The sequence below is a fragment of the Lysinibacillus composti genome, from assembly GCF_016908465.1.
Classification (GTDB): Bacteria; Bacillota; Bacilli; order Bacillales_A; family Planococcaceae; genus Ureibacillus; species Ureibacillus composti_A.
On record NZ_JAFBDY010000006.1, the window covers coordinates 1 to 115,343 of the forward strand.

Consider the following 115,343-nt stretch of genomic DNA (forward strand, 5'->3'; position numbering starts at 1 on the left):
ACGGAATATTTTTCCCTTATGCTTCATAAAAATTCCCCTATTTCAGCTTTTCCAGGGCATTAAGGGAATTTTTTTCCGTTAACTACAGTACCAGGCCTAGTTTCACTTGAAATAAAGGAATATTTTTCCTTTACTCTTCAGAAAATCTAACTATTTCAGCGTTTTTCAGGGCATTAAGGGAATTTTTTCCGTTAACTACAGTACCAGGCCTGGTTTCTCTTGAAATAACGGAATATTTTTCCTTTACTCTTCAGAAAATCTAACTATTTCAGCGTTTTTCAGGGCATTAAGGGAATATTTTTCCGTTAATTACAGATCCAGGTCTGGTTTCACTTGAAATAACGGAATATTTTTCCCTTATGCTTCATAAAAATTCACCTATTTCAGCTTTTCCAGGGCATTAAGGGAATTTTCTTCCTCTATTCAACCTATTTTCACGGCTATTTTTTAATTAAGGGAATATTTTTCCGTTAATTACAGAATCACGCCTGACTCCGGATGATATAAAGGGAATAATCTTCACCTCTTTTATTTGGTTGGGTGCTTAACCTGATTCCCCAACCGATAAGAACGAATTCTCACGCGCCCCGATGCGGGAATCAACATCTTTTTATCGACTAGTTGAGAAAGTATTTTTCTTACCGTTTTGTCACAAAGCTTTAAATCCCTCGCCAATTCTTTTGGAGTTATGTCTTCTCCTTTTCGAATCGCTAGTTGAAGGACAGCCTTTTCGACTAAAGTCAAAGTGGTCTGGTCCAGTTCATCCCCAAGCAATCGACCAATTAATTGCTGAATAATTTGTTGGCATCGACGTGGCTTTTCTTTAACCTGGTCATAAGAAAAGCGAATCACAGTCCACCCATCAATCACCAACTGATTTTGACGTTCCAGACTGTCGGAAAATTGCCATCTGCTTATATTCGTTAAATGTGGGCCATACCCGTCAATTTCAAAGCAAATCCGGATGGCAGGACGAATATACGCAAAATCCAGATACCTTTTGCCGTCTTTGAAATCATTAACTTCATATTCTGGATGTAGATATCGAAAATTATTAAATAATGGCCACCACACCTGCTTCAAAAACAACTTTTCAGCATGATTATGACCTTCTTGTAAGCGCCGCAGCCGTTCCCCGGTTCTTGCCTGCATGTGATGATTCATAAAAGCCTGGTATTCTTCATCAAATCCCATAGCTTTCATCCTCCTATCTAATGGTTTTAGTACATTAAATTTAGTAGATAAAATGTGTAAATTATTACATTTATAATAAATCTCCATACTGAATTTCAATAAAATAACGGAAATGAAGCTTGGAATGGTGATAGTAAAAGGCAAATACATGCGAAGAAGAAATGACTGTAATGAGAATAAAATGGGGATCGAACACTATTTTTAGTTTAATAGAATTCTTTAATTTGTCAAATTAGTTTCTTAATATTTCGGTAACTTCTTTTTTATAATTACTATTTTTTAGTTAACCACCTCTCCCTATTTAGCAAAAGATATTTTATCAACCTCGACTTTATTCAAAGTGCGATATCTTCTATGAATCACCAAAAAAAGACGCATTTCCTAAAGAAACACGTCTTTCATTGAACCTTATTCATTATTTGCTTTTTCCTCCAAGTGAACGATGCGATAAGAAGCAGAACACCCACCGAAGCCCCAATCATTTGATCTAATAAAAGTTCACTTGTTCTGAAATAACGAATTGTAAAAATACCACCAAAAATAATAATCATTGTAACTGCAAATCGAATAAGAAATGTATTGATTGTCAAAGTTAATCGCCCTCTTATCAAACATTCTATAAGTGCTAAATCCTAATCTAATTTTAACAAAAAAACCCAATTTACTGAAGTTAAAATATAAAAACTGGTCGATTGCAGAATCATCATTCGTTACCTCTCTATGAAAATTGTATCGTTAGAGGGTGTAAGATACTCTTGATCGCCTAATGTAATTGTGGATCCTAAACGCTCTATTTCCGCATACTGAACTACTTTTTCTTGATTGAGAAATACTAATAGGTAGAGATCATCTCTCAAATCTATATTACTTCGGTCTATGAACTTAACACCTATTTGATTTTCGAGCTCATCTTGGGGAGTGTAAGGGTCAATTAAATATGCCTTGTCCCATTTAAAGTCAACAAAATTCTTTATACTTATTTGACTATCACTCTGTTCAGATACCATGGTAATAGCAGAATGAAGATCTTCTTCGATTTCTGTATTTCTTTCAATGGCGCTGTCACTGCATCCCATTAACCAAACACCCGAAAATAATACGATCCCGAATCGCTTTATCTCCATTTTAACTTTCATTACGCACTCCTTTTTTCCCTAAAACAACGGCTAATATGATGAAAATATACGGATAGGTTAAGAGCGTTAATTCTAAAAATCCAATCCCAAATAATGATTGTTGTTCGTCTGCAAAAGTCCCCGCATCCATCATATATTTACCGATAAACAAATAGCTGGAAATAGATAATAAGACTAATAAGTAACCGAACAAATTGAATCTATATTTTGCAACAATCGTTAAGAACACGGGTATATAAACAAGGCCCACTAAAATGAAAAAGAAAAAAATATACAGTGGCTCAAAAACCATGAATCCAACCCCTCTTTCCATGAGTATTCAAATCTACTGAAATCCTAGTTATGGTAACAACGCTCATATTCATCTTTCATTAATAAACTTTTACAAGCCCTCCCAAACTCGTGATAAATCTCTTTTTCAACTTTTAATTCGATACTTCTATTTGAATTTGGAAACTGAGGATCGTCATTTAAAATAAATAAAGTTTCATCATCTCGCCACTCCAACGAAAATTGGTCTTTTGCATCCGCATAATAAACGATTTGGACGTGATCCTCTTTTTTATTTGTGACTTCAACCCACACATTCACACCACCTGCAGCACCACCATATGGTTCGTAATAAGCATGGGCCGAATATTTTTCAGAAGGTGACATAACAGGTCCAGGTCCCTCTTGCATATAGGTTCGATCAATGTCATTAAATGTAAAAAAGTACGTTTCATAAAAATAAACTAAAGATGTTATAACAACTCCCGACAATGTCGCAATGAGCATTTTTTTAGGTAAAGGTTTCTTCCTTATTAAAGACACGATGAACATCACACATAAAATCAAAAATAAAATCACGGTAACGAAAGCAATGAAAAGACCAAATAAAATTAATATGATGCATCCCTCCTTTATTAGTACGACTGTAATTCTAGTAAGTTCGCACTTTTCTTTTTCTTATATAAATACGGAAAACTTAGTCCACTAAATCCTTAACTTCTTTTAACTTAACACTCTTTGAAATCCCTAACTCCTTCTTTTTGTCTTTAAAACTCGCTTCATCAAAAGGTCCTATTACCTCTCCAGACTCGAATTCCAATATCCAAAAACGCACATCATTTTTATTCGGTATTTCATAACCATTACTACGATCTGGATCTTTCATCAATCCAAGTTGCTTTGCTAGAATATAGGTTTCATCCCAAGCTACTTCAGTAACTTTTGTTGGGATTATTGGACTTCCCCAACCTATATCACCATTTTTAGGTGAGATGGTCACTTGGTGAGCAGAAGTTCTTACAATAGAATAGTTTCCAGGCAAATCCACACTATAATCTGCCAAACCAGCACAACCTGTTAATAATAGTAATGAAAAGACAATGAATATAATAAATCTTTGTTTTTTCAAAGGATCCCCATCCTATCTAAATATAGGTTTATGTAGATTAACGGAAAATATTGGGAAAGGTTTCGGATATAAGTTACAAACCGTGGTTTACAAAATGAAAACAGGCGCATTTCATGAAGAAACGCGCCCTGAAGATTTAATTTTATACTGCTTTATCTTTCGACTTATTTCCAGGAGCAAACCAACCGATTAGGGCAATGGCTACTAATACACCATAGAAAATAGAGGTCCACGTAGTACTGTGAGGGAAGTCATGATTTAACACACCAACGTCCTCATGTGCCAAAGTAATGACAGCTAATTTGACACCAACCCAGGCAACAATTGCATAAGCTGTCGTTTCCAATGCCGGACGTTTATCAAGTAGTTGTACAAACCATGTTGCAGCAAATTTGATTAGGATGAGTCCAGCAATTCCTGCAAGCATAACAATAATAAATTTCCCTCCGTCCATACCACCAAAATTTCCTAGAGGAGAATCTGGAAGACCTAAAGCAAGTGCGACTGCGGCTAAAATAGAGTCTACGGCAAAAGCAAGATCTGCTAATCCAATCTTCGCTACCGTTGCCCCAAAGCCTTTCCCTGCGGATTCTTTTTCATCGTCCTCATGAATATTCTTGTTGTCTTTCCCAAATTTCGCTTGAATAACATGTTTTAATCCAAGATAAAGAAGATATGCGGCTCCGATTGCCTGTATTTCCCAGACATTTGCAATAAAAGAAATGGCAAAAAGTGCAGCAAATCTGAAGAAGAATGCCAAAATAATTCCATAACTTATCGCTCTATTTTTCTGGTCTTCGGGTAAATGCTTTGCAATCACAGCAAGGACTAGGGCGTTATCTGCTGATAATAACCCTTCTAATCCTATTAGAATTAACAATGTCCAGGCATACTCTAACCAAATTGACTCCATCTAATAATCCCCAATCTATAAATTGAATGACATGTAAAAAAACCAATAACGATAGGATTTCCTAGATAGTAAAGGGATATTCTTAGAGAAGATTGAATAAAAGTCATAAATTAGCTCATCAACTCCATCCCCTTTAAAAATTAAAAAACGCAATTAAGCCTTATTCTGCTCAAATGCGTTTTTTCATTTCGTTTGTTTAACAGTTCAGATCAGATGACTGAATGATTTCCGTTTAACCTATTTTCCAATAAAAAGATTAAACCCACTTCCTGAAACTTTACCTTTCGTGGAAAATGGTTAACCATTCGTCAAATCACATTATTGCCTTTATAGAAAAATTTATACCTAAGGGACAGTAGGGACAGGTACCATGTCCCTAGTTTTGGGACAAGGTACCTGTCCCCTATGTCCCAAAATATTAAATCTTTCTTATGTTGGTTAATAATAGAAATGTTTTTGCAATAAACTTGCCATAGACGTAACGAATTTATCACCTCCCTGTTCTTTTTCTCAGAAATTTCTATGTTACGATTACTAACAATTACAGAACTTGGAGGGCAAATATATGTTTAAAAAAATGATGGCAATTGTACCGGTTGCTGTACTTTCCGTAACAGTAGGTGCAAATGTACAAGCTTCAACCATAACCGTACAAAAAGGTGATACCTTATGGGATTTATCACGTGCAAATAATTCAACTGTTGAAACAATTCAAATGGCTAATCAATTAACTGGCGACCTTATACACCCTGGGGACGTCCTTACGATTCCACAAGAAAAACAATATTCTGTTAAACAAGGTGACACATTATGGGATATCGCTCGTGATCATCAGGTAAGCGTTTCTCAATTAAAAGAATGGAATCAATTACATACGGATCTCATTCAACCAGATTCAAATCTAGTCATCTTTGAAGGAGTAAAAGCTAGTAACGCTGTGGCAACTGATAAAAAAGTAAACACTGTGGCTAAGGATAATACTTCTAAAGTTACGGCTCCTACTTCAAATACAGTGGCGCCAACAGAAAGTGCAAAAAAAGCAGTGGCCCCTTCTACAAGTAATGTAGAACCAAAGGAAACGGCTCCAAAAGTGGTCGCTCCTTCGGCAAGCACTACAGTACCAAAGGAATCTGCACCTAAAGCAGAGGCACCTTCTTCAAACAATACTGCAGTAAAAGAAACTGCACCAAAGGCAGAAACTGCTGCGCCAAAAGAAAAAGAAACGACAACTGACGCTCCATCAGCAAGTGCGAAGGAAATCATCGTAGAAGCAACAGCTTATACAGCTTCTTGTGATGGCTGTTCAGGTATTACATCAACAGGAATTGACCTAAAAGCAAATCCAAATGCAAAAGTAATCTCTGTGGATCCATCTGTAATTCCACTAGGTAGTAAAGTGCACGTAGAAGGCTACGGTGAAGCAATTGCTGGAGATACTGGCGGAGCTATTAAAGGAAATAAAATCGATGTCTTCGTTCCTACGAAGCAAGATGCGATCGACTTTGGTAGAAAGACTTTAAAAGTAAAAGTATTAGATTAATAGCCATATAACTCTTCTTTGAAGTTTTATCATACGGCAAAACAACAAGCAAAAGGACCTAACATACTAGATTTGTCTACTATGTTGGGTCCTTTATTTATTTCTTCAACTAACGCATCTATTAGAATACCCTAGCACTTTGCAACGAATGATTCCACTATTACTGAACATTAATATCTTCTAGTCTAATTAACTATTAATAGAACTTTTAAATTCCTCTAATAGTTGCTTTGCCCCTTGATGTATAAACATGGCATCGATCCCGCCTAATAAGAAACGAAAGCCTAAATCAATATGTTTTTTCATTAGATTAGGTTGCGTCATAATTCCAGGTACAATGTTATGTTTTTGACAAGCATCTAATACTTTTGAATAAGCAGCTTGCATATCAGGATGATCTAGTTCACCCTTTACGCCCATGGAAACCGAAAGATCCATAGGGCCAATAAACACTACATCGATACCAGGTACAGAAAGAATTTCATCAATATTTTCAACTGCTTTGACATGTTCAACTTGTAGGATGACTAGTAGTTCCTCTTTTGCATATTCCCAGTAACTTTCAGTATTAATACCAAATAAACTAGCCCGTCCTGCGCCAAAACCACGAACGCCATTTGGTGGGTAGTGACAATATTGGATTGCACGCTCTGCTTCTTCTTTAGAGTTGATCATTGGTATCATGATCCCAGAGGCTCCAGTATCAAGCCCCTGTTTGACCATTGTGAGATCATTCCATGGAACTCGTAACAATGGTGTTGTTTGTGTGTATTTAATTTGAGAAATCATCTTTCCAGCCGTTTCAAATCCCATTGCTCCATGTTCACCATCAATCATAATCATGTCGCAACCTACATTTGCAAGTATTTCTGCAGTATCTGTACTTGCTGTCATCATAAAGGGACCATAAACACACTTTCCTGATTTCAACTTTTCCTTTAAAGAATTTTTCATCATATCCAATTCTCCTTCTATGTTCCCCTTACTAAAATTGCTCTAGAGAAAACATGGTCCCTAGAGCAATTTTTATAATGTAATTATAGATTAATTCACAATTAGTCGTCTAGGTCTCTACCCGTCATGACTCTAGTAAATATTATTGCGACTAGCAAGACAATGGAGCAATTGAAATTTGCTAGTAAAGCTGTCGCAATAAGAGGTGAGGCCCCCCACAAGATACATACATTGGCCAAATAATTGCAAATTATTAGCCAAAGTTAAATAGTGTTTTTATCCAATGTTTGACTTTTTTATTATCAACTCTATTGCCTATCTAACATCAATAGAGTTTTGGCCCCTTTTACACATTAGTTATTAGCGACGTCTACTCTTCCTTGTTTCGAGCAATCAGAAGTCGGTTTTTTCCAGAAGTAAGTAATCATGATTCCGATTACTAATATTACCGCCGCAAAGTAGTAAGGATAATCAATATCTATATCAAATAACATCCCACCTAAAATGGGACCACTAATATTCGCTAAACTCGTAAACATCGAGTTCATTCCACCAACGAAGCCTTGTTCATTCCCTGCAATGTTTGAGAGGTATGATGTAACTGCTGGTCTAAATAGATCAAACCCTACAAATACGATAAATGTAACAAGTAAGATAGAAAAATATGAATGAACAACCGTCATTAAATAAACAAGCAAAGCGGACACGACTAAACTGTATCGAATCAGTTTAATTTCGCCCCAAATGCGTGTAAATCGATCAAATAAAACAACTTGAGAAACGGCGCCGAAAATGGCACCACCTGTAATAACAATTGCGATATCGCTCGGTTTAAATTGGAATTTATGGTCTACAAATAGACTAAAAAATGATTCAAATGCTGCCAATCCAAATGAGGCAATGAAAATTAAAAGAAAGGCAAGTAAATATTTCGGTGCCATAATGCGTTTAATTCCACTCTTACTTTCTGAATCTTGCTCATTATTTTCCTCATTACGAATTGGCTCAGATAATAAAATAATTGAAAGTATCGCCGCTACTGTGCCAAGTCCCCCTGCAAAGTAGAATGGTACACGCGTTCCAATTTCCGCTAAAAAGCCACCTATACCCGGACCAATAATAAACCCTGTACTAATGGCTGCCGACATATACCCGAGTGCTTTCGGACGATTGTCAGTATTGGTAATATCCACAATAAATGCTGTAACAGCGGGCATAATAAACGCTGCACTGATTCCCCCTAAAACACGAGAAACGAAAAGAAGTTCAATTTCACGGCTCAACCCAAACACAAACTCGGAGATCCCAAAAATAAATAAACCTATGACAATCATAATTTTTCTGCCGAATCGATCGACTGCTTTTCCCGCAAATGGTGAAACAATCAGTTGAGCAATGGCAAATGTCGCTGTTAAATACCCCACTGTTGTTCCGGTAATACCTAATTCATTCATCAATGTAGGTAATACTGGTATCACAAGACCAATTCCCAAAAATGCTATGAATAAATTCATCAATAATAATGTTAAAGTAACTATCTGATTTCCCATCTTTCACAATCTCCTTAACTATAAAACTCGGATCGTTATCATTTGTTTACTTTAAACATCCTAGTGTATATAGTAACTATATAGTCAAGGGTGGTGCTGTAAAAAAATGAATTCTAAAAGAGGAAATTATTTAACGACAGGTGAATTTGCAAAACTCTGCAAAATCAATAAACAGACCCTGTTTTATTACGACCAAATTGGGCTTTTATCGCCAGTATTTAAAAATGAAAAAGGCTATCGGTATTACTCAATTCGCCAATTTGAATTATTTAATGTGATTGATTTATTAAAAGACCTTGGAATGTCACTTCACGATATTCAACAATATATGCAAAATAAATCACCAGAGAGTTTTTTGTCTCTAATGTATCAAGAAAAAGAATCGATTGTAAAAATGCGCCAAGAGATTGAAAGAAAGGAAAAGATTATAGAGACGAAAATAAACTTAATGGAAGAAGCATCTCAACTTGATTTCCAACAAATCACGGTAGAACAATTACCAGAAGTGAACCTTTATTTAAGTAGAAACATTGAAAATATATCGTCAGAAGAGTTTGTCGAGGTGATTTCAGATTTCATAGATGAATTGTACGTATCCCATCTTGATACAGGTTACCCAATCGGTTCTATAACAAAGCAAGAACAAATTTTAAAGGGTGAATACACCAACTATAGCTATTTATATATTGAGCAATCCACCCCAAAGAAAGGATATCCTTACTTTAAAACGATTGCGGGCAAATTTTTGATTGGCTACCATATTGGGGATGAAAAAACCATTCACCAAACATATAACCGCCTTTTTTTAGAGATGGAACAGTTAAATTTAGCTTTAGGCGATTATGTTTTGGAAGAATATATTTATGATACGGTTGTAAAAAATCGCAAGGAACAATTTGTGACTAAAATTATGATTCATGTTAGTGAAATATAGGAATGAAAAAAAGAGTTGGCTCAACTTGGCGTACCAGCTCTTTTTTCACATACTTTTTTCGATGTGATCGGGAAAACAATTTCGGCAAATTGCTTCCCTATCAAGCACCTCTCAATATTTGTTCATACGGCACTACATTAACGTTATTGGGCAATGTTATAAGTTCAAAATAAATCTCCTTATCTAACACAATCCCACTCTCGAGTTGCTCAGATTTTTTCCTTCTCCCATTGACCTGGGAAGATGACCCGTTCCGAAACTATGAATTTCCCTTTAATTTAGAGCAATTAAAGGAAGTTTATTCTCTTATTTCTGCTCTATAACCTTCTTCTTCGTACTTTAACGGAAGAAATTTCCCTTATTATAAAAAATGACGATATTTTACTCAAAATAAAGGAACATTTTTCCCTTATCTCATCCAAACCTTTGAATTTCCCCTTAATTTACGCAGTTAACGGAATTTTCTTCCCTTATTTCTGCTCTGTAAGCCTCGTCTCGGTACTTTAACGGAAAAAATTTCCCTTATTTTAAACAATGACGATATTTCCCTATAAGCCTCTTCCCAGTAATGTTAGAGGAAAAAAATTCCCTTATTAAGAAACACATAAACTAAAAAGGAATTTCTTATGTAAAACTAATAAAGCACAAGATGGGAACTGCCTAGAATATTGTTGAACGAGCATTTTAAAAACCACCCCATGCTCTTCCCTGCTTTTTACTTCCCCAAAATTCACCAATTTAATATTTCAAACTATGATAATTTACATAGTACTTTTTTACTTAACGGGGCTTTAAGTCCATACGCATTCCTTTACTAAAAAATATGATAATAATGAAGGTGAATCATTTCATAACATGCGAAATTTCTAACATTCAAATCGACCCATGATCGTAGTGCTCTGACACTATTTAATTCCATAGTTTTGGAGCAACGTCTAATTCATCTAATTCACGCACTCTATAACACTATTTAAAGGGGAATTTTGAAAAAAGTGACAGTAAAAATCTTACCTCCACTACTTCCCGGTGTTCAAGAGATTAATGTAAGACCAAAATCAGGCAGGTTACTTACCCCACCTAAAATCAAAAGAGCACCGTTATGCATGTGACGGAAACAGTTTAATTGAACAAGTTAAACAGAACATCTAAACTACTTCAAAATAGTTTACTTTCAGTTTAGGCCCATCAAAAATGTGGCCTTTTATGCATAACCAAAAATAGGAATCAAGTAAATCTAATTTTATTTACAACTCATAGTAAATTCTCGGGGGGATCTAGGTGATTACAATTGGTATGTTACATTACCGAAAAAATCCACAAACCGTTTTTAAATCCTATGCATATGCCGCTGCAGCGAAAATGGAAGGGGTACATTTTTTCTATTTCACTCCAGGCAATGTAGATCTAGAAAATAAGCGAATTAAAGGGTTATTTTATGAGAATGGTGCATGGGTGGAGCGAGAAACAGGATATCCAGATGTTGTATTTAATGCCGGAGGAACGCTCACCGCTAAACAAGACCTAATAGTAGATGCTTTAGAAAAAGAGATTCCTTTTACAAGTCACCCTATTGGCGACAAAATGAAGGTTTATCAACGAATCAAAAAAGGCAAACGCTTTACAAATTACTTAATTCCATCAGAAGATTTCGAAAGAATTCAAACTGCTTTTTCATACCTCGACACGTTTAATGTTATTATTATCAAGCCACTTTCAGGTGCTAAAGGTGAAGGAATCTATTTTATAGAAAAAAGGCAAGATGACTTTCTTCTAATAGTTTCAGGAGTAGAAACGGTATTGTCGGAAGAACAACTTGAAGATTATTTAGTTAATATTTTACTAGACGATGCGGATTATTTAGTACAGCCATTTATTCAATCGAAAACGAAACAAGGTCAATCTTTTGATATTCGCTTATATGTACAAAAAAATGGTGAAGGTAAATGGCGGTTAACAACAATGTATCCTCGTATTGCTTCTAAGGGGATTGTCGCAAATGTAAGTAGCGGGGGCTACTCAGGAATTATTACTCCTTTTTTAGAGGAACAATTTGATGAGCACTTTTTCGATGTTAAACGTCATTTAGAAGTATTTGCAGTTCAATTTGCAACATATTTTGATCGTCTTTATGATGAACAATTAGATGAACTTGGAATTGATGTAGGCATCGATAAACATCATAAAATTTGGATGTATGAAGTGAATTGGCGCCCAGGTACACCTGCATTATTCTTTTTAGAAATGGATATTCCGAAAACAACTATTCAATATGCTACTTACTTAGCAAAAAAAGCGCTAAAGGAGATATAAGGATGAAACCGCTTTTACTAGAAGATATTTTTGATGCGCTCGATTTAACAATTCCCGAAGAGCAAAAGGGTATCATCATTTCTAATGTAGTTCATGACTCCACCTATGCAACCCATCAAACCTTATATTTTTATATAAGAAAAAAAGATCATCCGGATGGGGAAAAACTGAAGCACTACAAAAATCTCTTTATCATCACAGATCGACCATTTACTAATATGGAAGCCTTACAACCTGAGCAAATTTTTATGGTTGATAATATAATGGATATATTTTTTAAATTTACTACTTACTATCGAAGCCTCTTTACTTTGCCCGTCTTATCAATTACAGGAACATGTGGTAAAACGACAACAAAAGAAATGATTAAACATATATTACAATCTTCCTATACTGTTCAAGCAACGGTCAGCAATAAAAACAGTAGTTATTTTCACCTACAATATTTAGTTGGAATTGACGAGAATACTGATGTTGCTGTTATTGAAACTGGGATTTCTGAGCCTGGCGAAATGGAGGAAGCCTTTTCATATTTTGCTCCATCGATTGGTATAATGACGATGATTGATATTGATCATACTGGTGAATTCCAATCTTTTGAGAACTATGTTAAAGAAAAGGCAAAGATGATTGATTTACTACCTCCAGATGGAACTCTTATTATCAACATCGACGATCCACATATTTCATCGATGCGTATTAATGATTTCAAAGGAAAGTTAATTACTTTTGGGAAAAATAGTAATGCTTCATTTCACATTAAAGAAACAAACTACTCCGAAAATAGTATGGAATTCACGTTTGAGCATGATGGTCTAGAATACAAAGGGGTTATTCCAGGCTTAGGGGAACATAATGTATACAATGCGATTGCAGCATTTATCGGAGCGAATGAAGTAAACATCGATATTGAAACATCTATAAAACTACTAACTTCCTTTTCACATTTACCGAGGCGCTTCCAAAAAATACAATTACCAAACGATATTTTGATTATTGACGATACTTGGAAATTTAACGTTCCCTCCTTTCATATTGGGATCGAAGTACTTTCAAAAATTGCTGCTCCAAATCAGAGAAAAATTGTTGTATTAGGAAGACATGGTTCGATTGGAGAATATGCAGAAGAAGAGTATAAAAAATTTGGAAAAAAACTTGTTGAACAAGGTATTCATAAACTCATTACCAAAGGCTTTATTGTAAAAGATATATCGAGAGCTGCACTTCGAGCTGGGATGAGCAAACGGGATGTCCATCATTTTTCAGAAATTAAAGAACTGCAGACATTTTTATTAGATCTATTACAACCTGGTGATATTGTTTACTTTAAAGCAGTAGCCTCCGATGAATCCTTTGTTGATATTATCAAGTATTTTAAAAATAAGAATTAATTGTTTTTGAAGTTCAATTTTAATTAATCCATTATATAGCTGAAGTGTTGTATTAAGGGACCATCTTTTGATGGCCTTTTTTTCTTCATTATGTTAAAACGATAAAAAAGAATGCCCTAAAATAAAAGCATTCTTCCTTAATCGATCGCATCTTCTCAAATCATCGTGGCACACGAAATATGTTGTCATTTTCAATGAAGCTCCACTTGCATGTTTTAACATTGACCAAATCTATATGTAACTATTCTGCGCTGTCTACCATTCCGATCCTTAATCACGATCACTGACTGTTAAAGTGAATGAATGTGGATCTAGATTATTCTTTTCAACGATCTCATAGAAAATAGATTTGACCTCTCCCTGCTCAGCTTCAGTTACTTTTTTATTTGTCAAAATATATTTAACCTGAATATCATCAATTGAACGAACGGCAAGCATCATTTGAAATTCATAATCTTTTTCGGTTAACCTATTCCCCACCTGTTCAAAAAAACCATTCTCTTCCTGGAGATACTTTGTAATCACATCTGCTTCTTTTACCTTCTTATCATGCAATACTTGCAACTCGGGATTGACCACTGGAGCAGACACCTCGATAATTTCAGGATCCTCTCCTTTAGATTTAGCACCATTCAATATGAATATTGCTGAAATAGATAAGATGATAATAATCCCAAGCCCGACTAAAGTGAATTTCCGCTTTTCCAACTAATAATCTCCTTTTTAATTGAGTATATGACGATTAAAATGAATTAAGCCCAAAAAAAAGATTCCATCTAAGATCATTTACACTTAATACAATGACCTGAGGCCGGGACAAATCCAAAAAACATCAGTTTTCTCATAAAGAGAAAACTGATGTTTTTTTCTATTAATTCTAATTATGATTCTTATTAAGTATCCGGTGAGAGCGGACTAAGAGGCCAACACGACGTTGGTCATGGGAGCGAGACATGCGGACGTGGCGTTTTCGCTCCCCACACAAGCCGCAAAGCCACGTGGTACGTGTCTTTACGACTTGTCTTTGTGCTTTGTGTTAGGTCCGCTCACATAAAATTTGTCCTTCTAAACTTTCCGGAAACTAGCGCGGCTTACAGTGGGCCGCAGTTTTTCGGAGAATGGCTAACAGTTATTGCTCTCAAACTGTAAAATATCAATATCTTACTAAAAATAATAGTGGCTTTCCTTAATAATTCTACTTATGTCCCAGCCTCTTTCACCAAACGAAAAGGTCAACACCAAGCCCATATAATGCCTGTCTCAATCACCAGAGAATCCATGCCCTAATTGAAACCCTAGTCGCTTTACTCATTTGAAGAAGACTCTTGATTCTTTCTATCTTCCTGCTTCCAAGGTGGGTCTGTGCTCATATGGATTTTTTCATTTATTTTGTAAATCGTAAAGGGGATCACAAAGGAGAGAAATGTACAGAGAATTGTTAATCCTGAGATCCGTTCGGTAATGATCTTCATCATCCTACTAAACCTCCTTAATTATTTGTTGTTCGAATGATGCTTCCTGGTCGGTTAACGGTAGCATTTGCTATGACGTCGATCCGACTTTGTGTAAAATACTTTTCCCCTGTTTCCCAATCAACTTTAACGGATTTCCAAAGCTTTGGATGATGTTGAAATAGGTAACTACCTAAACCTATGGCATCCGTTTGAAGATCATTTTGCAAAATTGTTAATGTTCCCTTTGTCAATTTTTCAATTTCCTTTTCTAATGCGCGATTAAATTGTTGCAATACTTCCCTATCCAATACATCGTCCGTTCCAAGCTGTTCGGCAATTGTACCTTCTACTTCAACATTAACGGAGATGTGTAAATTATTAGGATCATCGTTAATAAGAGAAAAGCTACTTTTTATTTCGGTCAGTTCAACCGTCGCTTTTTCTTGATCGACTTCAATGTTTATTGTTCCAGTATGTTTTTTACCACTCATAAAGCTTAACCCTTTCGCATAATCCCCTTTTAAAGTCCCCACAATTTGATCTTTTTGGGCGTTATAAATGGCAATGCCTTCATAATCAATTACTGTAGGGTTCATAGTTTTAAGTAGTGGTAGTGGAAAACTTACATTATCAAGCAACTTATTTTGGATATCTCCAATTTTGACAACATTTATTATCTCTAAATTCTTCTTCTGTTCTAATAATTTACTAATGTATTGTGCTGGCACCTTTTCATGTTCGGGCACGACCGTTAACAATTCACTAGCTTTTCCGCTTGTAATGGCAATATTAATCCCTCTTCGCATATCCTTTTCTCGAAGAAAGACATCTAGTAATTGTTCTAGTCGTTTTGGTTCTTTCGCAAGTTCTTCAGAAAAAAGGACGAGCAACAAATGTGTTGGATCTGTAGTTCGACTAGCCTGTTTAAACATCTCACGATTTACGTCAAAAATCGTTTCACCACTTGCAGTAAGATTTCTAAATGCTGGCCCACTACCGCCACCCCCACTACCTGTAGAAGCAAATTGTTCTGGTACAATAAGCTGCTCCGTTAATTCGATTTCGGAATTGCTCTTGCTTTCTTCAGTACGGTCAATCGCCAACCCATAAACAAAAGCTCTTTCTTCAATTTCAACGTTATCCCAACAACCAGTAAGTATAAGTAAATAAAATATTAAACTACATATAAGCGTAAATTTATTCACTTTGTTTTCCGCCTTTAATTTTATAAGCTGACCATAGAAGGACGACCACAAGAAGTAAACTTGTCAATTTTATTAAGCTAATATATCTTGCTATATGAGTCAGCTCTACATAATCCTTTGGGATCATACTTATAAAAAAAATCAATGGTGTTAATGTAATGACGAGCATTATCTTTTTAACCTTTTTAAAGACCATCATTAAGGTCATGACAGCAATATCAAACGCCATTAAACTATGGACGAACAAGATAATGGTCCAAGCAAGAAATAAAAACGCATCAAACCGTTCAAAAAAACCACCCGGTATTTCGACAGTTCTAGATAAATCAAAAGTAGGAAAAAATATATTTGCTGTCGTGCTATTTCCAAAAGTACCAATACAAACAATGTAAAGTATTGTATAAAGTATTGTGTTAAATATTACACCCTTAACCGCCATTTTAGGTGTGTTTTTAGGATTTTTCACAAGGGCAATATAAAAAAGGATAATGCCAAAACCCGCAAACGTATTGAGGCTTGAATAGGTAGATTGTACGTATCCTTTGAAATCTGTTTGAAACACGGGTAATAAATTCTCTGTTTTAATAAAAACTAAGGGTACTACGACTACTACTAATAACCCGACCAACACAAAAGGCAAAAAAAGAGCATTTAATCTAAAAATTCCGGCGCGTGAACCACATACACCATAAACAACGACTAATAGAAAGGACAAGGAAATAACTTCTAACGGCGTTTGATCAAATAAATACTGATGAGCAAGTGCCGATACTTCACGAACTTGAAATGAAGTAATGGCAATATATTGTAAAGTGAATAGAAAAGTTAAAATTACAGCAATGGGTTTGGTTACTAAGTCAGAAGCGATGGAAAAGAAGGATTTATTTGGATATAATAAGGTCAATTTTGCAACAACCCATGCCAAAATACATGCAACGCCTCCCCCCAATAAAATCCCGACCCACCCATCAGCTGCAGTTGTTTCTTCTGCAAGTATTCTTGGAAGGGATAGCGTGTATACCCCAAGAATATTTATCGTCACAGCAATCAAGATGTCTCGGTCACTAATAATTCCCGCACCATTCATAGGTTTCATTATTTAGATTTGCCTCCATCATTGATTTTGTTAATATCTCTTGGTTCTAAATAAGGTGGGCGTTTCTTAAGTGTGATAATTGGGGAACGGATTAGTAAATTTTTCAAATTCCCTAAAAAGTATGGGGCGATCGGTGATGAGAATGGAACTCCCATACTTTTTAAGTTCACAATATGAATACACATCATGATAAAAACTAGTATAATACCGTAAAGACCCAATATGGATGCTGCAGCTAATAGGCCAAATCTCAATACCCTTAAGCCGGTTGCTAAACTATAATTGGGTGTAGTAAAAGATGCAATGGCTGTAAGTGACGTAATAATTACCATGGCCGGGCTAACAATGCCTGCACTTACTGCAACATCTCCAATAACGATACCTCCTACAATTCCAATGGTTGATCCAATTGCTTTAGGCAATCGAATTCCCGCCTCTTGCAAGATTTCAAATGTGACCGCCATTAATAGCGCCTCGAAAATCGATGGAAATGGTACCCCTTCCCTCGTTGCTGCAATAGAAAATGCTAATTTTGTCGGAAGCATGCCTGGATGATAAGAAGTTAATGCTACATAAATAGCAGGTAAAAAAAGTGAAATAAAAATTGATAAAAACCTTAATAATCTCAACAGAGTCCCAATAGCCCAGCGTTGACTATAGTCTTCTATTGATTGTAAAGGTTCACCCAACATGACCGGTGCAATCAGTGCAAAAGGACTTCCATCCACAAGAATCGCAACTTTCCCTTGTAAAACCGAATACGTGACATGATCCGGCCGCTCCGTATCAAGTATTTGGGGAATAGGTGATAAAAAACTATCTTCAATCCACTGTTCCACAAAACCTGAATCTGGTGCAGCATCGATATCGATTGTTTTTATTCTACGATTCACTTCATTTAAAATATCTGGATTCACAATCCCAGCAATAGAACATACGACTACCTTTTGTTTCGATCGTCTTCCAACCTCATGAACATCAAAACGCAGATTCGGATCTTTTAGTTCACGGCGTATTAAGGTAATATTTTTATCAATATTCTCAATAAACCCTGTTCTAGGTCCACGTACGACCGCTTCAGACTGAGGCTCTTCAATCGAACGAGTCTCATATCCTGTCGTCCCCATCACTAAAACCGTATTTACTCCATCTAATAAGAACACTGCGTTTCCGGACAAAATCGCATTGATTACCTCATATAAAGTTTGACCTTTTTTCGTATCTGTGATGGCAATCACATGTTGTTCAATCGTTTCAAGTAAATTGGGATCACTTTGAGTTCCCCCTGATTGACTTGATTTAGGATTATTTTTATTTGCCTCTGATGGATTCGCATTGGGTTCACTTTGACCTGTCCCTGATGGATTCGCATTGGGTTCACTTTGACTTGCCTCTGATGGATTCGCATTGGGTTCACTTTGACTTGCCTCTGATGGATTCGCATTGGGTTCACTTTGACCTGTCCCTGATTGGTTCGAATTCGTATCACTTTGACTTATCTCTGTTTGTACCATTTTTAAGATATTATCATTTACAAGTTTTTGGTCGGCTAAACCACTTAAATAAAGAATCGAACATTTATGTTTATTTTTACCAACTGTAATATCTCGAACGATTAAGTCACTGGGATCTCCCAGTTTTTTTTTGATAATTTCGACATTCTCTTTCAAAGTTAATCCAATAGGAATGTTAAATTCACTTTCAGATTGTTGGGTGGCGCTTTCATATTGCTGATCTGTTGATTTTTTGTATACTCTTGTAAAAAGTGAACGTCTCATCGTAAAACTCCTACTAGAAAAAGCCAGTTTATAGTTAATTTGTATTTATTATTAATTTTTTATACAAGCTTTGTTCGATTAGAGACAGATGAACTACTTGACAATAGATAATTGTGGCTAATTTGTTATAATCTTAATGTAGTGTTTTTATGTGCTTTAATTATGTAGGAATTGTTTTAATGTGAAAGGAAGAAGACAACATGTATTTTATAGATAATAAAGGAATTACAGATCCGCGCGTAAACTTAGCAATTGAGGAATATATCTTAAAAAATTTAGATATTGAGGAAGACTCTTATCTACTTTTCTATATTAATCAACCATCAATCATTATTGGTAGAAATCAAAACACAATTGAAGAAATTAATACAGATTATGTAGAAGACAATGGTGTCATTGTGGTGCGTCGTTTATCAGGTGGCGGTGCCGTTTATCATGATCTTGGCAATTTGAATTTTAGCTTTATTACAAAAGATGATGGAGAGTCTTTCCATAACTATAAAAAATTCACACAACCAGTTGTGGATGCATTAGCAAAATTAGGTGTACAAGCTGAGCTTTCCGGTCGTAATGACATTTTAGCAGAAGGTCGAAAAGTATCAGGGAATGCCCAATACGCAACAAAAGGACGTATGTTTAGCCATGGTACTTTAATGTTCAATCTAAATATTGATGCTGTTGTGGATGCATTAAAAGTGAAAAAGGACAAAATCGAATCAAAAGGCATTAAATCAGTTCGTTCCCGCGTAACGAATATTCTACCCTTCTTAAAAGAAGAAATTACCATAGAACAATTTAAACTTGAAATTTTAAAATCAATCTTCGGTGATGAAGATCACATCAATTATTATGAATTGACGGATGAAGACTGGGAGAAAATCCATGAAATCTCTCGCAATCGTTATCAAACATGGGAATGGAACTATGGCAAATCACCGCGCTTTAACATCCAAAAAACAGAGCGCTTCCCATCAGGGGGAATCGATATTCGTTTAGAAGTAAACAAAGGAATTATTGAAGAAGCGAAAATTTACGGAGACTTTTTCGGTGTTGGTGAAGTAACAGACATCGAACAATTACTCATCGGCGTACCATATAGCCGCGAAGCAATCGGTGAAAAATTAGGTGACATCGACATCGCCCACTATTTCGGCGGCATTACAAAAGAAGATTTCTTGAAGTTGGTATATTAGGGACAGGGGGACAGGTCCCTCGTCCCGATTTACAAAATGAAAAAGGGACAGTGTACCTGTCCCCTCTGTCCCTAATTCACTTTCTGCCTTCGCATCCATTGTGTTGCGATCCACTTTTCTCCTTCTATTACAGGAGAACCTGCATGGAGTGTTAACTCGTTTAACATTGGATCATTATAAAAATATTCAAAGTACACTGCCATCCCCTTTTGCGGACAAACAGTTAACCCTAGTTTCGGGAAAGTGGTTGTGCCTCCCTCTTCCACATCGTTTAAGTATAGTACAAGCGTGCTAATGCGATTGTTCATCGCGGCTTTACTTGTCGAAGCGAAATAATCGTAATGCTCTTTATATTCTTGACCAGGTTTGTAATTTAAAATATGTAGTCCTTCCCCATGTTCTATAGGAATCCCCATAATGGCCGAAACCCTTTTTTCTACCCGCGCAAGAACCTCATTGTTCATGTCAGATAAAAATGCCCCACTACTTGTTCGTATGTCACTCACTTCTTTAGTACTTCCGATTTTTGAACGCTGAAGGCTATCTTTTGATAATTGAATAAGCGCCTCACATTCCTCATCATCTAGTACGGAGCCTAAAACAACAACTAACGGTTCTTCAAATCTAGCAATGATTTGAATCTCTTTGTCTTCCGTTTTAATTGTATTCCCATTATGACTAAATATTGTTACTTCCCTTACTTGAGCATCTTTAACAACCATCTTTCATTCATCAACCCCTGTTTCTATAGAAATATTTTGTAATAATTCTACGAACAGGTATTTAATCCCTTTATAAATATAACTAATATAAAAATATTTTTATATTGATTTTTTCTATAATCTAGTTTTTTGTTTTCTCGAGTCATTTATTTAACCGTTTATTTCATTCGAGCTAAGCACAAAAAGAGGCTCGGACAAATCCAAAAAACATCAGTTTGTAACCAAGGTAATGTTAAAAGTTTATCTATCAATTTATATTCGTTTTAAGTTTTGCAATTTCATCGGGTACTGGAATGGCTTTTCGTGTTTGTAAGTCCATGATCGTTAAAATTACGTTTGTAGTCGATGATAGTAGCTCCCCATGATACATCAATTGTTCAAGAGTAAAGCTTTTATTACCAACTTTCTTCAACTTCGTGCGAATTTCAACGGTGTCCCCAAGACGTACTTCTTTTCTATATTCTGTGTCGAATTTCAACAATACCGTTCCGAGCTTTGCCCCAAGTAATGTTTCAGTGCTTAATCCTATTTCTTTCATCCATTCGAAGCGAGCTTTTTCAAAATGCTTTACGTATTTTAAATAATTCATATGACCTAGCTCATCAATATCACTTTCGACAATTGTATATTTTTTTACATGTTCCATTACATCACTCCTCTATGAAACTTCAATCTTCTAAGTATGGCATCATTTATATAATTCAACTTCCCTTCCCTTTTACCTTCAATCATTCGATGAAATTTTGATTTTGACCTCATAAAAAAGCGTGAATCCGCCAGTCTACTGCTATCGTAATTGAAGTTGTTTCAACCCCTAATGCAGTTTCTATTGGATGAATTCACGCCTTAATACGTTTTCGTAAAAATTTTATTTTCCTTCATAGGCTTTTTGTATTTCTGCCATATCGAGTTTTTTCATTTTCAGTACAGCTTGATTGACACGATTTAGTTGTTCTGGTGTACTATTGCTCATTATTTCGTCCATGTTACTTGGAACAATCTGCCAAGAGATGCCAAACTGGTCTTTTACCCAACCGCATTGTTCGGATTTAGGTACTGCTGAGAGCTTATTCCAGTAGTAATCAATCTCTTCTTGTGTATCGCAGTATACCATAAATGAAATAGCCTCGTTAAAACTGAATTTATGCTCATGTGCGCTATCCATTGCGATAAACCAAGCATCCCCTAAGCAGAAATCAGAGTACATAACCGTTCCCTCTTGATCAGGTTCCATTCCTTGCGGGTAGCGAGAAAGCTGTCCTCGTTTTGAATTTTTAAATACTGATAAATAAAAGTTCATCGCTTCCTCTGCTTTGCCGCATTGTTCCCCCACAAATAATAACGAAGGCACGATAGTAGGACGCTCTTCCCCTTCAGGATTAGTTAAGTTTAATTGCCATGATAAACCATACTTGTCCTGAATCCAGCCATACCATTCACTGAAAGGATATTGCTGAAGTGGCATTAACACGGTACCACCATCAGACATTTTGCTCCAAATGTGATCAATCAGTTCTTTCGGGTTTTCCACACGGGATGGATCAAAGTTCACCATAAATGATACAGAAGGATTAAACTTGAAATATGGCCCGGCGCTGATTGCAGAAAACTTTTGTCCCCAAAGTTCAAAAGAAACAAGATTGGCATCGCCGGATGGTGTATCATGTAGAGTTAAATCATCCGACATTTTTGAGTTTGGAAATAAAGAAGTGTAAAACTCTGCTGCTTCTTTTGCTTCCTTGTCATACCATAAAGCCGGAATGATGATTTGATTCGTTTTTGACATAGTAATTCCACCTTTTTTGTATTTTTCGCAACATGAACTTGATTTATATAGTTTATTTAAGTATCTCTAACTGCCCGTTTTCAAATGAGGATGAAAGCGTATAGTTGTCCTTCGGGAAAATAAACGTCCAAGGCATACTCACTTTTGATGGTATGACAAGCGATGGTAAAGTAAATGCCTTTTCTGCCTTACTATCTCCTTGAATTTTGTAAAGTAATCTTGTGTTCGTAAACTTTAACGGCTGGTCGGAAAAATTATGAACTAATAAGGTTACGAGTAGTTCCCCTTTATGGTTTACTGCCTCTCGTATAGGTGAAAACAAAATTTCAGAGCTATATAAATCTTTTGTTGCTTGGAAAATTCCTTTTATATATTCCAGGTCTTGGGGAGCTAGTGTTTTCTCCCAAGACGCTTCAAACTGTAATTGTTGCATATTGACCCACCTCTTTAAGGATAAATGTATCATTCCTTTATTTTACCAAAGATACAATTTTAAGTGGTTGTTTCACTCTAGATGTATCTATAAGAATAATGTAAAAGATTGGACATACATTTCTTTTGAGGTGAAATTTTGAAAAAAGGACTTATAGGTTATATTTTTTTAATATTGATGATTACAGGAACGATCATGTTTGTTAAAAACTACGACGGTACAAATGATGGTCAATCCGAGGAAGATTTAGAAGCAGCTATACAAAAAAGCATGGATGAAACAAAAAAGGAAAAAAAGAAGGTTGAGGAGTTTCTAACAAAGGGTTCAATTGAACTACAAAATAATGGATTTAAACAAGTAGGATTAGGCTTTTCACTTGACGATCGACAAGTAGATATACAAGTACCTGATGAGAAATTTCTAAAAGACAATCGAAGTAACATTGAAAATATCATTCTAAAAGTTGCAAAAGAGAGTGAACTTCAAGACTTTAAAGTGGATTATCGCATATTGGACCAATATATTCAGTTGAGTGAGGAAGAGCTTGAGCTAAATGAATCCATTTCAAAAGAAACACTTAAGATTTCAGATATATTAAGGGCAAAAGGCTTCAAAAACTATTCAATCTCCTTTCAACCACAAAACGAAATCATCATCGAGGGAACGGAAGCAGATTTGGCGAAAAAAGAGGCTCTGGAAAAGCATATAGCGGATACGATCTATATAAAAACAAAGCAAAACTTCACGGTTAACATTCAGAAAAAAAGTGAAAATCAAATACGAGACCAAGAATGGCAACCGATATTTACTAGCATCATGGATGAAACAAAAAAGGAATTTGATGAATATAGAGGGTTTGCCTACTCATTTCACCCTGAGCCTTTACAAATTATTATTAAAACGAATTTAGAAAAGCCTAAGTGGTTTTGGAACTCAGATGAGCAGGTTAAGCAAATCACAAAATATGTCGAGAAAATCATAGAATTAAAACGAGAAGAACTTTCTATTAAAGAAATACCCTATGAAATTATTATACGGGATAAACATAATAAGAAAATGAATTAGGGACAACGGGGACAGGTCCCTTGTCCCATCCCTCAAAAAAACAAATGCCCTTTAGTCAAATGATTAAGGGCATTTGTTTATGAGGGGGTGTTTATACTAAAACGTTAAATAACGTTCCAATATCTTCAATAGATACTTCAACTTCATCGCCAGACTTCAACCAAATTTGTTGATCTTCTGGATAACCAAGGATTACTCCATCTGGCGTTCCGGAGAAAATAACGTCTCCAGGCTTTAATGTCATATACTCCGACACATAACTGATAATCGTCGCGCAATCAAATATCATATTTCTTGTATTTGCAGATTGACGAGTTTCTCCATTCACTTTGCAGCTAATATTTAAATTGTTTGGATCTACTTGATCAGCAGTAACTAATTCTGGTCCTATTGGAGCAAAGTGATCAAGCGATTTACCAAGCAACCATTGGCCTGTACGGAATTGAAGGTCTCTTGCAGATAAATCATTTCCTACTGCATACCCAAATACATAGGATAATGCATCATCCTTTGAGACATTTGATGCTTCTTTACCGATTACAATGACAAGCTCTGCCTCATAATCAAACTTTTCTGCCTTCGGAGGAAGGGCGATTGTTTGGTTATGTGCAGCAAGGGCATTATTAAATTTGCTAAATAACACTGGGGACGTTGGGATGTCCATTTTGGATTCTTCTGCATGGTCAACATAGTTTAAACCGACACAGATAATCTTTTCTGGCTCTGAGATGCATGGTGCGTATGTAAAATCTTCATCATCAGAAACATACGTACACTCTTTTTCGACTAATTGACGTAACTCAGCAAGACTTTGCTCTCCCCCTGCGATTACCTGTTCGATTGTAAGGGGAACATCAAGGGAATGACTATTGGCAGTTTTTTCAACATCAATAATTCCTTGTTCAACTTTAAGACCTAATCGATTTTTTTCTCCATCTTTAAAATTAACGAATCTCATGTATACTCTCTCCCTATAATTGTTTTTATTAGATTAATATCGTAAATGACACTAAGTATAGTAAAGAAATCTTATCTGACAGAAACGGATGGATAAGAAGGGCTATCAATATTGGAAACAACCCTCCCATCACCCATTGCCCTATCAAAACAAATACTTATGATTTAAATAATCATTGTTAATTTGCAACGACTTCAAGTGGACTAGTTAATTTTGAAATAAGTTCTTGATTGATTCCCGCCTTTGAAGCAAGTTCTACAAGTTCTGAAATGACACTATCTGGAACTCCAATTCCTTCTACTTTGTTTCGTTCTAAGTTACGATGTTCTATCTCGCCTGGAAGGTAAATTTCATTTGCCCCTTCTGCTAATGGCGTGTTTTTGATATAGGCAATATACTGGTCTACTAAACCTTTAAACTGGTCCACTTGCATAAAGCCATCAATTTTAATTTCTAAGAAGAAATTACTAATATCATTTGGTTTATCTAAATCCTGATACATGGAATGAATCTGATCTCCAATTGCACCATTGCTTAATAATGCTGACAATAGGTCAACAATAACTGATAAACCATATCCTTTTGGCCCCCCTACTGGGAAAAGGAATCCACCATTTACGACTTCGTCGGGATCTGTTGTCGGGTTCCCTTTGGCATTTAATGCCCAACCTTCAGGGATAGATTCATTTTTGCTTTTTGCATTCAATATCTTCCCAAGTGGGACAACACTTGTTGCCATATCGAGAACAATTGCTGGACTTTCTCCTGCTGGAGCAGCAAAAGAGATTGGATTATTCCCAACTCTTGCCTCTGTACCGCCTGGAGGAGGCATCAAAGGTTCTACATTACTTACAGATAGTCCAATCATATTATGTTCAGCCAATTGCATCGCCCAATACGCAGCCGCTCCATAATGGTTGCTTCTGCGAATAGCAACAGCCGAAATCTTTGACTGCTCAGATTTTGCAATTAGTTCTTGAATTGCTTCTTGAGCCACTACATGGCCTAGTCCATGATCACCGTCTATTACAATCGTCGAATCCGTTTCAACTACTTTTTTAATTTCCGGATTCGCCTTAATTTTTCCGTTCTCAAGACGCTTAACATAAACGGGAAGTCTTAAAATTCCATGACTGCTCACACCTCTTAGGTCTGCAGTAATTAGTGACTGGGCAACTGTCTTTGCATGTTCTGAAGAAACTCCTTGATGTTCAAGAATTAAACTTCCGAGCTTTTTTAGATTTTGAGATTCATATTTTTTTACTGTCATGGCGATACCACCTCATTATTTTCATTTATAGTTACAGTTTTTTCATTTTCTTTTAATAAGAATGTGTAAACAAGGAATGCAATCCCGGTAATAATTCCTGCAATGACTAACCCTCCAACAAAGCTTTTAAAATAGCCAACGATGAAGCCTGTCATGATTGGTGCAATCCATCCAGCAATATTACCAATGAAATTTTGGAGTCCAGCGAGCGTACCCACTGTGCCCTCTGGTGCAATGTCTGTCAAAATCGCCCATGTTCCACTGTTTGCAAACATCATTCCCCCGATTGATAGAGAAATTAAAGCTAAGGCAAGTCCTACATTTGAAACGAAACCTGCAGGAATAATCGCTAAGCAAAATAGCATTCCGATTGACATTACTGTTCGTCTAGCTGCGATTGGTCTCCACCCTCTCTTAACAAGTCGATCAGAGATTAAACCGCCGCAAATTGCCCCAATGGATGCAACTACCCATGGAATAACCGCATTGAAGCCTGCTTTAAGTAAACTCATATCACGTTCCATAACTAAATATGTTGGAAGCCAAGTTAGCATCATATAAAGTAAGTAGTTTTGGGAGAAAAGTCCATACATACAGCACCAAACATTTTTGATTTTTAAAAGTTCGTACCATTTTACTTTAGATTCACTAACGACTGTTTGCTCAATTTTTCCTTCTTGTATATGTTGTAACTCTGCCTCGTTCATCTTACTGTCTGCAGGATTATTTTTATAATAGTACAACCAGATTGGGACCCAAATGAGGCCAACAGCACCTGTTAGGATAAAGGCCATATGCCAACCCCAACTCCCAATAATCCAAGCAAGCAATGGTGTAGAAAGCCCCGCTCCAGTAGCAATCCCCATTGTAAAAATACCATTCGCAATTCCACGTTCCTTCGATGGTAACCAGTCCTTGATTACCCTCGTGTTTGTTGGGAATGCAGGAGATTCACCAATACCCATCATCGCTCGGATACCAAGTAATAATCCTAGCGAACGACCGCCTGCAGTTGCAATCGTACATAGCGACCACCAAACAATCGCAATTGCATAGGTAACCTTTGCACCAAATTTATCTACAATAGGGCCAACTGGAATCTGCATTAACGTATATGTCCAGAAAAAGGCCGACCCCAAAAGACCGAATTGAACAGTTGTTAAACTTAAATCTTCCATCATTTGAGGACCCGCAATGCCCAAAACAGCCCGGTCCATATAGTTGATTGAGGTAGCCAAGTATAATAATAGGACGACTCCCCACCTTAACCTTGTTTTCATATATATCTCCTCCGAATTGTGTATCCGCTTACATATAAGTAATAATCGAATCAAACATAGATTGGTAGATAGGATGATATTATGTTATAGTTATAATGTAGTTATTTTTTCACAGCTGTCGTTGATTCTCGCAAAATCACGACAGCATTTTTATATACTTTGGTATACTTCGATAAAGCTCTGTTTTGTTTTTTTAAGGTGTGATACTAATAGCTCTTCTCCGTTACCTTGTTCTAAAGCCCGAATAATTGCCCAATGTTCTTCCACCACTTCTAGACGCCGATCCTGCTTGAACAGTACATGAATCCCGATTCGCAGCATCATCTCAGATATTTCGTCATACGTAGAAATGAGTCTTTTATTATTTGTTAACCTATAAAGCTCCGCATGATATTCTCGATCTTCAGACATAAATTCAATATCTGACATTTCTCCAATATGCTCCTCCATGTGATGTGTAAGAGCATACAATTTCTCAAATGAAACTTTCTGATTTTGTAAATGTTTGACAATCGCAGGTTCCACAATCATCCTCATTTCAAACACTTCATCGATATCTTCCATGGTTATTGGTTTTACGTATGTACCTGTATAAGGTATTGTATATAACCAATTATTGGCTTCAAGTATTTGGACAGCTTCTCTGAATGGTGTGCGGCTGATCCCGAACCTTTCTTTTGCAATTTTTTCCGTTATCATGTCGCCATCTTTAAGAACGCCATCGATGATCGCATCTCGTAAGATTTCCATAGCTTGTACCTTCAATGGTTTCGTAGACATTGCATATAACTTCACAGTCTCACCTCCTTGTATTTGATAGCCGTTCAAAATATATGATTCAGAATATATTATATATTCTGAATCATATATGATATATTCTAACATATTTTACTAGTTTTACAATACAATTCCGTATAAAAATTCTGAAAACTGAAATGGCTCGTTTGTAATCGAAATGTTCAATATTCCTAATTGTTTTTGGATTTGGATAAATAACAAAAAAAGAGCGTATCTTGAAAAAAATCAAAACACGCTCTTTACCTTAAAGTTAATGATTACATATACTTATCTCTTCTACCCTTTATCGCCTTGCTATTACTTAAGATGCAACTGTTCCACTCGTATAAGCAGAAAGTGATTCTTGCATTATGTCCCTATTTGTATAATCCTCTAGTTTGCCTTCAAAAACTAATTGGAAGTTTGCTAAATTCGTCAAGTCGCTTGGTTTAACTAGAGAAAGATCCTTTTCTTCAATTTTGTTTACTGTTTTACTTACATTTAATACAGATGCGACAAACTGTGAACAGAAGAGTGCATTCTTTCTTTTGATTGGTTTATTAAGTATCACACCAAACAATCCGATAAAGTTATAGCGATAATTGTTCTTTTGGGATGCTATTTGCTCTATATATTGAACCATCTTTTGATATTCAGCAATCGTAATAGTTAATGAATAAATGGCACAATCTGCTTGACTAAATAAGTGTGAATCTACTTCTTCCCTCACGAATCCTCCAACAAATGGATTATTGACTGTTTTTCTCCCAAAACTATATACCTCATTTAATTCTGCATCAAAGGCAATTGAGGCATGATTATAGGGTTTTTTCGTATAGGACTTGATTAGTCTGTTTAAGAGAGTTCTCGTATCTGTCAGCAGGAGATAAATCTTTTTTTCCCCCGTCATAACCTCACCTCCAATGTTTTTATGTGATAAATAGATTGAAAGAGTAAACTTCTTATTAGAAGATGGCATAAAACCATCAACTTAATTAAAGATTAACCTAGAATTTCTTCATCATATTTGTATTCTAAAATATCCCCCGGCTGACAATCTAAAGACTGGCAAATCGCCTCTAAAGTTGAAAAACGAATTGCTTTTGCCTTTCCATTCTTTAAAATCGAAAGGTTCGCCATCGTGATTCCAACCCTTTCCGAAAGTTCAGTAACACTCATTTTCCGTTTCGCCAACATCACATCAATATTTATAATAATTGCCATTGTGATCACCTCAGACCGTTAAATCATTTTCAGATTTTATCTGAATCGCTTCTTGTAAAAGTCTTTGGAGAACAGCTGCAAAGACTGCAATGACTAGCGGAGCAAAAATAAAGACCATTCCCATGATCATAAGGCCTGGCGCGTCATCTACTTCCGCTAGGATATAGACAAATGGTAAAGCAATCACATATAAACCACTGATGATGATGGCACATTTTTTAATTTTCTTTAAAGCGATGACAGATATCTCTGAAAACGCCTCGTTTTGATCGATATAGCTTAATAAGTTAAAAGCCTGGTACAAAGCAAAGTAAAATGGTACAGCCGAAACATACATAACCATTAATAACCCATACACCACAAAAGCCATATCTGACCCTCTAGCCGCTGCTTCATTTGCCTCATTCGCAATTTGAGGTAATAAAAATAAACATATCGCAAGAACCGGAATTCCAATGAAAATAACAGCCACTTTTAAGAAGAGTGTTGAACTTCTTTTCATAAAGAGCACCTCACATAATTAATTTCAAAATGATTTTAGCATGACATTTATCGTTTTACAATAAACTTTTATCATTTTTTAGGTATATTTTATTGTTAAATATTTCTTAAAAGCAAAAAATGCATTCCTTTTTTGAAAACAAATCCTTCTTCCTGATAAGCTTTGTATGCTTACACATTATTATTATTTGCTGGCAAAATAATAGAGCGTATTTTGAACAAGAAGTTCAAAACACGCTCATATATATACATTTTCTATGTGTTATATTAACTTAATATAATTCTATCCCTCATTTTTATAAAGGTAGTGGCATGTACCTATTCTATAAAAATTACAAAGGAAATATAAAAAACGAGATTCCACTAATATAATTTGTTAATGGATATCTCGTTCTTTCTTACACGTCCACTTAATAAAATTTAGACCTTTAATTTGGATTCGTTTTTTTATAAAGGTTAAGATGTGATCTATAAATGGCTCAGTCTTTTCAATTTGCGTCCAATGGCCACACTCATTAAATACATGCAATTCTGCGTGTGGTAATAATTGGATTAAGCGATAACTCGTCTCTTCAATTGGAATGACTTGGTCGTTCAAACCGTGGAAAATTAACGTTTTTACCTCAATTTGTTTAATTTGCTCGTCCTCTAACGCCAGTTCATCTAACTTACTTTGGCGCGGTGCCTGGAACATGGCTGCAAAAGCCTCTTTCACATCAGGTCGAATACTCGCCTCATAGCGCAAACGTACTAGCTCCTCGTTGTTTGCTGTTGCTTGATCATAGGAGAATAATTTAATAAGATTTCTCATTGAATCCAAGCTTGGCTCATAGCCCCATACTTGATCTAAGCCTTCAGAAATTGGATGCTTTGTGCCAACACTACCCATTAAGATTAGTTTTTTCACTAAATCTGGTCGACGATACGCAATATGTAGCGATAATGCACCCCCGAAAGAATTCCCTACTAAATATACTGGTTTGTTTGAAACGGCTTCGATAAAACCAATTAAGTGTTCTACCCATAAGTCAATATGATAATTATGATCTGCTAATTTATCTGTTTCTCCAAAGCCAATAATATCTGGGGCAAATACTTGATATGATTCACTTAACCGTGGAATGACTAAGCGCCAGTTGGCAAAGGCTGATACGCCAGGACCTGAGCCGTGAATTAAGATAATTTTTTCATCCCCAGTACCTTCTTCATGATAATGTGTATGAATCCCATTAATATTGATAAATTTTGAAGCAATGATCATATAAATCTCCCCTTTTCAATTTAGCAAAAGTCTTTAGTTACAATGTGAGGGTGGGACAGGCTTCTTAAAGTTTGAAGTGGAATTCACTTCGCTTTCCGCGGGCATGGCTTCATCCTCCTCGTCGCAAGCTCCTGTGGGGTCTTCACCTCATGCTTATCCCGCAGGAGTCTACGTGAATTCCACTTCCAAAACATTTAATTGGTAAATTCTTGACTAATGAAATGGTATCTGCCTGTCCCCGTGTCCCTATTAAACTAGTACGTCAGACTTTACTGGTGTGCCATATTTGAAGAATTCTTGAGGTAAGTTAGAGCCATGCCAGATAATGGCTTTCTCTAAATCTTTTCCTTTCCATTCAATTGTTTTCCATGCTGGATCGAAAATTTGATAGCCTGGGTCTCCGAATAATTCCACGCGATTTCCTCCTGGCTCGACAACATATAAGAAAGCAGCTTGTGTAACGCCGTGTTTACCTGGACCTGCTTCAATTTCGTAACCGCTTTCAATTAGTAAGTCTGCAACATCCGATAAATGTTGAGGGAAACCGTACCAGTAGCAAATATGATGCAGACGGCCAGACTCACCTAATGCATCTGTCATTAATGCAATGTCATGTACTAAACTACTTACACTTAACCAAGCAGCCACGTCAGAATTATCGTCTGCTAAAATACGTTCACGTACTTTAAAACCTAGTACTTCTTCTAAAAACTCAACATTCTTCTTCGTTTCACTTGCCAATACGTTGATGTGGTCTAGGCGACGAACAGGTACACCACGGCTTGGACGTTTTTGTGGGCGATTTAATAATGGTGTTTTTTGATCTTCTGGTGCCTCATAGTAATCGACATCCCATAAGATTTCCATTTTATGACCATCCGGCGTTGTGAATTGGTAGGCACGTCCATGACCGATATCACCGTCAATCCACCCAATTCCGCGACCAGATTTTTCAATTGCAGCTACACGACGTTCTAATGCTTGAGGGGATGTCGCTCTCCAAGCAACATGGCCTAAGCCTGCTTCATCATTTTCCGTTATAATTAACGTGTTATGATAGTGATCTTCATAAGCACGCATATACACAGAATTCCCTTTACGCCCTACTTCGTCCATTCCTAAAATGTTTTTGAAAAACCCTACTGATTCCTCTAATTTTGGGCTATAAATCTCAAAGTGTGCAAGTTGCGCAACATCTAAAATAGGTTCTTTTGTCATTTTCCATTCCTCCAATTATATTAATAGATAAATTATGTTAAAGTATGAACGCTCGACTTTCATTTTTGACAAACGTTCATGACGTACTTACTACACAGGACTGAGATGGTTCGTAGTTTAAATTACCAAGTCGGATGCCCTTTTAATCCAACTATCGTTCTTCCGTAACCTGCCATTGCATCTTCATATTGATGCGTTGGATGAGCAGCAACTGCAAGAATATCTCGAACAAACCGCTCACTACTTTCACTCTTATATACTGAATTACCACCAAGAGTAATCAAAATTCGTGATGCCATTTCCGTCGCCGATTTCGCAATATAACCACGGATTGCAAATAGTTGTTCGCGCTCTTCTTCTTCTAACACCCTGATCCCATTATCTTGGTAATAATGTAATCGATCCGCATATTCTTTAGCTAACGCTTTTAATGCTGCTAGCTGAATATTTAATTCTGCTAACGTACGTTGAGCACTACCTGCATCTTTTTCGTTTGTATTGTTATTGAAAATACGAATTCGACTTTCCGTTTTTTCTTTAAAGTTGCGAATCAATCGTTCAGCTGCTCCAATGGCAATGTGTGCGAAACCTGCTAAGAAGAATGCTAGATATGGTACATTAAAAATTTGATAGTCTTCTTCATAAATTCCATCTGGTGCAGTCGCCCCATTAAGTACTCTCGTTAACGGGAAAACTAAATGAGGTGGAACATACACGTTATCTACTTTCACACCGTTACTACCTGTTCCTCGTAAACCAATAGAATCCCAGTTTTCAATAATTTCTACATCTTTTTTATGAACGATAAACAAGCTAAACTCTGGCTCCGTACCATCTTGCATTTTGTGAACTGCACCTAATGCAATCCAATCACATGCGAATACCCCACTACAGAAATTCCATTGTCCTGATAAACGGTACCCTTCTCCGTCATCCACCACTTTTCCAATTGGTGCGAACACATCGGCCATTAAAGCGTTACTATTAAATAATTCATCACGGCCTTCTTTAGGTAAAAATGCTGGCCACGTTTCATGGATAATTGCGAAATATGTTAGCCATGCAGCTGACACATTATAGTTTGCTACTGTTCGGATAATATCGCCAAATGTGTAGTAGTCTAAATTTTGACCACCATACGCTTTCGGTCTTAGTAACTTTTGAAAACCAGCTTCTTTGATTTTTTCAATGACCTCATCGGGAAGTCTTGTATCCAGATCGGCTTGTGCAGCATACTTTTCTGCTAATTCCCCGACCTCTTTTGCTTTTTGAAGTAACTCTTCACGATTAATCGTTTTTTCAAGAACTGCTAAAGAATTAACTGCCATTTCAATTCCTCCCTTATTTTTGAAAGCGTTATCACAACAATCAGCAACCTCTGATTGATTTCATTATAGTCGTCTGATTATTCAGTAAATAGCTATTAAAAGTAGGAAAAAATCATTTTTTTTAGCGCATTTGTGCGAATTAATTTCTTGAAATAATGACCAAAGTGGAAAAACGCTAACATTTTTACCATGTCTATGTTGAAAAATATTATCTATAAAAAATTTAAAAACCCTAGAAGATAGTTAATAAAAACTAGCTTCTAAGGTTTTTAATTTTGTGTTATTTAGAAAGTGAGTTGACTTTTTGCTCTTAGGATCCTCAATGCCATATAAACTGAAAATACCCGTTTTGTATCATCTAAATTTACATTTAAAATCTCGCTAATTTTAGACAAGCGGTATCTCAAACCACTAATAGACATTGAAAGAATTTTCGCTGTGTTATTAATATTCGTACCATTTTCTATATAGGCATATAACGTTTTTGTTAAATCAAAATCCTTGTCTACTTCAAGTAATCTACCTAATTGCTGGTTAACAAAACGATTAATTAATAAGTCGTCTTGGATTTGAAATAAGACACTTTCAATCTCCAAATCCTCAAAATAATAGATGTTCTTTTGTTGATTTTTTGCCTTTAAAGCAGCTAATGTTTCATTATATAAAACCGATAACTGGCTAATATTTTCAACGACTGAACTAACACCTATATAAAATTCATATTCTTGAAAACGGCGTAAACAATACTTTAATAATTGAAGGATAAATGTTTGTGGTTCAATACATAACGATTTAAATGTTGAATATTCAATTAAAATAATTAGCTTATCTGATTCATGAGATACGATGGCATTGATATTTCTTTCTTTTAAAAACAAGTTAATATGTCTTATTAATTCTTCATTTACTTCTATCTCATGATTAATATCAGATTGATTGCTGGTTCTTTCTAGCGTCAGCATCCAATACGACTCATTCGGGGGAAAGTTGAGATAATAGGCAATTTTGTAAATTTCTTTGTCTTCTAATCTACCTTCTAATACATCGCTTAAAAAACTACGCTTTACATTTTGCTCTGTATTTATCTTAATATTTTCATTTAGTAATATGACAGATGCGGTTAATGAGGCTTTATCAATGATCATGTATTCCAAATCAGTTGGTTGGTTTTTATTTGAATAAAGGAATGAAAAATAACCCTTAATTTGTTGCTCAAACAATATAGGTGTTCTAAGTATGCCTATTTCAGGAGATATGCTAATAAATTCAGTATTTTTTGTAGTGATTTTGCTTAAATCAAAATCAACTATCACTTCCGAAGATTGCACGATGATTTTATTTTGTTCATTTTCGATAAACGTCGGTAATCCTGTTGTTTCATATAACAAATCAACAATTCGTTGTAAGCCTTGTTTCGATAATAATTCATTGGTCAACTTTTGTTGAACTTCATTTGCCTGCTTCAAATGATCGCGTTCAATTTTAAGCTTTGCTGTCACTTCATCTAACTCTTGTAACATGCTAGTAGATTGATAATAACTATTTTCATTCTCTAGTTGTTCACCCCATTTTTCAATAGGCATACAAATCGCTTTGCATTGTTCATGCCCCATTGCCCGACATTCTACTTCTTTTACGAGAACGGACTTTTTTAAGACGGTGGACAAATAGCCACTTGCATATCCGCATAGTGTATGACAAACAGGCTTACTACTAATTTCTCCATCATCTAAAAATTCACCAGCTTCAAATGAGTTCGTCCAAATTAAATCGATTAAATTTAATTGGTTGTCATCGTCAAACTGAATATCTGCTATTTCTACATTATCTAAGTACCCATGTAGAATATGAAATTTTGGACCAGTTTTGATTAATTCCAATTCATCGTTCCATTGATACGACATGGCTTTGTTGGCATCGCTAACTCCACAGTGCCAACCATATCGAATAAAAACCCCCTTCGTACGATCTTCCCCTATAGTGGAAACAAGTTCTTTTTTTAGTGAGGTTCTTGCAGAAATTGGTATTGTAATCATCCGATCATAAAATACTTTACTAGCTTCCTCTTTAGGCAATTCAAAAACGTCATTGATATTCGTTCGCTTCAAATCGATCGTCAAACATTACCACCCCTATATTGATTGTTTATAATCCGTGAATTACAATTTCAATAGTTTTACTAGGCAATTTAGAGCTATTGTTTAATCCTTTTTTAGATTTTCCGTGTAAACGGTTACATTAACTAGTTCAAAATTTCGCAAATGTAATGGACAATGTCATGATGCAACCTTCTATCTATTTATGATTGATTTCTATTATGTTTTATATTTATGGGATAATCAATATTCTGAATATTATAACACCAATAGACAGAGAGGTAAATATTTCTCTTACCTGTCTTTTTGCTCGATTAGTCAGAACTTGAGTTCGAAATCATACCAGTTCTAGTACGGATAGAATGATACAGAGAAAGGCTAAGGAATAGAATATTATAGAGTTTTTTCGACTCCCTTTCATTTTAAATCCGTACGTACAAAAGAAGAGTGCCGCAGCTATTTTTGCTAAACTTTGTAAGTAAGGAGCGTTTACAAAAAGGGAGCTACTAAAAAAAATTGAAAGAAACAAAGTTGTCAAGATTAGTACCTTAAACCACAATGGCTCTCTTAAAAAATGCATAATCATATATTTAATCGAACGCATGAATGTTCCTCTTTTCTATTCGTCCCTTTATTCATCTTATGTTTTTTATTATAGAAGTGAACAAGATACATATACCTCAAGACATGCCATTGGTTTTGATTGCCTTACTTTTTAAAAGTGCTGTAAATTTTTCATTACAAACAAAAGCATATCCTTTAAGGTTTTATGAGGAATTTTCATTTCACAATCTTGTTCTCCAACCGCTTCTTTTTCTTGTGTCAGTTGAATATCATATTCAAAGGTTTTAATTTTCTCAACTGTTGTCAACAGAGTTAAGCGTGAATTCTTGAAACTTATTAAAGAATGGGTTAAACCCATGTATTTTCAACTATAAGAAACTCTCTAATTATTTAAAGTGTTTTCTAATCCCAAACTATTGCTTTATTATTGTTAAAATGTATGAGATAGAAAGTATTTTTAATAATACCTTCTAAGGGGCGTGAAGTTTTGAATAGATACTTGACCCTCTCTGTTTTGGTAATAATAAATAGCTTTTGTTATCATTTTATTAACGAATTCCCACAAACTATTTATGTTCAAGAAATCAATCTAGTTGAAAACCAAAATTCAGACAACATATTAGATAATGGAATACTTCATGTTTTTAACTTTATCCCACAAACAGTTTTAGTCTTGATTGTTTTAAGTATTACGAGTACCTTTTGTTTGATTGCTACATTTAATAGAAGACTTATGCAGCTTACCACCATTTTTTATCAATCAAATTACTTAATAAACTCTTTGAAATTGATATCGATCAAACTATTTCAAGGAGGAAATGAAAATTATGTGGATTCGATTTATTATGATTGGTTTTTTCTCGATTACGTCGATTACACTTTTAACATATCAAGGGATTGAAATCTTCAATGCTTTCTTAGAGTATATTAGACAAGAATAAAAATATTTTTTTGAGTGTAAAGAATTTTTTACACTCTTTTTTACTTAATTCAAAATGTTCAATACAAGAAAACTTCATAGCCCCGGTGAAGTTCATTTTCATGCACTCACCCTCTATGTTTGAACTTCATTGCCCTGATGAAGTTCATTTTTATCCAATCACTATCTCATTTTGAACTTCATTGCCCTGATGAAGTTCATTTTTATCCAATCACTATCTCATTTTGAACTTCATTGCCCTGATGAAGTTCATTTTTAGCCTGACTCCTCCTAGTTTTGAACTTCATTGCCTTGATGAAGTTCGATTTCATTCACTCACCATCTCATTTTGAACTTCATGGCCTCGATGAAGTTCAATTTTAGCCAATCACTATCTCATTTTGAACTTCATAACCCGAATGAAGTTTAATTTCATTCACACACCATCTAGTTTTGAACTTCATTGCCTTGATGAAGTTCAATTTCTTCACTCACCTTCTATTTTTGAACTTCATTCCTCTTATGAAGTTCATTTTCATTCACTCACCTTCTATTTTTGAACTTCATCCCCTACCTCTTCTAGTTCTTCTCAAAAAAAAATCCGTCAGCTAATATCTCAATTAACTGACGGATCTCAATATTTCGTATAACTTATAGGACTTTCTCTAAAAATTCTTTTGCACGAGCTGATTTTGGTGTAGAGAAGAATTCTTCTGGTGAAGAATCTTCTACAAGCTGACCACCTTCAAGGAAAAGAATACGAGCGGCTACTTCTCTCGCGAAGCCCATTTCGTGTGTCACGATGATCATCGTCATACCCGATTCTGCAAGATTCTTCATCACTGCTAGAACTTCTTTTACCATCTCTGGGTCTAGCGCAGATGTTGGTTCATCAAATAGCATGACTGTTGGATTCATTGCTAATGCACGTGCAATCGCAACACGTTGTTTTTGCCCACCTGATAAACGGTTTGGATAATCGTTACGTTTTTCGAATAGCCCTACTTTTCTCAATAGATCTTCAGCTGTTTTCACTGCTTCAGCTTTTGAAATACCTTTTACCTTCATCGGTGCATAAATTAGGTTTTCTAACACCGTTTTATGAGGAAATAAGTGGAAATGCTGGAATACCATACCTAAGTTTTCGCGCACTTTCATGACATTTTTTTCAGTAATTACTGTTCCACCAACTGAAATTTCCCCACTCGTCGGCTCTTCTAATCTGTTGATACAGCGAAGAAAAGTGGATTTACCCGATCCAGAAGGTCCGATTACGGCAATAACTTCTTTTTCTTTAATTTCAGTAGAGATCCCTTTAAGGACTTCATTTTTACCATATGTTTTGTGTAAATTCTCAACTTTAATCACTACGTCTCATCCTCTTTTCTATCATTTTTCCAAGGAATGTTAATACGAGTGTCATGACATAATAAATTACCCCTGCAATTAATAACGGTTCAAGATAACGGAATGTATCGCCACCTACTACATAAGCACGGCGCATAATATCTAGCGCACCGATTACCGTAACGATCGCTGATTCTTTATTTAATGTAATAAATTCATTCATTAAAGAAGGCAAAATATTTTTCATTGCCTGTGGTAAAATGATATCTTTCATCATTTTGCTGTATGGAATACCCAGTGCTTTAGCAGCCTCTTGCTGACCTTTATCAACTGCGTTAATACCTGCACGAATAATTTCGGAAATATAGGCTGCAGAGTTCAACCCAAATGCAATAATTGCAGCTGGCATTGCTTCAATATTAATGTCTAAAATTTGTGGGAATAAATAGTAAATAATCATCAATTGTAGTACAAGCGGTGTACCACGGAAAATCGATGTATAAAACTCGGCAAACCATTTTAAAGGCTTGATCGACCCGATTTTACATAGTGCTAATAAAATCCCGAGTAATAGCCCGATGATTGTAGCTGAAATAACAATTTGTAATGTAACGCCTATCCCTTGTAATATATAAGGAATAGAGGGAACGATACTAGAAAAATCAAACATCGTAATCCCCCTTTCTAAATAATTAAAATAGTTTGAAAAAGTACGAAAAAGTATGAAACGTCATTCAGACTAGCTGAATGACGTATGTGAATTATTCAACAACGAACCATTTTTTCTTAAGTTCGTCTACTTTACCTTCATCAATTAACTCTTGAATCACTTGGTCAAATTCTGCTTTTAATTCACTACCTTCTTGGAATACAACAGCTTTGAAATCAGGCTCTTCAACTTCGATTGGGAAAGCTTGTAAATCATCATTTTGTGCTAAGTAGTTTTCAGAAACGATATTTTCAATTACTGCACCTTGAATTCGGCCATTTTTTAATTCTTGAATAAGTTGAGGAATAAGGTCGCGACTTTCTACAGTAAAGCCATTTTCAGCTCCAAAAGATTCCGCTAAGTCTAATTGAATTGAAGCAACTTGAGCTCCAACTACTTTACCTTTTAAATCATCCATAGTAGTAATATTATTTTCTTTTAGTGATACCATATATTGTTCTGTTTCATAGTAAGCATTTGAGAAGTCCACTACTTTTTCGCGTTCTTCAGTTGGTGTCATACCTGAGATAACAAAATCAAATTTATCAGCTTGTAAACCAGGAATTAAACTATTGAAATCAGAGTTTGTAATTTGTAATTCATAACCTAAGCGTTCAGCAATTAAATTTGCCAAGTCAATATCAAATCCAATAATATCATCGCTTACTTTTGTATCTACAAATTCGAATGGTGCATAGTCGGCAGAAGTTCCTACACGTAATACTTTTGTTTCAGAAGTTGATTCTGTATTAGTATCTGATCCAGTTGATGATTCTTTTTCAGCTGTACCACAAGCTGCTAAAATACCCATCACTAATACTAGCATGAATAAAAATACTTTGTTTTTCATGTTGTTTGTCTCCTTTGATGTCTAATTTATTGTTCTTCTAAATATCTTTGAATTGCTTTTTCAAGCATTGCTAAACCATCATCGATTTGTTCTTTTGTAATCGTTAGTGGAGGAATCATACGAATGACCTCGCCAACATTACCACATAGATAGAACAGCACGCCTTCTTCTAATGCATAATCTAGAATTTTCATAACCGCTTGTCCGTCCAGTTCGCCTGTTTGCGGATTTGAAATTTCTATTCCAATCATTAATCCAGCTGAACGTACGTCACTAATTATTGAATACTTCTCTTTTAGTTTAAGTAATTGTTCTCTTGCATATGCACCAACCACTTTTGAATTTTCCACAAGATTTTCTTCATGCAAGATTTCTAAAGTTGTCAGTGCAACAGAACAAGCAATTGGATTTCCACCAAATGTTGTACCGTGCATGCCTAATGGCCATTTTTTCATTAATTCTTTTGATGCAACTGTTGCACTAAGTGGTAAGCCAGATGCAATCCCTTTTGCAATGGCCATAATATCAGGTGTTACATCATGATATTGAGCTGCAAACCATTCGCCAGTTCGGCCAAATCCAGTTTGAACTTCGTCGAAAATTAATAAAATGCCATGTTCATCACAAATTTCTCTAACCTTTTTCACCCAAGCGCTAGGAGGAATTACATATCCACCCTCACCAAGAACAGGCTCCATAATGACTGCCGCAACTTCTTCAGGTGTAACTTGGTGGTTGAACAAACGTTTAAAGTCTTTTTCAAGTTGTTCCACGCAATAAACTTCTTGATCCACACCTTCTGGGCAGCCTTTCACATCTGCATATGGAATTTGATAAGAAAGATGTGATGGCTGTAAGAATTTACGGTATTTACTTTTAGAAGTTGTGACACCTAAAGCCCCCATAGAACGGCCATGGAAACAACCTGTAAATGATACGACATATGGACGTTTCGTAACGAACTTCGCAAGTTTTAATGCACCCTCAATAGCTTCTGTTCCGCTATTGGCAAAGAAAAAGCAATCCAAATTGCCTGGAAGGACTTTACCTAATTCTTCAGATAATCGCAAAATGGATTCGTACATAATAACACCTGAAGGACCGTGTACGAGGTTGTCGGCAGCATCTTTAATACTTTGAACAATCTTTGGATGGCGATGTCCTGTATTCGTTACGGCAATTCCTGATGTGAAATCTAGATACTGTTTTCCATCAACACCGTAGTAATAGCAACCTTCCTCTTTAACAACTGGAATATTCGGATGATCTTTTGCCATACTTGGTGCTAAATAATTTCCCATATCATCATATAAATCAAGCCAGTTACTCATGATGTTATCCCTCTTTCTACGTTGTCTAATTACATAACTTAATCTATCAATTAGATTTTTAAATATAATAACAATTTCAACATTTATACATTCTACTACCGCTTGTATAATTATGCAATAGGCAAATAAAATAAAAAAGTACTCAAAATGATCTAAAAATATTAAGAATTTTTAGATAATATATACAATTCACTATCAAAGTCTTTACCTTTCCATTATTTCTATAACTTTTGTTGGTGAATTAAATTTTATGTCTTTTATGTCTTTTGTTAAAATGGCTCATTTAATTATTCCAAAATAAAAAAGAGCTCATCGCAATGATGGCTCTCACTTATATCAATTATATGAAACAAAATTCTATTAGGATGATGCTTATCCCCAGATTTCATCCGCTACATCTTTAATTAAGCGCAGTTTGTTCCATTGTTGTTCTTCCGTTAAAATATTTCCTTCTTCCGTAGAAGCGAATCCGCATTGTGGGCTGATGCAAAGACGATCTAAGTCTACGTACTTCGCGGCTTCTTCAATTCTTGCTTTGATTTCTTCTTTATTTTCTAATTCCCCTGTTTTAGAAGAGAAAAGGCCAAGTACAACTAACTTATCTTCGCTTACATGCTGTAAAGGAGAAAAGTCTCCCGCGCGCTCTGTGTCAAATTCTAAATAGAAGGCACTTACATTTTCCTTTTCAAATAATATTTCTGCGATTGGGTCATAACCACCTGAAGACGCCCATGTGGAATGGTAGTTACCACGACAAACATGTGTTGTTACCACTAAATCTTCTGGTAGATTTTGAAGTGCTAAATTATTCACGTGTAAAAATAACTCTCCTACCCCTTCGACATTCGCATCATCTTGGCGCGCTGCCCAATAATGCGTATCGCAACACATGCCCCACGTACAATCATCTAATTGAACACTTCGGCATCCTTCATTATATAAATCTAAAATGACGGTTTGATATGCTTTTGCGATATCAGCAAGTAACTCATCTTGATCAGGATATATCTGTTCTGTTAACTTCTTATTTTCAGCACGTTGCAATTCTGATAAAAACTGAGCTGGTGCTGGAATGGTTTGTCTTGCAACAACTCCATCTGTAGCAAAGGCGTGAACAAATTTAAAATGATCAACAAATGGATGGTTCTCACCGCTAATTTTGCCTGTCAAACTAGCAGTCTCCGGGCGTGTTTCTTCATCGTTAAAACGGTATCCTTTTTCGATTAATCGTTTCTCAACGCCATTTAATCCCCACATGAAGTCTAAATGCCACCAAGAACGACGAAATTCCCCGTCTGTAATTACTTGCAGACCAACTTCTTTTTGTTTTTCGATTAATTCTACAATACTTTCATCTTCAATTTTTTTCAGTTCTGCTTCTGATAGATTTCCTTCTGCAAATGCAGCACGTGCATTCTTTAAGGCTTGTGGGCGTAAAAAACTCCCTACATTATCAAAACGAAATGGTGATACTGTTCTCTTCCCTGCTTTAATATCTACTGTCATTTCAATCTCTCCTTTTGTTAACTTGACTGTAATGAAAGTGTAGCACGGGGTCCGACGTATAACATAACACCTAAAATCTATCACTTGCTATAGTTTTTAACTATAGCTAATTTTGTTCTTCTGCGATCGCTTCTTTTAAATAGTCAATATAAATATTCCCTAATCGACTGTGCGTTACATTTTTGTGGCGTATATAGCCTACCGTAATTCGCTCATCAACTTCTAATGGAACGGAAGCAATATCACTGTTTAATTCTTTACTAATCACACCAGTGGAAATCGTATACCCGTTTAGACCAATTAATAAATTAAACAACGTTGCCCGATCACTTACACGAATATTTTTAGGCCTAGAAAGTGTACTTAAAATCTCCTCTGAGAAATAAAAAGAATTATAATCCCCTTGTTCAAAAGACAAATAAGGATATGGGAGCAAATCCTCTAATGTCACAGATCCCTTGTTAACCAGTGGGTTTTTTGTGCTAATAAAGACATGGGGCTTTGCTTCAAAAAGTTCATGAAACTCTAAATTCCCCTCTCGTAAAAACTTCTGAATCACATTTCGATTAAATTCATTTATATATAAAATCCCAATTTCACTTCGCAAGTTTTTCACATCGTCGATGATTTCAAATGTTTTGGTTTCACGTAAAGTTAGCTCGTACTCTTCTCGCTTAAAGTCTTTTAATAATTTGACAAAGGCGCTGACTGCAAACGCATAATGCTGGGCTGAAACCGAAAAATGCTGCTGAGGTGCTTGCGTATTTGCATAACGATTTTCAAGTAGCTCTGCTTGTTCCACTACTTGCCTTGCATACCCTAAAAACTCCGACCCTTCCGGTGTCAATGTAATCCCTTTATTGGTACGTATAAAAATAGAAATGCCCATTTCCTTCTCTAATTCTTTCAATGCATTTGATAGACTTGGCTGACTAATAAACAAATTTTGCGCCGCTTTACTTATAGAGCGGCTTCTGGCCACTTCAATTACATATTTTAATTGTTGTAATGTCATTTATTTTCCCTTTGCTTTACATCATATTTTCATCTAAATTATACACTAACCAACCATTTAATAAATTGATGCTATTTACGATTTTAATAAGAATAAGCGCTGATTAATTACACGAATGTGACCCAGGCAGTTATTATAACCAGAGTACCGAAATTGGTAAATTTATCTCCATATTGTTAAGTATTTGTTACTAACTTATAATCAATTTGTAATACAAACTACATAGAATTGGAGACTTATATGAAAAAACTAGGTGCCCTTTTATTATCATTTTCATTGCTAATTGCCCTATTTCCGCAACTAACAATGGCAGCACAAGACACAAGTTTTGAACAAGATTTAACAAGCTATTTACAGCAAGTAAGTAGCGAAAGAGGTTTTGAAGTTACAAAAGAAGATGTAGAAATGATCCTTTCCTATTATGACGACGGTCTAGAAAACTTTGATTCTGTTGAAGAACTAGCTGATTTCCTAGGTGAAGTGATCAAAGCTGATTACAGTAACTTAAATACAATTTACGAAGAATACGACCTAAATCAAGAAAGTCTTGAACTATTGTTACAAGAAAATGGCGAAGTACTAACTGACTATATTTTCTTAGATGACCTTGATTCATCAGTATACTTTTACTCAGAAGATGGCGTTTTCGAACGTGACCCGAATTTTGATCAAGACCTTGTCACTTACTTAACCACTATTAGCGAACAACGAGGGTTTGACGTAACAAAGGAAGATGTAGAAATAACTCTAGCAGACTATGATCTTAGCCTCGATGATTTTGAATCCGTTGAAGAACTAAGTGATTTCTTAGGTGAAGTGATTAAAGCAGACTATAGTAATTTAGATTATTTATACGAAACGTACGAAACAACTCAACAAGAGTTATTCAGCCTACTTGAAGAAAACGGTGAGAGCATCAACGATTATATCTTTATAGATGACTTAAAGTGGCTTTTTGCGGATGTAGATTTGTCTGACTTATTAGATTATCTATTTGAGGATCTAGCTCCCCTTCTTGAACAAATTGATTTATCAGATGAAGAGCTAAATCAAATGAAAAATCATTTAATGTCCTTAGAAGATCACCTTTCAAATCCTGATACAGCTGAGCGTCTTAATCAATTAGGCGAAGAGTTAATGACTTTTGACTTGGATGTGACTATCGAGCCAACACTTCAGCAAGTCGCTAAAATCGCATCTATTTATGAAGAGTTCTTTTCAATTTTTCAGGTAAAAGCTTCTTATAGCCTAGTAAAAGGTGATTCTGAAACACCTATATCCTTTACTGATTTATTAAATTTAGAAGATTTAGAAGGAACTAACTTTAAAGTTGCATTTTACACTTTGGACGGACAATTCTTAGCTGACCTTATTCTTACAGAGGAATTCCTCAATTCTGAATTTCTTAATGAAATTGGTAATGAAATCGAAGAGTCTGTAGATGAAGTGACTGAAGAACCCGTAGTAAAAACAAATGAACAAATAGTCGCGAAAACAGAAGAGTACCAAACTGTTAAAGGTGGAAAACTACCAAAAACAGCTACCGACTATATTCCGAATGCGCTTATTGGACTAATGATCGTCATGTTGGGACTATTCATGTTTAGAAAAGTAAGGAATGCATAAGGTGAAATCCATAAAGAGAGTGAACCGAAAAAATCGGTTGGTCATTCTTTCGATTTCTGTAATTATAATTGTGTTTGGTGTTTGGCTTTCTACAGATAATATTTATAAGTTTGTTAAAGCAAATTCTGTTGTCAAAACAGATGTTCCAAGCACCATAGTAACAGAAAAGAAACAACCTAAAAAAATCGAATCCCATAAAGAGCTATACCCAACTCGCCCTGAAATCGGGGAAGAAATTGGTGAACTGTATATTCCTAAATTGGGTGCAACCCTCCCTATTTACCACGGAACCGATGAAGATGAATTAGCCAGAGGAGTTGGTCATTTTGCTGGAAGTGTACTGCCTGGCGAAAATGACAATTCAGTTTTATCAGGCCATAACGATACGGTATTCAGAAAACTGGGGGAAATTGGCGAAGGTGATCAATTAATTGTTCGCACATCAGCAGGTGAATTTACTTACATCGTTAACAAAGTACGAATAGTGGATGAAGATGATCGAACAGTGATTGTACCAAAACCAAGAGCAACCCTAACTGTTAGTACATGCTATCCGTTTGAATATCTTGCAACACCTTCGGAAAGATATATTTTAGTGGCTTATCTTGATTCGAAGAAATTAAGTTAATAAAAGTGAATGCTTACTAGTTGATAAAAAGCTTATTTTAGCTTAAGCGCGACCTACGTTTTCCTTTTTGATAGAAGCTTTTAAAATGGACAGCCAGTTGACGGGACTCACCGCCGACTGGCTGTTTTTGATTCTTTTGTATAGTCGATAGTGGAAGTTTATTTCGGGGTGAGCCTTTAAGGTGGATATGAACGGGATTTCGGTTGAAATTTCGATTGAAACCCCTTTCATATAGGGGATGAAGCGCATTTCGGATGGAGATTCCTACTGAAACACTCTTCATCAAGCCTATGAAGAGGATTTTGGATGAAAACCCCAGCTGAAAATTCCTACATCCAACAAATGAAGACCCATTATCCGGTCCCACCACGAACCAATGGTCATCATCCAACCTACCCAAATCCGGTCCACCATTCATTGAAAATCAACTCTGCCTTAGGTATCCACAAAACACAAAAAGAGTGTTCAATTGCTAATGGCAATCAACACCCTATCGGTTTTATCCTCTTATCCCCTATTCAACTACCCCAACATTATGACTGGTTTTTAATCAATTCATCATAATACTCATTTGGATTAGAAATCTTTTTCTCGATAAAAAACTTCGCTTGCTCTTTAAACAGGTCCACCCAGGAATCTTGGTCCATGCTCAGTTCTCCCAATGGCTCGACACTACCATTGATTTCCACACCATCTGTTTTTACATCAACGGTTACTGTCATATAAGTTTCTTCCCCATAAACTACCTTAAAGATCACTTGCTCTTTGGCTAAATCTACTTGAGAAAATTCCTGACGTACTCCTGTGGGCTTAAATATGGTGCGTACACCATTTGATTGCTTTGTATGATTCTTCATATTCCACCTCATTTAAAACGACTAGTGCTATTATGACATATTATTCCAACAAAAAAATACTTTTAGCGAACAATCCTTATCTAATCATTCCCTCAACATCACACTATTAAATTCCTTAATAAATTCCTCATAATGAAGGCTAACAGCAATTTTAGTTTTCCCTTTTTTACTACCTGGTCGGTAATCAATATAAGACATCCCTTTTGCGTCTGCGTCATTTTCAATTACCGTTGCGTCATAGTTTATGTAGTCAACAATTGAAGGATTATTTACCACCATCATTGTAAGAAGGTCATGAATCGGTGCCCCTTGAAGACTAGGTTCCCTTTTCTTATAAAAATTAAAATAAAAGTCGAAAATCGGAAGCATTAGAGAAGCAAAAACATTGTGTTTATTTTGAGAAATAGCCTCTACCATATCCCGAGTAAGAATGGCATGTTGTGTTACATTTAATGGGGTGATAGTCAAATTATGGGCCGTCTTTACAATAATATTAGATGCAGTTGGATCACCATAGAAATTGGCTTCCGCTAATGGGGATGCGTTGCCCGGCATAAAAAATGCACCACCCATGATATAATAAGATTGGACCATTTTCATATATTCAGGGTATAAAATAAATGCGATTGCCAAAGATGTGGAACGCCCTGTATCAACAATAATAAGTTCATCTTTATATTGTTCTATGAGGACACGGATCGTATCAAAAGGGTAAACTTGATATTGAAAATCAGGAGGAATCTCAATTGGACCAAGCCCATCTTCACCGTGTATTTCCGGATAGATCGGTGCGGCTTCTTCTTGAACAGGCTTTGAAGCACCAGGAATAATCGGTATGCCATTTGCCCCCCCTAATTTCAATAAATAGGCTGCAGTCGCTGTCGCTTTGTCCTGTGTCACATTCCCATAACTCGTCACAATTCCAACCAATTCAATTTCTGGATCCAGTATAGAATACATAATCGCTAAAGAATCATCAATTCCAGGATCACAGAAAAAAAGAATTTTCATGTGTGTAGTTGCGCCCCCTTTTTATTCCATATATATTCAATGAACTACAATTCATGTCTAGCTCTGATCAATTTGTAAGTTGAACAAAGTATTAAAAAATAGAATATAGGACAATGTTTCTAATAGAGGTTTACGTCCAAACTCTTATCTGCCCATAACCTAAATTCTTTTTGGTAAAAAATGAACATAATGGTTAGGTAAAGTGGACTAATTCCTAATTTTTTTAGAGAGGGAAATATTAAATGGAGAAACCCCAAATGATTACAGTAGATACGACAGTTCAAGCACCTGTAAAAAAAGTATGGAACTTTTACACAGAGCCAACCCATATCACAAAATGGAACAGTGCTTCCGACGATTGGTACACACCACATGCTGAGAATGATTTAAGAGTCGGTGGGAAATTCCTTTCAAGAATGGAAGCAAAAGATGGCAGTTTCGGTTTCGACTTTGGTGGAGTTTATGATGCAGTCATCCCGTTTGAGGTAATTGCCTATACACTTGGCGATGGACGCAAAGTGAAAATCAATTTTAATGGTCACGGGGACAAAACGGACATTCATGTGGAATTTGAAGCTGAAAGTGAAAATCCCCCTGTGATGCAACAACAAGGTTGGCAGGCTATTCTAGATAACTTTAAAAAATATGTAGAGAAAACGGGCGATTAAACTGTTCCTGTAGAGAAAACATTTTCTAAGGGATCAAATTAAAATGTATCGATTTTATTCAAACCCACTATCGTAAGTATTTGATATCATGTACTAGTATGGGCAATGTCCATGACAGTACATGATTTCTTTCTTATCAAGACAGTAAAAAGATTGTTCCTCTATAAAAAGATCTCCAAAAAGGTATCAAAAACTTAAATACTTCGTATCAATCTAAAAAAAAAACAATTCACTATATTACCTCAGCTGTTTACACATTCCACCCAACTACAATATCATTGTGTGGAAATTCAATGACCAATTTAAGCTGAGGTGAATAAATATAGAGATCCCAATTTCTAACTTCCTCAATCCTGTGAAGTATGTTTATTAATTTTGTTTTAATTGCGTGTTGATATTTGAAGTCAATAATGTAACAATCGGTTTCATTATTGACTTGATGGTTTGTCATGACAAGTTCTACCAAGGAACTTTCATAGTCAATATGATTAGAGAATATTGTTTTGCAAAACATCCGTGTCCAGTCAATACCGGTAGAACAAAAGGGAAATTCTCGAAATAATTCATCTCTGATTTTATCAGAATCTTCCTTTAATAAAATTTCTACTTCCCCAGTTGAATCACTTTTCGGAAATAACTCATGAACTTCCTCTAAAACTAGTTCATAGTCTCTTTTTATTTCTTCTTCTATTTCTTTTTGTTTTTGCTTTTCTAGCAGCTTTTTTAAACGTCCTTTTCGGCCCTTCACAATCTTCATCCTAACTAGATCGAGTTTGCGATCTTCACTAATTCTTCTTTCGTCACTTTGTTCGATACTTTTTTGTCAATCCCGAACATAAATTGCCAATGTTCATTTTCGAACACTAAAAAATTGAATAAGTCATTTTCAAAATAAATGGCTTGTTGACCATTTGAAAGTGTCAACTCTTGTTGTTTGCTTCTATCATTAAAAAACAACTTATTTTGTATAGGACGAATATCCACCTTAAAATGATTCTCAGGAGTTCTTTCATTTAAAAAATGAATGGAAAGTGCGTCATTCATATCATAATTTGGATCGTCAAAAAATTTACCGAACCGATGTGTAAAAACGATAGACGGTTCCATTTTTGGCAAACTGACTTCTGTTTTGAAGTGATCTTCAAATTCCTTCACAGCTTCACTGACTGATTTATATCCCGCTTCTGTAAACGTTTCCTCCAATGTAGGAGCTGTATCATCCAAATTAGCGTAAATTGTTCCATTATTTAAAACGAACATTAAAATACTAAAGACAATTAATTTATGAAGAAAACTTATGTACAATTTCATCACCCTAAAATTCTATTTAGAGATAGTTTGTCCTAATTAGTGACAACAATCCTTATCTTTCTTTGCCATCACATTGTTAATTTTAAGTAAACAATGTTCTTATTGATTTAATTCCAATTTCGTATGGAATAAATTGTAAGACAGTATTATAATATTATAGTTAAAAAGAACAATAGGAAATCGGTGCAAAGGAACTACATCAGTTACAATCACATATTATTATGGATGATTAATAGTCTTTTAGGAACTAAAGGAGGAAAGATTAAGAATTACCTGGAGTTAGGTAGTGAATAGGGGTTCTAACTATTTATTTGGGGGTACAATCATTTGTTTATTTTGTTTCTAATCACTCATATTGTCTCTGGCTTCATTTGCTTGATTAGTGGGGTCTTTGCGATGGCTTATAAGAAAAAGAAAGGGAAACATACAGTAGCAGGTGAAATTTACCATTGGTCATATGTCCTCGTGTTTATTTCTTCAATCGTGATGTCTTTGATGCATTGGGAGGAAAGTGCTTACCTTTTCTATATTGCAATATTTTCATATAGTCTAGCTCTACTTGGTTATTTGTCCGCAAAAAAGAGACGGAAAAATTGGCTAAGTAAACATATTGGTGGAATGTTAGGTTCATATATTGGCATTGTCACGGCAACTATCGTCGTCAACATCCCAAAAGTTCCCGTATTAAATGAACTCCCTGTACTAATATTTTGGATTTTACCTACTATTATTGGTACTCCACTTATTTATAAAGTGGGAGGAAAATATAAAACTAAGAAAGTTAAGAATGCCTTAACGAACGAATAAAAATTTTGTGATGAACAACAAGCGATTGCATTTACACGCAATCGCTTTGTTATTATAAAAATTTCGATATAAATATAGTAAAAAGATATGTGAAGTGATTCTTCCCTTCACCCATCTTTTTATATTTTTAAAATCAAATACTCTGCTATAAAATTAATACATACTAAATCACGAATTAAAAACATTGCAATGTAAATTGTACTTGACCAAATTGCTTTTTGGCTAATGACCTTTTATCAATACCGAAATAGATGATTCCAGAATCTCCCCAAAGCCATCCCATATCCTCTTCATCCGAATCAAGTTGGAGAAGAAGTACAGCTTCATCTGAGTTCAGATTAAATTCATCAAAAACATCATTTTGGATGCTAAATGGATAGCCTAACATATAATGAGCGGGATCATACTCCCCTTCTAAGTCGCTTGGTTGTATCATTCCATAACGCATTTCAGAGTAGTTTTCTTCATCCTCATCGCTTAACTCGATATTTTCCGGAAACTCAGGGAGTGTCAATATGTTGAGAAATGTAACTTTAAAGCTTGGTAGAGGATGGTAGTTTTCGGTCGTTTCCGGATATTCTTTCCTTACTAACTCTTTTTCGTCTCCATCGAAATATAAAACCTTAAAGCACCCCTCATCCTCTACAAATCCCCATGGCTGTTCAATGACATCATAAAAAATATAAAGGATCCCGTTACTTGGAAGAATATTTTCTACATCGTATGGCTTAACTTCCTTTAAGTTCAATTGCCCTAAAAAAGAATGAAAACCATTTTTGTATTTAGGAAACTCCCAATCTTGTGGCAAATCCGGTAAACCACCAAGTTTAGAAGAGCCTAACGGGATTTCCTCCTCTTTCACTTTCTCTTTAATCATCTTAATCGATTGTTTGGCAGCATTTAAAATATCCGATTCTTTATGAAGTAATCCGTATTCATTCAATAGTAACTTTAAATCTTTCATTTTCATCCCCACTTCTGATTTTCAAAGATTAATTTAATGAATAGATTTTCCTTACAACTTGGCATGGACCGTGCAATTATTCTTACATTTTTACCAAAGCTTCTGAGTACTTATTCATTTGCCTCTTCTATTGAATTTTATGTCTACTACTATTCTACTTAAATGTGAGGATTTTATTAGAAACATTTCAAATAAATTTCAACTCACTACCTTGCCTCTAAATTTTCCCCGGATTGGTCCTTAAAAGTAAAAAAGTGCATTCCTTTGAACAAGAAAGCACTTTTATGTGAACTAAAATGAAACTAATGAAATAAATAATACTTCTCAACAAGCGATTTTGCCACTATTAGAAACTCAATCTACTTTATTGTTAGTTTCAGTCTCCTTTTTTATATCTAAACTTCGCATATTCCTCAAATTCAAATAGCTCAAACTGTTAGACAAATTCGTCAATGATTGCCTGTGTTGCTTTTAAACCCGCCTGCTACTATTCGTTTTGCTGCTTGTAGTTCGGATGTTGTTAATTGCTTTTTCAATACCGCTTGCTTCGTTTCTAAATGCTCTAAAAACATAACGGCACGCTTTCGTCGAAAGGTTTTCGCCCCTTCAGCTTTTACCTCATCATACTCCCCCCGATGTCTACCTTCATGATGTTTGTGATGCCCACTATGTCCTTCACGTCTCATGTAACATCATTTCTGTGTAGACATTTGTATATACAAAAATCATCTATTCAATACAAAAACCGCACCTAATGCAGGGTACGGTTAACAGTTACGTGTAATCTTGTTTTTTAAATTAATTGGAATCCAAATATCTGTAGGAACAATTCGAAAATTCATAAAACCCTTCTTAAAACTAATCACTAACGCATGTTAAATTTGTTTCATTAGTTTTTTTCGGATGACATATACAACAATCAGTAAAAGGGGTAGAAACAATCCAATCGAATAGGAAAAGAGTATTCCTGTTGTTGCAATCCAATCTTGTAGATATACAACATTAGGATAAATAATTAGAGAAAGAACTACTACGATTATTCCAAATGGTGTTGTTAAAGAGCGATATTCTTTTAAATTCATAATTTGTGCAAACCCATAAACCGCACCATAAAAATAAAGGGTTGTCTTAAAATAGAGGGCAATAATCCATTGAGCTGCCATAAAAGCTTCAATTCGCTGTATAAAACCCCCAATATTTATTCTTTGTGCCAACTCATAACCTGGATAGAGTTCACTTTCTGTACTATAAACCCCTAATACAGACACACAATAAAATGTAAGAATTATAATGATGAATCCACTTAAAAGGTTTCCTATAAAAAACGCCTTTTTTGCTTGTTTAATGTTATTGATAAAAGCGGGAAAAATCATTAATAAAACAATGGCATTAATAGCAGTTACCTCAAGTAAAGTGATAGATGTTTGGAGGATTGTTTTTGGACTTGATTCAAGAATTGGTTGTATGTTTTCAACTTTGACCTCAGGCGTAATAAAAATCAATAATAAAATAAAAAGAAAGAAGAACCAAAAGATAAGTAATTCAGCCGATCGCGCAATGGTCTCTAATCCTAGACGAACTCCCATAACAATAACGAACACCATTAGAATATTAAGCGCTGCCATTGGCGTATTTGGCATTAAGTGGGTATTTAGGAATGTAGCAGAATAATATAATAAAGTTGATGCATAAAGCAAACACATGAGTACAAATAAAAGTGAGGCAACTTTTCCGAGCCATTTCCCTAGTATCTTTTCGTTCATTTGGACAAACGTGAGTTGTGGGAACCATTGTGCCAATAAGCAAAATAGCCAAATTATAAATAGTCCGATGACTGTACTAACTATTGCCACTACCCACGCGTCTTGTTTTGCTTTAGCAGCTAGTGCTGATGGGACAATTAAGACGCTAGTACCAACTGAAAATAATGTGACTAACACTAAAAATTGGCTTGAACTTATTTTAACGTTTTTCATCATTTTGCCTCTTGTCGTCCCTTCAAAGTATCTATTACTCCATCGAAGGAGCTAAGCCTAAGACACTTATAAGTGGTTTAAATAAAAAAGTTAATAAGTCCATTGGATTTGGGATTGTTATTCCCAATACAAAAGCAACACTTAACGCAACTCCAATAGTAAGAAGTGACAAAAAAACAAATAACTCTTTTTTCAACTTTTTTTCCTTCAGAGTTGGCACTTCCATCCACAGAACAGCAGCTACTATTATCAGTATTCCTATTACTTTCAACATTTTTTAGTCCTTTATCTTTTCTAATAAGGAATTTTTAATCGTTCCAGTACCTAAAATTTTTAAGTCAACATCAACATTAGTTGTTAAATTCGAAAATTGCTCTTCCCAATTATTTTTTATAGTATTCCATTCTTTTGGATTAGATCGATGGATTTCTTCACCAAATCCAAAAATGTCGGACTTATAATTAGTTTGTAAAGTAGCAATGGTCTTTTTAATGTTATCTTGCATTTCTTTTTCATAAATTTTTTCTAGTGAATGAATTGTTTTTAGTTCGTTAAGATTCATTTTACACTCTACCGACCCTACATCCCCTTCCACATTTAATTTAATATTCACTACTGGTTTACCATTTTTTATTTTACCTTTCAGTTCAGATTTCGCCTGAATAACTTCAATAGTGGCTTTCCCTTCATTTGGACAAGATATGGCTTTTACCGAGGTTTGTACTGAATCCGTTATATAACTAAAACCAATTGTTTCATATTCAGTTAGCCAGCCAACTAGTTGATCTCCTTTAAATACAGCTAAATTATCATATCTTATACGAGCGGAAGGTGAAATCGATTCAGTATTTTGTTTGCTTGAACCTTGTTCTTGATTGCCTGCTATTTCAACTCCTGTTAATACCGCTTCTTTACCTTCACTGACAAGGTCTTCAATAAGTTCATCCAACTTTATACTTTTTGTACCTGACCATGCATTATCGGACATTTTAAGGCTGTTAAACATTTTATTTGCCGGAATATTTTCAACAGGTGTCGTCACATTTAGTATATTTACAGCAGTATTTTCCTTTGCAACAACCACATAGAAGTCTGGTCGAAGTTCTGAATCCCTTGATACTAAGTCTAAGGACTCAGCAATCCCCTCTTTAGCCAATTCCTCGCCAACTACTAACATCCTAGTATGTCCCGGGTATATTTTTCGTGGGGAGTCTTTTGTCATTTTTCTAAATGCTTCGTATATCGTTTCCCCTCTCGCCGAATAGAGAGTAACCATTGTCCCTCCCCCAGTACTTGTCGTGGACACTACAGAAGGTACAACTACTTGAGCAGATACTTGGTATTCATCTTCAACTTTATCGATCCCTATAGCCAATGTAATAGCAAGTTGATTTAATTCTCGTCTGTCCCAACATCCCGATAATAAGAGGCTGAGAATTAGAAGTCCAAATATGCACTTTTTCATTACTAAACCCCTTCTTAGCTTCTTATTTTTTGGGAGGTGATGGTTTAGCAGAAGCAGAATCCTGTTGTCTAACGTTATTTTTCTGACTAATTAAGCGCGGGCGAGTAGACATTTTCCACTTTGGCAACACAATTAGCGTATCCTTTTGATCAGATAAATTAAAAGGTGCCATTGGAGACATATAAGGAACACCAAATGAACGCAAACTGCACAAATGCAGAACAAGGGCAATTAAACCAATTGTAATTCCAAATAAACCAAATGAAGCTGCTAAAGCCATAAATACAAAGCGTAGCATCCTTACTGCAATCGCCATTTCGTAAGATGGTGAAACAAAACTAGAAATAGCAGTGATTGATACAACGATTACCATCATTGCTGAAATAATACCCGCTTCTACTGCGGCGGTTCCAATAACAAATGCCCCTACAATCGACATAGCTGAACCAATTGATCGTGGCATCCTGATCCCTGCTTCTCGCAATATTTCAAAGGTAATTTCCATGATGAGTGCTTCAGCAAATGCTGGAAAAGGTACACCTTCCCGTTGTGCTGCCAAACTTATGAGAAGCGCTGGCGGTAGCATGGATTGATGAAAAGTCGTAATGGCTATAAATAGTGCAGGTGCAAGTAAAGAGATCGCGAATGCGAGATGCCGTAAAAGACGGATAATACTCCCAATTATGCTACGCTCATAATAATCTTCAGCAGATTGAAAATACTGAAAAAATAATGCTGGAACGATTAGCACAAAGGGAGTACCATCCACCAAAATCGCAATGCGCCCTTCAAGAAGAGCCGCTGCCACTACATCTGGACGTTCTGTATTGTAGACGGTGGGAAAAGGAGACAATTGAGAATCCTGAATTAATTCTTCAATATTTCCGCTTTCTAAAATCCCATCAATATTGATTTGATCCAAACGTAAAAGGACTTCTTTCACTATTTTGTCATTTGCAATATTTTTAATATAGACTACGGCAATATTGGTTTTTGTACGTTCTCCAACAACCTTTGACTCCATCCAAAGATTTGGATCTTTAAATTTCCGACGTATCATTGCTGTATTAACCCGCAAGTTTTCTGTAAATCCTTCTCGCGGACCTCTTATAACTGTTTGGGCTTCTGGCTCTGATACCCCTCGTTCAACCCAATGTTTACTAGATATAATTAAACCTTGGTCATAACCATCGATTAAAAAAATGGTGTCTCCAGACAAAAGACTAGTCATCATCTCCTCAAAACTAGTTATATCTTTAATGTCCGCTACTGTTATGACAACTTCCTTCAAGATACTTATCAAATCATGTTCAAGAGTGATTTCTGTCTGTAAATCTTCCTTCTTGAAATCGAACATAAGGGTTTCCATCACAAAGTCTTGTAATGAAGTTGTATCCGTTAATCCATCCGTATAGATTAGGCAAGCTTTAATGGTGCCTTCTTTTCCAATTCGAATTTCACGATAAATAATATCTGAACTTTTTCCAAGAGCTTCTTTTAAAGTTTGTATGTTGTGTTGCAAACTTCTTTTTAATACTTGTTTAGGTTCGGACTCCACCTCTTGGTTACGTGGTGGGGGATTTGTATTATTTGATTTTTTTTCATTCTTTTTCTTAAAAAACCACTTCATCGCTCTCATCTACTTTTTTACTTTTTATGAAATTCATTAAGATATAAGCTAACTAATATTTAACATTAACTACTTATAGGTATTTTTATACTTAGAATGTAATCAATAGTAGATAGGTCACCTATTAAATCCTTTTCCTCAGGGTTATTTTATAAAAGCATTTTTTAGATTTTGAGCATGTTCTTGATCTAATCTGCCATAACCTTGGTCTTCATGATTACTTATTATAGTTGCGCTACCATTGACTTCGAACCAAATTTGATGTTCAACAAGACTTTCTGGCATATTTTCATCAATCGTATAAAATAAAATGGCAATTACATCTTCTCGTCTTGCCATTGATACTTCTGTGTTTGGTTCCCATCTCACATGTTCAAGAGATTTTTTTATGGTCTGTAATGATTCTTGATCAACAATGATTACTTCTTCCTTATTTCCTTCTTTATTCACTTCTTGTACATCAACTCTTGTTAATTGACCTTCTTTTTCCGAACAAGCAGCAAGTAGTATTCCTAAGACCAGAATGTATATGAAACCAATCATTTTTTTCATGGATATACACCTCCATTAACTTAGTCGTTTTGTCCAAATAATTGTTACCAAGTGGGTGGAATTCATCACATTAAAAAAGGCCCTCTTAATGAGAGCCAGTGATAAATCTATATCCTATTCTGAAATAGTTTCCGCTACCTTGATTGCCAGAAGTTCGTTCAAATATTCATCGATTTGATTATGGTAATCTGTACCTTCTGCTCCAAAGAGACCGAAATGCCCGCAGATACTTTTAATAACTTTTAGTTCGCTGTTGGGAATTAGCTCTTGCTCTGCTTTACAGTCTCTTACTGGGAAAAACATATCCTCATCAATTGGCATCACAAACACCTTTGCTTTAATTCGGCCAAGCGCTTCTTCAAGATTTCCACCTGTATTTCGACTAACATCGCCTCGTTGCCACTTCCACCCCATTGTCAGCAATGCATTTGGGTCAAAACTTTGGAATAACGGCTGTAGGAATCCTTCTGTGAATTCTTCAACGGTCTCTAACCCGAATAGTTTCCATTTTTCTTGTTTATAAAATTCTGTACTCAACCCAAGCACAGACCAAATATCCGCATGTCTTTTTAACCCTTCTGCCACTTCAAGGTGCGACGAATAGTTTCCACCATTCCAACCTGGGTCAGATGTAATCGCATCTATTAAGGTCTTCGTAAATAAGAAATCATGTACTGTATTTTTCGCAGTACCCGCAATCGGTGCAGCACGTTTTACCATATCTGGATAACGAACGGCCCATTCATAGGTTTGTTGCGCACCCATAGAACCACCTACAACTAAAGCAATTTCTTCGATTCCAAACTTTTCCGTAATGAATTGATGTTGAGCTCTAACATCATCGCCGATTCGTACATTTGGGAAGTTTGCCATGGCAATCGGTTCTGGACTATTATGAGGGGAACTTGACACACCATTCCCAATCTGATTAATGACAATAATAAAGTATTGGTCGGGATTTAACGCTCTGTCTACCCCAATATAGGCTTCATAATCTTTACTCGTCCCAGAAAACCAAGTAGGAACAACTATGACATTATCTTTTGCACTGTTTAACTTACCGTGTGTTCGATATGCCAGTTTCAAATCAGGAATGATTCCGCCATCTTCTAACTCAAAATCTCCTAAATGATAAAATTCATATGGTCCTACATTTTCCTGTGAATAAAAGTCGTTCTTTACCAATTCTATTCCACCCTTCAATTCTTCATCTTAATCCAGGTGACTGATTGAAAAATACGTTTCTATGTTCATGATAGTTTTCTAGAAACAACATGTCCATGACTATTACTGTCGAAATCTATTAAATAGTTAATATATTTTTTTCGTAAAAAAAACGAAGCCATGTTTTTATGGCTTCGCTAATTCACATTATTTTCAGTAGTTTATTCAGCTGTAACTTTTAATTCACCGTTTTCCAAAATAACGTTTATACGTTTCACATCAGGTTGATCCAGGATAAAATCAGTTATTTTATCTTCTAGTTGTTCTTGAATTACTCGTCTTAACGGACGTGCCCCAAAGGCAGGATGGTAGCCGAGCTCTGCAAGTTTATCCTTTGCTTCTTTTGTAATAGTCAACTCCATATTTTGTTCTTTTAATGTTTCGTTTAGTTCGTCAATCAGTAAGTCAACGATCGTTAAAATATGTTGTTGATCAAGTGAGTTAAATTCAATAATGCTGTCAAAGCGGTTTAAGAATTCAGGTTTAAAGAATCCACCCAATGAGTCAAGAATATTTGCTTCTTCCACTGCATCTGTTGTGCCAAATCCAACACGAACAGGTTTAACACCGACTCCCGCGTTACTTGTCATGATGATCACAGTGTCCTTGAAGCTTACGACTCTTCCTTGACTGTCTGTTAAACGACCATCTTCTAAAATTTGTAGGAACATGTGCTGCACATCTGGGTGTGCTTTTTCAATTTCATCTAATAATATGATGCTATAAGGATTTCTGCGTACCTTTTCTGTTAGTTGCCCTGCTTCATCGTGACCAACATACCCAGGAGGTGAACCAATTAGTTTTGAGACACTGTGTTTTTCCATATATTCACTCATGTCGAGACGTATCATGGAATCTTTCGTACCAAAGAGCTCTTCCGCTAATGTTTTCGTTAATTCTGTTTTACCAACCCCAGTCGGTCCAACGAATAGGAACGAGCCAATTGGACGGTTTTTCGCTTTTAAACCTGCACGGCTACGGCGAATCGCTTTTGTCACTTTTTGCACTGCTTTTTTCTGCCCAATCACTTTTTTACTCAAGTTTTCTTCTAGTTGTTTCATCTTAAGTTGTTCATCTTGCTGCAGTTTTCCAACAGGTATGTTTGTTTTCTGTTCGATCATTTCCTGAATATGTTGAACTGTAACTGTTGGTCTTTCTGAACTATTCTCTTTATTTAAGGCTTTTTCAAGTTTCGCTTCCTCATCACGTAACTGCGCAGCCTTTTCATAATGTTCATTTTTAAGTGCTTCTTCCATCTCTGTAGCAATTTCTTTTAATCGAGCTTCCATTTTTTCATTGCTTTGGTCATCAATTGTTAAATTTAATTTCGAACCGACTTCATCTAATAAATCAATCGCTTTATCTGGTAAGAAGCGATCTTGGATATAGCGTTGTGATAAAGTGACACAAGCTTGAATCGCTTCATCGGAATAAATGACGCCGTGATAATCCTCGTATTTTTTCTGAATTCCTTTTAAAATTTGAATGGCAGCTTCTGTTGACGGTTCATCTACTTGTACTGGTTGGAAACGGCGTTCTAATGCAGAATCCTTTTCAATTTGGCGGTATTCTTTTAATGTTGTTGCGCCGACCACTTGTAACTCACCACGAGCAAGAGCAGGTTTTAAAATATTCCCCGCATCCATTGAACCTTCCGCAGAACCTGCACCAATAAGTAAATGAATTTCATCAATAAATAGAATAATATTTTTGCGTTTTTGCAAGTCTTCAATTAATTGCTTCATTCGTTCCTCGAATTGGCCACGGATGCCAGTATTCGCAACAAGAGATGCAACATCTAGTAAATAAACTTCTTTATTACGGAGTTTTCCTGGAACATCACCCTCTGCAATTTTTAGGGCAAGACCTTCCACAACTGCAGTTTTACCAACACCAGGTTCTCCTATTAAAACAGGATTATTTTTGTTTCTTCTATTTAATATTTCAATGACACGCTTAATTTCTTCATCACGTCCAATGACTGGGTCAATCAATCCAGCTTTAGCCATGTGCGTTAAGTTTCGTCCAAACTGATCAATGAAGCCACCATGTCCATCTTTTCCATCACTATTTGATGTTACTTGACTATCTTGAGCTGGGAATGGATTAAAGTTATTTTGATTCATAAATAAACTGTCAAACGGGAAGTTGTGGAAAGGATTCATATTCATAGCGTTACCTTTCCCTAAGGCTTGCTGTTGTTTTAAATAGCAATCATGACACAATTTCATTTCTTTTCGTTGCCCGTTAACATTTAAATATAATTGAACATTTGCTTGATTTTGATTACATTTTTGACAAAGCATATAAAATTACCTCCTACTTTGACTTTGACTTTGACTTTATTTGACCTTGTGACTTTATTATACTTTGACCTTTTTTGACTTTCAAGTATTTGGTTTATAGAAATTGTTTCTATAATAGGAAAAAGCTCGACTCCAATTGACTAAAACAGCTTTGGCAAGATCGTTTTACACCAAGTAAGAAGTATAATCAAAATAATGGCTAAAAGAGATAAGCTTTCAATTTGAATTTCCCTTTTGGAATTTATACAGCTTTTGGAATTACTCCTTCTATACAAAATAAAAAATTGGCTTATCGAAATTTGATAAGCCAATTCATTACGCGTATTTATGTTTTTTACAAGCTCGCTAAATGTGGTGGGACAAGGAACCTGTCCCTATTGTCCCAAGGCGATTTTAATATGGGCTAAGTGATGCTCTGCGTGCCATGCTAATTTTGCGAGTTTGGATGCTACTGTTATTTGACCATTCACCTGGTGAATAAATGTACGTTCTAATTGCTCTTCTGTTAGACTTTGACCTAATGACACGATCCGTTCATTTATTCCTTCTAACATTTTTATAGAAGGTTCTACAGGAAGCTTTGTATCTGGTTGAATAGCCCACTTTTCTTCATCAAAAACTGCTACTGTTGGGTTGTCATCTGTTAATGCCAACTTCAAACGTTGATACATGTTCAATTGTGAATCCGCAATATGGTGAACTAGTTGGCGAACTGTCCAGCTACCATCGCGATATGTTCTGCTCAATTCCTCATCACTTAATGCATCAACCGTTTCTCTTAATCGAATTGTGTATGTTTCAATGTCCTTTAGCCATGCTTGAACTTTCTCTAAAGTTACGTTTTCAGGAACTTGTAGTTGTCCAATTGGGTATCTTACATCCATTTTCAATCCCCTTTTCCCCTAATTAATGTACGAATTATCCCAGTAATTTACTTTAAGAGTTAATCTTATTAAATATAGTTTACTAATTAAATTTTATACTTGTTATTCATCAAATAACATTGTGCCTTTTTCTTTTAAGTTTTTATGGAAAGAGAATGCTTTTTCAAGAATGTGTGGTGTATGTCCGCCCACTGTTTCTTTTGCTTCTTCAAAATATGCACGTAATTGTTGTCTGTACTTAGGATGTGCGATTTCAATTAGCTTTTCTGCTCTCTTCACTGGTGGAAGTCCGCGCAAATCGGCATATCCTTGCTCTGTTACGATCACATCTACATCGTGTTCTGTATGGTCAATATGCGATACAAAAGGAACAATTGCTGAAATTGCGCCGTTTTTCGCTAAGGAAGGTGTTACAAAGATTGTAATTTTCGCGTTTCGTGCAAAATCTCCCGAGCCACCAATTCCATTCATCACTTTTGTTCCACTCACGTGCGTTGAATTGACGTTTCCGTATATATCAACTTCAAGTGCTGTGTTGAATGAAATAACACCTAAACGGCGGATTACTTCTGGATGGTTCGAAATTTCTTGAGGTCTGAACATAATTTTCCCTTTGTATTTCTCTAAATCTTCAGCAAGGGACTCTACACGTTTCTTAGATAGTGAGAATGCTGTACCCACTGCAAATTTAACAACACCCGCATCTATAAGATCAAAAACACCATCTTGTAATACTTCAGAAGCTACTTCGATATCTTTAAATTGAGAAGTTTTCATACCATTAAGAACAGCATTTGCAACCGATCCTACTCCAGATTGTAATGGAGCTAACGAATTTGGTAGTCTTCCTTCTTTAACTTCATTAGCGAAAAACTCTAATAAGTTATCGGCAATTTGCTGTGTTTCTTCGTTTGGCTCAAATAATGGTGAGGGAATATCAGGCTGTTCTGATAAAACAATTCCTTTTACTTTTGCTGAATCTACTTTAATTCCAATTTCACCGATACGGTCCCCTACGCTATAGATTGGAATTTCTCTACGCTCGCCTTGTTCTTTCAGTACATAGATATCATGTAGACCTTCGTACGCGCTAGGTGCTGTCGTGTTAATTTCGATGATAACGTTTTCAGCTTTTTCTACAAAAATCGGTGAGTTTCCTACAGAACCGGTTGGAATAATATAACCATCTTCAGTGATAGCAGCCGCTTCGATAATAGCATAATCAATTTTTCCTAATGTCCCTTTTCTTACTTCTTCAGCTGTATGGGATAAATGCTGATCAATGTAGAAGAGTTCACCGGCATTTATTTTTTTACGCATAACGGCATTACCTTGATAAGGAACACGTAAATTAATGATCCCTGCTTCAGCCATTGATTGGTCTGCAGTTGGCCCTAATGAAGCTCCTGTATAAAGGTTTATTTTGAAATTTTCTTTTTCTCCGCGCTTAGAAAGAGCAAGTGGAAATTCTTTTGGCTCTCCGAAAAGTGTAAAGCCACTCATTCCGAGGTTCATCCCGTTTTCAATCCATGATGCTGCTTCCTCAGCCGAAACTACTTTGTCTAAAAACGCTTCATTTCTGATAAATTGACTTAAATCTTTACCCATTAACAATCACCCCATATTAGTATTGTAGCTTGGTTTTACTTAATCAATTAAAAGCATAGACATTATTGGAGTTAATAATGCTAACCATTAACTCCACATTACCATAAATTGTCTTATCTACATTGTAAAGGAAGTTCCGACTGTTCGTCTATTACATCGTATCTATGATAATGATAGAAAAAATCTATGATACAAGAATATTATTGAGATATAGCTAAGTGAGCCTGATTTTTTTAGGCCTAGTACTAATTTTATCACTAGACGTACCAGGTTATGAGTTCTGCTAATTTCGACTTGAGCTCTATTTATGATAGATTAGTTGCACCACACCAGAGGAGAACGTGTTTGTTTCAACTAATTTTAAATCTAGCCTCTGTTTTATATCACGAAACAACGGCTTTCCTTCTCCCAACACTACAGGGTGAACAGATAATCTAAATTCATCAACAAGACCAAAATTAATAAAATCGGTAATAAGACTTGCTCCGCCATATAACCAAATGTCTTTACCAGGTTTATGCTTTAATTGATTTACCACTTCAAATATATGATCATTGATGAAAGTTGCTTTATCATCATTCCCTTTCAGAGTCCTAGAAAACACATATTTCTCTTTACTATGGATTTGCTCCCAAATTTCTTTTTCAACATCAGGGTCATTTTCTTCGGGAGTAAATTGCCCCCATAAATCATAGCTTTTTCTTCCATAAAAAATAGCATCTATTTGATTTAGGAAGCGATGAAACCCCATATCTGGGTCCATGATACACCAATCTACTTCTCCATTCTTCCCCTCAATAAAGCCATCTAACGTAATGGCTAAATCTAAGATTATTCTTCTTTGTGTTTGATTATTTGGCATGATTTCCCTCCCTAGATTTTTCTACCTTTTCATCAAGTAGTTCAACAGTTATTATGGTGATTTAAATAAAAATAAGCGCTCATCCTAACAGGAAAGCGCTCAACATTGGAATAAAGGATACCATATTCTCTTATATTAGGCTATAATTTCTATCGCTTAAAGTATTAGGCTGTTATATGAGGTGGGACAATCAACCTGTCCCTACTGTCCCACAATTACTGTTTTGGAAGTTTTTATGTTGAAATTCCCAGACAAGTAAAGGCCGAATAAAACTAGTATTGTTCCTGTGACAGCGAATTCAGTAATAGGTTCTCCTAGCAATATTATGCCTAGTATATATCCTGCAACAGGATTTAATAACAACCAATTGTTTGCTATAATAGCGTCTTTCTTAAGTAAGTAAAACCAAAGACTTAAATTAAAAATAGATAATGCAAACACTGACCAAAGTAAATATCCTATAACATTGGAATCAAAGGTAATTGGTTGGCCAGCTTCTAATAAAAGTGTAGGAATTACTAAAATCACTGCTCCAATAACTGTCTGCCACGCATTAATGACAATGGATGGTAGCTGTAAATCCATTTTCTTATAAATTAGACTCCCTAAAGCCATTGATATAATCGCACCAGTTAAAAGTAAAATACCACTGATAGAAGCATGACTACCTACTAATGACGGATAAGAAGCAATGAATAGCCCTAGGAAACAGATAACCATCCCTCCCCATTCCTTTAGTCGAATGGTTTGTCCTAAAAACATAAAGGCAAAAAGTGCAAATAATAGAGAATTCACAGGTACAAAAAGATTAAAAATACCTGAAGAAACGGTCTTCAATGCCACTAAACCAAATCCTAAAAAAAAGGTAGTGTTTAATAAGCCTAACCAAAATAATGTTCCAAATTCCTTTTTATTCGGCATTCTATATTTTCCTTTTTGAAATATGTAAATATAGATCAGAAGCAAAGCTCCAGCAATCAAAATACGTAGAGTAGCAAGTGTTAGTGGTGGAGCAGACTGAAGCCCAAATTTCATTGCAACAGCTCCAGAAGCATATAAAACTGTAAATAATAGTCCTAACATCAAACCTTTCGAGCCCATAAAGTTGTATCCCCTTTGACTTAAGATACTCTTATTATTGCAAAAGCGAATCTATTAATCTATCACTTTATAGAATTTTCTGTAAATAAAGGCAACTATTATTCATTACGTCCCGTTGATCAATAAAAAAGCCCTCGTTTCTTAAAAAGACGAGAGCATAAAGTGAAACTTCATTCAGATCTGATACGGCCTTACAGCTATGATTTTTTATATCTCCCCGGTATATACTTTTCGCTAGCTTTAAAGTTATAAACGGGTTTAATGAAGCAAGCAATCTCAGATGTTTCTTCGATTTTTTCCAAGATCTCATTCATAGGTTTGTAGGCCATTGGGGCTTCATCAAGTGTTGCTTCTGAAACGGATGTCGTCCAGATTCCCTCCATCGTTTTATGGAAGTCTTCCATGCTTAACGATTTTATGGCTTTTGTACGACTTAATATTCGGCCTGCTCCGTGGGGTGCTGAATAATTCCAATCTTCATTTCCTTTACCCACAGCTAATATAGAACCATCTCGCATATTCATCGGAATAATGAGGCGTTCTCCTTTTTGCGCAGAAACGGCCCCTTTGCGTAAAATTAAGTTCTCTGTATCAATATAATTATGGACGGTATCGAAGCGGTCCAACTCATCAAACCCCATATTTTCTGTAATCGCACGAGCAATTTCTTCACGGTTTGCTTTTGCAAAGGCTTGGGCTAATTTCATGTCATGCATATAATCCTGGAAGTTCTCACCTTCCAAATACGCTAAATCAGGTGGAATTACTGGATTTTTATCTTTAAAGCTTTGAATGGCAGTTTGGATTTCTTTTTCTCGTCCCGAAAGCTTTAATTGTTCAATCATTTCATTAAGATCTTGTTGGCGAATATTGGAGATTGCTACTTTTTGATAGTAATTTGCAATCTTTGCCCCAACATATCGGCTGCCTGTATGAATCGTTAAATAATGGTGGCCTTCGGAATCAACAGATACTTCTATAAAATGATTCCCCCCTCCTAAAGTACCTAAGCTATAAAGGCTTTTATCCTGAGTTAATATGTGTTTTGCTTTAAACTCTTGTACAGATGGAAATTCTGTATTAATCAATCTTACTGTCTCATCTGAATGCAGCTCTTGCCCGCTTGGGACGTATGTTCGAATAACGTGATCAAGCCTATTAAAGTCAACTTTCTTATTTTGAAGCTTTACAGTTAAAACACCGCATCCAACATCAACACCCACAAGGTTAGGAACCACTTTATCTTTTAACTGGATGGTCGTTCCGATCACACAGCCTTTTCCAGCATGATAGTCTGGCATAATACGAATCTTTGTATCCTTTAAAAATGCTTGATTACAAAGCTCTTGTATTTGCTCGAGTGCCGTTTCCTGTGGGTAATTTGAAAAGACCTTTGCTTCAGTTTGCGTTCCTGTAACTGAAATCACTAACTTCCCCTCCTCAAAAGCACATTACCAATAGGCTACCATTTACTGTATATTGTTACAATACATGATCGCCTAAAGTACCCTTTCATTTCCGTTAGCATGAATTTTCACTTTTACTCCATAAGACGTACCACTATATATTGCATTGTGAATTGATGTGGTATCAATGGTTTCTTCTATAATAAATGTTCTACTTTCTTTTGGAGCAAGCGAAATTGTATGCACACCGTTTATATTCATTAACGATTCCATCAAATAATCATCAGCTCCATATAGAACTTCGTGAAAAGTTACTTCAAAAGTCAATTGTTCGTTACTATGATTAATAAAATAAACCTCACACTTTCCTTGTAAGAACGCATCATCTATTTCATCTCTTGTAAATTCACATTTTGTTTGTTTTTCATCATAGGATATTGCATAAATTCCAGACGCAAATGATTCTTGATATAAATTAATCACGAATCTAGGTATAAATGAAAAGGCAATGATGACTATAATGACAGCAATAAATTGATGTGAATTTAACGCCCTAACCATGCAGACCATACAAAATAATAAGAGGACAACACTAACTACGCCTACTTGATTGATACTTCCTGCAATTTTTATTGGAATATTAAAAATTGACATCGTCATATCCGCGTAAGAATTATTTGGAAACGGAAAGGTTAAAACCATTGACACAATAAATAAAAATATGGAAATGTACAAATACTTTTTTGATCTAATCAAACTTTCCCTTTGTTTTTTATACATCATTTCACTTCTTCCTCCAGATGACTGTAAAAATTTGCTTACTTACTTTACGTAAACTGGAATCTAAAGTTTCAAGTAATTGGAAGAATTTAAATAGTTGGGAGATATCTTTTTAAATTGGGGTCATTTGTCACAAAAAGGGACGATAACTTCACATATTAGGATGATTTCGTCACAAATAAGGGCGATAACTTCACATATTAGGATGATTTCGTCACAAATAAGGGCGATAACTTCACATATTAGGATGATTTCGTCACAAATAAGGGCGATAACTCCAAAGAATCCTTATTTTCCATCACTACATATACTGTTTAGAACTAACAATTTAGGAGTGAAAAAATGGGATTTTTCCAACCCTAGGGAACAATGGCACCTAATCCCAAAGTACCCCTACCATTTTATTTTGGAGGTTTCGTATGACAAATTTTTATTCGTTTACTGGAACTGTCACGATGATTAGTGAATTTTTCACAGGCCAAAATGGCGAAGGTTGTACTCAATTATTTACATTAGAAAATGAAGAGGGGTTAATTGTTAATTTTGTAGTTTCACCGTCAACTTATTTTGTAGATCATGAAATGGTTATGGTAGGAGATCGAGTCACAGGTTATTATGACGGAGATCTACCAGCGATTCTAATTTACCCTCCACAATATCAAGCCATTGTCATGGTTAAAGATAATCCTGACCAAAATGTAAAGGTTGATTATTTTAATAACCAATTGGTGAGTAGTGATGGCCAGTTACTATTACATTTATCGCCTTATACCCAACTTTTACTAACAAACGGGCAACGCTTTTCAAGATATCCAGGAAATCGTGATTTAATTGTTTTCTATGGAGCGTCCACAAGAAGTATCCCTGCTCAAACCACACCTTACCGGATAATCGTTCTATGTTAAGATTTTTTTACAGTAAGCAAAAAGTTTAGGTAAAACTCGTTCATTACTGACGAGTTTTTTATTATGTTTGAAAATTATATCTTTCAAGAGACTTTGCTTAATTTTAAAAATTCCGCACTTATACCATACACAAGATGAATAAACACATAAATTATTATTGAAATGAGGGGGTGAAATAATATGTCAAACGATTATGATCGCTACGACTACAACAATAATGGATTTGCATTATTAGTTGTTTTATTTATCCTTTTAATTATCGTAGGTACAGCGTTCATGAATTATTACTACTAATTTAGTAATTATCCACTTCCGGAACTTTAAAATATCCTATTATAAGACCTTAATTACAAAGATACTTACTCTATGGAAAATAAACTAAGAAAAATCCCTTCAACACTAGTATTACACTGTGTGAGGCGATTTTTTTAAGTGAGTTGATAGTAACGAATTAATTCTTTACAAAAATATTATTTTAGATAAATAGATAACTGTCGTAACTGTAATCATGCTACATAGGGTAGACAATAAGACAACTTGTGCAGCATATTCAGGATGGTTAACATATTCTAGTGCAAAAAGAGAGCTATTTCTTGAAGTAGGAAAAGAGCTAGCAATCAACAATGCCTGTGCTGTTGTACCTTCTAATTTAGAATAAAAATCACTATAAAAGCAATACAAGGTGATAATATTAGTCTTCCGAGGAGACTTAAGACGAGTGGAGTTGTCAATCGTTTAATTTTTAAAAAAGCACTCTGGGCACCGAGTGTAATTAGTGCAATTGCCAAAAAGCATTAGTTGTATTTTCGATAGGAGTCCAGAGAAATGGAGGAATGTTAATAGACGCCACATGGAAGAACATCTCAGTACAAAATCATAAAGAATGTTTAAAATCTGCCAATCACGTTCATCCATTTGGTTCCTCCAAAAAATAATCTATATTAGTTAATTAAACATTTATATTATGATAGTCCATCTTATCGTTCCCTCTCATTCTATCATAATCTTCTGAATTCAAATGCAGTTACAGTTATAAAGCGATGTTGATTGTTGGATAAGTTCCTCGTACATATAGAAAATGAATGTTTTCACAATGAATTATTCAGTAAAGTGACGAATTATATGATTCCCACCACATCTATTGCATAAAATGCCTTTAGATACTAATGAGCGAACTATTTGTTTTAAAAATCATGGATTAACAAGTTGATCAGCCGGAGTCTAGGATCAGCTTTCCATACAGTTAACTTTAAAAAAAGGGAGCGAGCAATAGATGAATATGAGAAACAATCCTGAAGAACGATTCTTTCAAGAAGAAACAACTGCTTCACAAATTGGAAGTGAAAATGCATCAGATAAAATTGAGATTTTAGGAAATTTAGTTGTTCTTGTTGGCGAAGCCATTGTTGTATACTCCCAAGTAATTGCCGCCCAAGAAAAGGCTCAAGTAAAACAAAATGCAGCTGATGGTCAAAATAATGTTCAACTACAATTAAATCAGATATCGAAAGAGCTCGATGAAATTAAAAGATTATTAAGAAAAGCATTATAGCGAGGAACGAAAATCATTAGTGGTGGTTTGTACACTTAAGGTCCTTATGCGCATCTGGTGTTTTGCATTGTGCGCTTGGCCATGCTTTATCTGTCCTTGAAACTCCTTTGTTCGTTCAGTGATTTGTACCTTGCGTCAAACACTACACAAAAAAGCAGTACCCAATCTCCAAAAATTATTTGGATCAAAGGGTACTGCTTTTATTTGAATACTATTTACGGGTTATAACTAATTTTTGTCTATTACTTACTTTTGTCCTGTTTCTTAATAATAAAAGGAGCAGCAACAAGAGCAAACATTAAGACGATTCCTAGGTAACCAATTAATGGATAAAAATAACTTACAAGTTGAGTAAATCCAACGTAGCTTGCTAAATATCCAACGATCATCGTGATGATAAAGAAGATTTTAAACTTCTTTGTTCCTGACTCTGCAAAACGAGCAGTAAACGAGAAGAACATGCCAATCGCAGTATTATAGATCATTCCAAAAATAACTAAAGACATGATCAGCCCTAATACAGGTGATAAATTACTTACAATTCCAAGCATCGGCATATCTAAAGTGCCAACATCTCCGATTTTAGAAAAGATGGCTAGATGACTTAAAATAATCATGATTCCAAGTACAAGGCCACCCAATAATCCACCTTTTGCTGCAATCTTTGGATTCTTTTCAGTTCCCCCCATAACAATGGACATCGAGGCGCCTACTGCAACATTAAATGAAACATAATTAATACTAGAAATAAACCAGTTTGGTAGAGTTGTAGGTGTGGCTTGAGCAACTTCGTTCAGTGACGCAAATGACGCATCCATCGATAGTAAACTATAAATTGAAATAAGTACAACGAAGAAAATAAGAAACGGTGTAATACCCCCAATAATTGAAACTACACGGTTTACTTTCAATAATCCCGTTAAAATAACGAAGATTGTCATAAGAGTCGATCCAACAAAAAATGGTAATCCAAACTGTTGATTCAGGTTAGAACCTGCACCTGCAATCATAACGACCCCGACTCCAAATAACGTAAAAATCAAAATATAGTCTATGAGTGTCCCTAGGTATCGTCCACTTATTCTGTAAATGACATCTTTATGTGAGTTTGTTTGAGTATAACTCCCAAGCCAAACAAGGACCATTCCAATAAATGAAAAAAGAGCGGTTGATAGAATGGCTCCGAAAATACCCAAAATTCCAAAACTAGTAAAGTACTGTAAAATTTCTTGTCCTGATGCAAAACCAGCACCCACGATTACTCCGATAAAGGCGCTTCCGATTCTTAAGATGTTATTCACTTTAAGGTCTCCTTATTATTCTATGTACATATGATAGGTTACAATTATATTTCTAAACTAATCAATTTCATAGTCATTTTTTTGCATTTTTCATTATAAGGAAAATTCCGAATAATAAAACTACTAGAATTCTATTTGTTTTTTCAAAATTTACAGATTAAAGATAATAACGTCTTACATAATTATATACTAAGAACAATGAGAATAGTTAAAAAATTCCCGTATTTTTTAATTTTTCCTTGTAAATTACAGTATTTTTATAAATTATAAACAGGGATATTGTATAATATTGGGGTTTTGATAATAAAAAAGAAAAGCAAATTCAACTCTTGTGATATTGCTCCTCTTTTCATTACTAATATTTAATTTTTATTTGTTGCTCGATTATGATATACAGTTTTTTCTATTGATACTGAGAATCGGAAGAATCCAAGCTATTAGTCCAAGTACAAAAGCACCACGATTAAGCCATCAATCATATCTCTCACCCCAATAATTTATGACTTTTTACCAATGCATTTAGTTCATTACTTGGTTTACAACCTTGACAACACCATTCTCAACGTATGATTCTAAAACTACATTGCCTTTATTATTTAAAAAGTAACTATAAGTTTTAGCGTCGTCATCAACCTTCACAGAAACCATCCAATTTTTATCTCCAGCTAAATTCGCTATGAATGGTTCTGTCTCGATATTCATTGCAGAAAGTCCTTCATTTTCTAATAAATAGTTTTGTACTGCTTTTTCAGTAGAATGCAATTGATATTGTACAAAGCCAAAAACAATGGCAATGACGGCTACCAAGCCTAAAAGGTATTTGTATATTTCTTTCAAACAATCTCCTCTTTTCAAGTAAAATGTTTATGTATATGCTTTTTTATTTCTTAGTAGGTAATAAGATAATGAGCGGAGAATTTCCGTCTAAAGTATAGTGTGGGGGCTTAGAATTAGAAATAAGCGAAGAAATACCGATTAACTGCTTTAAAAAGGCTATTTTCAAAGATTTGGCTAAGATAAACGGAATAACTTCCCTTCATTCAGTAGAATTTTAGATATTTTTTAATTTAAACGAATTAAGCCGGTTATTTTTTAAAACGTCTTCTATGATAATTTGTTCCAATAAAGTAATGATTTTTACTCAAGGTTATTAGCTCTTCAACTTTCCATAAAAAAATAAAATACTAAAACCGATTACCCGCTACGGTTCAATGCAATTGTTCTAATGTGAATTTCACAAACTAAAAAAACCTCTCGAAAGTTACAACTAACTTTCAAGAGGTAATTTTTAATTAATACTGATTAAATGGTATGCCCGTTTCATGGATTGCTTGAGCTAAGCTGAATATTGATACGGCAACATCAGCATAAGTTACTTCACCTTTTGGATTAAATTGGTTCTTTTGGGCGCTTACTAATTCTAATGCATCTGCTAACGCTACATATCCTCTATATTCATTTTGTATTTTGCTTGAGTCAGCAAATGATAATTTATAAATATCATGTTTTTTCGCTGCTGTTTCAAGACCTAGTGCTCGAATATACCAAACTGCTAGCTGTTCACGTGTAAGTTTTGCATCAGCCTTAAAGGTCTCATCTGCATTAATAATGCCTATTCTAACAGCTCTCTCTACAATCGAATAGTAAGGATGATCAGGACCAATATTTGCATATGTTTGATTTGCATTTTCTTCTGCAGCTCTTGTGTCGAACTCATAGAAATAAGACAATGACTTCACTAATAACTTCAGTGCTTCCCCATTCGTCATTGAGCTATCTGCATTAAATGATGCTGCATCTTTAATTTCTAACATGCGGTTTTGAAGCAAATAATTTAATTCAGCTTCTGCAGTCGGATGTGTCAAAACAGGTGTATCATTTTTTCTAAATAAATTACTCCATTCCCCTGTGTTCGCATCTAAATAACTATAAGCCTCTCCGTTATAAATAGGTGTATAAACTAATTTATAATCATGGTCTTTTGGATCATTTCCTTGTTTGATATATTGAAGTTTTAAGCTTAACGCATCGGTTAATTTATTTTTTGCATCTTCTTTTGAAACAACTTCTTCTGGTGATGGCCAGTCCACATTATCGCGGTGATTAATATATAAACTATTTACTGAACCATTAGTCCCTACTCCAACATTGATTTGATGCCCTTCAACTAAAATTCCATTGACTACTCGAGGGAATGTAAAGTAATAAGTTCCTTGAGATTCAAAGAAAGATGGTTCATCAATTGGTTTTGCATAATTATTTAAATACGATGGAACCCATTCTTTTAAATAATCCAATGCTTTAGCCAATGCTTGTTGTTCAGTAAGTTTTCCTTTATTACCTGCGCTTTCGCCACTTTCTATTAAGATATCTCGCTTCATGTCGTGATAAGAGACTATTTCACCTGTGGCCTTATTAAATTCAATGCTAGAACCCATGCCACCGTATGCCCAATCGTATGAGTATTGAACACTTAATAAGTCTTCGTTACCATAATTTACTTCTTCAACGGATGAAATAGTTAATTTTACTTTATCTGAGTCTATTTTCAACAGTTGTTCAGCAGCCTTTTTTGCCTGTTCTACTGTCATATTGGCTTGTCTTGCTGGCAAAGGTTTTGCAGCTAACTTTTCAATTTTCGCTTCTTTTGGTACTTCTTTTGTAAAATCATTAGCCGTTTGCCAGTCACCAGAAATTGCATTTACACCATATTTGACGTTTGGACTATAAATCAGTGCAATCGATTCATCACCCGTGCGATAATCCGTGATCACTTGATATCTTAAGCTGACATCTAAATTATCTTTTATCTTTTGTAATAATTCGTTTTCACTTTTAATCTCTTCTATTTTATCGAAAGTTGCATCTTTTGCATCTTCAGCATAACGATAGAAGCTAACAACCTCACCATTTCCAAGAATAGTTAGTTGAATTTGTTGGTCTGCTAGTGGAACATTATTTTTCTTTTGTACAAATCTAAATTCATAGCGTACTGGTTCTGTAATTAATTGATTAGAATAATAGGAATAATCAATAGTATCTTTATCTATTTCAAATTCTTTTCCCTTCGCCATTTTATTCAAAAACGAAACAGCGATCTTCTCTGCCTCTTCTTTCGATACTTTTGCAGGGAAAAGTGCATCTGCTGTATTAAGAGGTTCGAAATGGAAAGTTTCAAGCTCTAAATCATCCCCAACAAATACAATGCTTCCATAAAGATCTTTTCCTTTTACTGTTTTGTGGAAGCTTAAATCATAGCGAATTCGCTCATCATCTGGATAGTAATGACCATTACTCATATAAAAATCATTACTTGATAAAAAATCAAATTGTTTTGGGAACAGTTCTTTTAACTTTTTAATTAACGTATTTTTCGAGATTGTTGTCTCTGTCGATGCTACTTCAATTGCAACTCTTTCTGGTTGATTCTCTATAGGTGTTTGTGCATTTGCGACAGAAGATAGTACTCCAAATGAAAGGGCTGTTGATGTGACAAGTATTCCTACTTTTCCTAATTTTTTCAAAACGTTTCCTCCCTAATTTACAGATTGTTTATATTCTACCATAATTATCCAATATAAAATATAAGGATTTCTCACTATATACAAATTTTTCTATCTAATAGAATATAAATGCTATAAATATAGAGTTATAAAACTAAGGTTACAATATATTCACAAAAGACAAAAAAACACCTTTCTACTTGTGGAAAGGTGCCAAGCTGTTATAGTTTATCAAGTTTCAATTTCTAAATATCATTCTAAATTGTATGACATAAAAGGCTCTACTATATTAAAACCCAATTTTAATGCTATATCTTTTGGAAATCCAGCATCTAGGTGCATGCAATACACTCGATCTCTAATTTTCCACTCTATAAGTTCATCTAATTTTCTTAACGAAAGATGTGGATTATCATTATAATCTGCCTTACAAGTATCTTGATAAAACACATCAAATTTACCATCATGAAGTATGTCGAGAATGTGGCGTGGGATATCGTTACAGTCTCCACTATAATAAGTTGTCTTATTTTCATAATGTAATATATAACTAAAGCAATCTAAATCTTTTACATGTTTTACTTGTACAGCTTCAAAATTAATTTGAAAGTTCCCATATTTATAGGCCTCTTGAGCATCAAATTCTGTTAAGTTATAAGTTTTTTCCTCAACACCCATCATTTTTAAAAGTGCTCGAATTTTCAATTTTTTCGGTGCATAAACATGTACATTATTCTCTGCTAAAGTTCCCATTACATAATATCCATAAAAAATTAGGTCTCCTAATGAGCCAACATGATCTGGATGAGTATGTGTTAACAGAACACAAATTTCCTCTACATCTTTTAATAATTGACTTTGATGAATTTTACTAAAAGTACTGCTGCCACAATCAATCAGAAAAAGTACACGATCCTTTTTAATAAACGCTGCATTATTCCCTAAATTTGTATTACAGGCACTTCCGCAACCGATAAAACTTAACATTATATACCCCTTTTCTGTTCTTTATGTACAAAACAAATCATTGAAATTAGCAACAAGATGAAAACTTTTAATATTACAAATAGTATGTACAAAAACAATAAAATCAATTGTTCAACCCACTCCTTCATTGAACAAGAACATAATATCTCAACAATATTAAAACACCATAAATTACCTAAAGTAATTTTAAATATTTTATATTATGATTCTTTTATCAACTTAAGAGGTGAAACATGAAAACGATATCAAAAGCAATTACAACAGTTGGACTTGCAAGTGCAATGCTATTATCTTCAGTGGGCGGTGCAGCAGCAGCGGAAGTACACTACAAAGATGTTAAAAAGACTGACAACTTCTATAATTCAGTCGATTTCTTAATCGAGCAAAATGCTATTAGTAAGACATTACCGAAATTTAGACCTTACGAAAATATAACACGTGGGCAATTTGCTAGTATCTTTGCTAAAATTCTAGGTTTAGATGTTTCAAATATTGAGAATCCAGGCTTTACAGATGTACCTAAAACCCATCAATTTTATAAATATGTTGCAGCTCTTGAAAATTACGGAGTTATTGGTGGGTATGGAAATGGAAAGTTTGGAGTAAACGATCAATTAACTCGTGGACAAATGGCTGGAATCCTAATGAAGGCATACGGTATTCCCGTAATCCATTCTGAAGGATATGCTTCGTTAAAAAGCAATTTTGGTGAATCTAATTTAGTAAAATCTAACGATATTTTCGATGGCTACGATTTTAAAAATGGGCAATGGAATGATGAACTAGAAACACTAGAGTACTTTGGTGTCTTGGGTGGTTATAAAGATGGTAATTTATACCCTAACAAACCTATTAACCGTTCACAGTTTGCTAATATGATTTACAAAATGGAAGACTATGGATTCGGTTATTATCATTACCAATATGTTGATTCCATATTTGACGATTTCGCAACTATTGGAGTGAGCGAAGAAGAAGCAGATGAAAAGTTTAACGAATTTATTAATAGTAATGAATTAGTAGAATTTGTTACTATGTATCCTATTCCATCCGACATTAGTAGCGATGATTATGATTTAGTTATGACAGTTTATCCTGTCAAAGAAGGCGAAATGATTTTCGAAGATATTAATGCTAAAATCGTTGTTGAATATAGTGAAGAAGATGGTTGGTGGATTTCAGTTGAAAAGATCAGTGAAGAGTCAACAACACCTACTACAGAAGACCCTAATATAGAAAACACTGATTCAGAAAATACGGGTATAGTAACAGAATAATTTCATGAAAAATCCACGAGAAAGCCAAATCTCGTGGATTTTTTGAAGAGTAAATGTCCTATTGAAAAGTAGTTTTTCTAATCATCCCTGCTACCGCATTTGAACCATAAATAATTCTGGTTGTACGACCATATGCACAATTTGAATTTGCAGACGTGGTGGCAACTTAGATTCTATAAAAATAGTTGTGTAATATACCTCCAAAAAGGTTACAAAGTAGACTAAAAAAGATGTTTCAAAGTATTTTTCCGAAATTGCAATACAATACGAAATAGGTTTCATATATTAAATATAAAATTTTAGAGAATACATCCAATAAAAAAAACGATTGCTCTTATAAACAATCGTCCTCAAATAGACTTACTTACAACTTTTGATATTCCCTTTTAATAAAGCAGGTCCCAATTTTTCACTCTTAGAATTTGATAAACGAACCTGAACTTCAACATTTTCCATTTCGGCTGTAATTTCATCAAATCTACCTGCCCACGTAGGACCATCCTGTTCTGGAGTAGGATATAAAATAAAACGCCAACTAATTTCTTTTGGAATAAAAGCAAAGCCCTCATAGCGGTCATAATCTCCAAATGCAGTTGGCTCTGGAAGGTGTACGCCAAGAATACTGATATTTGTTCGTGCAGAACTTGGAGGACGTAATTGTACTTTATAAATGAGCGCAGAACCCTTTGCGTTTGTAAGCTTTTGATCAATAGGTTCTAAAACAATACTGCAGGGCATTGTAATTGCTTTTGATTGGGAGGGACAAATAACCAAAATTATAAGAATAATTAAACCCCAAATGATTTGTTTCATAAAACACCTCTTTAGTTCAATGAATGGGATTTCCCCATCGATTAACGATTAAATCCTCTTCATAAGCTCAATGAACGGGATTTCACCACCAGTTAACGATAAAACTCCTCTTCATAAGCCCGATGGACGGAATTTCGATAATGAGCAAACACTCTGGCGATTCTTGCGGTTATTTTACCCTCAAAATTTGTAATTTATTGATAAACCTGTACAACGAACAACGATTCATTTATTTATATATTTATTTATTTGTTTGTACTTTTGATTTCATATTGAAAATTAATAGACCAATAATAATTAACACGACTCCCAAAATATCTACCCATTTTAAATTCACTTGGGGCAATACTAAAAATCCTGTCACATCAAAGATTAGTGAAAAGATCAATTGTGCAATCACACCTATTAAGACGGCTTTTGTCGGTCCTAGTCGTTTCATTGCTTGCATCATACAATAAATAACCCCAATTCCCACTAACCCAAAAAACCAATAACTAACTTTCATGCCGCTAAAATCAAAAACATCCATTCCGTCAAGTATTAACCCGAATAAAAGTGATGCAATGCTACCGGTAATAAGTACAAATGTAGTGGCAATCCACCCTGTCACATACTCATTTAAATGGCGATTAAAGATATTTTGTAAACCAATAAAAGCACCTGCAACTACTGCTAAAATGCCACCTAAAATCAATTTCGTTTCTCCTCATTAATATATTTTTGGCTACTTCGGTTACAATCAACAATCATGGAACAAGAATCCCTTTTATGTAAGTCCTCCTATAAACTTATAAAAACTACTCCTATCATCATGAGTGTCAAACCAATCCACTGCATTCCTGCAATAGGTTGTTTCCTTACATCAAACACCCCTAACGCTTCAATAATTACGACGGTCCCCAATTGAGCGATTAATGTTAACGAAATGGCTACAGTTGCCCCTACTAATGTGACAGCAATAACACTAGAAGCAACCACGATTGCGCCAAAAGAACCTCCAAATAAATATAATGGTTTCACTTTTTTAAACCCGTTCACATGACTTTTCTTTGAAAATAAATAAATGATCAATGCGCCTGTAGCTCCAACAGCTTGTGTAATCATAGCGGTTGTCCATGTACTCACTCCAGATCCAATTGCGGCGTTTGTTACACTTTGGAGTGCAATAAAAAAACCAGTCAATATAGCCATTAAAATCCCAATCATCTTAATCCTCATCTCAAGTAAAATTATTAGTATAAATACAAAAAGGCAACTCACCCATTCTTTAAACAAAACGACTATTGCCTACCAAATGATAAAACTCACTTTTCATCTTAGTATCTCGTTTTTACGCAGATTTATTTTATCTTTTACTCACAAATATCCTTTATAGTAAAGAAAATGTTCCAATCCCCCCAGGAAGTTCCACAAAATAAACTTCCTCCTCTTGAAGAAAAGGGCTATGTATACAAACTTCTCACACAACATTTTAGAAAACACCTCTTTTTGCAAAATACGACACGTCACTTTCTTTTCTTAAGCAGATACCCTTAAAACTAATACTCCCTAACCGCCAAAAAAAAAGTGCTAAACTCTCTAGGAGCCTAGCACTAACATTTATTGTGAAATTATCGATTAACTTCTCTTGCAAATGCTCGCTTTAAAGCATCTGCCGCTTGGTTTACAGCTTTCATCCCTTGCTCTAAAGTACCTGGCATCCAGAAGAAGCCGTGAATCATACCATTATATCGAGTTTCTTCTACTGATACTCCAGCTTCTTTAAGACGTTGTGCATAGGCTTCTCCCTCATCACGCAACGGGTCAAATTCTGCTGTAATAACGAGTGCAGGAGGTAAGCCACTTAAATCCTCTGCCTTTAATGGAGAAGCATATGGATTCTCTCCATCTTGTGGATCACGCAAATAATGATCCCAGAACCAAATCATGCTATCTTTTGTTAACAAATAACCATCCGCATTGTCTCTATAGGACACAGTTTCATAGGAGTGGTTCGTAACAGGATAAATTAACAATTGATAAGCTAAATCAATTTCATTTTTATCACGAGCCATTAAAGAAACGACCGCAGCTAGATTTCCACCTGCACTGTCACCACCTACCGCAACACGGCTACTGTCAACCTGGATGGATGGGCCATTTTCAACTACCCATTTCGCAGCTGCATAAGCATCGTCAGCAGCCGCTGGGAATTTATGCTCTGGCGCTAATCGATAATCAACCGAAACGACAACACAATTTGCTCGGTTAGCTAAAAGCCGACAAGGAACGTCGACCGTATCTAAATCTCCAATTACCCAGCCACCACCGTGGTAAAAGACAAGAGATGGGAAAGGGCCATCTCCATTAGGTGTATATATACGGACTGGGATGTCACCCCCAGGTCCAGGAATTACTTGGTTTTCTACCCTTCCAACTTTTTCTGGAATTCCTGCTAGAGCACTAAAATCTGTTGTTAATCTTGCTTCCTCTGGGCTAAGCGAACTCATTGGTGGTGCACCTGCTGCTTCCATCTGTTCTAATAGAAATTTTGCTTGAGAATCAAGGGCCATAATAAAAAATCCTCCTTAAAAGATTAATAGATTTTATTCAGACTATATGAAATGATAGCGCTTTCAAATTAATTTTTAGCACTACTTTTTGAAACTAATGAAAATCCTTCGTATCCTTTTGATGCTATTTCATCACAGATTTTGCGGTATCCATCATATCCACCAACATAGATCTGGAATCCTCTTGCCTTGCCTTCAATATTCGCACCTGTATACCAAGATTCAGTCTTTGTATAAAGTGTTGCATCTGCTAGATCTCTACAATGCTGACTCCACTTTTCTTCGGCTTCAGGTTTTGCTTCAAATACTTCCACTTCGTTCTGACAAAGATGATTAATGCAATCTATAACCCATTCAACATGCTGTTCAATAGCTGCGGGCATATTTCCTAAAACGGATGGACTTTCCGGACCTGTTAACATAAATAGATTTGGGAATCCTGCTGTAGTTAATCCCAAATATGTTTTCGTCTTCGCACCATTTTCCCACTTTTCTTTTAATGACACACCGTTTTTACCTTTAATATCAATCTTAAACAATGATCCGGTCATCCCATCAAAACCAGTTGCAAACACAATTGCATCCAATTCAAACTCACCCTCAGAAGTACGAATCCCTTTAGATGTAATCTCCTCAATCGGTGCTTTTTTCACATCTACTAACCTTACATTTTCGCGATTATATGTTTCAAAGTAATTCGTATCAATAATGGCCCGCTTCGTACCGTAATAATGGTCAGGCACTAGTTTATCGGCTGTTTCTGGATCCTTAACAATCTCACGAATTTTCGAGCGTACAAATTCCGCGACAAGTTTGTTTCCTTCCTCATTAACTAGGAGATCATTATATGCGAATAGAATTGCCCATCCGCCTTTTTCCCAAGCTGCCTCTAACACTTTTCGGCGTTCTTCGGGAGTATCTTCTAATACGGATCTCTCTCCATAGTACATGGCCATTCCAGCGACGGAATTACGCATTAAATGTCTCATACCGTGATAATTTTCTTTTGATTTTTGAAGAAACTCTTGAGTATATTGATAATTTTTCGCAGGCACACTAAATTGTGGTGTACGTTGGAAAACCGTAAGATGTTTGGCTTCCTTCGCAATTACTGGTATAGATTGAATACCACTCGAACCAGTTCCAATCACCCCAACCCGTTTACCAGTGAAATCTACCTTTTCATGTGGCCAATGACCAGTGTGATACCAATCACCATCAAAGTTATCTAACCCCTTAATATTAGGAACGTTAGCTGTTGATATACAACCAACCCCTGTGATAAAGTATTTCGCTGTTATTTGGTCACCTTGGTCTGTTTGGATTAGCCATCTTTTACTACCCTCGTCATAGCTAGCAGAGGTTACACGAGTGCTAAAATTGATATCAGGACGCAGATCGAATTTATCAGCTACGAAATTCAAATATTTCAAAATTTCAGGCTGTTCAGGATAACGAGATGACCATGACCATTCATTATAAAGCTCCTCAGAGAAGGTATAGTTATAGCAAATGCTTTCTGAATCACAGCGTGCGCCTGGATAACGATTCCAATACCATACACCACCAACTCCGTCAGCTGTCTCGTATACTCTTGTAGACAAACCGGCCTCTCTTAAACGATATAGCATGTACAATCCCGAAAATCCAGCCCCAATAACAATAGCATCAACACTTGCAGTTTCACCTTGACGTTTATTCGAAACTCCCATATACTACCTCCTAATTTATGAGCTATGAAACTTTGTGTAGTTATAATAGACACGTGCTTATCAGATGGAGTACGAGCTTATCTATTTATGCTAGTCTACTAACTATGAATCTAATCTATGAATGCGCATACATTTTTATGCCGATCTAATTACTAGAATGACCAATGTACCCTTGTAGATTTGTAAGTGGCACATGTTTTCGACAATTCTTAGGTCCTCAAAAGCATGACTCTGTATTAGACTTAACTACCATGAGCAGAAGTATTAATATATGCATTTAATATACCTTGACTAGATCTTTTATAATTTTGTATATAACAAGCTTATTCCTTAACAAAATAAGATTTGTTTGCTTAACGTATGTCTTCTTTGATTTTATTTGAGTTTTATTAATCAATTGCCTAGACAAAAGAAAAAACAGCAAGGTATTCAATTCCCCTACTGTTTTCACTAATTTTATATTGTTATTAGATCCTTAAACTAAGAAGTTCGTTATTAACGATTACCCAATTATAAAACTTTCTCAATTTCCTCTTTTAATTGTTGTGCATCAATTTCAACAGGAAATTGGAATTCTTGGTCATTGATAAAAACAGCAGGCACCATTTTTACGTTGCGTTCTACTGCTTCTGCTACAATTTGTAGGCCGATATCGATTGTTTCAGGTTCTTCTTTCAAACCATACTGTTCTGTCAGCATTTTCTTAATCGTATCACTATCTTTTTCATGCCACTCGCTTTGTTTTGCGAATAACTCTTTCATCAAATCATAAATCTTTTCTGGTTCCTTGTAATCAAAGAAGCAATTCGCAAGTGTACCATAAAGAAGCATTTCACGTGGCTTATCAAAATGCTTGATTATGTATTGTACTTTGCCCTCTTGGATATATGATTGTAATGTTTGGTCTGCATTTTCAAAAAATGTAGCGCAATATGGGCAAGCTAGATTTAAAAAGACTTCTACTTTCACGGGTGCATCTGGTGAACCATAGCTTAATTGTGCATTTTTAACGTCTGTTGTCATCTGAACCAACTCCTTATAGAATAACGATTTTTCAAAATATTAGGAAACTCTTAGATTGAAATCCCCCACCAAATATAAAACTCAATAATTATATTCTAATATTATACCATTATTTACTAGATTTTTTATAAAATAATCAAGCTAGTTTGTGTAGAAAATATCTTCTATGGTCCTGTGTAACGCAATGTTTAACCTATGACTTTGAAAGTGGGACGAGGAACCTGTCCCCTTGTCCCAATCTCATAATCTATGCGTAGAAAGTGAATTCCAAAGATATGCATGTTATGGACAGCTGTTAAGGTTGTTGGGGACGTTTCTTCAATGACGAAATGTTCATGGATGGGCAATTGAAAGACGAATTGTTTTATCGCTAAATAAGTCCCCGCATCTCCACTTGCATTACTTGTTAAATGTAGTTTTCCGTTTTCTTCATGTAATGCCAATATGCCGTTCATTGAAGAAAATGGAAGAGGTAATGCAATATTCATGTATGTTCGATCAGATTTGTGTTTCGAATAAATTGCCGTAAAAACTGTTTCATCGTTAATTTTCCTAATCCATGCACGAGGTTTTATACGACCATCCTCTAATGCATCTACCATAACGATTTCCCCGGTCATCTCGACTTTTCTCCTGGCAAATGGTAAATTAATTTGCTTCATCATCCGACTAAACCCTTTATATATTAACGCAAGCGGTTTAAACCATGTACGCCACTGAACACTTGCATAAAGGCGATAGCTGTCTGTCTTTTCATAAAAATCTACAATACTTTTCGGCAATTTGGACGTATCACAAAAATCTTCTAGTTTATCAACTAGACCCCAATCTGTTTTTTCGTAGGTTTGTAACTTTCCACGAATTTGACTTACTGAAAACGTAAACTCCACCTGTTTTGATTCAGGTGTTTGACTCACCCATGCAAGTACTGTAAACCCACCAAACAATATACAATTAAGCAAACCGTGAATCGCTAGCATATCTGTTATTGAAACAATATGTATAAACGTCAAGTTACCGAAAGCATACAACAATGACCATATGATCGTCACACACAATGTAATCATTGATAAACGTAAACAAATCCCTTGGAACCGAGCCATTTTCGTTCGGAATACTAGTACGAGGAAACAATAGAGCGCCCCAATATATAAAACGACAGAGATCATTTCAATAATCGGAGAAAAGGTTATCCCCATGGCGACAAGCATTAATCCAGTCATCAAAATGATAGCAATTGGTGAATACCACTTACTTTCACTACCAATCCGTCCGAAAAGCCCAACAGACATATTAAGTAGAAAACCTGAGTAATGGAAATGAATAGCCGTTAGCCAAGTAATAATTGATGAAAAACCTGTTTCGATTCCTGAGATCGATGCGAAAAACCATAATCCACCTACTAAGACATAAATCAACGCAACATCAATTGTGATCTCAGCTATATTCGTAAAACCACGGTGTAAAAAACGTCTAATCCCAATAAGTGCAATGGTACATGAAGACAAAAGATATAACACTGCACATAAAACTGATAACCAACCAGCTGACCAAATCGATATGCAAGCAACCCCTACCATGCCAAGCACAATCATACACTTCTCTATTCGTTTCAAGGCAATAATACATTGCAGCATCACTGGTACAAACACGAGTTGAGCTACGGTTAAATAAAGTAAATAAGTTGGCCCGCTTTGAAAAAAGCAACATAATATAAACAACCCCATACCGAAAAGCGATATTGGATTAGCGAAGGATTTCCGTAAATTCGCCAGCATACATCATTAACCTCCCCACAATTGGATTATGGATCGACACATGAATTGTATAAACACCCTTCAGATTATCATACCCTTCTTCCACAATGACTCGACCTTCTAATTGCTTCGGAATAGGAAGTTGTATGCGACCTAATACGAATCGTTGTACTCCTGAACGAATTAGTAAGCGACCTTCTTTCGTCACATGGAAAGTTAAATCTGAATAAAATAAAGCCGGTGAACCTAAATAATCTTGTACTACCCCACCTGCAAGATCAATCGTCATTAGCGCATCAAACTTGCGAGTCTTATCCCTAAAATAAAATGTTCGTTCCCATAACACTGCGTAATCACTTTTTGCATGTGGAATGGTTGTGTTGCGAATGGTAAACGGTATATTTTCCCCACTTTCAGGAAATAAAAAATCAAATTTGCTTGCTATCGCGTAAAATGGGTTCAATAACTTTGTACCTGCTTCTATTTTCTTCATTACACCTGTTGCAATAAATGATTCCCCTTGAGGAAGTGCATATCTATGCTTTAGCATCGGATGAAGTCGATGAAAATCATCCCCTAGCATTGTTTGATATATTGTCATGAAACAGATCCTCGCTTCCGTTTGCAGGTTTTCGCGGTAGGCAAATCTTTACTATTCATAAATCCGATGATGGATAAAACCCACAACGAAGCATTTAATGTAACGGGGTTAAAAGCAGCCCCCATAATCTCAACATCTGCCAAAACTGCACACAAAGTAAGAATTGGAAAAATCCAAATTTGCAACCTAAATAGAGCTCTTTTCCGAATAGGAAGTAGCCAGACTAAAGCAAAGGCCATTTCTGCTATTCCTGCCATTAAGACTGCATTTTGAGCCAATGAGTTGGACATACCGATCAAATCTGTAAAAAACGTCAATTCATCCTTATGTTTAAAAATCGCTTTTGGCACAAGTCCGTGATAAAACCAAACAAAGAAAAAAAGGAGGCTCGTTAGCATGTTGACTAGGAAAGAACGATACTGAACAGCTGGGAGCTCTCCTTTTTCAATCCATCTTCTTAACACATCAAAGCTAAGTGCCGTCGCCCATCCCATCATTGGTCGAAACAACAAATCAAATATCTGACCGATCATTCCGAAACGAACGTCATAATCATATTGTGTTAAAAACTTCACACCTAGTTGATGAGGGTTGTACTGCCAATAGCCTTTCCCTTCCGCAATCGGTGAAATTCGTTGGTCGGTACCAAAATGCAAAGAGGAAGTTCTTGTCCCATTATTTTTATGATGGGTTCCTTTGCTCTCACCCCATCCTTCCACCGAAATGCCTGGCATTACTTTAGTTATGTATGTAAATCGTTGTGGGTCTTCATCGCTATACTTCGGTTTATATGTAATGGAAGTAAAACGTAAATCCCATTTCTCATGTAAATTTGGATTTTGTGTATATTCCCATACTTCATCAATCGGTGCCTGTATTTCAATTTCCACATAAATTGGCTTACTTTTCATTTAACTCACATCCCCCACATCTAGGCATTCTTAAATTTAATTAATTTACTTCTTCAACAATTCTGATTCCGTTACAGTTGAAAATTGCTCTAATCATAAATAGCCTTCTGATGAAGTCCATGATTTGCTTGTTTACTTATTTTAGGTAGTTCACTTACCGGTGTTAGGTTAGTAATTTCGTTCATGTAAATCCTCCTTATGAACAATTTATGTATCCTTCATTTTTGACTTTCATTTATTAAATACATTAACCCCATATATTTCTGTCCTTCTATTTTCTCATAATGTTCATTATCTTCCAAATTTACTCATAGAAATAGTATGGGAAAGAACAAACCTCCCTTCAACTACCACTTCATCTAGACTAAAAGGAGAACTTACTTGAAAGTGATAAAACTATATAAGTCTTATTTATTGGAGCTCGCCTTTAAAATTCCATGGATTGTGATTGGTTCAATGGTTGCCGCGATTAGCCTAGAAGTCATCCTCATTCCAAACGGCCTATTTGACGGTGGAGTGACTGGTATTTCCATGATTCTTTCGGATCTATTTGGATTCTCATTAAGCTTTGTGCTGTTCATTTTAAATATTCCGTTTGTACTGCTTGGTTATTTATTTTTGGGGAAACGATTTGCATTTTCTGCAACATTAGGAATTCTTTCATTAGTACTTTCAACAAATTTTCTAGAAGGATCCACCTCTTTTCTATTCGGCCATTCACTCTTAGTCATGATTATGGGCGGTATTTTACTAGGTATGGGTATTGGGATCGTCCTCCGAAATGGTGGGGCTTTAGATGGGACAGACGTGTTAGCCATTCTGATCTCAAATCGAACATCATTTTCTGTTGGAGAGGTCATTTTTGCAATAAATATCCTGATTTTTCTTGGGGCATTAGTAATAGTCGGATTGCAAGGTGCTTTAATCTCAACCATTACATATTTTATCGCTACTACAGTTGTCGATATGGTGAAGGATAAATGAATAACTAATACAAAAAAACTGTAATCTAGCTCGTTTTTTCGAGTTTGATTACAGTTTTATCCTAGTTGCTTAGAACTAGGTAAGATTGATATGTTAATTATTTAAACGGTCATTTCTATTTTCTTGATGTTTTCTTAATCGGGTTATGTTAGGAGCTAGCTCATTTAAAGTAATGGCGATGAGGATAATCACAATTCCTAACCATTGAAGCGGCGTAACTGTTTCAGACAAAATAATACTTGCAGAAAGTATGGCAATCGGAAGTTCAATGGATGTTAAAATATTCGCGATTCCACCAGAAACTAAAGGTGCACCAACTGCGAAAAATAGTGGTGGAAGAACTGCTCCAAACAACGAAACACCTAAGGCAGATTTTAATAAATTCGTCTCTAATGGCAATATAGTTGGGAGATCACCCATGAATATGAAGATCACCAAAATAGTAGACCCTGTGACCATTAAAGAGCTTCGAGTCCAAGCATCCACGTTGACAGCGACCTTTCCGCTGAAAAAAATAAATCCTGCATAAGTAAATGCAGAAAGAATACCAAATATAATCCCTTTAATAGGAAGACCTTTAATGTCCCCATTCAATATATTCGAAGCAAAAAATACACCGACTAAAATTAAAATGATGGACAAGATCGTGACAGGTGACGGTTTAACTTTACTGAAAATCCATTCTAAAATAATCCCAATCCAAACAAATTGGAACATTAAAATAATAGCCAATGAAGCCGGTAGATATTGCATGGAAGCATAATAAAAAATACTTGTTAACCCAATAAAACAACCGGTCGCCATAATTTGAACGACATTCTTCTTATTAAGACCACTGAAGCCAGAGCGTTTAATTAGCGTAAAAGCCCATAACAACAATGAAGAAATAATCATTTGTACGATATTAATTTGGCCCAGTGTGTAGCCGTAGCTAAATCCCATTTTTGCAAAAATCGGTGTAAACCCAAAAAACGAAGCACCTAGTAAGATGAATATTACACCTTTATTAAATCTCATGATGCGAAACCTCCTTGATACAAAAAAACTAACATTTCAATTATATCATAAGCACTTTAATAGATTTCCCTACAGATCTAAACGTTTTTTGACTAATGAGCAAGAAGGCCATATTCAAAGACTTGCTTTAAAATATACCCTTCTTTTGTAGATGAAGAACGTGTTTAACATTATTCATGGGGGTAATTTCGTTCAGTTCTCGTTTATGATGCAACGTTTTAATGGCTTCCGTTATAGAATTCCCGCTAGTTGGGCCTATGAAGAGCGGGTTTATCGTTTCTCATTATTGAAATCCCCCTTCATCCAGCTTATGAAGACACTTTCTCTACTTTAGAAAAGTCAAACGGGTCTTCATATGCCTTATGAAGACACTTTTTCTTTATTCGAAAAGCCAAATCGGTCTTCATCTACCCTATGAAGACACTTCCTCTTCATTCGAAAAGCCATATCCGTCTTCATCTAAATCCCCCAACATATTCTCAGTAAAAACCAATACAATGAAAAGAACCTTCTAAAAAAATCTCAGAAGGTCCCTTCATATTATTTTAAACAATGCATGGCGTCTTTCGCTTCATCCCATGGTACACTGTAGCCCTTTCCTTTGGCACAGAAAATACTGGAAGAAGTATATTCGGGATCGGCATTTTTATCATAGCCAATTTGTTCAATAATGGCTTCAGCATTGTGGCACAAATCATATCCACTAAAAGTAAGCGATAATGCCCCTTTCCCATTTGTATAAGCAGCAAACACGGTGCTGTAATTCATAAATGTTGATACCGGGGCTATCCCTTTAATGATGACCTGGTCTTCTGTCATGATTGGTAGATCAAAGGTGCCGCTTGCTTGTTGAATATCCGTCATCATACGGCCGATATGTTCGTTCGAAGCTTTCATTTTAAAACTATAATAAGGTTCAAGAAGAACGTTTTCTGCTTGTTCAAGTCCTTGTCGTAATGCACGGAATGTCGCTTCACGGAAGTCCCCACCTTCAGTATGCTTATTGTGGGCACGACCTGTTAGAAGTGTAACTCGAAGATCGGTAACCGGATACCCTGTAAGTAATCCATGGTGATCGCGTTCAAATAGATGTTTTTCAATGAGTCGTTGGTGACCTACTGATAAATCATCTGCATGACATTGATTAATAAATTCTATTCCCGCTCCACGTTCATTTGGCTCAAGTTTTAAATGGACTTCCGCATAATGTTTAAGCGGTTCAAAATGACCGTAACCAATAACTGAGGATTTGATCGTTTCCATATATAAAATTTTAGGATCTTCAAATTGTACATCGATGTTGAAACGCTCTTTCGCTACTTCCACTAAAACTTCTAATTGAATAACGCCCATGATATGCACATTAATTTCTTGGAATTTTTCACTCCACACCACACGCAACGTTGGCTCTTCTGCCTCTAGCATTCGGAAGTACCGTAATATTTCTTTAATGTGTTCATTTCCTTCATACACAACTTTTGCTTGAAGTGTTGGGACAAGTTCAAAGTTTGATGCTGACTCGATTTCGTTTCCTAATATGTCACCAATCTTTGCTTGTGTGAGCCCTTTCACAGCAAAAATGTCTCCCGCATGAATTTGTTGGACTGTTTCGAAACGATTCCCGTTGTAGAGACGTACTTCTGTTACTTTTTCTGTCGAATCGCCAAACTTGAATTCATCCCGCACCGTTAAAGTCCCTTGAAGTGCTTTTATGAAGGTAATGCGTTGCTGTTGTTCATCATGTCGAATTTTAAAGACTTTACCTTTAAAGTGTAATTCGTCATCATAATGAGTTTGTGTTAGAATACTAAGCTGTTCGAAAAATTCAATCACGCCGATATCTTTTAAAGCAGCGCCTTTCGCACAAACATAAGCTTGTTGTTGGTTAATTAATGTGCGTAATGTCTGTAAAAATGCAACTGGTTCAATATTCCCCGCCATGTACTGATCAAAGAGGAATTCATCCCGTTCAGCAATCCATTCAAGCACGGTTTCAGGAATGGAATCTTCCGAAATCGGGGCATCAAGGAGCAACATATCTTCGGAAAATTCCCTTTTTAAAGACTGCATTACCCCTTCGACATCTGCCCCTTCCCGATCAATCTTATTAATAAAAATAAAAGTTGGGACATTGTATTGTCGGAGAAGATGCCAAACCGTCTCAGTATGACCTTGTATTCCTTCAACCGCGCTGATGATGATAATTGCATAGTCCATTACACTAATTGCACGTTCCATTTCTGGGGAAAAATCGACGTGACCAGGTGTATCAACTAACGTATAGGTATCTCCCTTAAATTGAATTCTACCTTGCTCTGCAAAAATGGTAATGCCGCGCTGACGTTCAATCGAATGGTTATCAAGATACGCATCCTGATGGTCAACTCGCCCACGTTCCCGAATACTTTGTGTATGAAAAAGGAGCTGCTCCGAAAATGTTGTCTTTCCCGCATCAACATGAGCTAGCACACCTAATGTCTTAAACATAAAAAATCCTCATTTCCTTGTTTTGCGTTCTTCTATTGTAGCAAACTTTCGAGATTATTTTAACGAAAGGTAGAGGTTTTGAGAGGGGTTTCTGAGTTAACATAATATAATTACTTATAATTTATAAGGATATGGGACATTTTTGAGTGAGTAGATGCGGTTAATGAATAACCCCTTTTTCCTGGTTATGACCAATCTTTCCCCATTATGAGCAACCTGCCTATTAGCTAAAACACAAAAAAACTTGCTGTGACATCAATCACAACAAGTCTTTGTTACTCTTAATTTGTAGCACCTTGCCATACCTTTTCAAGTTCAGCAATTGTCGCGCGCACTTGGTCTTCTGGTAAATTATGTTTCTCCACATATCGATTGCGAGGATGTTTCGTACATTCTATTGAGCATCCACCTAAATGCTTTGCTTCATTTTCTTCTGAAGCTAGAATATGTTTGTTGCAATCAGGATTTGAACATTTAATGTAGCGTTCACATGGTGTGCCATCATAATGGTCTTTTCCGACAACAACGTGCTCCACTTGATTAATTGGCACTGTGATGCGCTCATCAAATACGTACATTTTGCCGTCCCAATGTTGCCCTTTTGCTACTGGATCTTTACTGTAAGTGGCAATTCCACCATGTAATTGGCCAACGTCTTCCCCAATTCCTTCACGTTTTAACCAACCAGAGAATTTTTCGCAACGAATCCCACCTGTACAGTATGTTAGAACACGTTTTCCTTCAAATAAATCTTTGTTTTCGCGAACCCATTTTGGTGTGTCACGGAATGTTTCCACTTCTGGACGAATCGCCCCACGGAAGTGACCCACATCATATTCATACGTATTTCGTACATCAAGCACAACTGTATCTTCACGCTGCATTTCTTCCATAAATTCAGCAGGTGATAAATAACGACCTGTTATTTCATGGGGATTAATGTCATCCTCTAGACTTAAATTGACAAGCTCCGGACGTGGACGCACTTTCATTTTTTTAAATGCATGCCCTTCTGCTTCATCTATTTTAAAAACAATTCCTTCGAATAATGGATTATTTCTCATCAAGTCCATATAAGCATTCGTATCTTCAATTGTACCTGAGACCGTTCCGTTGATTCCTTCTGTAGCAACTAATATACGACCCTTTAAGTTCATTGCTTTGCATGCTTCTAAATGCTCCGAAGCAAATTGGGTTGGATCTTCAATTGTTGTGTAATGATAATATAATAAAACTCGGTAATTCATGTTTGTTCCACCTATCATTTATATTTGCAGGATATCCCTGATAGTTAATAGCGCTTTAAGTTACGCCGCTAAAACGAACCACGCCTAAATAAGATATATTTAAATAATATATGAAATAGTGATTTTTCTCCACCACTAATCAAAATGATTTAGAAATTAATAGGTGTTTTGTGAAAAGTTTTCGAAATGCCTATATCTATTAACCTAAAAAATAGAGTGTGAGAGGAATCGATATTAAACTAATAACTGTTGTAATGAGTGTGATAAACGAAAGTAAATTAGGCTTCGTATTAAATTGGACAGCTAGCATAGTCGTATTTGCTGCGACAGGCATTGCTGCTAATAAGACAAATACATTTTTAATCATGTCATTTACTGGCATAAAGCTAACTAATAAAGCCGCAATTAAAGGAGATGCAATCATTCGGACTACGATAACCGGGCTTAAATACTTTATTTCAAATTTCTGGGATTGAATCTCGGCTAGTTGCATCCCCAAAAGCAACATGACAGTAGGAATTGCAGCTGATCCAAGTAATCCAAGTCCATCAATGATCGTTGGCGGTAACTGAATATTTATCAGTTGAAATAATATCCCTAGTGTTACACCATATAATACCGGCATTTTAACTACTTTCTTTAGTGCTTCTTTAATTGTCGTTGGTTTTTCGCTACCATAGGAGGCAATAAAAATACCTACAGTGTTGATCAATAGCGCTTGGATGACCATGATAATAATGGCATAATCAAATGCCACCGCCCCAAAAGCAAATAAGGCTACCGGCGTTCCGTAATTCCCACTATTCGGAAAGATATTCCCTAATAACATTACGGACATATGCGATTTATCCGCCTTGATTATTTTCCCATAAACTAAAGTAATACATACGAGTACTATTGTAAGTGTGATGCTTAATAAGAACATATAGAAATGTTCAATGTTTAACTTATTCGTATAAAAGGTTTCAAAAGTTAGAAAAGGTAACATTAAATAAAGGGACATAGTTGAAATTGATTTTATATTTAATTTGAGTTTTTTTTGCCCTATATACCCTATACTAAAAATAATGAACGCAGGTAAAACAACTAACAGTAAATCCATCATAAAAACCCCTTTCAATTACAACCCCGTAAAAAAACAAAAATGCCATTTCCATCATATAGTAATTGATATTTTAACATGTTAATAGGATGAAGAGTCATTTTAAATCATCTCATTTATAGATTAAAATTATGATATATACATATTTGTTTATATCATTCTAATAATTTACAATTAATTTGTATTGGTAATGGCTTAACAACCCTTATTAATTTTGCCCCCAACCTTAAAATCAGTATTGCAATGAAAAAAGTGGTCCGCTGAATTGTTCAGTCGACCACTTTTTTCGTACTTCCTTTGTCCGCACTAACCATCAAAACCCTTCAACGAAAAAAATCGAAATGTGTAATAAAAACAAAATTGAAATATTATAATGTCTCATCCGCCCTCATTTTGTTGTACTTGAAATTTTCCCCAAGTTAATCGAAGTAGTACGTTCATTATGAATAGGAGGTTTTGTGACTTGAAGAAAAAGCATTGGCTATTTGGTCTTTTATTTGCCTTTGTTTTACTCGTTCTTGCTGCATGTAATGGGAATGACTCAAAAGATGAAACGAATCCATCGGAGGAAGGAACAACTTCAACTGAAACCACTACAACCGAAGAGGAAGCAACAACGGAAGAATCCCCTTCTGGAAAACTAGTCATTTACACAGGGCGTGATGAAGGGCTTGTGCAAGGGGTCATTGAAAGGTTTAATGAAAAGTATCCAGACATTGAAGTAGAATACTTAACAATGGGCGCACAACAAATTTTGGAACGTCTCCGCGCTGAAAAAGCGAATCCTCAAGGTGATTTCTGGTGGGGTGGAACACAATCTGCACTCATTGTAGGGGCAAATGAAGATTTACTTCATTCTTGGGAGCCAAGTTTCGCAAACGCCATCAATAACGAACATAAAGATGCTGAGGGTCGTTGGTTTGGGGAAATGCTTTTACCTGAAGTCATTATGATTAATAGCGATGTGTTAACAAAAGAAACGGGTCCACAAGATTGGGATGACCTCCTCGACCCGAAATGGAAAGATCAAATCCTCATTCGTGGAGTATTAGCTTCTGGTACAATGCGTACAATTTACTCTTCGATGATTGTTCGACAAGGTGCGGATACACCTGAAAAAGGTTATGACTGGCTAATGAAACTTGATGCGAACACAAAAGAATATACACAAGATCCGAATCAACTTTACTTAAAACTAACTCGTCAAGAAGGTACGGTTTCATTGTGGAATTTACAAGATATTTTACTGAAGAAACATACAACAGACTATCCATTTGACTATATTTATCCAAAGAGTGGTGCACCAATTTTAGTTGATGGTGTAGCAGTCGTCAACAATGCTCCAAACCTTAAAAACGCAGAGCTTTTCACAGAATTTTTATTTGAACAAGGGCTTGTTACTGAACTAGCTAATGAATACTATCAAATTCCAACTCGTACGGACATTGATTTAAACGCAATGCCAGATTGGTATAAAGAACTGAATTTAACGACGTTTGATATTGATTGGGAAGTCATGTCTGCGCAAGAAGCAGAATGGATGGAATACTGGGACACAAATATTAAAGGTCGTGCAAAATAACCGCCATCCCTCTTTTACTTTCATATAGTTCGTTTAGGGTGTGACAAAACTGTCGTCACACCCTCTTTCTAAAAGAATTGCTACTCTTCTTCGAACGTCAATAGAAAGGAGCTTATGCGTGAAAAGTGTTCGATTGGAACATGTGACAAAATCTTTTGGTAAAGTCGAAACGATAAATGATTTAAATTTAATGATCCAACCCGGCGAGTTTTTTACCTTTCTTGGACCTAGTGGTTGTGGAAAAACGACGACCCTCCGTATGATTGCAGGATTTTATTATCCTACTACAGGCAAAATCTATTTTGACGACGCTAACGTAACCGGTTTACAGCCAAACAAACGAAATATTGGGATGGTTTTTCAAAATTATGCCCTGTTCCCTCATATGACGGTCGATGAAAATATTGCGTTCGGATTAAAGGTAAGAAAAATGCCCACTACCGTCATCCGTAAAAAAGTGGATCGTATTCGAGAGATTGTTCATTTAGGACCTTACGGAAATCGCAAAATAAATGAACTATCAGGCGGGCAACAACAACGGGTCGCATTAGCAAGAGCGCTTGTCATTGAACCGGATATTTTATTGTTAGATGAACCTTTATCGAATTTAGATGCCAAGTTACGCGAGGAAACACGTGTTGAAATTAAGCGCATCCAATCAGAGCTTGGTGTTACAACCATTTATGTGACGCACGATCAAACGGAAGCGATGGCGATGTCGGACCGTATTATGGTGATGGACCGTGGGCATGTGCAACAAGTCGGAACTCCACAAGAAATTTATAATCGCCCCATCAACCGATTCGTTTCGAACTTCATTGGTGAAACCAATCTCTTGGAAGCAACAATTGATGAAGTTTCTTCAGAGGACTTAATTGTGACAACTTGTGATGGATGGACACTACGTGGGAAAAGAGAAAACATTTCCCCCCTTATTAAACTTAAAATTGGTGAAACCGTTTATGTTTCCATTCGACCTGAATCCATTCAACAAGGACCAGGAGAAAATGATTTATCTGGGATCATTTCCTTTGTCGAATTTACCGGATTAAGTGTCCAATACATTGTGAACATGCCAAGCGCCACTTTGAAGGCGATGATTTTAAATGATGGAAGTCCACTCAAACAAATTGGTGATGAGATTGTCCTAAATATCCCACCGGAAGGCCTTTATTTCCTTGGAGAATAGGAGGTTGAATACAATTGAAACGAGAAATTTCATCAAATGAAAGCGGATGGTCTCGTCTCACGCAGTCTCCTTATTTTATCTATTTATTGATTTCGCCCTTATTTCTCATTTTATTTGCTTATGTTGTGTATCCATTTTATCAAACATTTCTTCAAAGCTTTAACGGTGAAAATACCCTGTTAAACTATCAGAAGTTTTTCAGTTTAGCGAGCCCTGCGAACTTAGAGGCTCTTTGGACTAGTGTCTATATTTCCGTGATTAGTGTCTTCACATGTGCCTTAGTTGGGGTAACAATGGCGTTTTTACTCGAGCGATACGAATTTCCAGGGAGACGTTTGCTGTCTGTGCTTGTTTTAGTTCCAATGGCGCTTCCTCCATTAGTGGGCGTACTCTCCTTTACGTTTTTATACGGAGATAGTGGAATTATTCCGAGGGGAATTCAGCATCTATTAGACTTGAAGCAAACACCTTTTGCCTTAAAAGGAATATGGGGTGTCATCGTTGTACATACCTTTACAATGTACACGTACTTTTATTTGACCGCTTCTGCTGCCATAAAAGGGTTAGACCCTTCTCTTGAAGAAGCAGCGACTAGTTTAGGTGCTAGTCGAATTCGAGTTTGGTCCAAAGTTATTTTACCGATGTTAACTCCTTCAATCGTGGCTGCATCCCTGCTAGTTTTCATGGTATCAATGGCCTCCTATACTGCCCCACTCATGTTTGGTGTCGAGAGAACGATGACGATGCAAATTTATTTATCACGGACAAATGGAAACCTTGAGATGGCAGCTACCCAATCAACCATTTTATCCATTGTGTCGGTTACGTTTTTAATAATTATGCGATGGTATCAAAATCGACGAAACTATCAAAATCTGAGTAAAGGTATTAGCGTTCATAGATCCGAAGTTTCGTCGAAGCCTTTGAAAATAATGGCGGTCATTGGTTCATTTATCGGGACACTCATATTAATTTTGCCTATCTTGGTACTCGTGTTGATTTCATTTTCGGTAGACGGCACATGGACCATCCAAGTGCTGCCTCCAGAATATACATTCGATCATTATATTGCGTTGTTTACAGACGAAAAAACATGGCGACCTATCTGGAACTCCTTACAAATGGGATTTGTGGCTACGATTGGGAATATTTTGTTTGGGGTTGCAGCGGCTTATGCAATGGTAAGACTGAATTTTAAAGGTAAAACCCTTCTAGATATTTTGATTATGGTTCCGTGGGCATTGCCTGGGACGGTTGTGGCAGTTAATATTATTGCAGCTTTCAGTACAGAAAACATTTTCGCCTTTAACCAAGTGTTGATCGGGACATTTTGGATATTACCGCTCGCTTATTTCATCCGGCATTTGCCTCTCGTCTTCCGTTCAACTTCAGCTTCCTTAATGCAGTTAGATCAATCAATAGAAGAAGCGGCAAGAAGTTTAGGGGCCTCGTGGTGGTATAGCTTTAGAAAAATTGTGTTACCTCTAACATTTACGGGGGTCTTAGCTGGGACATTACTCGCTTTTGTTCAAAGTATCGGAGAATTCGTTGCATCCATTTTAATTTATAATACATCAACTATGCCATTATCGGTTGCCATTTTCCAGAAACTATATGCATTTGACTTTGGAACAGCTTGTGCATATGGGGTATTGCAAATCTTGTTGATTTTAATTGTCTTGGTGATTTCAGAGAAGTTATTAAAAGGCAGTGCAGGATCAGCGTTATAGGGGGATGAACGAAGATGAACCGAGAAACTTTTGTGTTGGTTTCTCGGTTCATGTCTATTGGAAGAGTTCCCTTTTGAAATCCCATGTACAAAGATGCCTTTTACAGTATTTGTGGTAGAATCTTTTAAGTTATTCATTCCCTTTTCTTTATAATAGTCATCTTTCTTAATCATGCCTTATGTACCTTGAAACGTTCCATCTAAAAACTGCCCTGCATTGTTTAACGCGATTTTAGAAGCTACCTGCACACTATCACCGCCCTCTTCCATCCATTCTCCTGTTCCCTTCCACTTTGTTCCTACTGCTTTTCTGTGCAAGTTTAACGGAGCCACCAAGATTCCGCCACCAACCGTCCCTATTTCTTTCCCAACTTTTCGAAATACGTCCATCATGAGCTCTCCATTTCCTCATCTTAGTTCAGCAACTTACTTTAATAGGTATATCATACCATGCTTTTTAATCAGACAAGATGAACATTTTTATTTCATAGATGTAAGGTATTCCGTAATGTTTAATAAATCTGTTTAATAAAATTAAGGGATGATGGAGATTGGAGTGAAGTCGTTGAAACCCAAATACAATTTATTCATTAGTATTTTTTCTTTAATCGTGGGGATTGGGGCTATACTCATTTCCTGGATGATTTTAATGAAACAAACAGTTCCACTTGATCTTGTTGGAGCCATCCTATTTTATGGTTTACCAATCTATATTTTATTTACTTTACCTCTGTATTACGGCTTGAAATTTATAGTTTTAAAGCTATTTGGACAACTTCAATTGGGTTATTTTTTTGCGGGAGGAATTCTAGTAGCAGTCATACAAACATTGCTCATCCTTTTCGTATTGGATGCACCATTATTTGATGAAAAGATTCTGTCTATATTTTTTACTCCATTATTACTAGGTAGCCTAACATTTGTGCTATTTACAATACGTTTTACTAAATAAGATTGAAACATAGAGAGTAGTTGTTTTGTTACTACTCTCTACTGAGATCTACGGGTACTAATCCCGGAACTAAGGAATAATCAAAGTCGCGTAAATAAGGTATTTTGGCGCGGGCAGCTTGAATTTGATTCAAATCAATATCATATAACAAAATGTCCTCTTTTAATCGAGAGCATTCGTAGAGTATTGCCCCTTTAGGATTAATTAGTTTTGATTTCCCAAAACTTTTTTCACCTATACTATTGACCCCTAATACAAACACCGTATTGTCCACTGCCCTTGCTGGAAGTTGGATATCCCATCTTTTTTCAGATTGTAAGCTCCAGTAACTTGGGATAATAATCAATTCAGCCCCTCTAAGAGCAAGAATCCTACTTGTTTCAGGAAATTCAATATCATAACAAATTACGATCCCAATCTTCCCAACAGTAGTTTGAACAGGGACGTAATCTCGTTCACCAAACGCAAATTTCTGCTGCTCATGATGCCAAAGAAAAGATTTACGATAAACATGCACGATTTCACCATTTGTTTCAATAACCGCCGCAGCAATATAAAGTTGCTCCACTTCTTTATCGATAAAAGGGACTACAAGAACAACACCGTATTTTCTTGCAATCTCACAAAATTCTTCTACAATTTCTTTCGTTTTTTGTTGGAGCTTAATAATGGTTGGCTTATTTACATGGTAGCCACTCGACCACAATTCCGGTAACACTACCAATTGTGCGCCTTTTCGAATGGCTTTTAAGACTAGCTTCTGCCCTTTTACTTTATTCCGGTCTAACTGTCCAGAAACTAATTCCATTTGAATGCCTGCTACTTTCACAGCAAAACCTCGATTCTTATAAGATTAAAAAGTACTCTCTAAGTAGATGAATCAAAAATTTATCTTTGTAAAAACAATGTAACCATCTATCTAAAACACATACATTTTTTGTGATTAAGAGCGAAACTAAATGATATTTAATCCGTAAGTATTGAATGAGTGAAGAGGAGGAGGCAATTTAAATGAAACCCATAATGAAAAAACGAACGAAGGCTTTCTTAATTGATGCAGCGATTTCAACAGTGGTCACATTAAGTGTGGAGTATTTTTTACGTAAGAAAATTAAAAATGAAGCGTTTCATAACCTTGTAACCCCAACAACTGTCATGTGGGGACTAGAGCTCGCGCAGTTACGTAATAACGGACAAACAATTGGTTATAAAACAATAGGACTAGTCTTAGAAAATAAAAAAGGTTCTGTTCCAACAACAGGGCAAATTTTAAAACGTATAGCCCATCGCGATACAATTGGTAGTTTTTTATATTTAAAAAATCGAACAGAATTTGAAGGACAAGATGGCAGTATATTACCCCATGATGAGTTTTCAGGGACAGTTGTGAAGGAATTGTAATTAAACAAGCCCCTTATATTGGGGCTTGTTTAGGAGTTAACGGTTATAATGTGTTATTTGTGCCTTCATTGTGAAGTTATCAACCTTATTTGTGACAATATCGTCCCTAATTGTGAAGTTATCGCCCTTATTTGTGACAATATCGTCCCTAATTATGAAAGGATCACACTTTACCTCTCACACAACATGTTCTTGGACATGTCTTACACGTTTTGCATCCCCCATCTAGTAGGTATGAAAAACAACAAGTCTTTCTAACTCGAACCTCTTCTTGCGTATCGGCTAAACATCTTTTATCACAATAAAATCTTTTAATTGGATTCTCCTGGTCATTTCCAAATAGCAAACCTGCTGACCCATTTACAATTAATTGAAAATCTTCTTTTGCGCGAGTACGTAATTCTTCGTTCTCAATCTTCACCAATACGGATTCATACAACCAAAACAAATAAATTGCAAGATTTTCCCAAAGTATTAATTCAGATTGCTTTGTCACTTTTGATAAGTTAGAGATTAGGACCGTTGCATTTTCTGAGAAGAAAAACTGAATCCATTTTTCTAAAAGAGCCTCTCGATTTTCATTTGCCAGTTCAGTGTGTAAATGATGAAAATAAAATTGTGGAAGCCATTGATCCGCTTCAACAGATTGAAGGCAAACATTCTGGAATGAAATATCAAGCTTTTTATTCCACATGCTAATGCCATAAAAATAAATGACAGCTAAAAATGAATATCTTTTCATGAAAATAGAAGCTGCTACTTTCAAGTTAGGAGACCCAATTTTAGCTTGCACTTGTTCCAAATAGCCCAACAACTTTTGTTCATTTAATAACTCATCTAATGAAATCGATAACGCTGAAGGCTTTTGTTCTGTTGTAAACCGAAACTGTTTTAGTTGTTCAATTTCTTGATTCGTTAACACGTTAAGCATTGACACCCACCGCTTGCTTATGAATGTTTCTCCCTCTTCCATACGGGATACAAAGTGGTGTACCAAAAAGTGGATCCTTGGAAATTTCACATTCCATTTCAAATACACATTTCACTAAATCTCTTGTCACCACATTCTCTGGTTTTCCCTGGGAGAAAATGCATCTATTTTTGATTGCGACGATATTATGGGCATAGCGACAAGCTAAATTCAAATCGTGAAGCACCATGACTATTGTTCGATTTTCTTTCTCATTCAGTTCAAATAAAAGATCCAAAATTTCAATCTGATGCGTCATATCGAGATATGTTGTCGGTTCATCCAGTAAAATAATATCTGTGTCTTGAGCTAGAGTCATGGCAATCCACGCTCTTTGTCGTTGCCCACCAGATAATGAATCAACTGGACGATCCTTTAAATCTTCAATACCTGTTGCTATAAGTGCATCGTTTACCTTTTGTTCATCTTCTTCCGTCCACTGTTTTAGTAGACTTTGATATGGAAAACGTCCTTGCTTCACTAACTGTAAAACCGTAAGTCCTTCTGGTGCGTTCGGTGATTGTGGGAGAATCGCCATTTGTTTTGCCACTTCTTTTGTAGACATTTTTGAAATTGCTTTCCCCTCTAATAAAACAGCACCCAATTTTGGCTTTAATAAACGTGCAATGGATCTGAGTAACGTCGATTTTCCACAACCATTTCCTCCGATAAAAATGGTAATTTCCCCTTTAGGAATTTCGATATTTAATTGATCTATTATAATGCTATCGCCATATGAAAGGGTCAAATCCTTTGTTTCAATTGCATGCACGATATTTTAAACCTCCATTCTATTTAACATTTTTATGATTTTCTTGTTTCAAATAATAAGTAAATAAAGTAAGGTGCACCGATTGCTGATGTAAACACACCAGCTGGAATTTCTAACGGCGAAAATAATGTTCTTCCAATTAAATCAGCGACCATGACCAATATTCCACCGATTAGAGCGGATACAGGTAATAATGCACCATAAGATGAACCAACAAGTTTTCTAGCCATATGTGGAGCCATTAAGCCTACAAACCCAATACCACCTGCAAATGCAACAGAAATACCAACCAAAGCCGTCGCAACCATCATCAAGGAAAAACGCTGTCTACCAACATGTACGCCGACGCTTGTTGCCACATCGTCACCAAGTTCTTGAATATTCATTTTTCGAGCAAGTATCATTGCAATGGTTACGAGAACTATTGTCAATGGTAATAAAATGCTTACATTTCCCCATGTAGAACCGTGAACCGTTCCTGTAATCCAAATATTTGCCTGGCTAGCGCGATAGATCGGCCCCAAAATCATCATAAGTGTTTTAAAAGCATCCATTAGTGCTGAAATTCCAATCCCAATCAATACAAGTCTAATTGGAGACACACCATTTTTCCATGCAAGTAAGTAAATTAGAATCCCAATAATTGCAGCGCCAAGAAAAGCAGCGAGTGGCATCCATTTAATACTCACTGTCAAGGCATTTTTATCATCACTGAAGAAGGCTAAAAACCCAACAACAGCTACTGCTGCCCCACCTGTAAGACCTAAATTATCAGGAGACGCTAAAGGATTTCGAATCATTCCTTGTAAAATACCACCTGCAATTGCAAGGGAGATCCCTACTAAAAGAGCAACAAGTATTCTTGGTAGACGGAAGGACGTAACGACGAGCTGTTCCATTGTCGTTCCTCCACCGAAAAATACTTTGATTACTGAGAGTGGGCTTATATTCATATCCCCTAAAGCTGTACTAATGATTAAAACAAGCGCTGTAATTAATAGTAAAATCATAAAAACTTTTATTGCTTTTGTATCTAAAAGAAAGGAAACTTTCCCTTTAAACCATCTTATATTTTTATTTTGACTCATTTTCCGTTGAACCCCCTTCTTGCAATGTAAATAAAGAAAGGAGTACCGATAATCGCAGTCATGACACCGACAGGAACTTCCTGAGGCATAATGATATACCGTGCTAATACGTCAGCAATTAGTAGTAAGATGCTACCGAGTAACCCAGCGTACGGGATAATCCATCGATGGTCTATTCCTACCACCCAACGTGTTATATGTGGAATGACAATACCGATAAATCCAATTGGCCCTGCAACGGCTACTGCACCACCGGAAAGAAGAATAATTATTATACCAAGAATAATTTTTATATAGCCTGTTCGAAGTCCTAATCCCTTTGCAACGTCTTCCCCCATTGATAGCACATTCATTTTAGAAGCAAATAGTAGTGCTCCTATCCAACCAACGACTAAGTAGGGTAAAACTGAGGTTAAGATATCAAGTTTTCTTCCCTGTACAGATCCTGCTAACCAGAACAACACTTGCTCAAGTGCAGACTCATTTAACACAAGAATTCCTTGTGTAAATGAAGAAAACAAAGCCGTAACAGCAGCTCCAGCTAATGTAATGGTCATCGGTGTAAGCCCTTCTCTTCCAAAAGAACCGATTGCATATACACCAATCGTGGCAATGGCAGCTCCTAGAAAAGCAATCCATGCAATAGCTTGGAAATTCCCCATTGAAAATAGAGTAACACCAATAACAACTGCAAAACTTGCACCTGCGTTTACACCAAAAATATCTGGAGATGCAAGCGGATTTTTCGTAAGTGTCTGCATTAGAACACCTGCGATGGCAAGGCTACTACCAACCGCTGCCGCAATGAGTGCCCTAGGTAATCTTACTGTTTCAATGACAAGATGTTCATTTGAACCATTATTTTGTTGAAAAGCATCCCACGCCACTTTCCATGAAGTATCTGTATAACCATAAACAATACTTATACAGATGAAGAATGCTAATAAAAGAATTAGCATGAAAAGTCCGAGTACTTTTTGTCTATTATTTTTTAATAACATGTTAAAAACCTTTCCTACTCCGAAAAAAATATGAGCTAGTTATTAGATTATAAAAATAGACATATGATGTCAATGACTTTGAGAATCATTTTCATTTGTATACAAAAAATTATATAAAATATAATAAATTTTGTTATTGACTTTATTACCCAACTTGTTATACATTTGCAATTGAAAATGATTATCATTAACAAAAAGGAGATAAAACAATGAAAAAATTTCAACCATTTCTAACATTACTTACTTTAATGTTAGTGATCTTTTTAGCTGCATGTGGCGGAAAGGAAGAATCAACTAGTACTACAGAGAACAAAGAAACTTCTAATACAGAAAGTACTAGTTATACTGTCGAACATGCAATGGGCTCAACAACTATTGAAAAAACACCTGAGAAAGTAGTTATTCTTACAAATGAAGGTACTGAGGCTCTATTAGCGCTTGGCGTAAAACCTGTAGGAGCTGTTCAATCTTGGACTGGTGACCCTTGGTATGATCACATTGCTTCTGAAATGGAAGGTGTTGAAGTGGTAGGTTTAGAAAGTGAAGTAAACCTTGAAGCTATTGCTGCCCTACAACCAGACTTAATCATAGGAAATAAAATGCGACAAGAAGACATTTATGAGCAATTAAGTGCAATTGCCCCAACTGTTTTTGCAGAAGATTTACGTGGTGACTGGAAAATTAACTTTGAATTATATGCAAAAGCTGTTAATAAAACTGAAGAAGGTAAAGAAGTTCTTGCTACATATGAGAACCGAGTTGCAGATTTAAAAGAACAACTTGGGGATCAATTAACGAAAAAAGTTTCAATGGTTCGCTTTATGGCTGGAGATGTGCGTATTTATCAAAAAGATTCCTTCTCTGGTGTTATTTTAGAAGAGTTAGGTTTTGCTAGACCGGAAAGTCAAGATGTAGATGAGTTTGCCATTAAAGGCGCAACAAAAGAACAAATTCCTCTAATGGATGGGGATATTCTCTTCTACTTCACTTACGAAACTGGTGACAATGAAGCGACAAAACTTGAAGAAGAATGGCTGAAAGATCCAATCTTCAATAACCTTGAAGTAGCCAAAAAAGGTGAAGTTCACAAAGTTGACGATGTGATTTGGAACACAGCTGGTGGTGTAAAAGCTGCTAACTTAATGCTAGATGATATTGAAAATACTTTCTTAAAATAATAGATAAAGTTCGGTTCCATTTTACTTGGGATCGAACTTTTTTAATTGTTAAACCCTACCGAAAATCCGTTATGCTATAATGATTCCAATGAGTTAACTTGAAACAGTTTTGAGTTAACGAAAATGCACAAAATTAGTTTCTGTTGGGGGAATAATTATGATGATTAAACTACGAGGCCACCATCTATTTTGCTTACTAGGTTATCGTGGAATGGGCTATTCCAAAGAATATGTGGAAAATATGACCCGTTTACATCAAATGTTGAGAGACAATCCGAAAACTTGGATTAAGATTGTGGAAGGGCCGGATCAGTTGTGTGAAAAGTATCCTAACTCAGGTGAATATCACTGCCAAAACGCTAATATTTATGATAGAGATGCAGCGATATTAGAGAAAATGGAACTTACAATCGGACACATTCTTACTTGGGAAGAGATTGAATCTCGAATAAAAACTCACGTCTCCCCTTCTGATATTCAACATGTCTGTGAAACTTGTACGTGGCGGTCTTACGGGGTTTGCGAAGAAGGTATCCAAGATATTCATCATGGGAAGGGGTTAAGGGAAGTGAAATAGCTCTTCCCTCCTTCACATTAAATTCACTTTAGAAGATCCTCCAATGCTTTGTGTAGGGTTGGAAATTGAAAATCAAATTTCTCTTCGATTAATACTTTTGGCACAACACGTTGCCCTTCTAATACAAGTTTACTTTTTTGACCAAGTACCAATTTCATTGCAAACGATGGGACAGGTATCCAATGAGGTCTTTTTAATACGTGGGCAACTGTTTTTCCGAAATCCCTCATTCTAATCGGAGTGGGTGCTGTAACGTTAATTGGTCCATTTAAGTGATCATTTTCAATGGCAAAGAGTATCGCCTGTACCACATCCGTCACGTGAACCCATGATACCCATTGTTTTCCCGTTCCAACTGTTCCACCGATGAAAAATTCATACGGCATCGTCATGAGAGGAAGAGCCCCACCTTCATTGCCGAGAATTACACCAAATCGCATGAAGACTGTCCGCACTCCAATTGTTTCTGCCCTTTTTGCCGTAGCCTCCCAATCCCTAACAGTCTTCCCTAAAAAGTCATTTGCCGTTGCCTGTGAATCTTCCGTATATGTCGTATCAAGTGAACTCGGGTAAATCCCAATTGCACTTGCATTAATTAGAGTGGACGGCTTGTATTTTAACACCTTTATGATTCTTAATAACTCAGTGGTAGCTTTCATTCGACTCTCATAAATTTGTTTTTGGTGGTGATGAGACCACCTTCCTGCGTTAATGGAAACACCAGCTAAATTAATAAAAACATCAACATTATCTAATTCTTCCTCAGGTTTAGCCCCTTCTTTTAACCAAGTAACATATGTTTCATTGTACATTGGTACCAGTTTCTTCCTTGTCAAAATCACTACTTCATGCCCTTTTGTAATTAAAAGGTCTGTTAACTTCTTCCCTATAAACCCGGAACCACCTGCAAGTACTATTTTCATGTCTTCACCTCAGTCAATAGTTACCATTGAACACGCTTCACTTATCCATCCTATTTAAATTACAACCTAATATCAAAAAACTTAATGTGTAAATTAAAATATGTACGATGGATCCCTTCAACTTCCCTCCTTTTTTCACCCAACTTAAGTCTTATGTATTTATTTTTGTAGAGTACCCAAAAATTCCCTCTATATATTTAACGTTTCAAAGAGACAAAAGTTTCAGAAAACTGAATTTTTACATAGAAAAACTGCTTTCTGAGAGAATTAGTCTCACTAAAAAGCAGTTTTTTTATTCACACACTTAACTTTTAAGAGCTATTACATGAAGCGAAATGAACTTCTCGACACTCTATTATGATAATTTCACAAGTATTCTACCTCTTGCTTGACCTTTTAAAAGAGTTGGTAAAAATTCTGGAAGTTGCTCCAACGTTACTTCTAGTTGAATCAATGCTTCTAAGTTAGCTGGTTTAAAATCAGTTGCTAGACGGCTCCACACTTTTAATCGTGTTTCCATTGGGCAATAAACCGAATCAATTCCTAATAAGTTTACCCCTCGTAAGATAAACGGAAAGACTGTTGTTGGGAGCTTTGTCCCTGCTGTTAGTCCGCTGACTGCAACTGAACCGCCGTATTGAATTTGACTTAATAGTGCTGCTAAAGGTTCGCCACCTACTGGATCAACGGCTGCTGCCCATTTTTGTTTCCCTAACGCTCTAATTTTCCCATCATATACTTCATCTCGTGAAACAATTGAAGTGGCACCTAGTTTTTGCAAGTATTCTTGTTCAGATTCTTTCCCAGTACTTGCTTCAACTTGATAGCCAAGTGTAGACAGAATTGAAACAGCGAAGCTACCAACGCCACCTGTTGCACCTGTCACAAGCACTTTTCCCTTTTCTTTTGAAACATTATTTTCTTCTAGTCGTTGAACAGACAATGCTGCAGTAAACCCTGCTGTCCCAATTACCATCGCTTCTTTTAACGTAAGTCCTTTTGGTAGCGGAACAATCCATTCAGCTGGAATGCGTGCATATTCACTAAAACCACCAAAGTGGGAAACACCAATCTCATAACTTGTTGCGATGACTTCATCCCCTTCCTTAAATCGTGGGTCCTTTGAAGAAATCACAATCCCTGCTAAATCTATTCCAGGTACAAAAGGATAATTTTTTACTATGTTTCCATTCGGAATAGCAGCAAGACTATCCTTATAATTAATGGAAGAATACGCAACTTTAATCAATACTTCCCCATCTGGTAAATCTTTTAAACTTAGATTTTTCACTTCCACAGTAAATTCTTCTCTATTATCTACAACTAATGCTTTGAAATTCTCTACCAATTATTCCACCCCTAATTAAGTTTACAGTTTAAGGGTATCAAAATTATTCTGACCGGTCAAAATATTTTTGCTATACTTTCATTAATCCTATAATTGTTTGTATTAAGTCATTCGGAGGTTAAGATGAAGAAAAAAGAGGAAGAACGAAAGAAACAAATAATGAAAGCAGCATATAACGCTGTCTCAACTTTAGGTTACGATAACGTCACACTTCAGGATATTGCGGATTATGCCAACGTATCAAAAGGAGTTGTTCACTACTATTTTAAAAGCAAGCAAAACATATTATCAGAATTACTGGAATCTATTACTAACCAAATTTATAGTTATGAAATAGAAGCGGTAAATCAACATCAAAATGCTATTGATAAACTGAAAGCGTACTTAGATGCCGTTTTTATTTCACCCCCAAAAAATAAGAAGTTTTACAGCGTCTATTTAGACTTTTTAGCTCAAGCCAACGGAAATGAAGAGTATAAAAAAATAAACCTGAACTTTTATGAGAATTGTTGGAATATTGGACAAGAAATCGTTGAATTAGGCATAAGAGAAGGTGTATTTAATGAAGAGTTGGACTCTTTAACAACTGCAAAAATGATGAGGGCAATAATTGACGGTTCATTAATTCAATGGTTAACAAGTAATGAGGAGGGACTTCATCAATACTATAAAGATGCTTGTATGAAAAGTATCCTAAAATTATTAAATTAAGTCTTTCAACTGCACAAAAGTTCCAGCTTTACTTCAAAAATGAAAAACTGTACAACTAGGATAACACCATTTGTTGTACAGCTTATTTCACTAATTATTCAGCCTTCATTGTGCCGTTTTTCGCTAGGTTTACATGCCATGAAAGCGCTTTTTCTAAGTTGTGAGGAGTATGGTGACCACCCGTTAATTCTACAGCTTCGTTATAATAATCCCATAACTGTTGTTTGTAGTCCGGGTGTACACAGTTTTCGATGATTAACGGTACACGTTCTTTTGGTGCTAATCCACGTAAGTCTGCAACCCCTTGCTCTGTCACAATTACATGTACATCATGCTCAGTATGGTCATGGTGTGGAACCATTGGCACGATCGATGAAATTGTTCCACCTTTTGCATAGGATTTCGTTACGAAAATACTAATGCGTGAGTTTCGTGTAAAATCACCTGACCCACCGATCCCATTCATCATACGCGTTCCAGATACATGAGTTGAGTTCACATTTCCATAAATATCAACTTCAAGCGCTGCGTTAATGGCGATTAATCCTAAGCGACGGATGACTTCTGGATGGTTAGATATTTCTTGTGGGCGTAAGACGATTTTATCTGCATACTTTTCAATATTGCCATAAACTTTCTTTTGCAATTCTTCTGAAATTGTAATCGACGTACAAGATGCAAATGATACTTTTCCAGCGTCAATTAAGTTAAATACCGCATCCTGCAATACCTCTGAGAAGACCTCTAAATCTTCAAATTCTGATTCTTTAAATCCTTCTAACACAGCGTTGGCAACAGAGCCTACACCTGACTGAATTGGAGCAAGCTTGTTTGTTAAGCGACCCGCTTTAATTTCACCACGAAGGAAATCAAGTAAGTGATTGGCCATTGTTTGTGTTTCATCATCTGGCGCTACAATTAAAGAAGGCGCATCTGTTTGATCCGAAACGACAATGGCTTGAATTTTCTCAGGTTCTACACGAATACCAATTTCACCAATACGATCTTTCGCTTTTAGTAATTGTATTGGTTGACGATCACCTTGCTCTTCAGGAATGAAGATATCATGTACACCTACTAAAGTGTCTGAATGGGCAACGTTCAATTCAACAATAATATTTTTCGCATATTTTGCATAAATTGGCGAGTTCCCAACAGAAGTTGTCGGTATGATTAGGCCATCTTCTGTAATCGCCGTTGCTTCAATAATGGCGAAATCAATAGGTCCGATAATGCCTTGACGAACTAATTCCGCATTATGAGAAAGATGAGCATCTACATATAGGATTTCACCTTTATTGATTAAATTACGAATCACTGGGTCTCCTTGATAGGGAACACGTTTACGAATTGCGCCGACTTCAGCTAATCTTTGGTCAACTTCAGGTCCTAAAGACGCACCTGTGTAAACATCAATTTTAATATTTTCATTTTTCGCTCGCTCAGCAAGTGCTAAAGGGACAACCTTTGCATCCCCTGCACGTGTAAAACCACTCATTCCGACAATATCGCCATCATGAATTAAAGCAGCTGCTTCTTCGGCAGTTTTTACTTTAGTTAATAAGCTTGGTATACCGATTCTTTTTTCAATTGTTATTTCCATCCATAAACTCCCCCATTCTATTAACTAGACAGAATAATAGCTTCCCTTCTCTATTTATTCTAATATCTAATAATTTAGAACTCTTTTTAGAAAATATTTATATTTTTGTAGGATAGCTTTTTGGGGGGGAAGGTGTCATTATTAAAAAACCTAAAGTTGGTAAAAAAAGTAGCTGCTTATGAGCATGTTGAATTGTTTAATAAGAAACTTCATGCATATGAGCCCTTTTCGTTGGATTATGAATAGTTGATTCGCATATATGAGCGTTCGCATTTTAACGTTCAAACAACAATAAAAAGCACGATCAAATGTGTTGCCACTTGACCGCGCTATTAGGCGTATTAACCTTTAATCTCGTCCTGGTTTCCCGTCAACTAACTCCACTTTCCCTGAAATATCAATACCTTGTAGTGCTTGTGTCGCTAGTTTGTCTGCTTCAGCATTGTCTTTTCTAGGGACTAATTCAAACTCAGCTTTAATACCCATCTCGGCTAACTTCGCATCGATTCGATCAGCCCATGCCGCTAAATCCTTCTCATAAGCAGGCCATTCACCACTCATTTGATTAATGACCACTTGGGAATCCCCGATGAAACGCACAGTTTGGTGATGAACATCTAATAAATCGAGTTCAACTATACTAAAGTTAAGCGCTCCATATTCCGATTCATTATTCGATGTTAGTCCTGAAGCTGCAGCGTTTCGTCTTAATCGATAAAATTTTCCGTTCTGTTCAAAATAAATGACACAGCCGAACCCAGAATAGTTTGTACCTATATCAAAACCACCATCAAAATACACCGTTACATTATGAGGTTCGGTTTCAATTTCCTTAATATATTTCTTCAGTTCTTTTGCCATCCACGAACTATCGTGTTGGTCGATAAATGTAATATTTTTGGCACGCCCTGTTTTTTCTAAATCCTCAGCAATATGCAGAGCAAGCGCCGGTGGTATTTCATCTGAACGGAAAATAGTTTCTTCTCCATTTTTCGCTCTGTATGTCCATTCAATTGTTATTTTCATGGAAGGACCTCCAATTAAGTTGTTCTTCGTTTATTATATCCGCAACAAGACACATTAAAGCACTTGGATTGAATATAAAAATACCCTGCCATTTGTAGCAGAGTATTCCAGAACATATTTCTGAATGAAACAGTAAAACCTCACTATCTTCCCGTCCAACAAATCTAAATATAAAAAACCCAAGAATGTTCTTGGGTTAATTTCTCTAATTATTGTTGATTAACTGGATGTTGTGCAAATTGTTCTTTAGGGAGGGCTTGAATTTCAATTTCAACAAGAATGTCATCGCTAATAAGGATGGCACCTAATTCAGTTGGCATATTCCAAATCGTTAACCCAAAATCACTGCGCTTTAATGTTTTTGATACGTTGAAGGCGGTTTTTTCAAAATTCCCCATTGGATCAATTTGATGTCCAGTATACTTTAATTTAAACGTTTCAAGTTTCGTTACGCCATGAAATGTTACTTCGCCTACTAAATCATACTTGTTTTCTTCTGTTTTAATAATCTCTTTTGATTTAAACTCAATTGTTGGATAGTTTTCAGCATCGAAAAAGTCTGGTGATAAAAGGTGCGCATCTCGATCTTTAATGCGTGTATCTAAACTATTTACTTGAATCGTAAAATCAATCTCAGCTGTCGTCATATCAGTTGGATCTGCTATGATAGATGCTTGAAATTCATGGAAACAACCTTTCACCGCTGTGATGGCTAAATGTTTTACTGAAAAATCAACTGTGCAAAAAAACGGGTCTAATTCCCATTTACCTTTTGTCATGTTTATTCCACCTTAATATGTAAATTATTAATCTCAAATAACTAATTAACTATGATTAGTTTGCTATTAATTGGTATAAAAATCAATATTTTTCTATAATAAATAAAAAAGTCGGAAATCGAATTAATAGATTTCCAACCTGCATGATACAATTATTCCGCCGTAGCTTCTTTCGTTGAAGCTTTCGGTGATTTGGTTTTCTGTTGTTTTCGTATCGGTACTGGAGCATCACTTTTACTGTAGTATTTCCCTTTAGTAATAATTGCAATGATGATTGTCAGTATCGATGCTAAAATCGCAGCAAAGAATGTGGCCGTGTTTTGTAGGAACGTTCCCATATAACCTAATGCTGCAATGGTACCAATCACACTTGACACGACTAATGGGACAACGCCAACTGGATTCCATTTATAAAGTCGATCCTGTCTGGCTTCATATTCCATTGGTACAAGTTTTAAGGTTTTTTTCACAACTAAAGCATCTGTAACTAAGATTGCAGCCCATGCCATTAACAATACCCCTTGGAAAGTCATGGCACTACCTAAGTAATCTAAAATTCCACCGAGCATTAATCCGATTGACAGGAGTCCAGAGACAACAACCCAGAAACGACGATCGGGCTTAAAATGAAATACATTCTCAAAAAAATTGGACAACGACAGGGACGCACTATAAATATTTGTAACGTTAATGCGTAATTGCGTTAACATTGTAAATACTACGCCTCCAAGTCCAAGAAGTGTGACAATGTAAACCCCTGGATTTGACTCTCCTAATCGGACACCAAACCAAATTCCGAGTAATCCCATAACACCAAAACAAAAAATTTGTGGGATAAATCCAATCATAATAGAACCAATTTTGATATCTTTCGGTTTTAAGAATCGAGCATAATCCGATGCAATTAAAGCGGTTAAGCCCATGATCCCATGTTGCATTCCGATACATAATAGTAATGCGGTTCCACCAATTTGTGCACCTTCAGGTAAATAGGTCCAGAAACTACCAGCAAATTTTGATGGTGTGTTATATGCGACAATAATCGTGATCACTAAAAAGATGCCGAAGATGGGTAATGACCATTTTTGCAGTTTGTCTAATTGTTTAATACCAAACCAATTTAATGGAATCACAATTAAGCCAAATACGATAATGAGTGTCCATAAAGGAATTGAGGGGAAAAATGCATGTACGGCGGCAACGAGTATCATACCTTCAAATGCACAATACATGATAAAGTTAGATGCGTAAATTAATGAGGTTAAGGATGCTCCAATATATCCAAAACCTTGTCTAGACATGAGATTAACGTTCATTCCAGACTTTGCAGATAAATAGGCAATAACGGTGCCTAAAACTCCGGCAATGACAATCGCATAAATTGCTGAGATGATGGCGTTCATTGCGCCAAATTGTAAAGCCATGACACTACCTGTTTGGAAATAAAAAATCGCTGTGGCAATGCCAAATGTAATGTTGGTAACACTAAACCAACCCATGTTTCTTTTTTCTTCCGGTACTCTATCGTAAGAATAATCAAGTGAATCTTGTTCATCGAGACCGGTTGTTTTGTCTACATTAGTCAAATCATTTCATCCTTTCTTTTGATTCGTACAAATCTTCCCTTCCTTACATAGATTTCACATTCAACTACATCCTTTACAACAATTGAATGCTAGAAAAGAAGGTCACTGAATGTATACTTTGTCATAATTATGTAGAGGCAATCTCACTTTCAAATGAGGTTGCTACTTCAATATAATATAATTATATACACAATTAGTTTACATAATCAAGAGGCGTCCTAATATTTACTTATAAAATCAATTATAAAATAGGTATTTCCACTAAAACAGGCATCTAATTCGTATACATTAATACGAATATTTATTCGCTAAACATAAAAATCTGAACCCTATTTTCATGGTCAAAATTATATTAACTATTTTTTAATCGAACCTTTCATCTTAAGCCTTCAAAATTTCTTTAATTTATTGTGAAGGCTGACTTCTCACGAATGTTCAAAAAATAGTTGTACCCCCTTGGAGAAAAAGTTCATTACATTTCCAATCATTTAATATGCTTTTTACTATACTTTAGTATTGTTCACTCAAGGTTTGGAATTGCCTAAAATAAAAAGACCTAAGAAATGAGTTCTTAGGTCTTTAAATTAATGGAACACGATGGTTTTATTATTTTCAACAATGATTCTGTTTTCAAGGTGCCATTTCACTGCTTTTGCTAATACTCGACGTTCAATTTTACGACCGATTTTCTTTAACGTTTGCACATCATCTCGGTGATCCACTCGTTCAACATCTTGTTCGATGATTGGCCCTTCATCTAAGTCATTTGTGACATAGTGTGAAGTGGCCCCAATAAGTTTTACCCCTCTTCTATGCGCACGCTCATAAGGATTCGCCCCAATAAACGCTGGTAAAAATGAGTGATGTATGTTAATAATTCGGTTTTCAAAGTGGTTCACAAATTCTGGGGTTAATATTTGCATATAACGGGCCAAAATTAAAAGATCTACATCATATTCTTCCATTAAGCGAATTTGCTTAGCTTCTACTTCTTTACGTATATCTTTGTTTGCTGGTAAGTAATGGAATGGAATACCGTAAGATTCGACAATTTCCCGCGCGTCCTCATGATTACTAATCACCACGGCAATATCCGTATCTAAATCGCCATTTTGCCACTCCCATAATAATTCAAGTAAACAATGTAGCTCTTTTGATACGTAAATAGCAGTACGTTGTCTTTGATTGCGATACTGGAACTTGAACTCCATATTGAATTCATCCGCAATGTTTTTAAAGTCCTTCTCCATTGCTAATGCTTTTTCTGGTAGATTCTCACAATTGTATTCAATACGAATGAAGAACGTGCCGTTTTCTGGATCAC

General features: G+C 35.8%; 109 protein-coding genes (1 of these 109 running past the window's edge). 24 read left to right on the forward strand and 85 right to left on the reverse strand.

The window, feature by feature from the left end:
• Positions 1-528: 528 nt before the first annotated feature.
• The 7 genes from JOD29_RS08240 to JOD29_RS08270 form a co-directional block, all read right to left on the reverse strand.
• Complete coding sequence (locus JOD29_RS08240; RefSeq protein WP_124764145.1) at positions 529-1,194, reverse strand: DNA-binding response regulator; 666 nt, start codon at positions 1,192-1,194, stop codon at positions 529-531.
• A gap of 398 nt (positions 1,195-1,592) precedes the next feature.
• Positions 1,593-1,784 carry a hypothetical protein gene (locus JOD29_RS08245; RefSeq protein ID WP_124764146.1) on the reverse strand — a complete coding sequence of 64 codons (192 nt, stop codon included), beginning with the start codon at positions 1,782-1,784 and terminating at the stop codon, positions 1,593-1,595.
• Between the two features lie 120 nt (positions 1,785-1,904).
• The gene (locus JOD29_RS08250) at positions 1,905-2,330 is read right to left on the reverse strand and encodes a hypothetical protein (protein ID WP_239585633.1); all 426 of its coding nucleotides are present in this window, start codon (positions 2,328-2,330) and stop codon (positions 1,905-1,907) included.
• On the reverse strand, positions 2,320-2,622 hold the full coding sequence (locus JOD29_RS08255; protein WP_124764147.1) for a hypothetical protein: 303 nt from the start codon (positions 2,620-2,622) through the stop codon (positions 2,320-2,322). The genes JOD29_RS08250 and JOD29_RS08255 overlap by 11 nt, the downstream gene beginning before the upstream one ends.
• 44 nt (positions 2,623-2,666) lie before the next feature.
• Positions 2,667-3,152: a DUF5412 family protein gene (locus JOD29_RS08260; protein WP_192894215.1), complete on the reverse strand. Its 486-nt coding sequence runs from the start codon at positions 3,150-3,152 to the stop codon at positions 2,667-2,669.
• Positions 3,153-3,297: 145 nt separating this feature from the next.
• Positions 3,298-3,729: a DUF3997 domain-containing protein gene (locus JOD29_RS08265; protein ID WP_124764149.1), complete on the reverse strand. Its 432-nt coding sequence runs from the start codon at positions 3,727-3,729 to the stop codon at positions 3,298-3,300.
• Positions 3,730-3,871: 142 nt separating this feature from the next.
• Entirely contained in the window at positions 3,872-4,642 is a 771-nt protein-coding gene (locus tag JOD29_RS08270) for a TerC family protein (RefSeq protein ID WP_124764150.1), read from the reverse strand.
• 565 nt (positions 4,643-5,207) lie between these two features.
• Here JOD29_RS08270 and JOD29_RS08275 point away from each other — a divergent pair.
• The gene (locus tag JOD29_RS08275; protein ID WP_124764151.1) at positions 5,208-6,182 is read left to right on the forward strand and encodes a LysM peptidoglycan-binding and 3D domain-containing protein; all 975 of its coding nucleotides are present in this window, start codon (positions 5,208-5,210) and stop codon (positions 6,180-6,182) included.
• Between the two features lie 189 nt (positions 6,183-6,371).
• Here JOD29_RS08275 and JOD29_RS08280 read toward each other — a convergent pair whose 3' ends face one another.
• Entirely contained in the window at positions 6,372-7,139 is a 768-nt protein-coding gene (locus JOD29_RS08280) for an HpcH/HpaI aldolase family protein (RefSeq protein ID WP_124764152.1), read from the reverse strand.
• Between the two features lie 350 nt (positions 7,140-7,489).
• On the reverse strand, positions 7,490-8,686 hold the full coding sequence (gene norA / locus JOD29_RS08285) for a multidrug efflux MFS transporter NorA (RefSeq protein WP_124764153.1): 1,197 nt from the start codon (positions 8,684-8,686) through the stop codon (positions 7,490-7,492).
• A gap of 106 nt (positions 8,687-8,792) precedes the next feature.
• Here norA and JOD29_RS08290 point away from each other — a divergent pair, with 106 nt between their 5' ends.
• The 3 genes from JOD29_RS08290 to JOD29_RS08300 all read left to right on the forward strand — a co-directional run bounded on the left by JOD29_RS08290 (position 8,793) and on the right by JOD29_RS08300 (position 13,321).
• Positions 8,793-9,620, forward strand: a complete 828-nt coding sequence (locus tag JOD29_RS08290; protein WP_124764154.1) for a MerR family transcriptional regulator — start codon at positions 8,793-8,795, stop codon at positions 9,618-9,620.
• A gap of 1,278 nt (positions 9,621-10,898) precedes the next feature.
• Positions 10,899-11,930 (forward strand): YheC/YheD family endospore coat-associated protein, encoded by a 1,032-nt coding sequence (locus JOD29_RS08295; protein ID WP_124764155.1) that lies wholly within the window; start codon positions 10,899-10,901, stop codon positions 11,928-11,930.
• Between the two features lie 2 nt (positions 11,931-11,932).
• Positions 11,933-13,321, forward strand: a complete 1,389-nt coding sequence (locus JOD29_RS08300) for a Mur ligase family protein (RefSeq protein WP_124764156.1) — start codon at positions 11,933-11,935, stop codon at positions 13,319-13,321.
• Between the two features lie 270 nt (positions 13,322-13,591).
• On the opposite strand, the gene JOD29_RS08305 is transcribed toward JOD29_RS08300, so the two are convergent.
• The 5 genes from JOD29_RS08305 to JOD29_RS08325 all read right to left on the reverse strand — a co-directional run bounded on the left by JOD29_RS08305 (position 13,592) and on the right by JOD29_RS08325 (position 18,854).
• Positions 13,592-14,029: a hypothetical protein gene (locus tag JOD29_RS08305; protein WP_124764157.1), complete on the reverse strand. Its 438-nt coding sequence runs from the start codon at positions 14,027-14,029 to the stop codon at positions 13,592-13,594.
• 596 nt (positions 14,030-14,625) lie between these two features.
• Positions 14,626-14,796 carry a hypothetical protein gene (locus JOD29_RS08310; protein ID WP_158610538.1) on the reverse strand — a complete coding sequence of 57 codons (171 nt, stop codon included), beginning with the start codon at positions 14,794-14,796 and terminating at the stop codon, positions 14,626-14,628.
• A 14-nt stretch (positions 14,797-14,810) separates the two neighbouring features.
• Positions 14,811-15,980 (reverse strand): Ger(x)C family spore germination protein, encoded by a 1,170-nt coding sequence (locus tag JOD29_RS08315; protein ID WP_158610539.1) that lies wholly within the window; start codon positions 15,978-15,980, stop codon positions 14,811-14,813.
• Complete coding sequence (locus JOD29_RS08320) at positions 15,973-17,076, reverse strand: GerAB/ArcD/ProY family transporter (RefSeq protein ID WP_124764159.1); 1,104 nt, start codon at positions 17,074-17,076, stop codon at positions 15,973-15,975. The genes JOD29_RS08315 and JOD29_RS08320 overlap by 8 nt, the downstream gene beginning before the upstream one ends.
• Positions 17,076-18,854 carry a spore germination protein gene (locus tag JOD29_RS08325; protein ID WP_124764160.1) on the reverse strand — a complete coding sequence of 593 codons (1,779 nt, stop codon included), beginning with the start codon at positions 18,852-18,854 and terminating at the stop codon, positions 17,076-17,078. Before JOD29_RS08325 ends, JOD29_RS08320 begins: the two co-directional genes overlap by 1 nt.
• A gap of 200 nt (positions 18,855-19,054) precedes the next feature.
• Here JOD29_RS08325 and JOD29_RS08330 point away from each other — a divergent pair, with 200 nt between their 5' ends.
• Positions 19,055-20,047 carry a lipoate--protein ligase gene (locus JOD29_RS08330; RefSeq protein ID WP_124764161.1) on the forward strand — a complete coding sequence of 331 codons (993 nt, stop codon included), beginning with the start codon at positions 19,055-19,057 and terminating at the stop codon, positions 20,045-20,047.
• 71 nt (positions 20,048-20,118) lie between these two features.
• Here JOD29_RS08330 and JOD29_RS08335 read toward each other — a convergent pair whose 3' ends face one another.
• From JOD29_RS08335 to JOD29_RS08350, 4 genes are all read right to left on the reverse strand, one after another.
• Complete coding sequence (locus JOD29_RS08335) at positions 20,119-20,769, reverse strand: 2OG-Fe(II) oxygenase (protein WP_124764162.1); 651 nt, start codon at positions 20,767-20,769, stop codon at positions 20,119-20,121.
• Between the two features lie 247 nt (positions 20,770-21,016).
• Complete coding sequence (locus JOD29_RS08340; RefSeq protein ID WP_124764163.1) at positions 21,017-21,415, reverse strand: acyl-CoA thioesterase; 399 nt, start codon at positions 21,413-21,415, stop codon at positions 21,017-21,019.
• 222 nt (positions 21,416-21,637) lie between these two features.
• Positions 21,638-22,555, reverse strand: coding sequence for a VOC family protein (locus JOD29_RS08345; protein WP_124764164.1), 918 nt, complete (start codon positions 22,553-22,555; stop codon positions 21,638-21,640).
• Positions 22,556-22,607: 52 nt separating this feature from the next.
• Positions 22,608-22,988, reverse strand: coding sequence for an SLAP domain-containing protein (locus tag JOD29_RS08350; RefSeq protein WP_124764165.1), 381 nt, complete (start codon positions 22,986-22,988; stop codon positions 22,608-22,610).
• 138 nt (positions 22,989-23,126) lie between these two features.
• On the opposite strand from JOD29_RS08350, the gene JOD29_RS20420 reads away from it, so the two are divergent.
• Positions 23,127-24,053, forward strand: coding sequence for a hypothetical protein (locus JOD29_RS20420; RefSeq protein WP_239585634.1), 927 nt, complete (start codon positions 23,127-23,129; stop codon positions 24,051-24,053).
• A gap of 91 nt (positions 24,054-24,144) precedes the next feature.
• On the opposite strand, the gene JOD29_RS08360 is transcribed toward JOD29_RS20420, so the two are convergent.
• The 18 genes from JOD29_RS08360 to JOD29_RS08445 all read right to left on the reverse strand — a co-directional run bounded on the left by JOD29_RS08360 (position 24,145) and on the right by JOD29_RS08445 (position 44,207).
• Positions 24,145-25,011, reverse strand: coding sequence for a fumarylacetoacetate hydrolase family protein (locus JOD29_RS08360; protein ID WP_124764166.1), 867 nt, complete (start codon positions 25,009-25,011; stop codon positions 24,145-24,147).
• 178 nt (positions 25,012-25,189) lie between these two features.
• Positions 25,190-26,281: an Ldh family oxidoreductase gene (locus tag JOD29_RS08365; protein ID WP_124764167.1), complete on the reverse strand. Its 1,092-nt coding sequence runs from the start codon at positions 26,279-26,281 to the stop codon at positions 25,190-25,192.
• Positions 26,278-27,561 carry an MFS transporter gene (locus JOD29_RS08370; RefSeq protein ID WP_124764168.1) on the reverse strand — a complete coding sequence of 428 codons (1,284 nt, stop codon included), beginning with the start codon at positions 27,559-27,561 and terminating at the stop codon, positions 26,278-26,280. Before JOD29_RS08370 ends, JOD29_RS08365 begins: the two co-directional genes overlap by 4 nt.
• 150 nt (positions 27,562-27,711) lie before the next feature.
• Positions 27,712-28,356, reverse strand: a complete 645-nt coding sequence (locus JOD29_RS08375) for a GntR family transcriptional regulator (RefSeq protein ID WP_158610540.1) — start codon at positions 28,354-28,356, stop codon at positions 27,712-27,714.
• Positions 28,357-28,660: 304 nt separating this feature from the next.
• Positions 28,661-29,248 (reverse strand): hypothetical protein, encoded by a 588-nt coding sequence (locus tag JOD29_RS08380; RefSeq protein ID WP_124764170.1) that lies wholly within the window; start codon positions 29,246-29,248, stop codon positions 28,661-28,663.
• A 92-nt stretch (positions 29,249-29,340) separates the two neighbouring features.
• Positions 29,341-29,562, reverse strand: a complete 222-nt coding sequence (locus JOD29_RS08385) for a helix-turn-helix domain-containing protein (RefSeq protein ID WP_124764171.1) — start codon at positions 29,560-29,562, stop codon at positions 29,341-29,343.
• A 10-nt stretch (positions 29,563-29,572) separates the two neighbouring features.
• Positions 29,573-30,064 carry a DUF2975 domain-containing protein gene (locus JOD29_RS08390; protein ID WP_124764172.1) on the reverse strand — a complete coding sequence of 164 codons (492 nt, stop codon included), beginning with the start codon at positions 30,062-30,064 and terminating at the stop codon, positions 29,573-29,575.
• A 375-nt stretch (positions 30,065-30,439) separates the two neighbouring features.
• Positions 30,440-31,324 (reverse strand): alpha/beta fold hydrolase, encoded by an 885-nt coding sequence (locus tag JOD29_RS08395; RefSeq protein WP_124764173.1) that lies wholly within the window; start codon positions 31,322-31,324, stop codon positions 30,440-30,442.
• 249 nt (positions 31,325-31,573) lie between these two features.
• The gene (locus JOD29_RS08400; RefSeq protein ID WP_124764174.1) at positions 31,574-32,542 is read right to left on the reverse strand and encodes a catechol 2,3-dioxygenase; all 969 of its coding nucleotides are present in this window, start codon (positions 32,540-32,542) and stop codon (positions 31,574-31,576) included.
• A gap of 122 nt (positions 32,543-32,664) precedes the next feature.
• A complete protein-coding gene (locus JOD29_RS08405; RefSeq protein ID WP_124764175.1) occupies positions 32,665-33,870 on the reverse strand; it encodes an acyl-CoA dehydrogenase family protein in 1,206 nt (401 codons plus the stop codon).
• 284 nt (positions 33,871-34,154) lie between these two features.
• The gene (locus JOD29_RS08410) at positions 34,155-35,990 is read right to left on the reverse strand and encodes a XylR N-terminal domain-containing protein (RefSeq protein WP_239585635.1); all 1,836 of its coding nucleotides are present in this window, start codon (positions 35,988-35,990) and stop codon (positions 34,155-34,157) included.
• A gap of 691 nt (positions 35,991-36,681) precedes the next feature.
• Positions 36,682-36,837, reverse strand: a complete 156-nt coding sequence (locus JOD29_RS08415; RefSeq protein WP_205101646.1) for a hypothetical protein — start codon at positions 36,835-36,837, stop codon at positions 36,682-36,684.
• 1,263 nt (positions 36,838-38,100) lie between these two features.
• On the reverse strand, positions 38,101-38,817 hold the full coding sequence (locus JOD29_RS08420; protein ID WP_124764177.1) for an amino acid ABC transporter ATP-binding protein: 717 nt from the start codon (positions 38,815-38,817) through the stop codon (positions 38,101-38,103).
• On the reverse strand, positions 38,810-39,466 hold the full coding sequence (locus JOD29_RS08425; protein ID WP_124764178.1) for an amino acid ABC transporter permease: 657 nt from the start codon (positions 39,464-39,466) through the stop codon (positions 38,810-38,812). The genes JOD29_RS08420 and JOD29_RS08425 overlap by 8 nt, the downstream gene beginning before the upstream one ends.
• Positions 39,467-39,557: 91 nt before the next feature.
• A complete protein-coding gene (locus JOD29_RS08430) occupies positions 39,558-40,355 on the reverse strand; it encodes a transporter substrate-binding domain-containing protein (RefSeq protein WP_124764179.1) in 798 nt (265 codons plus the stop codon).
• A 26-nt stretch (positions 40,356-40,381) separates the two neighbouring features.
• Positions 40,382-41,686 (reverse strand): aspartate aminotransferase family protein, encoded by a 1,305-nt coding sequence (locus tag JOD29_RS08435; protein ID WP_124764180.1) that lies wholly within the window; start codon positions 41,684-41,686, stop codon positions 40,382-40,384.
• A gap of 372 nt (positions 41,687-42,058) precedes the next feature.
• The gene (locus JOD29_RS08440; protein ID WP_124764181.1) at positions 42,059-43,192 is read right to left on the reverse strand and encodes a 5-methyltetrahydropteroyltriglutamate--homocysteine S-methyltransferase; all 1,134 of its coding nucleotides are present in this window, start codon (positions 43,190-43,192) and stop codon (positions 42,059-42,061) included.
• Between the two features lie 106 nt (positions 43,193-43,298).
• Entirely contained in the window at positions 43,299-44,207 is a 909-nt protein-coding gene (locus JOD29_RS08445; RefSeq protein WP_124764182.1) for a LysR family transcriptional regulator, read from the reverse strand.
• 240 nt (positions 44,208-44,447) lie between these two features.
• Between JOD29_RS08445 and JOD29_RS08450 the strand changes: the two genes are divergently transcribed.
• Both JOD29_RS08450 and JOD29_RS08455 read left to right on the forward strand, forming a co-directional pair.
• Positions 44,448-45,833 (forward strand): processed acidic surface protein, encoded by a 1,386-nt coding sequence (locus JOD29_RS08450; protein ID WP_124764183.1) that lies wholly within the window; start codon positions 44,448-44,450, stop codon positions 45,831-45,833.
• The gene (locus JOD29_RS08455) at positions 45,826-46,461 is read left to right on the forward strand and encodes a class D sortase (protein ID WP_124764184.1); all 636 of its coding nucleotides are present in this window, start codon (positions 45,826-45,828) and stop codon (positions 46,459-46,461) included. The genes JOD29_RS08450 and JOD29_RS08455 overlap by 8 nt, the downstream gene beginning before the upstream one ends.
• Positions 46,462-46,994: 533 nt before the next feature.
• Here the strand turns inward: JOD29_RS08455 and JOD29_RS08460 are convergent.
• Together JOD29_RS08460 and JOD29_RS08465 are read right to left on the reverse strand one after the other, a co-directional pair.
• Positions 46,995-47,318: a hypothetical protein gene (locus JOD29_RS08460; RefSeq protein WP_124764185.1), complete on the reverse strand. Its 324-nt coding sequence runs from the start codon at positions 47,316-47,318 to the stop codon at positions 46,995-46,997.
• A gap of 84 nt (positions 47,319-47,402) precedes the next feature.
• Entirely contained in the window at positions 47,403-48,329 is a 927-nt protein-coding gene (locus JOD29_RS08465) for a nucleoside hydrolase (protein WP_124764186.1), read from the reverse strand.
• A gap of 257 nt (positions 48,330-48,586) precedes the next feature.
• On the opposite strand from JOD29_RS08465, the gene JOD29_RS08470 reads away from it, so the two are divergent.
• A complete protein-coding gene (locus tag JOD29_RS08470) occupies positions 48,587-48,997 on the forward strand; it encodes an SRPBCC family protein (RefSeq protein WP_239585636.1) in 411 nt (136 codons plus the stop codon).
• A 250-nt stretch (positions 48,998-49,247) separates the two neighbouring features.
• On the opposite strand, the gene JOD29_RS08475 is transcribed toward JOD29_RS08470, so the two are convergent.
• Positions 49,248-49,745, reverse strand: coding sequence for a CDI toxin immunity protein (locus tag JOD29_RS08475; RefSeq protein WP_124764188.1), 498 nt, complete (start codon positions 49,743-49,745; stop codon positions 49,248-49,250).
• A gap of 14 nt (positions 49,746-49,759) precedes the next feature.
• Positions 49,760-50,257, reverse strand: coding sequence for a carbon monoxide dehydrogenase (locus JOD29_RS08480; protein ID WP_239585637.1), 498 nt, complete (start codon positions 50,255-50,257; stop codon positions 49,760-49,762).
• 378 nt (positions 50,258-50,635) lie between these two features.
• Between JOD29_RS08480 and JOD29_RS08485 the strand changes: the two genes are divergently transcribed.
• On the forward strand, positions 50,636-51,115 hold the full coding sequence (locus JOD29_RS08485; RefSeq protein ID WP_124764190.1) for a DUF2306 domain-containing protein: 480 nt from the start codon (positions 50,636-50,638) through the stop codon (positions 51,113-51,115).
• Positions 51,116-51,290: 175 nt separating this feature from the next.
• Here the strand turns inward: JOD29_RS08485 and JOD29_RS08490 are convergent, their stop codons facing one another.
• The 15 genes from JOD29_RS08490 to JOD29_RS08560 form a co-directional block, all read right to left on the reverse strand.
• On the reverse strand, positions 51,291-52,079 hold the full coding sequence (locus JOD29_RS08490; RefSeq protein WP_158610541.1) for a YwqG family protein: 789 nt from the start codon (positions 52,077-52,079) through the stop codon (positions 51,291-51,293).
• Between the two features lie 449 nt (positions 52,080-52,528).
• A complete protein-coding gene (locus JOD29_RS08495; RefSeq protein ID WP_124764192.1) occupies positions 52,529-52,765 on the reverse strand; it encodes a hypothetical protein in 237 nt (78 codons plus the stop codon).
• 189 nt (positions 52,766-52,954) lie between these two features.
• Entirely contained in the window at positions 52,955-54,055 is a 1,101-nt protein-coding gene (locus tag JOD29_RS08500) for a GerAB/ArcD/ProY family transporter (protein WP_239585638.1), read from the reverse strand.
• A 34-nt stretch (positions 54,056-54,089) separates the two neighbouring features.
• Entirely contained in the window at positions 54,090-54,329 is a 240-nt protein-coding gene (locus JOD29_RS08505) for a hypothetical protein (RefSeq protein WP_124764194.1), read from the reverse strand.
• Positions 54,330-54,332: 3 nt separating this feature from the next.
• Positions 54,333-55,520 (reverse strand): Ger(x)C family spore germination protein, encoded by a 1,188-nt coding sequence (locus JOD29_RS08510; RefSeq protein ID WP_124764195.1) that lies wholly within the window; start codon positions 55,518-55,520, stop codon positions 54,333-54,335.
• A gap of 22 nt (positions 55,521-55,542) precedes the next feature.
• Positions 55,543-57,150, reverse strand: a complete 1,608-nt coding sequence (locus JOD29_RS08515) for a spore germination protein (RefSeq protein WP_124764196.1) — start codon at positions 57,148-57,150, stop codon at positions 55,543-55,545.
• A gap of 144 nt (positions 57,151-57,294) precedes the next feature.
• Positions 57,295-57,702, reverse strand: a complete 408-nt coding sequence (locus JOD29_RS08520; RefSeq protein WP_124764197.1) for a hypothetical protein — start codon at positions 57,700-57,702, stop codon at positions 57,295-57,297.
• A gap of 114 nt (positions 57,703-57,816) precedes the next feature.
• Positions 57,817-58,887 (reverse strand): alpha/beta fold hydrolase, encoded by a 1,071-nt coding sequence (locus JOD29_RS08525; protein ID WP_124764198.1) that lies wholly within the window; start codon positions 58,885-58,887, stop codon positions 57,817-57,819.
• Between the two features lie 200 nt (positions 58,888-59,087).
• On the reverse strand, positions 59,088-61,232 hold the full coding sequence (locus tag JOD29_RS08530; RefSeq protein ID WP_124764199.1) for an ATP-dependent Clp protease ATP-binding subunit: 2,145 nt from the start codon (positions 61,230-61,232) through the stop codon (positions 59,088-59,090).
• Positions 61,233-61,606: 374 nt separating this feature from the next.
• Positions 61,607-62,116 carry a YfiT family bacillithiol transferase gene (locus JOD29_RS08535; protein WP_124764200.1) on the reverse strand — a complete coding sequence of 170 codons (510 nt, stop codon included), beginning with the start codon at positions 62,114-62,116 and terminating at the stop codon, positions 61,607-61,609.
• Positions 62,117-62,218: 102 nt separating this feature from the next.
• Positions 62,219-63,724: a succinate CoA transferase gene (locus tag JOD29_RS08540; RefSeq protein WP_124764201.1), complete on the reverse strand. Its 1,506-nt coding sequence runs from the start codon at positions 63,722-63,724 to the stop codon at positions 62,219-62,221.
• Between the two features lie 301 nt (positions 63,725-64,025).
• Entirely contained in the window at positions 64,026-64,586 is a 561-nt protein-coding gene (locus JOD29_RS08545; RefSeq protein ID WP_124764202.1) for a dihydrofolate reductase family protein, read from the reverse strand.
• Positions 64,587-64,787: 201 nt separating this feature from the next.
• A complete protein-coding gene (locus JOD29_RS08550; protein ID WP_124764203.1) occupies positions 64,788-65,687 on the reverse strand; it encodes a DMT family transporter in 900 nt (299 codons plus the stop codon).
• 197 nt (positions 65,688-65,884) lie between these two features.
• On the reverse strand, positions 65,885-67,114 hold the full coding sequence (locus JOD29_RS08555) for an RtcB family protein (RefSeq protein WP_124764204.1): 1,230 nt from the start codon (positions 67,112-67,114) through the stop codon (positions 65,885-65,887).
• A gap of 72 nt (positions 67,115-67,186) precedes the next feature.
• On the reverse strand, positions 67,187-67,795 hold the full coding sequence (locus JOD29_RS08560; RefSeq protein ID WP_205101648.1) for a hypothetical protein: 609 nt from the start codon (positions 67,793-67,795) through the stop codon (positions 67,187-67,189).
• A 497-nt stretch (positions 67,796-68,292) separates the two neighbouring features.
• Between JOD29_RS08560 and JOD29_RS08565 the strand changes: the two genes are divergently transcribed.
• The 4 genes from JOD29_RS08565 to JOD29_RS08580 all read left to right on the forward strand — a co-directional run bounded on the left by JOD29_RS08565 (position 68,293) and on the right by JOD29_RS08580 (position 70,330).
• The gene (locus tag JOD29_RS08565) at positions 68,293-68,778 is read left to right on the forward strand and encodes a hypothetical protein (RefSeq protein WP_124764206.1); all 486 of its coding nucleotides are present in this window, start codon (positions 68,293-68,295) and stop codon (positions 68,776-68,778) included.
• 180 nt (positions 68,779-68,958) lie between these two features.
• Entirely contained in the window at positions 68,959-69,072 is a 114-nt protein-coding gene (locus JOD29_RS08570) for a YjcZ family sporulation protein (RefSeq protein WP_124764207.1), read from the forward strand.
• A 214-nt stretch (positions 69,073-69,286) separates the two neighbouring features.
• Positions 69,287-69,436, forward strand: coding sequence for a hypothetical protein (locus tag JOD29_RS08575; protein WP_158610542.1), 150 nt, complete (start codon positions 69,287-69,289; stop codon positions 69,434-69,436).
• Between the two features lie 615 nt (positions 69,437-70,051).
• Positions 70,052-70,330 carry a hypothetical protein gene (locus tag JOD29_RS08580; RefSeq protein ID WP_124764208.1) on the forward strand — a complete coding sequence of 93 codons (279 nt, stop codon included), beginning with the start codon at positions 70,052-70,054 and terminating at the stop codon, positions 70,328-70,330.
• A gap of 242 nt (positions 70,331-70,572) precedes the next feature.
• Here the strand turns inward: JOD29_RS08580 and JOD29_RS08585 are convergent, their stop codons facing one another.
• From JOD29_RS08585 to JOD29_RS08600, 4 genes are all read right to left on the reverse strand, one after another.
• Positions 70,573-71,631, reverse strand: a complete 1,059-nt coding sequence (locus tag JOD29_RS08585; RefSeq protein ID WP_124764209.1) for a YkvI family membrane protein — start codon at positions 71,629-71,631, stop codon at positions 70,573-70,575.
• A gap of 519 nt (positions 71,632-72,150) precedes the next feature.
• Entirely contained in the window at positions 72,151-72,468 is a 318-nt protein-coding gene (locus JOD29_RS08590; RefSeq protein WP_124764210.1) for a hypothetical protein, read from the reverse strand.
• A 455-nt stretch (positions 72,469-72,923) separates the two neighbouring features.
• Positions 72,924-75,155 (reverse strand): YcdB/YcdC domain-containing protein, encoded by a 2,232-nt coding sequence (locus JOD29_RS08595; RefSeq protein WP_124764211.1) that lies wholly within the window; start codon positions 75,153-75,155, stop codon positions 72,924-72,926.
• Between the two features lie 231 nt (positions 75,156-75,386).
• Positions 75,387-76,121, reverse strand: coding sequence for an MBL fold metallo-hydrolase (locus JOD29_RS08600; RefSeq protein ID WP_124764212.1), 735 nt, complete (start codon positions 76,119-76,121; stop codon positions 75,387-75,389).
• 233 nt (positions 76,122-76,354) lie between these two features.
• Here JOD29_RS08600 and JOD29_RS08605 point away from each other — a divergent pair, with 233 nt between their 5' ends.
• Positions 76,355-77,398, forward strand: coding sequence for an S-layer homology domain-containing protein (locus tag JOD29_RS08605; protein WP_124764213.1), 1,044 nt, complete (start codon positions 76,355-76,357; stop codon positions 77,396-77,398).
• 360 nt (positions 77,399-77,758) lie between these two features.
• Here JOD29_RS08605 and JOD29_RS08610 read toward each other — a convergent pair whose 3' ends face one another.
• The 9 genes from JOD29_RS08610 to JOD29_RS08650 form a co-directional block, all read right to left on the reverse strand.
• Positions 77,759-78,211 (reverse strand): YoqH family protein, encoded by a 453-nt coding sequence (locus tag JOD29_RS08610; protein WP_124764214.1) that lies wholly within the window; start codon positions 78,209-78,211, stop codon positions 77,759-77,761.
• Between the two features lie 241 nt (positions 78,212-78,452).
• The gene (locus tag JOD29_RS08615; RefSeq protein WP_124764215.1) at positions 78,453-78,905 is read right to left on the reverse strand and encodes a DMT family transporter; all 453 of its coding nucleotides are present in this window, start codon (positions 78,903-78,905) and stop codon (positions 78,453-78,455) included.
• An 86-nt stretch (positions 78,906-78,991) separates the two neighbouring features.
• Complete coding sequence (locus JOD29_RS08620; RefSeq protein ID WP_158610543.1) at positions 78,992-79,417, reverse strand: DMT family transporter; 426 nt, start codon at positions 79,415-79,417, stop codon at positions 78,992-78,994.
• A gap of 404 nt (positions 79,418-79,821) precedes the next feature.
• The gene (locus JOD29_RS08625; RefSeq protein ID WP_124764217.1) at positions 79,822-80,763 is read right to left on the reverse strand and encodes an alpha/beta hydrolase; all 942 of its coding nucleotides are present in this window, start codon (positions 80,761-80,763) and stop codon (positions 79,822-79,824) included.
• 68 nt (positions 80,764-80,831) lie between these two features.
• On the reverse strand, positions 80,832-82,475 hold the full coding sequence (locus JOD29_RS08630; protein ID WP_124764218.1) for a flavin-containing monooxygenase: 1,644 nt from the start codon (positions 82,473-82,475) through the stop codon (positions 80,832-80,834).
• 510 nt (positions 82,476-82,985) lie between these two features.
• The gene (locus tag JOD29_RS08635; RefSeq protein WP_124764219.1) at positions 82,986-83,498 is read right to left on the reverse strand and encodes a thioredoxin domain-containing protein; all 513 of its coding nucleotides are present in this window, start codon (positions 83,496-83,498) and stop codon (positions 82,986-82,988) included.
• A gap of 188 nt (positions 83,499-83,686) precedes the next feature.
• Positions 83,687-85,276: a YndJ family protein gene (locus JOD29_RS08640; RefSeq protein ID WP_124764220.1), complete on the reverse strand. Its 1,590-nt coding sequence runs from the start codon at positions 85,274-85,276 to the stop codon at positions 83,687-83,689.
• Positions 85,245-85,856 (reverse strand): DUF4166 domain-containing protein, encoded by a 612-nt coding sequence (locus tag JOD29_RS08645; RefSeq protein ID WP_124764221.1) that lies wholly within the window; start codon positions 85,854-85,856, stop codon positions 85,245-85,247. The genes JOD29_RS08640 and JOD29_RS08645 overlap by 32 nt, the downstream gene beginning before the upstream one ends.
• Complete coding sequence (locus JOD29_RS08650) at positions 85,853-86,767, reverse strand: DoxX-like family protein (protein ID WP_124764222.1); 915 nt, start codon at positions 86,765-86,767, stop codon at positions 85,853-85,855. The genes JOD29_RS08645 and JOD29_RS08650 overlap by 4 nt, the downstream gene beginning before the upstream one ends.
• 387 nt (positions 86,768-87,154) lie before the next feature.
• Here JOD29_RS08650 and JOD29_RS08655 point away from each other — a divergent pair, with 387 nt between their 5' ends.
• Positions 87,155-87,751, forward strand: coding sequence for a YitT family protein (locus JOD29_RS08655; RefSeq protein ID WP_240033604.1), 597 nt, complete (start codon positions 87,155-87,157; stop codon positions 87,749-87,751).
• A 93-nt stretch (positions 87,752-87,844) separates the two neighbouring features.
• Here JOD29_RS08655 and JOD29_RS08660 read toward each other — a convergent pair whose 3' ends face one another.
• From JOD29_RS08660 to JOD29_RS08675, 4 genes are all read right to left on the reverse strand, one after another.
• Entirely contained in the window at positions 87,845-88,768 is a 924-nt protein-coding gene (locus JOD29_RS08660) for an EamA family transporter (RefSeq protein ID WP_124764224.1), read from the reverse strand.
• Between the two features lie 540 nt (positions 88,769-89,308).
• Positions 89,309-91,255, reverse strand: coding sequence for an elongation factor G (locus tag JOD29_RS08665; RefSeq protein ID WP_124764225.1), 1,947 nt, complete (start codon positions 91,253-91,255; stop codon positions 89,309-89,311).
• Positions 91,256-91,536: 281 nt separating this feature from the next.
• Positions 91,537-92,502: an oxygen-dependent tRNA uridine(34) hydroxylase TrhO gene (gene trhO, locus JOD29_RS08670; RefSeq protein WP_124764226.1), complete on the reverse strand. Its 966-nt coding sequence runs from the start codon at positions 92,500-92,502 to the stop codon at positions 91,537-91,539.
• A 199-nt stretch (positions 92,503-92,701) separates the two neighbouring features.
• Entirely contained in the window at positions 92,702-93,604 is a 903-nt protein-coding gene (locus tag JOD29_RS08675; protein WP_124764227.1) for an AEC family transporter, read from the reverse strand.
• Between the two features lie 463 nt (positions 93,605-94,067).
• Between JOD29_RS08675 and JOD29_RS08680 the strand changes: the two genes are divergently transcribed.
• The 3 genes from JOD29_RS08680 (at position 94,068) to JOD29_RS08690 (ending at position 98,105) form a co-directional block, all read left to right on the forward strand.
• Positions 94,068-95,186, forward strand: coding sequence for an extracellular solute-binding protein (locus JOD29_RS08680; protein ID WP_239585639.1), 1,119 nt, complete (start codon positions 94,068-94,070; stop codon positions 95,184-95,186).
• Positions 95,187-95,304: 118 nt separating this feature from the next.
• Positions 95,305-96,375 carry an ABC transporter ATP-binding protein gene (locus JOD29_RS08685; protein WP_124764229.1) on the forward strand — a complete coding sequence of 357 codons (1,071 nt, stop codon included), beginning with the start codon at positions 95,305-95,307 and terminating at the stop codon, positions 96,373-96,375.
• A gap of 14 nt (positions 96,376-96,389) precedes the next feature.
• Positions 96,390-98,105 carry an ABC transporter permease gene (locus JOD29_RS08690; protein ID WP_124764230.1) on the forward strand — a complete coding sequence of 572 codons (1,716 nt, stop codon included), beginning with the start codon at positions 96,390-96,392 and terminating at the stop codon, positions 98,103-98,105.
• 176 nt (positions 98,106-98,281) lie between these two features.
• On the opposite strand, the gene JOD29_RS08695 is transcribed toward JOD29_RS08690, so the two are convergent.
• Positions 98,282-98,494: a hypothetical protein gene (locus JOD29_RS08695; protein WP_124764231.1), complete on the reverse strand. Its 213-nt coding sequence runs from the start codon at positions 98,492-98,494 to the stop codon at positions 98,282-98,284.
• 259 nt (positions 98,495-98,753) lie between these two features.
• Here JOD29_RS08695 and JOD29_RS08700 point away from each other — a divergent pair, with 259 nt between their 5' ends.
• Positions 98,754-99,056: a hypothetical protein gene (locus JOD29_RS08700; RefSeq protein WP_124764232.1), complete on the forward strand. Its 303-nt coding sequence runs from the start codon at positions 98,754-98,756 to the stop codon at positions 99,054-99,056.
• Positions 99,057-99,087: 31 nt separating this feature from the next.
• Here the strand turns inward: JOD29_RS08700 and JOD29_RS08705 are convergent, their stop codons facing one another.
• Positions 99,088-99,885 carry a nitrilase-related carbon-nitrogen hydrolase gene (locus JOD29_RS08705; RefSeq protein WP_124764233.1) on the reverse strand — a complete coding sequence of 266 codons (798 nt, stop codon included), beginning with the start codon at positions 99,883-99,885 and terminating at the stop codon, positions 99,088-99,090.
• 182 nt (positions 99,886-100,067) lie between these two features.
• Here JOD29_RS08705 and JOD29_RS08710 point away from each other — a divergent pair, with 182 nt between their 5' ends.
• Positions 100,068-100,457 (forward strand): RDD family protein, encoded by a 390-nt coding sequence (locus tag JOD29_RS08710; protein ID WP_124764234.1) that lies wholly within the window; start codon positions 100,068-100,070, stop codon positions 100,455-100,457.
• A gap of 163 nt (positions 100,458-100,620) precedes the next feature.
• Here the strand turns inward: JOD29_RS08710 and JOD29_RS08715 are convergent, their stop codons facing one another.
• The 4 genes from JOD29_RS08715 to JOD29_RS08730 are packed head-to-tail and all read right to left on the reverse strand — an operon-like array spanning position 100,621 to position 104,288.
• Positions 100,621-101,388, reverse strand: coding sequence for an IucA/IucC family C-terminal-domain containing protein (locus JOD29_RS08715; protein WP_158610544.1), 768 nt, complete (start codon positions 101,386-101,388; stop codon positions 100,621-100,623).
• Entirely contained in the window at positions 101,381-102,199 is an 819-nt protein-coding gene (locus JOD29_RS08720; RefSeq protein ID WP_124764236.1) for an ABC transporter ATP-binding protein, read from the reverse strand. The genes JOD29_RS08715 and JOD29_RS08720 overlap by 8 nt, the downstream gene beginning before the upstream one ends.
• 32 nt (positions 102,200-102,231) lie before the next feature.
• Positions 102,232-103,287: a FecCD family ABC transporter permease gene (locus tag JOD29_RS08725; RefSeq protein ID WP_124764237.1), complete on the reverse strand. Its 1,056-nt coding sequence runs from the start codon at positions 103,285-103,287 to the stop codon at positions 102,232-102,234.
• Positions 103,284-104,288 carry a FecCD family ABC transporter permease gene (locus JOD29_RS08730; protein ID WP_124764238.1) on the reverse strand — a complete coding sequence of 335 codons (1,005 nt, stop codon included), beginning with the start codon at positions 104,286-104,288 and terminating at the stop codon, positions 103,284-103,286. The genes JOD29_RS08725 and JOD29_RS08730 overlap by 4 nt, the downstream gene beginning before the upstream one ends.
• A gap of 209 nt (positions 104,289-104,497) precedes the next feature.
• Here JOD29_RS08730 and JOD29_RS08735 point away from each other — a divergent pair, with 209 nt between their 5' ends.
• Positions 104,498-105,466 carry an ABC transporter substrate-binding protein gene (locus JOD29_RS08735; RefSeq protein WP_124764239.1) on the forward strand — a complete coding sequence of 323 codons (969 nt, stop codon included), beginning with the start codon at positions 104,498-104,500 and terminating at the stop codon, positions 105,464-105,466.
• Between the two features lie 160 nt (positions 105,467-105,626).
• Positions 105,627-106,043 (forward strand): DUF1284 domain-containing protein, encoded by a 417-nt coding sequence (locus tag JOD29_RS08740; RefSeq protein WP_124764318.1) that lies wholly within the window; start codon positions 105,627-105,629, stop codon positions 106,041-106,043.
• A gap of 23 nt (positions 106,044-106,066) precedes the next feature.
• On the opposite strand, the gene JOD29_RS08745 is transcribed toward JOD29_RS08740, so the two are convergent.
• Both JOD29_RS08745 and JOD29_RS08750 read right to left on the reverse strand, forming a co-directional pair.
• The gene (locus JOD29_RS08745) at positions 106,067-106,966 is read right to left on the reverse strand and encodes a TIGR01777 family oxidoreductase (protein WP_124764240.1); all 900 of its coding nucleotides are present in this window, start codon (positions 106,964-106,966) and stop codon (positions 106,067-106,069) included.
• A gap of 355 nt (positions 106,967-107,321) precedes the next feature.
• The gene (locus tag JOD29_RS08750) at positions 107,322-108,314 is read right to left on the reverse strand and encodes an NADPH:quinone oxidoreductase family protein (RefSeq protein WP_124764241.1); all 993 of its coding nucleotides are present in this window, start codon (positions 108,312-108,314) and stop codon (positions 107,322-107,324) included.
• Positions 108,315-108,437: 123 nt separating this feature from the next.
• On the opposite strand from JOD29_RS08750, the gene JOD29_RS08755 reads away from it, so the two are divergent.
• Positions 108,438-109,025 carry a TetR/AcrR family transcriptional regulator gene (locus tag JOD29_RS08755; RefSeq protein WP_124764242.1) on the forward strand — a complete coding sequence of 196 codons (588 nt, stop codon included), beginning with the start codon at positions 108,438-108,440 and terminating at the stop codon, positions 109,023-109,025.
• Between the two features lie 94 nt (positions 109,026-109,119).
• On the opposite strand, the gene JOD29_RS08760 is transcribed toward JOD29_RS08755, so the two are convergent.
• The 5 genes from JOD29_RS08760 to purU all read right to left on the reverse strand — a co-directional run.
• Positions 109,120-110,628, reverse strand: coding sequence for an acetyl-CoA hydrolase/transferase family protein (locus JOD29_RS08760; protein WP_124764243.1), 1,509 nt, complete (start codon positions 110,626-110,628; stop codon positions 109,120-109,122).
• Positions 110,629-110,976: 348 nt separating this feature from the next.
• Entirely contained in the window at positions 110,977-111,654 is a 678-nt protein-coding gene (locus tag JOD29_RS08765; protein ID WP_124764244.1) for a reverse transcriptase-like protein, read from the reverse strand.
• 209 nt (positions 111,655-111,863) lie between these two features.
• Positions 111,864-112,433 (reverse strand): YceI family protein, encoded by a 570-nt coding sequence (locus tag JOD29_RS08770; RefSeq protein WP_124764245.1) that lies wholly within the window; start codon positions 112,431-112,433, stop codon positions 111,864-111,866.
• A 152-nt stretch (positions 112,434-112,585) separates the two neighbouring features.
• Positions 112,586-114,019 (reverse strand): purine-cytosine permease family protein, encoded by a 1,434-nt coding sequence (locus JOD29_RS08775; protein ID WP_239585640.1) that lies wholly within the window; start codon positions 114,017-114,019, stop codon positions 112,586-112,588.
• A gap of 584 nt (positions 114,020-114,603) precedes the next feature.
• Positions 114,604-115,343: the 3' portion of a formyltetrahydrofolate deformylase gene (gene purU / locus JOD29_RS08780; RefSeq protein WP_124764246.1), read on the reverse strand. It continues 154 nt past the right edge of the window; only the last 740 of its 894 coding nucleotides appear in the window; the start codon falls outside the window, past its right edge; the stop codon is at positions 114,604-114,606.

Excerpts from the sequence above, each read along its gene's own strand:
- JOD29_RS08450 (WP_124764183.1), top strand. The coding sequence starts at position 44,448 with ATGAAAAAACTAGGTGCCCTTTTATTATCATTTTCATTGCTAATTGCC.
- JOD29_RS08405 (WP_124764175.1), bottom strand. The coding sequence starts at position 33,870 with ATGGCAGTTAATTCTTTAGCAGTTCTTGAAAAAACGATTAATCGTGAA.
- JOD29_RS08335 (WP_124764162.1), bottom strand. The coding sequence starts at position 20,769 with ATGGTTGTTAAAGATGCTCAAGTAAGGGAAGTAACAATATTTAGTCAT.
- JOD29_RS08455 (WP_124764184.1), top strand. The coding sequence starts at position 45,826 with ATGCATAAGGTGAAATCCATAAAGAGAGTGAACCGAAAAAATCGGTTG.
- JOD29_RS08760 (WP_124764243.1), bottom strand. The coding sequence starts at position 110,628 with ATGGAAATAACAATTGAAAAAAGAATCGGTATACCAAGCTTATTAACT.
- JOD29_RS08695 (WP_124764231.1), bottom strand. The coding sequence starts at position 98,494 with ATGGACGTATTTCGAAAAGTTGGGAAAGAAATAGGGACGGTTGGTGGC.
- JOD29_RS08490 (WP_158610541.1), bottom strand. The coding sequence starts at position 52,079 with ATGAAAGATTTAAAGTTACTATTGAATGAATACGGATTACTTCATAAA.
- JOD29_RS08535 (WP_124764200.1), bottom strand. The coding sequence starts at position 62,116 with ATGGATGTAAGATACCCAATTGGACAACTACAAGTTCCTGAAAACGTA.
- JOD29_RS08260 (WP_192894215.1), bottom strand. The coding sequence starts at position 3,152 with ATGTTCATCGTGTCTTTAATAAGGAAGAAACCTTTACCTAAAAAAATG.
- JOD29_RS08395 (WP_124764173.1), bottom strand. The coding sequence starts at position 31,324 with ATGATCATTGCTTCAAAATTTATCAATATTAATGGGATTCATACACAT.
- JOD29_RS08740 (WP_124764318.1), top strand. The coding sequence starts at position 105,627 with ATGATTAAACTACGAGGCCACCATCTATTTTGCTTACTAGGTTATCGT.
- JOD29_RS08545 (WP_124764202.1), bottom strand. The coding sequence starts at position 64,586 with ATGCCAAATAATCAAACACAAAGAAGAATAATCTTAGATTTAGCCATT.
- JOD29_RS08385 (WP_124764171.1), bottom strand. The coding sequence starts at position 29,562 with ATGGCAATTATTATAAATATTGATGTGATGTTGGCGAAACGGAAAATG.
- JOD29_RS08495 (WP_124764192.1), bottom strand. The coding sequence starts at position 52,765 with ATGAGACGTGAAGGACATAGTGGGCATCACAAACATCATGAAGGTAGA.
- JOD29_RS08565 (WP_124764206.1), top strand. The coding sequence starts at position 68,293 with ATGACAAATTTTTATTCGTTTACTGGAACTGTCACGATGATTAGTGAA.
- JOD29_RS08625 (WP_124764217.1), bottom strand. The coding sequence starts at position 80,763 with ATGGCCCTTGATTCTCAAGCAAAATTTCTATTAGAACAGATGGAAGCA.
- JOD29_RS08280 (WP_124764152.1), bottom strand. The coding sequence starts at position 7,139 with ATGATGAAAAATTCTTTAAAGGAAAAGTTGAAATCAGGAAAGTGTGTT.
- JOD29_RS08430 (WP_124764179.1), bottom strand. The coding sequence starts at position 40,355 with ATGAAAAACAAAGTATTTTTATTCATGCTAGTATTAGTGATGGGTATT.
- JOD29_RS08530 (WP_124764199.1), bottom strand. The coding sequence starts at position 61,232 with ATGCTTTGTCAAAAATGTAATCAAAATCAAGCAAATGTTCAATTATAT.
- JOD29_RS08770 (WP_124764245.1), bottom strand. The coding sequence starts at position 112,433 with ATGACAAAAGGTAAATGGGAATTAGACCCGTTTTTTTGCACAGTTGAT.
- JOD29_RS08660 (WP_124764224.1), bottom strand. The coding sequence starts at position 88,768 with ATGAGATTTAATAAAGGTGTAATATTCATCTTACTAGGTGCTTCGTTT.
- JOD29_RS08735 (WP_124764239.1), top strand. The coding sequence starts at position 104,498 with ATGAAAAAATTTCAACCATTTCTAACATTACTTACTTTAATGTTAGTG.
- JOD29_RS08635 (WP_124764219.1), bottom strand. The coding sequence starts at position 83,498 with ATGACAACAGACGTTAAAAATGCACAATTAAGCTATGGTTCACCAGAT.
- JOD29_RS08310 (WP_158610538.1), bottom strand. The coding sequence starts at position 14,796 with ATGATGAAGATCATTACCGAACGGATCTCAGGATTAACAATTCTCTGT.
- JOD29_RS08365 (WP_124764167.1), bottom strand. The coding sequence starts at position 26,281 with ATGACAGTAAAAAAATATGAATCTCAAAATCTAAAAAAGCTCGGAAGT.
- JOD29_RS08505 (WP_124764194.1), bottom strand. The coding sequence starts at position 54,329 with ATGTTGAAAGTAATAGGAATACTGATAATAGTAGCTGCTGTTCTGTGG.
- JOD29_RS08755 (WP_124764242.1), top strand. The coding sequence starts at position 108,438 with ATGAAGAAAAAAGAGGAAGAACGAAAGAAACAAATAATGAAAGCAGCA.
- JOD29_RS08340 (WP_124764163.1), bottom strand. The coding sequence starts at position 21,415 with ATGGAACATGTAAAAAAATATACAATTGTCGAAAGTGATATTGATGAG.
- JOD29_RS08360 (WP_124764166.1), bottom strand. The coding sequence starts at position 25,011 with ATGAGATTCGTTAATTTTAAAGATGGAGAAAAAAATCGATTAGGTCTT.
- JOD29_RS08250 (WP_239585633.1), bottom strand. The coding sequence starts at position 2,330 with ATGAAAGTTAAAATGGAGATAAAGCGATTCGGGATCGTATTATTTTCG.
- JOD29_RS08630 (WP_124764218.1), bottom strand. The coding sequence starts at position 82,475 with ATGGGAGTTTCGAATAAACGTCAAGGTGAAACTGCAAGTGTTGATGCT.
- JOD29_RS08520 (WP_124764197.1), bottom strand. The coding sequence starts at position 57,702 with ATGAAAAAAATGATTGGTTTCATATACATTCTGGTCTTAGGAATACTA.
- JOD29_RS08480 (WP_239585637.1), bottom strand. The coding sequence starts at position 50,257 with ATGTTCGTTTTAAATAATGGAACAATTTACGCTAATTTGGATGATACA.
- JOD29_RS08300 (WP_124764156.1), top strand. The coding sequence starts at position 11,933 with ATGAAACCGCTTTTACTAGAAGATATTTTTGATGCGCTCGATTTAACA.
- JOD29_RS08500 (WP_239585638.1), bottom strand. The coding sequence starts at position 54,055 with ATGAAAAACGTTAAAATAAGTTCAAGCCAATTTTTAGTGTTAGTCACA.
- JOD29_RS08460 (WP_124764185.1), bottom strand. The coding sequence starts at position 47,318 with ATGAAGAATCATACAAAGCAATCAAATGGTGTACGCACCATATTTAAG.
- JOD29_RS08715 (WP_158610544.1), bottom strand. The coding sequence starts at position 101,388 with ATGCTTAACGTGTTAACGAATCAAGAAATTGAACAACTAAAACAGTTT.
- JOD29_RS08580 (WP_124764208.1), top strand. The coding sequence starts at position 70,052 with ATGAATATGAGAAACAATCCTGAAGAACGATTCTTTCAAGAAGAAACA.
- JOD29_RS08290 (WP_124764154.1), top strand. The coding sequence starts at position 8,793 with ATGAATTCTAAAAGAGGAAATTATTTAACGACAGGTGAATTTGCAAAA.
- trhO (WP_124764226.1), bottom strand. The coding sequence starts at position 92,502 with ATGAATTACCGAGTTTTATTATATTATCATTACACAACAATTGAAGAT.
- JOD29_RS08730 (WP_124764238.1), bottom strand. The coding sequence starts at position 104,288 with ATGTTATTAAAAAATAATAGACAAAAAGTACTCGGACTTTTCATGCTA.
- JOD29_RS08400 (WP_124764174.1), bottom strand. The coding sequence starts at position 32,542 with ATGACAAAAGAACCTATTTTAGATGTTGCGCAACTTGCACACTTTGAG.
- JOD29_RS08600 (WP_124764212.1), bottom strand. The coding sequence starts at position 76,121 with ATGTTAAGTTTTATCGGTTGCGGAAGTGCCTGTAATACAAATTTAGGG.
- JOD29_RS08640 (WP_124764220.1), bottom strand. The coding sequence starts at position 85,276 with ATGCTGGCGAATTTACGGAAATCCTTCGCTAATCCAATATCGCTTTTC.
- JOD29_RS08255 (WP_124764147.1), bottom strand. The coding sequence starts at position 2,622 with ATGGTTTTTGAGCCACTGTATATTTTTTTCTTTTTCATTTTAGTGGGC.
- JOD29_RS08425 (WP_124764178.1), bottom strand. The coding sequence starts at position 39,466 with ATGTTTGATTTTTCTAGTATCGTTCCCTCTATTCCTTATATATTACAA.
- JOD29_RS08675 (WP_124764227.1), bottom strand. The coding sequence starts at position 93,604 with ATGGATTTACTGTTAGTTGTTTTACCTGCGTTCATTATTTTTAGTATA.
- JOD29_RS08345 (WP_124764164.1), bottom strand. The coding sequence starts at position 22,555 with ATGTCAAAAACGAATCAAATCATCATTCCGGCTTTATGGTATGACAAG.
- JOD29_RS08435 (WP_124764180.1), bottom strand. The coding sequence starts at position 41,686 with ATGAGTAACTGGCTTGATTTATATGATGATATGGGAAATTATTTAGCA.
- JOD29_RS08725 (WP_124764237.1), bottom strand. The coding sequence starts at position 103,287 with ATGAGTCAAAATAAAAATATAAGATGGTTTAAAGGGAAAGTTTCCTTT.
- JOD29_RS08765 (WP_124764244.1), bottom strand. The coding sequence starts at position 111,654 with ATGAAAATAACAATTGAATGGACATACAGAGCGAAAAATGGAGAAGAA.
- JOD29_RS08465 (WP_124764186.1), bottom strand. The coding sequence starts at position 48,329 with ATGAAAATTCTTTTTTTCTGTGATCCTGGAATTGATGATTCTTTAGCG.
- JOD29_RS08390 (WP_124764172.1), bottom strand. The coding sequence starts at position 30,064 with ATGAAAAGAAGTTCAACACTCTTCTTAAAAGTGGCTGTTATTTTCATT.
- JOD29_RS08240 (WP_124764145.1), bottom strand. The coding sequence starts at position 1,194 with ATGGGATTTGATGAAGAATACCAGGCTTTTATGAATCATCACATGCAG.
- JOD29_RS08540 (WP_124764201.1), bottom strand. The coding sequence starts at position 63,724 with ATGGGTAAAGATTTAAGTCAATTTATCAGAAATGAAGCGTTTTTAGAC.
- JOD29_RS08665 (WP_124764225.1), bottom strand. The coding sequence starts at position 91,255 with ATGTTTAAGACATTAGGTGTGCTAGCTCATGTTGATGCGGGAAAGACA.
- JOD29_RS08620 (WP_158610543.1), bottom strand. The coding sequence starts at position 79,417 with ATGATTGGGATTTTAATGGCTATATTGACTGGTTTTTTTATTGCACTC.
- JOD29_RS08440 (WP_124764181.1), bottom strand. The coding sequence starts at position 43,192 with ATGACAGTAGATATTAAAGCAGGGAAGAGAACAGTATCACCATTTCGT.
- JOD29_RS08275 (WP_124764151.1), top strand. The coding sequence starts at position 5,208 with ATGTTTAAAAAAATGATGGCAATTGTACCGGTTGCTGTACTTTCCGTA.
- JOD29_RS08550 (WP_124764203.1), bottom strand. The coding sequence starts at position 65,687 with ATGGGCTCGAAAGGTTTGATGTTAGGACTATTATTTACAGTTTTATAT.
- JOD29_RS08350 (WP_124764165.1), bottom strand. The coding sequence starts at position 22,988 with ATGCAACAATTACAGTTTGAAGCGTCTTGGGAGAAAACACTAGCTCCC.
- JOD29_RS08745 (WP_124764240.1), bottom strand. The coding sequence starts at position 106,966 with ATGAAAATAGTACTTGCAGGTGGTTCCGGGTTTATAGGGAAGAAGTTA.
- JOD29_RS08470 (WP_239585636.1), top strand. The coding sequence starts at position 48,587 with ATGATTACAGTAGATACGACAGTTCAAGCACCTGTAAAAAAAGTATGG.
- JOD29_RS08270 (WP_124764150.1), bottom strand. The coding sequence starts at position 4,642 with ATGGAGTCAATTTGGTTAGAGTATGCCTGGACATTGTTAATTCTAATA.
- JOD29_RS08510 (WP_124764195.1), bottom strand. The coding sequence starts at position 55,520 with ATGAAAAAGTGCATATTTGGACTTCTAATTCTCAGCCTCTTATTATCG.
- JOD29_RS08605 (WP_124764213.1), top strand. The coding sequence starts at position 76,355 with ATGAAAACGATATCAAAAGCAATTACAACAGTTGGACTTGCAAGTGCA.
- JOD29_RS08650 (WP_124764222.1), bottom strand. The coding sequence starts at position 86,767 with ATGAAAAGTAAGCCAATTTATGTGGAAATTGAAATACAGGCACCGATT.
- JOD29_RS08570 (WP_124764207.1), top strand. The coding sequence starts at position 68,959 with ATGTCAAACGATTATGATCGCTACGACTACAACAATAATGGATTTGCA.
- JOD29_RS08645 (WP_124764221.1), bottom strand. The coding sequence starts at position 85,856 with ATGACAATATATCAAACAATGCTAGGGGATGATTTTCATCGACTTCAT.
- JOD29_RS08575 (WP_158610542.1), top strand. The coding sequence starts at position 69,287 with ATGCTACATAGGGTAGACAATAAGACAACTTGTGCAGCATATTCAGGA.
- norA (WP_124764153.1), bottom strand. The coding sequence starts at position 8,686 with ATGGGAAATCAGATAGTTACTTTAACATTATTATTGATGAATTTATTC.
- JOD29_RS08710 (WP_124764234.1), top strand. The coding sequence starts at position 100,068 with ATGAAACCCATAATGAAAAAACGAACGAAGGCTTTCTTAATTGATGCA.
- JOD29_RS08320 (WP_124764159.1), bottom strand. The coding sequence starts at position 17,076 with ATGAAACCTATGAATGGTGCGGGAATTATTAGTGACCGAGACATCTTG.
- JOD29_RS08445 (WP_124764182.1), bottom strand. The coding sequence starts at position 44,207 with ATGACATTACAACAATTAAAATATGTAATTGAAGTGGCCAGAAGCCGC.
- JOD29_RS08325 (WP_124764160.1), bottom strand. The coding sequence starts at position 18,854 with ATGAGACGTTCACTTTTTACAAGAGTATACAAAAAATCAACAGATCAG.
- JOD29_RS08380 (WP_124764170.1), bottom strand. The coding sequence starts at position 29,248 with ATGACGGGGGAAAAAAAGATTTATCTCCTGCTGACAGATACGAGAACT.
- JOD29_RS08560 (WP_205101648.1), bottom strand. The coding sequence starts at position 67,795 with ATGGTTTTAACCTTTCCGTTTCCAAATAATTCTTACGCGGATATGACG.
- JOD29_RS08515 (WP_124764196.1), bottom strand. The coding sequence starts at position 57,150 with ATGAAGTGGTTTTTTAAGAAAAAGAATGAAAAAAAATCAAATAATACA.
- JOD29_RS08330 (WP_124764161.1), top strand. The coding sequence starts at position 19,055 with ATGTATTTTATAGATAATAAAGGAATTACAGATCCGCGCGTAAACTTA.
- JOD29_RS08610 (WP_124764214.1), bottom strand. The coding sequence starts at position 78,211 with ATGAAACAAATCATTTGGGGTTTAATTATTCTTATAATTTTGGTTATT.
- JOD29_RS08700 (WP_124764232.1), top strand. The coding sequence starts at position 98,754 with ATGAAACAAACAGTTCCACTTGATCTTGTTGGAGCCATCCTATTTTAT.
- JOD29_RS08370 (WP_124764168.1), bottom strand. The coding sequence starts at position 27,561 with ATGAAAACAAGGTTAAGGTGGGGAGTCGTCCTATTATTATACTTGGCT.